Source organism: Amedibacillus sp. YH-ame10 (assembly GCF_053848885.1).
In genome coordinates, this window is the sequence record NZ_JBSPFA010000003.1 from 1 (window position 1) to 115,343 (window position 115,343).

The window sequence follows — 115,343 nt, forward strand, 5'->3', positions numbered from 1 at the left end:
AAGCAAGTTCTTTTTTAGCGAAAACAGAAGAGTCTTTAATCAAAAAAATCACCTATAGATAGTATACTATATCTACAGGCGAAATTTAATCTTTCGGAATGTCCTTCAGGACATCTTTTTTATTGATTTGCACTCTTTGCATATTCCGCGAAAAATCATGTCCTTACTAAGGATGACACCCTGGGTTGTTTCTTCCACTTCTTTATTTATATTTTTTAGTGTGTCTAAAGAAAAGTTTTGAATAGTTCCACAGGTTTCGCATATAAAATGATAGTGTTCATAATCAATTAAATCATAACGTACACCTTGTTTTTCAACACTGATTTCACGAAGATGATTCATTTTTACCAAGCTTTTTAAATTGCGATATACAGTTGCGATACCAACCTTATCATCTAATGTTTTTAGATAAGTATAGATTTCTTCTGCTGTAGGATGCGCATTTGGATGGTTTATAAAATATTCGTAAATGAGTTGTCCACGTTTTGTCATAGTTGTACATTCCTCTCTTTATTAGTTGTAATCGTATCATATTTCATGATTTGAATCAATTCTACAAAGAGAGGAAATGCACATGTTTTTACTCAGTTTTGGGCTTAAACTAGATCTTTGCCTTCATTTTCTAAATAAGATTTGTAATCGTCCATAGAAATTCCAAGGGCATTACGAACACCCTCTCCATAGGCTTCATCGCACTTGTAGCAATGCATTACATGGCGAAGTTTAATATGTAGTGGGGCATCTCCCATTGCACGTCCAGTATTGCCAAATAATACTTCTTTTTGATCATCTTTCATAATATGGAATAAAGCTGCTGCTTGTGAGAAGTAATCACTATCATCTTCAGCGAAATCATATTCATACGCATGTCCAACAACCTCAAATGCTGGTTCTTTTACATTGTGATCATCTTCCCATTCTCCATAAGAGTTTGGTGAGTATCCTGTTGTTGCGCCATAGTTTCCATCCACTCGCATAGCACCATCACGATGGAATGAGTGAACAGGGCACTTAGGAGCGTTTACAGGTATAGAGTTATGATTAACTCCTAAACGATAGCGTTGAGCATCTCCATAAGCAAACAATCTTCCTTGTAACATACGATCTGGCGACAATGAAATACCTGGAACTAAATGAGAAGGTGAGAATGCGGCTTGTTCAACATCAGCAAAATAGTTTTCTGGATTACGATTTAATTCTAATACACCAACTTCAATCAATGGGAAGTCTTTCTGTGACCATGTCTTTGTTAAATCAAATGGGTTGAAAGGCATTTTCTCAGCAGTTTCTTCGCTCATTAATTGTACAGCCATTGTCCATTTTGGAAAATCTTTGCGTTCAATCGCATCAAATAAATCACGTTGATGACTTTCACGATCTTTTCCAACCAATTCTTCTGCTTCCATATCTGTAAGGTTCTTAATTCCTTGTTGAGTTTTAAAGTGAAATTTACACCAAATACGTTTATTATCTTGATCTAGGAAGCTATACGCATGACTTCCAAATCCATGCATATGACGATAGCTCGCTGGAATACCACGATCACTCATAGTGATGGTGATTTGATGAAATGCTTCTGGTAAGCATGTCCAAAAATCCCAATTATTTTTAGCACTACGCATATTTGTTTTTGGATCACGTTTTACGGCATGGTTTAAGTCTGGGAAATTTTTAGGATCTCGTAAAAAGAATACAGGTGTATTATTACCAACTAAATCCCAATTTCCTTCTTCTGTATAAAACTTCATTGCGAAACCACGAATATCACGTTCTGCATCTGCAGCTCCACGTTCTCCAGCAACCGTAGAGAAACGAACAAAGACAGGAGTTTTCTTGCCAACTTCTTGGAATAGTTTTGCTCTTGTATATTTTGTGATTTCTGTGTTTGTTACTGTAAAATCTCCAAATGCACCACTACCTTTTGCATGCATTCTTCTTTCTGGAATTACTTCACGATCAAAGTGCGCTAGTTTTTCCATGAACCAATGATCTTGTAACATCATAGGACCACGTTTACCAGCTGTTTGTGAGTTCATGTTGTCGCCAACTGGGGCTCCAACTTCATTCGTTAGCTTTTTGTTATCTTTCATTTAATTTCCTCCGTATGATAATGATTATCATTTTCAATTCAATCTTACGCCTTTCTAGATGCTTATGCAAGTAAAATGATAAAAGGTACTAATATATGCACAACAAAAAGAAGAAGCGTGATATAATGTGAAAAGCTAAATTCAAAAAAGGAAGTGTGTGTTATGCCATTAAAATCTTACTCAAAAGAACAACGGGAAGAGTTAAAAATTCAATTGTTAGAGAATGCTTTAAGTTTGTATTCTAAACATGGAATTAAAAATGTACGCTTGATGGATATTTTAAAAACAGTAGGAATATCGAAGCCTTTCTTCTATACATTTTACGATAGTGTACAAGATTTTGTAATTCAAGTGATTGATTTTCAATGGAGTAAAATTGATGTAATTGTGGAAACATTGATGAATTCAAAAGAATATACTCCAGAGGAAAAAATGAGAAAGTTGCTTTATCAGGTATTGAATTATAAAGATCATGGACTCTTGGTTATGACACAAGAAGAAGAGGTTTGGGTTCGAGAACGTATTCGTGATGAAGAGTATATAACATTTATGGAATCGCAAATTAATTTCTTTGAGAAATTATTAGTAATGTGTGAAGTAGCTCAAGAAAAAATAAATGTAAAAGCATTTGGAAATATGATTATCACGACAATATTAATACATAATTCCGCTAAAAAATCGTTGCCATTTATATATTTAGATGTGCTTGATGAAACTGCAGACTTACAAATTGAAAGCTTACTTACATATTTGAATACATTGAAAGGGTAATCACGAACGTTGTGATTGCTTTTTTTGTTGAAGTAAATTATGAGTTATGATACTATATATTTGAAATAATTACTTTTGTTGTGTGAAAAGTAATTATTATATAACGAAAGAGAAAGGATGTACACTATGGGATTATTTGGTATAGGAAAAAAGAAGGAATGGGATTTAGAAAAAAGTAATGAGAACAAAAAAAGGATGCATACTTTGTTTCATCAAGTCGTAGAAGACGCAGATACATATGAAATTTTATATGCATATACATCTGATGTGAAAACATCGAATTATGTAATTGCGCGAAAGACTACGTATTTATATGGTAGCTTGATTTTAGGTTATCGTTCGAGCGATATGAGTATTGTATTGGTTGATACATCTCCAGAATTAGATGGATGTGGTGAACCAAGGATTTATAAAAGAAACGATTTGAAAAAAGTAAAAATTGTACAAGGACAATTCACATTGTACAATCAAGGTGGCATTATGGCTGGTTATACACAATTTTGTGTTGCGAACAATTACGATGAAGATTATTTTGCGTATGTTGAACAAACTGAGGAAGCCGCAAAATTTGATGAATTTTGGCCAATTTATATGAAGGGGTAAATATGGATATCGTTTTATACTTCATAGTAGGTATTGTGATTTCCTTCATAGGTATACATTTATGGGTGTGGATAGTCGATACTTTTTTCAAAGGATTAAAGATGTTAATACCTTGGCGAAAGAAAAAAACACAAGCATGGCACACATTAAATGAAGAAGGCACAAAAGAAGTAACAAAAGACACAAGAATCAAAGATGATCACATCTATGAAAATATAGAATAGTAGAAAAGGGATGATAAAATCTCTTTTTTCTTTTGAAATACTGTTTTATCGCGTATTTTGAACAAAACAGTTTCTAAAAATCTTAATTAGTGTTATATTTATAAGGTAAAATCAGGAGGTAACCTTTATGAGTAAAAGACCAGTAGTATTAGTAGTAATGGACGGAGTTGGACTTAGCGATTCACAGTTTGGAAACGCTGTGAAAGCTGCATATACACCTACATTAGACAACTTGTGGAACAATCATCCACACACAGAAATCAAAGCACATGGATTGGCTGTAGGGCTTCCTAGTGATGAAGACATGGGGAATAGTGAAGTAGGACACAATGCATTAGGTTGTGGACAAATTTACTCACAAGGAGCTATGTTAGTAAATGAAAATATTGAATCTGGAGAATTGTTTAAAAACGATACTTGGACAGGTTTAGTAAAAAATTGTGAAGGTGGAAAAATGCATTTCATGGGATTGTTATCTGATGGAAATGTTCACTCTCATATTAACCATTTAAAAGCATTGGTAAAAAATGCAAAAGAAGATGGAGTAAAAGAAGTTCGTCTTCATATCTTATTAGATGGACGTGATGTACCAGAAACAAGCGCATTGATTTATGTAGAAGATATTGAAAACTACATGGCAGAATTAAACGATGATAACTTCCACGCATGTATCGCAAGTGGTGGTGGTCGTATGAATATTACGATGGACCGTTATGAAGCAAACTGGTCTATGGTTGAAAAAGGATGGCACATCCATGTATTAGGTGAAGGTAGAATGTTTGCTAGTGCAAAAGAAGCTATCGAAACTTACCGTAATGAAACTGGAGTTGTAGATCAAGATCTTCCAGGTTTCGTTATCGAAAAAGATGGAAAAGCAGTGGGAACAATCGAAGATGGAGATAGCGTTGTGCTATTCAACTTTAGAGGGGACCGTGCACAGGAAATTTCTTTGGCATTTGATCATGCGGACTTTGATAAGTTTGATCGTGTTCGTACACCAAAGGTTATGTATGCAGGTATGCTTCAATATGATGCAGACTTAAACATTCCAAATAACTTCTTAACTTATCCACCAAAAATCAAACACACATTAACTGAAGAATTGTGTAAATATGGAATTCGTGAGTATGCAATTAGTGAAACTCAAAAATTTGGTCACGTGACATATTTCTGGAATGGAAACCGTTCTGAAAAATTTGATGACAAATTAGAAGACTATGTAGAAATCAAGTCTGATGTAATTCCATTCGAACAACGTCCTTGGATGAAATCTGCAGAAATTACAGATGTATTAATGGCTGCGATCGAATCAGGAAACTATGACTTCATTCGTACAAACTATCCAAATGGAGATATGGTTGGACACACTGGGAACTATGAAGCAACAATCATCGGTGTAGAATCTGTAGACTTACAATTGGCTCGCGTTAAGAAAGCTGTTGATGCAGTAAATGGTATTATGATTGTTACTGCAGACCATGGTAACGCAGATGAAATGTATGAAAAACAGAAAAAAGAAGATTCACCTATTAGAGCAAAAACTTCTCATACATTAAATAAAGTTCCATTTATTATTTATGGTGCTGATGTAACATTGAAACAAGAAGATGAGTTAGGACTATCTAATGTGGCTGCTACAGTAGCTGATTTATTAGAAGTTGCGCCTAATGAAAATTGGAACGCAAGCATTATTAAAAAATAGTAATATAAAAGCATGTTCTTAGAGAGAGCATGCTTTTTGTATATTAAAATTCGTAATCTACAGTTGCGGAACCGCTTCTAACTTCATGGATGTATGGTTTCACTACATCTGCGTGATATGGGTTGCTTTGGTAACGTTCTAGATCAGCTGGGCTATCTACTGTAAGTTCCAACACGATATCATAAGAACGATCGGAGTGTAAGTAATCAATTCCTACTTGTAAATCCCTAACAAAATCAATACGTTCCTTCATTGTTAGAAATAATGCTTTTACCTTTTCACAAGCTTCAGGACTGTTGTCTTTCATTTTTACAAATAAAACATGCTTTACCATTTGTTATTTCCTTTCCGTACATAGGTACATTTTAAATCTTTTTATATGATACATGGATAATTATCTTTATGCAAGCATACACACAAATTACACTCTTAATAGTGTGTTAGTTAGTGTGTTTCGCTTCTTCAATTGTTTGGAATTCTAAGTAGTTATAAAAGATTTGTGATAGTACTGCGATTTCTTCATCCGCTATGGAGAGGGTCAAGAAGTCTCGTACTTGATGTAATCGATTTTTAATACATGTAAATAAATAGTCATAGGTTTCTAGATATTGATCTAAAAGGTGAAAATGAATTTTTTGTTTTGTAGTGCATCGCTCTAACATACAGTTTCCATGAAATAAGAAAGAGATGATTAAATCGTTCGTTACAGAAATATTTAAAGTTCCACAAACATCTACCAGAACTTGATACAACGATTCATTTGATTTCGCGGTATTGATATGTGGAAATGATTTTATAAACTTAGCTAAAATTGGACTATTAGAACGCTCTGATTTACTCATATACGTTGATTCTTTTAGAAATTGTTTATGTTCTCGTTTATTGTTAATGACTTTTGTAAGCAGAATACCAAGATGCATCGTTTTTAAGTTTACCAATTCACTTGTATCATATAAGAGTGGTAAAGAGAGTGGGTATAAAGAGAATGCTGGAATATTTGTTTCTGCCACAATGGATTTATCCAAGGTAGTAAGAGGATCATAGTCACCAATCAATAATACACCTTTTCCTAAATCAATATAGTTCATCAGCTTATAAATTTTTTCATTGAATTCTTTTATATCGTGCTGTTGATAGTAGAGATTATAATCAAAGGAGAAGAAAGAACGATTTTGAATTACCCTATTTAAATGTTGGGCATAGTTCTCCGCAAGTCGTTCTCCATGCGCAATAATCAGTGTTGTAATACTATCATAGCGAATCGATTTCAATGCATAGTAAATATAATTTCTGATATAGCTCGCATATACATCTAGCATGTGTATTTGGAATTTATTCTCAATAATTGCGATGATATTATTGGAGACCTCCATGGATTGTGTGCTTTCTTTATAGCTTAAATCGTCCAATGAAAAATTATAAGCGAAAGTATTGTCCAGCATGTTCTGGATTTTTTTATACAACAAACTCATCAATTGCTTGTCATATTTCATCTTTGTTTTCGCAAATACAGGAGTCAATACCTGGTACAGTCTTGAATGCATTTCAATACTGGAAGAATCCAATAATTTTGTACGTGCATTTTCAACGTCTTCACTTGCTTTTTCAGTGATGGTAGAAAGCTTAGGAGTAATAAACATCGTACTTGCTAACTGTGTATTTCGTAGTGTTTTCAATGGTTCACATTCTTTTCCTGGATAAAAATCAATGATTTCGGGAATGAGTTGTGATAAGGATGTCTGTACTTGTTCATAGAAAGAAACATCCGACGAACTATTATTTTTCATGATGTTTTTTGATACATTTTCATGCGTTAAAATAATAGGATCATGACCACTTAAAGATGCTGAATATAAGTTATTAGAGATGGAGTAAATAATCTCATTCCTTAATTGAAATAAATTGTATGTATATTCTGCACATATAAAGGATGCAATCGCATTGCTTGTAACTTTTATTTGGAAGTTGATGTTATCTGCTTCTTCTTGAATAAAGGTCAAGACAAGTTCAATCATTTCCTTGGCAGTACGTTCGCGTATGTTTGGGTATTGTACAAAGTAAGGCGTCAATTGCGAGAAGTACGCAAAATTATCGACACTCTTATCGACAAGAAACATAAGAATCGGCATCTGCCGGTTTTCATTTCTAAACATATGAAAGATATCATTCCTTAATCGGTAGATATCATTTTCTGAGAACTTTGTGAAGATTTCAATCACAATAATAGATATACTTCGTAAACTAATTTGTTCTTTAAAACCCTCTAAGTTTTCACAAACACTACGATAATCTATGGTATAAATTTTACTTTTTTTTGGGAATCGTTTTGTTTTGATTCCTAAATCAAATAGTCTTGAACAAAAGTATTTTTTACCAACACCCTTTTCCCCTTGTATCGCAATCAATAAAGGATTGCTTTGATGAAAATAAATCGCTGGTGAAAGTTTCCCGATGAGGGAGGATAAAGATTCCTCAAATCCATTTCCAATGATATCAAGATCATTACGTAACACGGGTTCCTCACTAGGCGTGTTGAAAACAAATAGATTTTTCAGACTTTCGCGATTTGTGATTATCTGAGGGATATTATTGAAGTGAAACTGTCCACTTATAATTTCCTTCGATAAGTAAAGCGTAGGTCTACCTTCTACTTTAATAAGCAAAAATTCATTAAAAAGCTGATTCAGTATTCTGGATACATTTGATCGATCAAGCTTGTGATCTAAGGCAATGTCAAACGCATTACACTGATCAAAGTTGAACGTGTTGTTTAGAATGCCTTCGCTGGTATACTTGCGAACAGATTCTAAAATTAAATCTCTCCTCGTTTTTTCCATTTCCTTCGCCCCTTCTTAGAAATTATATACATTTTGGTGTCAAATCATGTGTTTTTTATGACACACTATGCAGATTTATTCTATCACAATTAGAATAAATGTACACTCTATGTTACACAATGAAGTAAAAATATAAAATTCTATAAAAATCTTGTAAAAACCCTCTTACATCGCGAACACGTGTGTGACACACAGGAACAGTTTTTGTCAATTTGACTATGAAACCGTTTTCTATATGATTATAAATGAACAGAACACGAATTACAACTGGAAAAATATGAATTAGTATCTCAACGGTAAGAACCGTTTCATAGGGATATAGCGTTTGTGAAATGAGAGGAGGAAAACGGAATGAAAAAAGCAAAGACGCTACTGATTAAAAACAAAGATGAATTGGAGTTTGTAGATTTACAGATGCCAGTACTAAATGACTACGAGGTATTGTTTAAAACAAAGTATTGTTCATTGTGCACAGTGGATCGAAGAACTTACAAAGGGACAAGGAATTATGGATATCCATTTCTAGGAGGACATGAATGTAGTGGTGTAGTAGAAGCAGTTGGAAAAGGTGTCGTAGAAATAAAACCTGGGGATCATGTGATTTTCACATCTGGATATTGTAACCAATGTGAACTCGACCGAAGTGGAAGAGGAACACAGTGTAAAAACAAAAAGCAAATGCCTAAACGTGCAAATGTAGATGGAAATATATTAGGCGGAGGTTTAAGTGAATATCTAGCAATACCGGCATGGCAAGTGATCAAACTTCCTGAGGATGTTAATATGGAACATGCTGCATTAACAGAACCCCTTGCATGTTGTATTCACAGTATTGAAAAGGCCAGAATTGAATTAGGAGATACGGTTGTGATTATAGGTATGGGAATTATGGGTTATTTTCAATTGAAGCTTGCTCAAATGAAAGGCGCAAGAGTGATTGTGTCTGAAATGGATGAAGCGCGGAAAAGAAAAGCAATTGGACATGGAGCTGCTTATGTTTTAGATCCATCAAAAGAAAATGTTGTAGAACGTGTGAAAGAGTTAACCAATGGTTTAGGGGCCGAGGTAGTCATTAATACAATTCCTACAGCATCTGTTTGGGGAGATGCCATTGATATGTTAGCACCTTATGGGCGATTGATTGCCTATAGTTCACAAGATAGCAAAGATAAGATTGGAGTAGATTTTGGTCTTATCCATAGTAAGGAAATTGAATTGATTGGAACATTAAATCCAAATATTGATGATAATGAACGAGCAACACGTTTGATACGTTATCAAATGATTAATATGGATGAAGTAATTGATGAAACTTATACATTTGAAGACGGTATGAAGGCATTTGAAAAAGCATGTGAGCCTAATACATATCGTGTCATGATTCGTTACGACTAAATCAGAAAGGACGATGAAGAATCGCTTAGGGAAAAGAAAATGTTAGTTACACTTCAAGATGTTTTAACAAATGCAAAGAAAGAAGGTTATGCAGTACCAGCTACGAATATCGACAATGAACATAATCTTCGCGCTGCCATAGAGGCAGCAGAGGAGATGAAATCTCCTCTCATTTTAAACACAACGCCTATTGCCAATCCAGATATTGTAGCATTTGGACAAAGTGTGATAGCCATGGCTAGTAATGCAAGTGTTCCAGTTGTGTGGAACTTAGATCATGGAAAGACGTTTGAAGAATGCATGTTAGGATTACGTGCAGGATGTACGAGTATTATGATTGATCGATCACTTTGTGAATATGAAGACAATATTGCTCAGGTCAAAGAAATGGTACGTATCGCTCATGCACTTGGTGTAAATGTAGAGGCAGAATTAGGTCATGTTGGTTTTGGTGAACAATATGTAATTGATGGTTCACAAGCACTTACACAAGTAAAAGAAGCAAAAGAATTTGTAGAAAGAACAGGTGTAGATGCACTTGCAGTTGCGATTGGAACAGCACATGGAGTATACAAAGGAACTCCAAATATTCGTTTTGATTTACTACATGAACTCCGTGATGCATTAAATATTCCATTGGTGTTACATGGAGGAAGTGGTACAGGAGATGAAAACTTAGCACGTTGTGCACGAGAAGGTATCAACAAGATTAACTTGTCGAACGATTTAAAACGCGCTGCAATTGAGAATTTAACAAATCGCGATTTAAGTGGAAATGCTGTATATGATATGTATCCATTATTGGCTGAGGGTTTTAAAGATAAAATCATGCATTATATAGCATTGATAGGTTGTGCGGGGAAAAAATAATGGATATTAAGCAAATAAAATACGTCTTCGTTGATTTGGATGGAACTTTATTACAAGATGATAAAAAACTCCCTCCTACAGTGATCGAAACGATCAAAAGATTTCGTACGATGTATCATATCCCATTTGGTATTGCGACAGGTCGTGCGTTAAGTTCCTTGTTACCACTTCTTAAGGCAAAGGGTTTATTAGATTACATAGATGTTATCGTTGCAAATAACGGTGTAGATCTTTATATTCCAGCACAACAAAAGCTAGAAAGAAAGTATATGTTGGATAAGACGGTGATAGAAAAGGTCCTAAAAGCTTTTGAAGGAGAAGAAGATGTGAATGTTTGCTTTCATAATCCAGGTCTATTCTATGCACAAAAAGTAACAAAGCGGGTATCCAATATTTTAAAGATCAATCAAATCGATGTAGTATTTCATCCAAACTATTGTAGCGATTATACACAAACTCCAAGAGTCATGTTGCTCTTTGATCCAGCGAATAGGGAAAAAATCAATACGCTGATTGAGAAGGTTCATATTGTTGGAGTGCGTGGTATACAAAGTGAACCTGATATTTATGAGTATGTGGATGAACGTGTCTCTAAGGTTGTAGGAATCCAAGAGTATGTAGAATCTTTCCAAGATACACTAGATCAAGTCTTGGTTATAGGAGATTCCTATAATGATATCGAAATGCTTCAACATTGTGGCATTGGAGTCGCAATGAAAAATGCAGATGAACAGGTAAAACAGTATGCAGATATGATCAGTGAGTACACCAATAATGAAGATGGTGTTGCACATATCCTGTCATCTTGTTGGAATCTTGATACGAAAGAAAGAGGATAAATGAAATGAAAAACACAATTAGAGAAGCTTTAGACAACAAGGAATTTGTAATCGCAACACGAGTGAATGCAACTTGGCCACTAATCGAAGAAGTGGTAGGTTGTGCTGGCGCTTATGATTATGTTGAGTTTTTAGGGGAGTATGCTCCTTTTGATCAGTACGATATGGAAAATATGTGCCGAGCTGCAGAGTTGCATAATATTGGAATGATTATCAAAGCTGATTATTACAATCGCACGTATGTTTCTCAAAAGGCTATGGCAGCAGGTTTTCAAGGGATTTTATTTACTGACCATACCACTGCAGAGGAAGTAGAAGAAACGATTCGCTCTATTACTCCTGCAACTCCTCAATTAGGTGGGAAAATGGGATTTGTAAATCGTCGTTGGATTCGCAATGCAGATTTATCTTCTCAAATGGAATATGCTGCGGATGTAAACAAAACAGTCAAAGGTTTTATGATTGAAAAAGTCGCGGCTGTAGAAAACATTGATGCAATTTGTTCCGTACCTGGTGTAGATTTTATCCAGTTTGGAGGAGCAGATTTCTCAATGAACTGTGGTGTAGATCGTAAAAATCAAGAAGCATATGTAAAAGAAGTAGAAAAGAAAGTGATTGAAACTGCAATCAAACATGGTGTAAGTGTTCGTGTAGAAATAAAGACTGCAAAAGAAGCTGATTATTATTTAGCAATGGGTGTAAAACACTTTGCTTTAGGAACTGACTTGCGTATCTTAAAAGACTTCTATAAAAAAGAAGGGGAAGAACTTTTAGCCGCATGTACAGGAGGAAAATAATATGAAGGTACTAGTAACATCAAAATCTTTTGCTTCATGTAGTGATGAAGCGCTTCATATCTTAAAAGATAAAGGGTTTGAAATTATTCCCAATCCCAAAGGTAGATTATTAACAGAAGAAGAAATGATGGAATATATCCAAGGAGTTGACGCAGTCATTTTAGGCACAGATGTATTTAGTCAAAAGGTTATTGATTGTGCAGATAAATTAAAGATTGTATCTCGTTATGGTGTTGGCTTGGATAAAGTAGATTGTGAATATCTGAAAGAAAAAGGGATAGAGTTGAAGATTGCGGCAAATGCAAATACCAATTCTGTTGCGGATCATGCAGTTGGTTTGATGTTATCTGTTTGTCATAATATTACACGTTGTGATCGATATATTCATAATGGTGAATGGAAGAAACCAATGGGAAAAGATTTGTATCAAAGTACGGTTGGGATTCTTGGACTTGGTGCTATTGGTAAGAGTGTAGCTCGAAGAGTACATGGCTTTGATTGTAAAATATTAGCATTCGATAAATTTTACGATGATGCTTTTGTAGAGGAATATGGAATTCAAAAGGCAAGTATTGATGAAATATTCGAACAAGCAGATTTCATTACCTTACATATGCCTGCATTACCAGAATTTACACCACTTATCACAAAAGAGACCTTTGCTAAGATGAAGGATGATGCAGTATTAATCAATACTGCAAGAGCAAAACTTATTGATCAAGAAGCCTTATATGAAGCAATTGAAAAGAATCAGATTTATGGATTTGGTAGTGATGTACATTACCAAGAACCTAACATCGATGAAAAGTTAATGCAGAGTGAAAATGTAGTTGTTACTCCACATATCGCAGCTTCTTCTATTGGTTCTATAAATAATATGTCAAGAATTGCAGCACAAAACATAGTTGATTACTTTGAAGGGAAGGAATAAAAAGTATGAGTAAAATTGCCGTTGTAAATGTAAACAGTTTTGCGAAACGCTATCCAGAGCATGTTACAGAATTAGAAATGAAAATAGGAAAAGTAGATCGTTTTAAAGTGGATGAACACATCGATAGTATTGAGTTAGCAAATATGCTACAAGGATACCAATACATTATCTTGGGAACAACTCCTCCGATTACAGAAGAATTCTTTGAGCACCAAAAAGATGTACGCTTGATTACACGTCATGGAATTGGATATAATCACATCGATTTAGAGGCTGCACGTAATCATAATGTGTTTGTTTGTAAAGAACTTGGCATCATCGAACGTGATGCCGTTGCGGAACAAGCTGTGTGTTTATTAGGGACAGTTGCGAAACGCATTGATCAAGGAAATTGGATGGTACATAACAAAGAATGGTCTATACGAAGAGAACGTGTTATGGGATATCAAATGTCCAATAAGACGACAGGTATTATCGGGTATGGAAATATTGGAAGTCGCTTTGCAGAGATTATGAAGTTTGGTTTCCGTAATCGCATCCTTGCCTATGATCCTTTCTTAACACAGGAACAAGCAGATTCTTATAATATCGAAAAAGTATCTTTGGAAGAACTTCTAAAAGAATCTGATTTTATATCTATCCATGCAAATTATACAGAAGAGGCACATAATTTAATCAATGAACAAACCTTAAAACTCATGAAACCAGAAGCTATCTTAATCAACACAGCACGTGGGAAATTCATTGATGAGAATGCTTTGGCATGTGCACTACGTAAACGTCATTTAGCTGGATTTGGTGCTGATGTTATGGTAGAAGAACCAATGCTGGATGATCACCCATTGTTGGAATGTGAATATGCAGTATTTACACCACATGTTGGAGTATATAATGAAATTTGTCTTAGAAATATGGATTTAAAAGTTATGGATGATATCTATCTAGTAGAAGATGGACAACGTCCTTTGGAAATTGTGAACGGACTATAGGAGGAGAAAAAAATGAAAAAAGATGAACGATTAGAGGAACTTAAGAAATTTGATACACCATCCATTACCAATGTAGTGGCAACCTATCCTGAAAAGGATTACTGTTTAGGATTATATCACCCTTGGCGTGGGCAATGGTATACCGATGAAAAAGCAAAAGTTATGTATCCAGAGCTTGGCAGAACCGTAGGATATGCAGTAACATGTACTTATGGAATGCCAGACCCTAACTTTGAATGTTTAAAATTTGCAGATGTATTGCGTGCAGTTGCGGAAATGGATAAACCCGTTGTTCTTGTGTTAAAACAGGATTTTCCAGAAGAAGTGAAATGTCGCAATGGTTTATTAGGTGGAAATACGATGACAGCTTTACGCTCTGTTGGAGTGGTGGGTGTTATTAGCGATGGACCATCTCGTGATGTGGATGAAATTCGTCCTTTAGGAATGCAATATATGTTGAGCGGAGTTACTGCAGGTCATGGAAAATGGGCAGTGCAATCTGTAAATACAGGTGTTGAAGTATTTGGAATGCAGGTAACACCTGGAGAAATTATTCATATGGATGAAAATGGTGCAGTGAAATTTCCTGCGAAGCATATTGATGATGTAATTGAAAAATGTAATCATTTAGCTGAGTTTGAAGAGAAGAGACAACGTCTTATGCGCGAGAGTGATGATGTTGAGGAAATCATTCGTATCATGAGTGGAATTTACGACTAGGAGGTTGTTATGGAAATCGTTATATTAGATGGGTATTGCGAAAACCCAGGAGATCTTACTTGGGAAGGATTTGAAAAGATTGGAAAAGTGACCTATTATGATCGTACAAAGGATGAAGATGTTATTGATCGTATAGGAAATGCACAATGCATCATTATCAATAAGACTAGAATTACAAAGGAAGTAATGGAAGCTTGTCCTGCGTTAAGATACATTGGTGTTCTTGCGACGGGGTATGATGTTGTTGATGTAGAGGCAGCAAAAGCCAAAGGAATCGCATGTACCAATGTGCCAGGGTATGGAACAGATACTGTTTCACAATATGCAATCGCAATGTTGTTGGAAGTGTGTAATCGCGTTGGTCATCACAATGATGAAGTAAAAAAACAACGTTGGTCAAATAGTGAGGACTGGTGTTTTTGGGATTACCCGCTAATTGAGTTGGCAGGAAAAACAATGGGTATTGTTGGTTTTGGTAGAATTGGTCAGGCAACTGGAAATATTGCTCGTGCATTAGGAATGAACGTTGTGTATTATGATGCGTACGTAAAACCAGAATGTGTTCCAGGATACACTTCATTATCGCTTGAAGAATTACTCGCAAGTAGTGATGTAGTTGCGCTTCATTGTCCACTTACAAAGGATAATGAACAAATGATGAATAAGAATACATTTGCACTCATGAAGAAAAATGCTATCTTAATCAATAATGCGAGAGGTCGATTAATCCATGAAGAAGATTTGGCACAGGCATTGCGTGATGGCGTTATTTATGCGGCAGCACTTGATGTAATGTACACTGAACCAGTAGCTTTTGATAATCCATTATTGTCTTGTGATAATTGCATTATCACACCACATATTTCTTGGGCTACGAAAGAAGCAAGAAGTCGTATTATGAATTGTGCACAAGACAATTTACAAGCATTTTTAAATAATGAATCTGTAAATCGTATCGTTTAATGAAACTGCGTAAGGTAATCCTTGCGCTTTCGTATTATAATAGAAAGGTAAATAGGAGGTAGAAACATGAGTTTTAAAATGCATATACCAACAAACTTGTTATTTGGTGAGGGTACTCTGTCACAACTTCATGAACAGAAGATGCCAGGAAAACATGCATTGATCCTTATCACGAATGGAAAATCCACTAGAGTTAACGGGTATCTAGATCGTCTTATGATGGAATTAGATAAAGCAGAAGTTACATATGATATCTTCGATAAAATACAGGCTAACCCATTAAAGTCAACCGTTATGGAAGGCGCAGCCTTCGCAAGAGAACATCGTAGCGAATTTGTAGTGGCACTAGGTGGAGGAAGCGTTATGGATGCAGGTAAAGCAATCTGCGCGATGGCAACAAATGAAGGTGATCTTTGGGATTATATAGGGAATGGCACCGGCAAAGGAATGCCACTACAACATGATCCGCTTCCACTAATTGCAATTTCTACGACTGCAGGAACAGGCTCTGAAATTGATATGGGTGCAGTAATTACCAATGAAGAAACCTATGAAAAAGCTGGATTCATCCACCCATTAAACTTTCCTGTGTTATCTATCGTTGATCCCTCCTTAATGTGTAGCGTTCCACCAAAGTTTACTGCATTTCAAGGATTTGATGCTTTGTTTCATAGTTTGGAAGGATACATTTCCAACAAAGCAAATCTATTAAGTGATATGTATGCACTTACTGCAATTGAAAAGGTAGCAAAATACTTACCAGCTGCAGTCCATGAAGGAAAGAATATGGAAGCAAGAGAGAATATTGCTTTTGCGAACACATTGTCGGGTATCGTTATGGTTGTGGGATCCACTACCAGTGAACACTCTTTAGAGCATGCGTTGTCCGCATATCACCAAGAGTTGCCACATGGAGCTGGTTTGCTTATGATAAGCAAGGCATACTTTACCCATTTCATTCAACAACATGTGTGTGATGAACGATTTATTAAAATGGCACAAGCTATGGGGAAAAGTGATGCTAGTGATCCTATGGATTTCATAGAGGTATTGGATCAATTACAAAAAGCATGTTATGTAGACGATTTGAAAATGTCGGATTATGGTATTAAACGCGAAGAATTTGATACCTTTGTGAAAAATGCAAAATCTGCGATGAGTAGATTATTTGCGAATGATCGTGTAGCATTATCCGATGAAGATTGCAAAGCAATCTATGAAGCATCTTATAAGTAAATAAGTTAGGAAGGAAATAGAATATGAAAATTTTAATTGATCATGCGGATATAAATCAAATCAAACGTTTATACGATATATATCCAATCGATGGAGTAACTTGTAATCCAACGATTTTAAAAGCAGGAGGTAAACCTCCCTATGATGTGCTAAAGGAAATACGTGAGTTTATAGGGGATGATGCTCAGCTTCATGTACAAGTTATTTCAAGTAAAGCAGAGGATATGGTAGAAGAAGCACATCATATTCAAGAAGTATTAGGAAAGAATACATATATTAAAATTCCTGTAATACCTCAGGGCTTGAAGGCTATGAAAATATTATCTAAAGAAGGCGCGAATATTACAGGTACTGCGATATATAATCAAATGCAAGGGTTCCTGGCAGCGAAAGCAGGTGCACATTATGTGGCACCATATGTAAATCGTATCGATAATATGGGGTATGATGGTGTCAAAGTCGCAAAAGATATTCATGATGTATTGACAAAGTCAGGTTTGAAATGTGATTTGTTGGCAGCGAGCTTTAAGAACTCTCAACAAGTATTAGAACTTGCTACCTATGGTGCAGGAGCTTGCACCATTGCGCCAGATGTTATCGATGGGTTGATTCGCATGGATGCTGTTACTGCGGCAGTGGAAGCATTCACAAAAGATTTTGAGACCTTATGTGGTGAACATAAGACAATGAACAACATTTAATAAATAGACTAAAAAGGAAAACGCAAATGTTCTCCTTTTTTTGTTATAGAATAAAAAACATAAGAAAAGAACAAATTCAAGGATAATAACTTACCAATATTTACCAAGGTAAAATTATGAAAATACATGCTATACTCGAAGAAATTAGAAATATGTAGAAAATATCAAATATTATAGTGTCAAAAAAATTAAATACATAACACATTGATGACACGAATCGTTGTGAAATGTGTTTTTTTTATAACACACATCCATATTTTTAAATCTTATTAGAAATTACGAAGAAGCAAAAAATTTATAGAAGATGAATAAAACCCTTAAAACAAGGGCTTTCTATTATTTTGCAGTGTGACACACAAGAGGTATTTGTGTCAGTTTGACATAGAAAGCGTTTTCATTAAGATGATAAGTGTAACGAGTGATAGGGCTTACATATGTTTACACGAGACACTTATTTTGGAGGGATGAAATGGAGAAAATAGCAGTCATCAATATTACGAGCTTTGGCCGAGAGTTCCCAGAGTATATAGAAGAACTCGAATCAAAAGTTGGTAAGGTTGATAAATTCTTACTTCCAGCGGATATGGATGGGGCTACACTCGCTGAAAGGTTGGATGGTTACTCCTATATATTATTAGGCAACTATCCTCAATTTGACGAAACATTCTTCTCATTACAAAAAGATGTAAAACTCATCGCAAGACATGGAATTGGTTACAACAACATTGATTTGGAAAGTGCAAGGCGTCATGGTGTATTTGTAACAGTGATTCCACATGTAGTAGAAGAAGATGCAGTCGCAGAACAAGCAGCAGCATTATTAATGGCAGTATCAAAGAATATTGTACGTGCGGATCAAAAAGTACACATTGGGCAGTGGAACATCAACCGCCAAGAAATCATGGGATATCAGTTGCGGGATGGTGTAACAGGAATTATAGGTTGTGGACACATAGGAAAACGTATGGCACAAATTATGAAATATGGATTCCATAATAGAATACTTGCATATGATCCTTATTTGAGTAAGGAAGATGCAGATCTTCTGGGTGTTGAACTTTGTGACCTCATAACGTTATTACAGACTTCCGACTTTATAAGTCTACATGCAAATCTAAATGAAAATAGTAAACATCTTATCAATGCGGAAACATTACAACATGTTTCCAAACATGCCATTTTGATCAATACAGGGCGAGGTGGTCTGGTAGATGAAGAAGCACTTGCGGACGCATTAGAACAAGGACAGTTAGCAGGATATGGCGCTGATGTCGCAGGGTATGAACCAATGGATGTGAATTCAAGATTACTAAAGATGGAAAATGTTACCATCACACCACATTCGGCAATTTACAATCGTACTTGCATGTCTCATATGAATCGTAAAGTCATGGAAGATGTGTACTTGGTTGCAAGTGGGAAGCGACCAAATGAAATTATCAATGGATTATAGAATGAATAGAAAGCGTAGGGAAAACACATATGAATAAAGAACAAGTAATTCAGACAATTGAAAACGAAAAAATTGTAGTTATCACTAGAGGTATCCTAGGAGAAGATTTAATGAAGTTGGCAAAAGCATTATATAAAGGAGGCATTCGTTGTTTTGAAATAACGTATGATCCTGCAGATCCAAATACTTGTGAAAGCGTAAAAGAAAACATTCAAGCATTAGATGCCGAGTTCAAAGGCGATTTGATGTTGGGTGTAGGAACTGTACTTACAAAAGAACAGGTTCAAAATGCGAAAGATGCTGGTGCGAAATTCATCGTATCTCCAAACTTTGATCCAGAAATTGTGGCAGAGACAAAAGCACTTGGATTGGTATCCATGCCAGGATGTATCACACCTTCAGAAATATGTGCAGCAGATAAAGCGGGAGCGGACTTCATCAAATTGTTTCCTGCAGGAACCCTTGGTATTAAATACTGTAAAGACGTATACGCTCCCATCCATCATGTGAAATATATCGCAACGGTAGGTGTAAGTGAAGAAACCTTTAAGGAATATTTAGATTTAGGATTCAGTGGAGCTGGTATTAGTTCACAATTAGTAGATAAAAAATGTCGAGATGCAGGGAACTATGAAGAGTTGACAAGAAGAGCACAACGCTTTGTAGATATTGCTAAATCATATAAGTAAGTACACGCAGATAGACGTGTAACATACACTCGCTGATGCAAAGCGAAAAAGGAGATCATAATATGGAAAATTTAAAGCTTACAAGAATTGACTTTCGTCTCATTCACGGTCAAGTAATGACTCGTTGGGTAGCAAAGTACAACATTGAAGACATCGTTGTTATCGATGATCGTTCTTCAAAAAGTCCGATCTTAAAGAAAATCTTATTAGGGGCAGCACCTTCAGGTGTAAAAGTAGAAGTAGATTCTATCGAAGAAGCTGCGGCTAAATGGGCAGAAGGTAAATTCCCAAAACGTAATTTACTAATCCTATTTAAGAACACGACGCAAGCACTTACTGCATGGAATGCAGGAATCAAATTCCCAGCTTTACAAGTAGGTGGAATCGAAGGAAGCGGCGACAAGAAAAACATTTATAAAAATGTAGTTATGTCAAAAGCGGAAATGGAAGAACTAAAGGTTATGCACGATGGCGGTGTTGAAGTCTTCATGCAACCTATTCCAGAAGACAACCCATATCCGTTTAAAGATGTAGTTTCAAAATTCTAGAAGCTACACATATAAATAAGAAAGTGAGTGGTGTAGAAAGAACAAAATGTAAAGGGAAAAAGAATGATTTAAACAAAGATTTGTACATATAAGGAGGAAAATAAAATATGGTACAAGCACTATTAATGGGTCTGCTTGCATTTGTAAACGGTATTCAAGGACCTTACCACTGGTATTTCTTTAGAGAACCAGTTATGGCAGGTTTCTGGGTAGGTTTAATCTATGGAGATCCTGTTCAGGGGACAATTATTGGGGCAACAATCAACGTTTCATACTTAGGATGGATTTCAGCTGGTGGAGCAAATGCTTCTGACTTATATTGGGCTGGTCTATTAGGAACATTCGTAGCAATCAAAGCAGGTATGTCCATAGAGACTTCCGTAGCATTTGCTGTTCCAATTGGATTATTAGGTAACTACGTACATGTTGCGTACATGACAGTGGCTTCTATTTGGCCAGTACGAATGGATGCTCTGGCTGCCAAAGGGAACTGGAGAGGAATACGTAGAATTCAGTTCTTAGGTGGTCCAGCAATCGTACTATGCTTACGTGCTATTCCAGTATTCTTAATTGCATTATATGGTAGTGAATATATTCAAACATTGATCAACTCTATCCCTACATGGGCAATGAGTGGACTTGCTGCAGTTGGTAAATTGTTACCTGCATTAGGTATGTCAATGCTTATGAAATTTATGTACAAGAAAACATTATTACCATTCTTCGTACTTGGATTTGGTATCGCAGCTTACTCTGGAATGACAGATTTATTGCTATATGCATTAATCGGTGTATGTTTGGCATTCATCTTAATCAAATTAGGATTCAATAAAGAAACAGAAGAAAGTGAAGGAGCTGAATAGTATGGCAGAAAATAAAAGAGCACTAACTAAAAGAGATGTCCAGAAAACAGCCTTCTTCTGGCACATGACATCACATATGACGTATAACTACCAGCGTTTACAGGCAGGATCACTTGCCTCTATCATGGGTCCGTTATTTGAAAAATTATATCCAAATAATCAAGAAAAAATGATTGAAGGTTTACAACGTCACATGTTGTATTTCAACACAGAACCACGTTGGGGAGCAGTACTTCCAGGTATCGTAGTAGCATTGGAAGAAGGTCTTGCGAATGATGAAAGTGGCGATATGGATGCTTCTATCATCACAGAAATTAAAACAGCGTTAATGGGTCCTTTAGCAGGAATCGGTGATACGGTTTGGGCAGGACTTGTAAAACCTATCATTCTAAGTGTTACCCTTGGTTGGGCAATGCAAGGATATGTATGGGGTGCATGGGTATATGGTCTTGGAGTTACCTTACTAGATTTTGCAGTTACATACTTTATGTTTATGCGCGGTTACCAATTAGGTATGGATTCTATCGATAAATTCCTAGAAAGTGGATTCGTTAAGAAAATTACAACGTTCCTCGGTATTGTCGGTTTATTCTGTCTTGGCGCAATGATTGTAAAATACGTTAGCATCAATGCCGTATTAGAAATAACAATGAAAACAGGTACCTTGAAACTCGGAGAAATTATGAACAAAATCTTCCCTTGTTTAGTACCATTGTCAGTTACATTATTTGCATATTGGTTGCAAGTAAAAGGTAAAAAAATAACAACTGTATTAATTGCATTATTTATCATCGGATTTATCGGTGGAGCAATTGGACTGTTAGGTTAGTAAACAACAATGGAGAAACCTAAAGTAAAGGTTTCTCCATATTTAAAAAAAGGAGATATTTATATGATCAAGTTAATGATAGTAACACATGGGCCATTAGCAGATGCCTTGAAGGAAAGCTCTGCCATGTTTTTTGGAAGTATGTCAAACGATGTAGAAACAATTGGACTATATCCAACGGAAAATCCAGAAGAATTAAAAGAAAAAATCTGTGAAAAAGTAGAAAGTTTGGATGATGGAGATGGTGTCATGATTTTCGTGGATATCTTTGCAGGATCTCCATTCAATATGACAGCGTTGGCAATTGATGAATTAAAAGGTGCACATAAAATACAATGTTTTACAGGAGTGAATATGCCATTTTTAATGGAGGCATTATCTAGCTGCCAAAGTATGAAGATGGAAGAATTGACAAAACACTTGACTTCGATTGCGAAAGATACAATCGTAGATTTAAGACTTGCTCTAGATTTATAAAAAGAAAAGGAAGTACACATTATGGTAAACGGATGGAACGTAGAAGCTTTTCATGATAAACGAAATAGACGACTTTTACATCTTAAGAAACAAGATATATATTATCAGTTGAATGAGAAAGATGAGAAGTTTGTTACGCTACTAAAAAACAACGAGATCAATGCAGTATCTATAGCAGCAATTGCTGGATATTTTTTGAAACTGCATCCAGTATGGTGGATCGTGATTATGGCAGTCATATATGGAGCGTATTTATGGTTCTTTAATGCAAAAGTGTTACCAAAGCTATCCACCGTTAAGAACAAAAAAATAGAAAAGAAATTGGAGAAATCATCATCTTCTAAAAGTACATTATTCTTTGGAATAGGATTTTTCGTAATAGCGATTGGTCTTGTTCTATGTATTTTCCTTGACCAAGTACAAAATGATTTCGAAATGTACATGGTCATAGGATTCTCAATCTTTGCCTTTGTTATGGGGGCAATGCAAGTACGAAAATATTTCAGTACAAGAACAGTAAAAGCATAACAACAGAATAGGAAAATAGAATGTCGATTGACATTAGGAGGATATACAAATGTTCAAAGCAGAAACAATCTGTAGAATTAAAAACACAGGAATCATGGGAATCGTTCGTGTAGAAACGATTGAACGTGGGATTGAAATCGCAAAAGGATGCATTGAAGGTGGTGTTGATGTATTGGAAATTAGTTACACCAACAACAATGCAGGAGAGGTTATTCGCGCATTGAAGAAAGAATTTGGAGATCAATTATTGGTTGGTGCAGGAACTGTTTTAGATCCTACAACAGCACGATTAGCAATCATGGATGGTGCAGAATTTATCATTGCGCCTACATTCGATAAAGCAGTACAAGAAATGTCGAATTTATATCAGATTCCTTATGCACCAGGGTGTACTTCTTATTCAGAAATGATGGATGCTTTAAAAGCTGGAGCCTCTTTCATTAAAGCATTCCCAATATCAAATTATTATGGACCAGATTTGGCTAAAACATTTAAAGTACCTGTTCCATTTATGCCGATTTTAGCAAGTGGAGGAGCTACTTTTGATAATCTTCACCAATGGTATGAGAATGGTGTGGACAGTGTTGGAATTGGTGGGTTACTAACAAAAGGAAGCAGTGAAGATATCGCTAAAAATGCGAAAAAGTTACGTGAAATCGCTGTAAAGACAAGAGGATACTAATATGAGCAAAGGTAGTATTTTAGTAACGCCTAGAGGATATGCGAAATACGGAGAAGAAGCAGAAAAACGTCTCGTTGCATTAGGATATGAAATGAATGTAAACCGTACGGGAAAACCAGTCTCAAGAGAAGATTTCGTACGTATGGCGAAAGAGTCTACAGGAATTATTGTAGGAGTGGATGAACTAGATGGTGATTTACTTAGAGAATGTAAACAATTAAAAGCAGTTGTTAAATTTGGTGTAGGAACTGATAACATCGATTTGGATGTCGCAAAAGAGTGCAATATTAAAGTAGGACGTTGTGTTGGTTCTAATTCCAATGCAGTTGCGGAATTAACGATTGGGATGATGTTTGCGGCTGCGAAATGGATTGTTTCAACCAATGTGGATATACGTCAAGGTGGTTGGGGAAAACCAACTGGATATGAATTGTATGGAAAAACGATTGGTATTATTGGATTTGGAAATATAGGGAAACATGTTGCACGTATTGCACGTGGGATTGGAATGCAAGTACTTGCATTTGATGTGTTTGATATAGATGCTAAAGTTTTAGATGAATATGGCGCAAAACAAACTAGCGTAGATGAAATTCTAAAGACTGCTGATTTCATATCTTTACATACGCCACTTACAGAAGAAACAAAAGATATGATCCATACAGAGCAATTTAAAATGATGAAGCCTACCGCAATCCTAGTGAATGCTGCGCGTGGTGGAATTGTAAATGAAAAAGCGCTTTATGAGGCACTAAAGAACAAAGAAATATTTGCGGCAGCATCGGATGTATTTACAAGTGAACCTCCAATAATGGAAGAGGAATGGGTGAATGAATTGATTCATATGGATAACTTCATCTTAACTTCACACATCGCTTCTAGAAGTGTAGAGGCAGAAGCAAATACAGTCAATATTGCGACAGAACAAATGATTCAATTATTAGAGGACTAGCGTGATGATCTCCAAGATACGATTGACCATACAATCGTATCGCTAGCACACTACAGATGAAGCAGTGTTCTACACTGCCCATCTGTTTTGTACATGAAGGAAGACGATGCGCAATATATCGTCATGAAGATATGACAGAAAGTAGGTATATTATGAATGTAATGATTTTAGGGGCAGGACGTATAGGACGCGGATTTATTGCGGAGTTGATGACATTGAATGGAGAAGATATCACATTCTTTGACGCAAGTCAGGCAATGGCAGATAAACTGAATGAAAAGAAAGAATATACGATTCATGTCCTAGGGAATGAAGACATGAATGTAGAGATGCACAATGTAAAAGCAAACTTCTTCTATGATGGAGAAATGTTAGCTGATTGTTGGGCAAAGAGTGATTTTATCTTTACTGCTTGTGGTGGTAAAAACATGGCTAATGTTGGAGAAACTTTAGCTAAAGCATTTAAAGTAATGGTGAAAAACAATACCGTACATACAGCAAATATTGTTACTTGTGAAAACTGGATTGATCCAGCTAAAGATTTAAAAGACAATATCGTAAAAAATTTAACTCCAGAAGAAGTAGAGCTATTTGAGAAGTATATCGGAGTAAGTGAATCCGTTATTATGTGTACAGGAACAGGCGCACCTGATCCTAGCAAAGTAACGAATGAAATGGATACCTGGGTACAAAATCTTCGCTATTTACCAATTGATTTTGACCGCATCAAAGGAGAGGTACCAAATTGGCAATATATTGAATTTGTACGTGACTTTGGTGATCTATTAAAACAAAAAATCTATACAAACAATACTAGTGTTGCGACAGTATCCTACCTTGGTAAATTAAAAGGATTAACATATGTTGCGGATTCTTCTAATGATCCTGAAATAGAACCAATTTTAGATCAAGTATATGAAGAAATAAATGGTGCATTGATCAAAGGGATGGGAATTGATGAAGCAAGTCAATTGAAATTCTCTAAAACAGCAAAAGCAAAATATACAGATCGTGCGATTGTAGACTTAGTGGATCGTATCGCTCGTGATCCAATTCGTAAACTCGGACCAGAAGATCGCTTCATTGGACCAATGAGCATTGCTTTACAAGCAGGTGTAACACCTAAAGCAATTGCACTAGGTGCAGCTGCCGCATTATATTTTGATAACCCAGAAGATGAAGATGCGAAGAAGTTGAAACTTATGCGTGAAAGTAAAGGCGTAGATTATGTATTAGAAAACATATCCAAAATTGATCCAAATGGAGACGTTGCGCTTTTGATTAAGGAAGCCATTGAAGAATTAAAAGCCAAGGGCTGGATCAAAGAATAGGAGGATAATACATGAAAAAAGCAGTTGTTATTGGTGCAGGTCAAACAGGGAGAGGATATGTAGCACGCTTCCTTTTCCAAAGAGATTATGAGATTACCTTTATTGATAAAAATGAAGAACTTGTACGTATGTTGGATGAAGATAAAGCATTCTGTATTCACTTTTACAAAAGAGATCGTACCCCTATCTATATCCATGATTTCAAAGCATATACTACATATTCAAGCGAGGCAACACAAGCAATTAAAGAAGCAGATTTCATCTTTACTTCTACAGGAGAACAAAACTTAGGTGATGTGGCAAATCAAGTGAAAGATGCGATGAAAGGGAAAACGAAAAAAACAGTATTCCTTACTGCAGAAAATGGTATCAATCCTGCACGCGTCCTTCGTAACCATTTGATAGATGCTGGTATAGATAGCGAATACACAGTAACGCAAACAGCTGTCTTTACCTCTACTGTAAGTATTCATGATACACGCTTAGATACGCTATCCATGAATGAATCTTATTTCCCATATGATGCGGATGAATTGGATGAATTAGATTTTGAAGGTGCATTACCAGTTCATAACTTTGAAAAATTCTTTAAACGTAAAATTTATACTTATAACTGTTTAGCAGGTCTTATTTCTTATTGTGGATACATCAAAGGATATGAAGTGTATGGAGATGCAGCATGTGATCCAGATGTAGATGAAACCATGATGCGTTTGATGGAAGAATTAAATCCAGCACTACAAGATTATTTCCAAATCACTAAGGAAGATCAAGAAGCATTTACAGAGCGTGCTTTAGCAAAATTCAGAGATAAGAGTATCCTAGACTACAATATAAAAAATGGACGTGCACCAATGCGTAAATTAGGTCCAACGGAACGCATCATGTCACCAATGCAAATTCTATTAGATCACGATAAAGATCCACGTATCTTAGAATTTGTTGCGGCAGCAGCACTCGTATATTGGGAAGAATTACAAGGAAAGAGCGAACCTAAACTAGAAAAAGACTTAATCACAACCTTCTGTGAAATCAATGATTTAAGTGGTGATGAAGATGTCGTAAAACATGTAAAAGAATACTTATACGAAATCAAAAAACATCGTGATAACATCAATATCATAGATATTATGTTTGGGAAAAAACATGCATAGTGTAAACTATGATCACCCTATTTTAGTAAGCGGTTCTTTATCTTGTATCAATGTAATGAACATAGAAAAAGCGATACAAGAAATCAATGAAAGTGAACTATCATTTCTACATTATGATGTTGTCGATGGACGCTTTAACAATTGCTTTGTATTTGGTGATTTAATTCTAGAGAAGCTACGTCCACATACCGATAAACCAATCGAAGTACATTTGGCGGTAGAAAACGTTGAAGTTTATATCGAACCATTTATCAAAGCAGGAGCTGACTATATCGCCGTACATTATGAGACAAAATGCAATCATAAAGAAGTATTCGCGAAGATACGTGAACTTGGTGCAAAACCAATATTAGCATTTCGTTGCGATAGCGAAGTACCTGAAGATTTTATTTCCCTAGCAAAAGAAGTGGAGTGGATTTTAAAACTTACCGTAAATCCAGGATATGCAGGGCAGAAGATACAACCACAGGCAATTCAACATATTGAAGTCATGCGTCAACAGCTACAACAACATGGATTAACCACAAAAATACAAGCAGATGGAAATATCAATTCTGAAACGATACCACTTGTGGTAAAAGCAGGTGCAGATATTTTAACTGGTGGTACATCAGGATTATTCCAAAAAGGAAAAACTGTTCAAGAGAACTTAGATAATATGAGAAAGGCGGCGATTTTATGAGTTTGTTGTGTCCAAGCATGATGTGTGCAGATTATGGCGCATTGAAACAACAGATTATAGAGTTAGATGAAGCCGGGTGTGATATCTTTCATTGTGATGTTATGGATGGTTCATTTGTACCCAATATGACAATGGGTATTATGGATATAAGTACCATTCGTAAGTACACAAAAAAGATGGTGGATGTGCACTTGATGATCGAACAACCATCTACCAAAATAGATTGGTTTATAGAAGCCGGTGTAGATTTAATTTATATTCATCCAGAGGCAGAACGATACCCAATTAAAACCTTGTCTTATATTAGAGAAAAAGGAAGGCTTGCAGGAATTGCGATCAATCCAGATACAAGTATTACCATGATTGAAGAAGTACTTCATGTATGTGATTATATTCTGGTAATGAGTGTAAACCCTGGTTTTGCAGGTCAAAAATTTATTGATTTTACAGATGATAAAATCAAAAGACTCATTGAAATGAAAAATACATATGGCTTTAAGATCGTGTTAGATGGAGCTTGTTCGCCAGACATCATTCAAACATATTCAAAACTAGGAGTCGATGGTTTTGTATTAGGAACCAGCGCCCTCTTTAAAGAAAACGTGAGCTATAAAGAAGCAATCGATCAATTAAGAACATTATAATTCTATATGGTTGATGAGGAACCATATAGTGCGAGGAACTATCTATGCAAATATCTACGAAGACAGCAGCACAGATCATTTCAGAAATAAATAAGGTAATTCCTTATAAAATCAACATCATGAACCATGATGGTTTGATTATCGCAAGCAGTGATACATTGCGCATCCATGAGATTCATATGGGTGCGCGTTATCTGGTGGAACACCACCTAGAAGAACTACCCGTAACACAAGATAACGAATACGATGGAGGAAAACCAGGGACCAATCTTCCCATCGTTGTACGCAATGAAATCGTAGGTGTCATTGGGATAACAGGTGAATATGAAAAGATACGTCCCTACGCACAGATTATCAAGCGTATGACAGAAATCCTCGTTATGGACGATCTGTTAAAAAGTGAACAAATGCGCAAGACCTATCAAATGAATAGCTATCTGTATGAATGGATACATTCACAATCCTCTGTACAAGAAAAAGAACTCTATGAAAGAGGGCTCTTGATTGGTATTAACATACGATGTAAACGTAGATTCTTACAAATGAAACCAAGTCATCCACTCTTTGAAGAACAGATGCAAGTACTGGAACAAATCCTACAACAGAAATTATATGGTGATCATGATGCCTTTTTCTTAAGAATGTCATCTTCCTATTTAATTGGTGTACATGAATGTAGCGATAAAGAAGTAGAAGCATGGATTCAAATGTTACATATGGAAATACAGGATAAATTAGGATGTGGAATCTATGTAGGAATTGATCAAAAAAACAACAAACAAAAACTTGTATATGAACAATATAAACAAGCGAAAAGAGCTTTACGAGCAGGCATTGCACAAGAGAAAACAATATATTTCTATAAAGATATTTCAATGGATATCTTCATGGAAGAAATTGCATCCACTACGAAGAAGGAATTTATTCAAAAGGTATTTAGAGACTATGAGAAAAGTGAACTAGCAGATATTATTCCGTTACTTGAATGTTATTATCGATGGAATGGTTCTATTCAACAAGCGAGTCAAGAGATGTATCTACACAAGAACACCTTACAAAATAGATTGAATAAAATAAAAGATCGAACTGGATATGATCCACGTTCATTAAGTGATATCCCTCTGTTTGTAATGGCGATTCATTTCTATCGGTTTCTAGAGACAAAAATATAATCATATAAGAGCGCAATCTGTTAGGTTGTGTTTTTATATGATGTTATCTAACACAAATAGATGTGTTGATATGTGTTTTCTGTAACCTAGGCTACTGAAAGGCAATACCTTATAATTTTATTAGGATAGAGTGAAGATACAATTGTATCTAAGAGGTGAGGTATGAAAGTTGTTGTTTCTGTGGATTCCTTCAAAGGAAGCTTATCATCCATGCAGGCAGGAAATGCGATCAAAGAAGGTATTGAGAAGTGTTCCAATGCAGAGGTAGTTATTTATCCATTATCTGATGGTGGCGAAGGCTTTGTAGAAAGCTATATGTCTTATAGGGAAGGCGTTAAGCGATTTGTAGAAGTAAAAGATGCGATGAATAGGGATATCAGTACATCTTATATGCTACAAGAGAATCCACAGATGGCGATCATGGAAATGGCGAGTATGTGCGGTATTGATCGTATCGATAAAGCAAAAAAAGAGGTATTATATGCGACGACGTATGGTCTTGGACAGATGATATTGGATGCGTTAGATCAAGGATGTCGAAGCTTTGTAATTGGAATTGGTGGAAGTGGAAGTAATGATGGTGGTAGTGGTATGCTACAAGCACTAGGGTATGAGTTGTTGGATGCGCAAGGGAAAGATATTCCATTGGGAGCGATTGGGTTATCTCAATTACACCATATTCAAATAGAAAAAGCGGATGCCCGATTGAAAGAATGCGAGTTTAAAATAGCATGTGATGTAAAAAATCCTTTGGTAGGGATTAATGGATGTAGTGCAATCTTTGGACCACAAAAAGGTGCAGATAAAGACATGGTCATAGAAATGGATACATGGATGAAGTCTTATGGTGATATCGTTTCACAGACGATTGTTGGTGGAGATCCACACACGCAAGGGAGTGGCGCGGCTGGAGGTTTGGGATTTGCTTTTTTATCCTTCCTAAAGGCAGATTTAATATCTGGAATACAATTGATTATGGAGAAGCAACATATCCGTGATTCCATTAAGAACAGTGATTATGTAGTAACTGGAGAGGGTTGTTTGGATGCACAAAGTGTGATGGGAAAGGCTCCTACAGGAATTGCGAAATTGGCTAAGTTGTTCCATAAACCAGTTATTGCATTTGCGGGAAATGTATCCAGTGATGCAGATCTTTGCAATACGCAAGGAATTGATGCTTTCTTTTGTATACAAAATGGACCATGTACATTGCAAGATGCTATGTGCACAGATAATGCATATCGTAATTTATCCAAAACATCAGAACAAGTATTTCGATTGTTACAAACAAAGTAAAGTACTCATCTACGGAGGGAGTGCTTTTTCTCTAAAGGGAATTGTAATTCTACCGCTGTTATTTAAATCTATTACAAAAGAAGCATTGATAAAGTAAACCTATTGAGTCAAGTTCTGTTTCTGAAATTCCAGAATGTATTTGGCAAGGCGTTCAAATACATGGTATGCTTATCCTATAGACAAGGAGCAATTATATGACATATACAGTAGGAATTGATGTAGGTGGTACAAATACACGAATCGCACTCATTAACGATGAATATCATATTGAAAATAGAGTGCAGTTTTCAACAGATACACAAGATCCAGTAAGCACTATTCAAAGAATAAAAGAAGCGATAGATTCTTTCGGTGTCGATATACAAGGCGTAGGTTTATCTTGTCCTGGACCATTAGATTTAATTAATGGGGTAGTTTTAACCACACCTAATTTATCGGGGAAATGGCATGGTTTTGCGATTAGTGAAGAATTACATAAAGCATTAGGTGTTCCTGTATACTTAGAAAACGATGCCAATTTAGCCTGTCTAGCAGAAGCTGTTTTAGGACAAGGTAAAGATTATAGATACGTACAGTTTATGACGATTTCAACGGGTGTTGGATCTGGCTTTGTAATCGATAAACAAATTTATCAAGGGGCACATGGGTTTGCGCATGAAATAGCCAATATACCTTTGTGGAAAGATGGACCAACGCATGGGAGTATTTATCCAGGTGGGGTAGAAGCAATCTGCAGTGGAACTGCGATTACATCTAGGGCAAACCAAAAAGGATTGCAAGTAAGCCATGCGGGAGAAGTACATGATCTTGCGAGTAAAGGAAATGAAATCGCAATGCAAATCATGGATGATGCAATGGAGTACCTAGCTAATACAATCTCTATTATATATGCATTTATGGATCCTGAAATTGTTATTTTAGGAGGAAGTGTTGCGTTAAAAATTGATGGTTTTGTGGAAGAAGTGAAAAAACGAGTGATTGATAAAGTGTATCCAAATGTAAAAGAATTGGTACATATCGTTCGTACGGATTTAGATGAAGATAGTGGACTTTTAGGAGCTGCCTGTTTAGCATTTTTAAAAGAAAATTAGGGTAAATAAAATTTAAAGCGTCATACAACTTTATCAAAATTAAGTGCTCATAAATTATTTGAGTGCTTTTTTTATGGGTAAAAAAAATGATGGAAATTCATGGTAAAATAAAAGAATTAATTGAAATAACGAGCGCATTTTTTAAATGTTATTTCAACAAAACGTTGATTAGTTGAAATAAGAGGCATATAATAGACTTATAACTTCGAAATGAGGTGAAGTCATGAATCTTTCAGGAACTTATAAATCAAATCTATCTGGTGAAATGATGTATACATCATTTTTACCTAACGTTTTACCACCAAATCCGCCACTTTTATTAGATGAAACTCTTTTGGAGTTGTTGGTAAAAGCGAATATTTCTATTGCAAAACTGGAAGCAATTAGCTCTAGATTGCCAAGTGTTCCTTTGTTTGTGTCTATGTATGTACGAAAAGAAGCCCTTCTATCCTCTCAAATCGAAGGCACACAGGCAACTCTTGATGATATACTAGATCCACATATAGAAAAAAACATCAATCAAAATATATCAGAAGTAATAAACTATATCAAAGCAACGGATTTTGCGACAGAAAGACTTAAAACATTACCCCTATGTTGTCGCCTTTTATTAGAAACTCATGAGATACTTTTGAGCGATGGGAGAGGAAGAGAAAAAAATCCTGGTGAATTTCGCCGAAGTCAAAACTGGATAGGATCACAAGGAAGTACATTAAAGAGCGCAAGGTATATTTCACCATCACCAGAGGATATGAAAAACGCAATGTCGGATTTAGAAAAGTATATCAATGAAATTGACAAAACCGATCCATTGATTAAGATTGCGTTAATTCATTATCAGTTTGAAACAATTCATCCATTCTTAGATGGGAATGGTAGAATAGGGCGATTGATGATCAATCTGTTTTTAAAGGAAAATAGAATGCTCACTTTTCCAACCCTTTATATCTCATATTATTTAAAACGTAATCGCATCGAATATTACGATAGGTTGAGTGAGGTAAGAGAAAAAGGCACTTTCGAACAATGGGTTATATTCTTTTTACAAGGCATCTATGAATCAGCAGAAGATTCTATTGAAACTATTGATGCGTTGGTGGAACTGCATAAAAAAAATCTTGCGATTATAAAAGAAACAGATACACGAACAGGGATTTTGAAAAAACTCTTTTATTACTTAGAGCAAACTCCTATTATCGATATCAAAAAAACTGCCATCGCACTTGGAAGTTCATATAACACAACCTCAACTGCGGTGAAAAAGCTTATGGAACAAGGTATCCTTGTTCAAGTAGATAATAATAAGCGGGAACGTTGTTTCGCATATGAAAAATATTTGGAAATTTTACGTAAGGATACGTAATGCTGAAATTATTTGATTAAATAAGATTAGTAAAACAATATGTAATTCTATTGAATAGTTCTTCTATGTGTTTCTTAAAGTACATCTAGAAGAGCTTTTTCTGTATCTTTTTTTACAGTTTTTGCAATGATTACTACGACAAAAAGAAGTAAAACTACAAAAATACAAAAAACTATTGAAGTATTACTTCTTATATGTTATATTCAATGTAGCAATACTACAAAAGGAAGGAGAGGTTTTATGAAGAAACTAAATGTTGCGGTTGTAGGTGCTGGTATCTATGGGAAAAATCATCTTGATGCCTACACATGCAATCCTAATGTAAACCTTGTCGCAGTATGTGATTTAAAGAAAGAAATAACAGATAAGGTTGCAGAAGAATATCATGTGAAAACTTACAATGATATCGATGAAATGTTAAACAATGAGGAGGTTGATGCAGTATCGGTTGCGACACCAGATCCATATCACAAAGATCCAGTGATGGCCGCAATACGACACAAAAAAGATGTATTGGTAGAAAAACCACTTGCGACATCTTCTGCAGATGCTTATGAAATCATCGAAGCTGCAGAAAAAGCAGGTGTTCGTGTTATGGTTGATTACCATAAAAGATGGGATATGGCCAGCATTGCGGTTAAGAATAAGTTAGCAGATCCTACGACAGGAAAGCCGGTACGTGGATATATGCGCATGGATAATATTTATGATGTAGCATTAAATTGGCTAAATTGGTCTGCCGATTCAAGTCCAGTGCATTTTGTGGGAACACATTGTTACGATTTGATTCGCTGGTATATGGGGTGTGAAGTTGTACAAGTATATGCAGTTGGACACAAAGGAATTTTAAAATCAAAAGGTGTAGATACTTATGATAGTATTACGGCAATCTTAGAATTTGAAAATGGATGTACTTGGACGGTTGAAAATGCTTGGATTTTACCGAATGGGTTTGCGAAAGCAGATGATGGATGCTCAGAAATTCTTTGCGAAAACACGTTGATTCGAGTAGATTCTCAAAAACGAGGAGTTGAATTCTTCGATGAACATAAACAACACACGCCAAATGTTAATTTTATACAAAATCACAATGGAAGAGCTATCGGGTTTGGTATTGATCCATTGAATGACTTTGTACGTTGTATACAAAATAATGAGCCTTTTATCGCAAACTTAAACGATGGTTTAGAAGCAGAGTTGATTGCGGAAGCTGTACATAAGAGTGCGGATACTAGACAAGTAGTGAAAATTCAAAGAAAATAAGGAAGGTCATTGACCCTAAATATAGAAAGGAGGAGTTATTATGGGTAAATTAAATATGGTACGTATTGATTATCGTATGGTACATGGACAGATTGTCGCAAAATGGATAAAGTTTCGACCAGTAGATCGCTTGATTTTAGCTGATAATGCATTGGTGGATGATCCATTTATGGGAGATATCTATCGAATGGCAGTTCCTGATCGTGATGTGGATATCGTGAAAGTAGACGAAATTCAAACTGCAATTGATCGTAAAGATGATACAGTCTTATTGATTTTTAAAGATGTGGATACGGCTTATACTGCATATAAAAATGGGTTGCAGTTACCAGAATTAAATGCAGGGGCAATTCAAAATAGTGCACAACGCAAATCTGTTGTTCAAGGTGTATCTCTATCAGCGGAAGAATTTGATAAATTAAAAGAGATGAAAGCTGCTGGTGTACATGTCTTTTTACAACCGATTCCGGAGAACGATCCAGTTAGTTTAGAATCAATTGAAAAGAAAATAAAATAAAAGGAAAGAGGAGTAAATTCTATGAGTGGTACACAATTAATAGTTATGGCATTAGCTATGGGGATCATGTATTGGGTGGCTCGTGGTATGATTGGTGGATATTTTGCATTCTTCTTCATCGCAAGTCCGATTGTTGTTGGGGTAGTTACAGGTTTAATTTATGGAGATTTAACGAAGGGATTGATCATTGGTGGAGGTATTGCCGCTGCATTCGCTGGTATTATAGCGCCAGGTGGAAACTTACCTACCGATTCTGCACTGGCCGCGACCACGGTGATTCCGATTGCATTGGCGACTGGTCTTACTGCGGAACAAGCAATCGCGTTCGCAGTACCTATGGGATTATTAGGATCTTTTGTTACAAATCTTCGTAAGATGGTAAACGTTATTTTCGTACATAGAGCAGATGAATTTGCACAAAAAGGGAACTTAGCAGGAATTACAAGATGTGCAATTATTTATCCTCCATTGATTGAGATTCCATTATTATTCTTACCAGTTTTCTTAATTGTTATGTTTGGACAAGATGCAATGCTCACCTTTATGAATTCGGTTCCTGCATGGGTAATGCATGGATTAGAAGTAGCAGGTGGTGTTATGCCTGCCATTGGATTTGCATTGATTATGAATATGATTGGAAAACCAAAAATGATTCCATTTACAGTGTTAGGTTTTATCATTGTAAAAGCAGTTGGATTGAATACATTAACAGCTGGTTTAGTGGCAGCTTGTGTAGCAGTACTAATTATTTTAGAGAAACGTGATCGAGAAAAGGAGACTGCATAGTATGGCTGAGGAAAGAAAAGTATCACTAACAAAAAAAGATGTTAATAAAGTAATTGCTAGATGGTATATTACTACCGAAATGTCTTTGAACTATGAACGTATGCAATCGATTGCATATACCTATTCTATGATTCCAGCATTCAAAAAGCTGTATCCAAATAAGGAAGATATGATTCCTGCGCTACAAAGACATCTAGAACTATTTAATACAAATGCTACAGCTGGTGGTTTGATTTTAGGTACAACATTAGCGATGGAAGAAGAAAAAGCAAATAATCCAGATGCAATTCCTTCAGAATCTATCGTTGCAGTAAAAACAGGGTTGATGGGACCAGTAGCAGCTTTAGGAGATTCCTTTAGTGCTGGTACAATTACTACTTTATTTATTCTAGCTTCTTGTTCACTAGCGCAATCTGGTTCCATAGCGGGATTCTGGTTATTGTTGTTAGGGACTATGTATACATTAGGAGAATTGATCGTCTTTACAAAATTGACATATTCTAAAGGAAGATCTGCAATCAAAGATATTATGTCTTCTAAATTGATGTCAAATATTATCGAAGGTGCGAATATTCTTGGTATGGCGATGATGGGAGCATTGACTGCTTCTATGGTAAGCTTAAGTGTTGCGCTTACTGCTAACTTTGATGAAGCTACTTTGAGTGTACAAGAAAAAATTGATGGAATCATGCCAGGCATTTTATCCATTGGAGTACTATTTATCTATTACTATTTAATCAATAAAAAACACGTAAGTGTCGCAAAATTAGTATTCTTTACTATCGTTATTGCTTTGCTATGTGCAGCAGTTGGATTGTTCTAAATAAAAGAATACAACACTATGGGCATCGTAAGATGCCCATAAAGTGTATACACAGGAGGTTAAAATGAAAGGAATTATAATAGCGAGCCATGGTCGCTTGGCAGAGGGGATGTTGGATACCCTACAAATATTTTCAGGAGAGCAAAAACAAGTAAAAGCGTTATGTTTATTACCTGAAGAGGATGTGCAAGAATTCCTAGGGAAACTGCAAAGTGCACTTCAAGAAGTGGATACAGGAGAAGGGGCTATCATATTCTGTGATTTATTGTTTGGGACACCTTGTAATTGTGGTGCTAGAATTTTAAGCGATCCATTGAATACTGATAAGATAGGTGTTATTACAGGAATGAACTTACCAATGATAATGGAATATATGGGTGCTAGAGAAGTAGGGATGGAACGAGAAGCATTAGTAGAAACAGGAAAAGCAGGTATTGTAGATTTTAATAAAATGTTGGCTGAACGCAATCAGTAAGAGGTAGAGGTATGAAAGAAAATGATATCCGAGCACTTGTGCTAAAACAACACATGAACTTTGCTCAACATGGAACTATATGGGCAACCATCATTCCAGATGTGGGAGCTTATCATCATGGATTTGGGAATATGATGTATACAATGAAAGATCATATTTTACATATCAATCAAGAAGGCATTGCAATATTTGCAGTGGATGATATGAAGGGTGTGGCAAAAGAGGATACTCTTATTTTTATACCGCGTAGTGAAATAAAAACATCCAACATACAGGCAAAGCTAACAAAATTTATTTTTACAATGGAAACTGATAAGGGTAGAATTCGATATAAAATTAGAAAAAGTATTTTAGGCTGTCCTTGGCATAAAGAAAATTTATCATTTTTACTATTGGGAACAGGAGGCTAATGTATACTATGAAAAAAGGTGCGATTTTCGATATGGACGGGTTACTGTTTGATACGGAATTGGTGTACAACCAAGCATGGCATGAAGTAGCAAAACAACATAAGCTTTCTATTCATCCTGAAATGTTAGATGCAATACGTGGAACAAATGGTGTTTTCATGCAACAGATTGTAAATTCTTATTGGCCAGAAGTACATGCTGAAAAGCTCATAGATGAAGTTTTTGAAAACTCGAGAAGGATCTTAACACAAAGTGTTCCAATGAAACCTGGTGTACACGAACTTCTAGACTATATGAAGAGTAATAATAAAGTACTCGCTCTCGCAAGCAGTGCACCTCTAGATTTTATCTACAGCAATTTGAAGATAGCAAAAATCTTTTCTTATTTTGATATTATTGTGAGTGGTGAACAGGTTACTCGCGGAAAACCTGCACCAGATATCTTTTTGTTGGCTGCAGAGAAGATGCGTCTTAACCCAGAAGATTGTTATGTGTTTGAAGATGGGTTGCATGGTGTTCATGCGGGCATACAAGCAGGGTGTGCTACGATTATGGTTCCAGATCTTGTAGCGCCTACAGAGGACCTTTATGAATCTTGTATTGGAATCTATGACAGCTTAGTAGATGTAAAAAAAGCCATAGAAAATGGTAAATGCTGAATTCCTATAGGGAAATAGACGCAATACATGTTTTTCCATGGAAATCATTGCAATTTCACCATTCCGTTGGTAGAATGAGGTATAATAGGACTTAGATAATGTTCATAATCATAACAATTATGTATAGATCATAGTGAGGAGGACTTATGCAGGCAGTTAATATTATTCTGAATATAGAATCGCTCATGCCGTTTCTATCTGCAAAAGAAAAAAAACTTGGGGAGTTTATTTTAAACAATCGAAAAGAAATACTTTCATTAACATTAAAAGATTTGTCTTTACGTGCTGAAGTGAGCGAAGCAACAGTGATTCGTTTTGCACGCAAGCTAGGCTGTGAAGGATATTCTGATTTTAAACTTTCATTATCCGCAAATCTATCCGTTGATCAATACAACGAAAATTCTGATTTGATTCTTAATGAAATTTTGCCATCGGATACACCTGAATCGGTCCTAAAAAAATTAAGTGCATTTATTATTACTTCTATTCAATCTACTGTAGATATTGTAGATTCGAAAGAATTAGTGAAGGCAACAAAATTGATACGGGAGACGAACACAAAAAATCATAGAATATATTTAAGTGGGCTAGGTGCAAGCAGTACATTGGCTAAACAGTTACAGATTAAGCTTATGCGCTTGAACATTCCAGTCATATATTATGAAGATGTTCATTTACAGCTTGAATCGAATTTGAATATGACCAAGGATGATTTGTTGATTTGTTTTACTACTCTTGGTAAGTCTACGCAATCACATGACTATATTAAGATTGCAAATCAGAGAAAGACAAAAATTATTTTAATTACTCAATTCGGTAATCAAGAATTAGCAAGTAAATCAACGGTAACATTATTTGTATCTGCTGTTGAAAACAACTTGCGTTTAGCAAGCCAAGTTGCATTAATTGTTCAATCTTTAATTGTGGATGCTTTGTTTCTATCTCTTGCATTAGATGATCTTTCTGTTATCCAAGAGTGTGTCGTAGAAAAGAATAAAATTTTCGCGGAATTAGGTATTACAACGAATGATTGCAAATAAATTTTATAAAGATCGTAATAGGACGGTCTTTTTTTTATAAAAAGTAAGCAAAAAATGTAGTAAAAATATATGATACATACAATATAACAATTACGAAATCGCAAAGAAAACTCAAAATACGCGTATCACGACTTAAGAGACAAGAGTTACTAGATATATGAATGTTATAATATAAATGTAATATAAAAATAAGATTTATGGATTACTTGTCATTGCAAAAATGGTTAATACCGTATAATATAAAATAAAGAAGGGAGACATACATATGTATGAACTATGTTGGGATCAAGTAGATTTTTCAAAGGAATCTTATAGTCATGACAACTATGAATTGTCAAATGAATATGAGAGCACCATAAAAAATGCACTTTTAGGTATCGGTTGGGCATTATTGATTTTAGGTGGAATGATTGTCGTTGCCGTAGCATCTGTTACTTTATATAAAACATATACACAAGATAAGCAAATAGAAGCAGCATTACAAATGGCAAGAGAGGATAACCGTCAAATTGGTATATCAACAGACAATAGGTTTAAAATGACATTGAACGTAAATAATAAGTCAAGTTTATCTTTAGCTGGTGAGTCAGCAAATATAACAACTATTACAGTATATCCAAAAGGATACTTAACTGAGAGAGTTATAACACCAAATGGAAACATAATTACACCATATAGTTTAGTAACAGAATATTAATTTTATGTAAAATAATAGCATATAGTTTAAATAAGTTAACCATTTTTGCTCATTATAAAGGGAGGGAATATAATGGATAAACAAAGATTTATTACAGTAGCTAAAAATACTGGAATTGCTCTTCTTATTTTTATGGTAGGGTTTATAGGTACTATTCTACTTATAATGAAAAAAACATCTGATATGACATCATTTATTGTTAATATTCAAGCAGAAACAAAAGAAGTTGTAAAAATATTTGGAGTAAAAATCATGGAGTTTTGTAGTGTTAATAAGAACGGGGCTTTTGAGATTACGATTATAAAGAATGGCATGTATGAATATTTTCCATTTATTGTTGGAGTATTGCTATTATTATCTGCATTCCTATTAACTTTAATAGCTAAAAAAACCATATCAAAAAGAAGCTAGCTTTGATAATTTAATATAATAAAAGGTCTTTGTTAGGGCAGAAAAATTATTATATTAATCATTTTTATTTTATCGCGCGTTAACAATGTGTGAAGGGGAGGTTTTATGGAGAAAATAATAAATGTTACAAATTTAAATTTTAGTTATAGTAGTAAGGAAGTATTGAAACAAATAAATTTTGATATAAAAAAAGGAGAAATAATAGGTTTACTTGGTGAAAATGGTTCTGGGAAAACTACACTATTAGATTGTTTATATGGATTTCTTGATAGTAGTGGTGCTATCAGTGTGATGTATAAAAGACCAAATGTGAATGATGATGATTTTAAAAAGAGGATCTCATATATACAGGATTTTCCTAATCTTCTTGATTATTTAACGGCTGAGCAATATATTGCTTTTATTTGTAAACTTGAAGATATTAATTACAATTTAAAGAAAGATGAAATTTATCATTTAATTGAGCTTTTTGATTTATGTGAAGATTATAAAACAAAACTAATCAAGGATTTTTCTTTTGGAATGAAGAAAAAAATTCAAATAATTGGAGAAATGATTTTGCATAAAGAGCTTATCTTTATTGATGAACCTACGAACGGATTAGATATTAAAATGATCATTTTATTAAAAAAATTAATTAAAGCTGAAAGCAAAAAATATTCTTCAACTATGATAATTTCAAGTCATAACACTCAGTTTTTAGAAGAAGTTTGTGATAGAGTTCTAGTTTTTGACAAACACTATATTGTTAAAGAGATCGAACTTTCTAATGAAGTAAATTTAGAATCGGAGTTTCTCAATATAAAAAAAGTTGGAGAATTAAATTATGATTAACAAAGTATTCATGCTGTCAGTCATTCGATTAAAAATTTTTTTAAATGTAATTAGAGAATTACTTCTCAAAACTCCAAGTTTGATATCTTTGATAATGATTATTCCTTTAATATTTTATTTCTTTATAGCAATCATCACACCACAGGATATTAAAATGTATTCATTGAATTCAAACCTGTATGAATTAGTAAAAAACTATAATATAATGTTCCATCAATTAATATATTATAGCATAATAATTGTAGCGCCAATGTATATTTTTATTTCTCAAGCTAATATAAGGAGCTTTAAAAAGTATAAACATTTAAACATTTTATTCAAACATGTATCTTTAACAAACTTAATTTTCTGCTTATGCATAATAGATGTAATATTATTTCTTTTTTTATCTGCCATGTTAATGCAAACATATTCAAACTTGCTTTCGTCCGTTTTTATTTTGTTATTGATCGTAAATTCATTGAATTTGATTATACTAAATCTTTATTTATTATTCCAGATAACCACAAATATAATTATAAAGATATTTCATATAAAACATATCGCGCTTTTGGAAATGATCGTTGTTGTAGTTTGTACCTTATCAGTTTTTATCCCTGTAAAATATGTTAGTTTGATTTCAATTATGAATACTTCATCTTTTTTGTACATTTTCTTATTAATTATGATTTCAATTTTAATGTGTTTATTGTACAAAAAGATAAAAATAGAAAATTCCTATATATTTAGATATTCATTTAAACAAAGTAAAATAATTAAGATGAAAAAGGAAATGAGTATATTTAAAAATTATGTATTATTATTGTTTAATTATCGTGCTATATATATTGAATTCATAACTTCGTTTATTATATTTATTATTTTTTTAAAAATTTCAATGCTAGTTGAAAATAGTGTAAGTGTTGTTTTTCAATTGTTTTTATTGATTTTTCTTATATCAAATGGAATTATTTATTCTTATAAAAGCTGGTTTGATTTGAAATCAAAAAGTGTAATCCGAAAGTTTTTATTGGTTGATTTGATTTTCAATATTTGTAGCTTGATTATATTTGGCATATTGATATCGTTAATAATTTTTAACGATATAATTATCGAAAAAATATTTTTGAGTTTTTTAACGTATGTAAGTTTAAATTTGATACAAAGAAAGTTCCAGATAAAGTATATAATAGATAGTAAATCTCCTATCATATTTATATTGTTTTATGGTTTTCTAGCATTCATAATATTTACAGCCTTGGAGTGGGGAATGAAATATGTATAAATTATCAAAAGGTATAAAATTTAGCGAGGCAATGAAGATAATTGATCAAAGGCTAATGATAGAATATGATGATGTAATATTAAGAATTATCTTAAATGATGCATTAAATGGTAAAATAATAAATCTAAATACTTATTTAGAAAAATTAAACATACCAAAACATAGTAAAAAAAATGTAAAAAACTGTATTAACTTTTGCATAAAAAGAGGTTTGATTTATAAATCATCACTATTATTCAATTCTCTGATATGGGATAAATCTCGACTTAAGATGAATGTTATGTATTTTTTTCAATTGCTTTTGTTTTTACCTCTTGTATTTCCATTTCTGGCAATTAACATGTATTTAAAGGATAATTTATTAAATCTTGTTATACAATTTTATATTATACATTTATTAGCAATTTATTTGCATGAAACATTTCATTCCTTTTTTTATTGGATTTTTCAAAAAAAAACCAATGGATATTATAAATACGATTATTTAAATTGTTCTTTTGTATATAACGAATGCGAATTAAGTCCATATATGAGATTTCTTGTTGCTGTAAGTGGAACAATATTTACATGTCTTGCTTTGTGTTTTTTCTACTATTTCCCTACCATATTTCGGATTGTTTTATTGATAGAAATAATAATTCAATTTGTATCTTTTGTCATTGGAACTGATTTGTTAATCATGATTGATGCATTAAAAGGAAGAAAATTGAATAGTCAAAAAAATCATGGAATTTAGAAATTTTTGCAATCCTTAATAATTTAAAGCTTTTTAATTAAATTTCAAGATTTACAACGTGACATTGATATTTTAAATATTAAAGACACATGATAGGCAACGTAGTAAGATTTTATTTTAAATGTATATAATCTTTATTTATTTTAAAGAATCATTTATAATTTAAGACAAGGGTGGGATGTAATATGATTAGAATTGCAATCATAGATGATGATTTAAATGATTTAGAAACCTTCATAGTGAGTTATTTTGAGGAGAAAAGTTATATTTTTGTCGTTGATAGATTCTCTTTTGCTAAGGATTACTTAGAAAAAAAAGAATTATATGACATTGTATTTTTAGACGTTGAACTTCCCGATATGAATGGTTTAGAATTAGCTAAAATTATAAGAGATACAAATATAGAAGGCTGTATTTGCTTTTTTACAAGTCATAAAAAATATGCACTAAAAGCTTATCATGTACATGCATTTGATTTTATCGAAAAGCCAGCTACAAAATTTAGAGTATTCAAAACAATTGATGATATATTTGCATATCATAATAAACAAATTTGTGAGAAAACAAAAATTTGTTTTTCTTCAAGAAGTGAAAAGCATGATTTATATGTAAATGAAATTATTTATTTTGAATATTTTGACTATAGTAAAGATTATTTTAACAGAACCACAATTATTTATACTATGGACAACAAAATTGCTTTGAGATTAAGAATTAGTAAAGTATATGAGGAATTACCTTCAGATATATTTTTTATACCACATAAATCATTCATTGTTAATATATCTAATATTATTTCTATTTGCGGAAATTTAATCACTATGAAAAATGGAGATATTGTTCCTCTTTCACAAAAAAGAGCTACGCAATTTAGAAAAAAATTTAAAAAATATATCGAAAAGCAAATGATAGTTTGAGGTTGATATGTTGTTATGGGTTTGAACCTTATTTTTATAAATCTATTTCATTTGTTTTATTGGTTACGGCGTTCTTTATAAGTGATTGAAATAATGAATCCTTAAATCTATTGGAATCTTCGATACAATTTAGTGCCCGTATAATGCTATAGGTTAAAGACTGTAGCTTTAAATCATGTATTAATATATAGATGTAATTCTCCTCTTGTTTTGTGATTATTACACTGGTGCGGAGTCATGTTTTTAATGGAGCAAGAGCCAGTATACTACATATAGAGAGCTACCCAAAGGTGGATCATGTTAATTTTCTAATTTTTTACGCGCATAGACACTTTCTCATCAATAAGCATACAACAGAATTTGATATTATTTTTCTAAATCCACATCTATAGAAAAGTGTTGCTTAACTAAAATAATAGAAACTCCTTCTAGCGTATCGCTGGATCTCAATTCCGGATTTGTGTTGAATCCCATAACGGAATAACTGGCTTCGCTTCACTGGAATATACATACAAAAAATAGAGTGAGTATTTATGTTTCACTATTTGAAACATAAAATCTTGCCCTTTAAAGTTTGGCGGGGTACATTTACCCCGCTAAACTTTAAACCTCCGTAATATCTATCACTCATTTTTTGATATAAGAAAATGCTTGTATCCAAAATAGAAAAGAATTACTTATCTAAGAGATAAAGATAATCACCATATCCATATTCTTTCATTTTATCTTTAGGAATGAAGGTTAAGGAAGCACTATTGATACAATAACGTAATCCACCCTCTTCAATAGGACCATCATTGAACACATGACCTAGATGGGCATCACCTAGTGAACTTCTTACTTCTATTCTTTCCATACCATGACTTTGATCACGTTTTTCTTTGATTGCTTTTCTTTGTATAGGCTTTGAAAAACTAGGCCATCCACATCCTGCATCAAATTTATCACTTGATACAAATAAAGGTTCTCCAGTGGTGATGTCGATATAAATTCCCTCTTGAAATTCATTCCAATAGTCATTTTCAAAAGGATGTTCTGTCATGCTTAATTGAGTAACTTTATATTGCTCATCTGTTAAGATATGACGTAATTCTTCATCAGTTCGCTTTTGAAAACGTTGTTCATTGTCATGTTGTAAACAACATTTCGCAGACTTTGCGCTTTCAAATTTTGTAGTAGGGATATGACAATATCCATTTGGATTCACATCTAAATATTTTTGATGATAATCTTCTGCTAAATAAAAGTTTTTTAATGGAGATACCTCAATTGCTAGTTTTTCTGAATACTTCTCTTGTAGCTTTTTTAAAGATTCTTCGATTACCAACACATCTAGTTTTCTTGTGTAATAGATTCCACTTCGATATTGTGTTCCTCTATCGTTTCCTTGTTTATTAATAGAAGTTGGATCCACTACCTCATAAAACATATTCAATAAAAAATTTAAAGATACTATGGAAGGGTCATATACAATGTGTACACACTCTACAAAATTTGTTGTGCCTTCACATACTTGTTCATATGTTGGATCTACTCCATTTCCATTTGCATACCCAACTTCAGTTCTACGGACGCCTGAAATACAAGAGAAATATTTTTCAACTCCCCAAAAACATCCACCTGCTAAATAAATATCATGTTCACGACTTACATTACACATAGAATCACTCCATTTCTATTTTTATTATAACTTCATGTAGTCGCTTTCATCCACTCATATACCCTTTTTTGAGGGGATACTCAAAAAGGTAAATTATCCCAAATCTTTTATTACAAGATTGTATCTTGTTTTATGAATGCTAAAAGATATAATGAAGACATAAAAATAACAAATGATATTTCTCTTGGAAAACATATCAATTGCAGCGCAAAGAGGGCATTTATGCAATTTAGAAACAGCAATAGAATGTGTATACAATGCTCCATGTATAATTTCATATTGGAGTTTATTATCATCTTTGATATATCCCGGCAATGATACTATCAATATTTTTGCTGGATTATTTACTAAAACATGTTTCCTATAAACGGTTTTTTTTCCTTTTGAAAGCAAACGATGTATTGGTTAAATTTGAACTGGTACCATGTTTGTGGATATGTTTTAGTTTCATGATGTGGAGAATTATTATGAATGTGTATCATAAAAAATATATAGAATGATGAAAAAAAGAACTCATTTCTTATGTTCTTTTTTTAGTTGTGCAAGATTGTTTGTGCGTTTCACACTGCGTATTTTTTCTAGATTTTTAGCAAGAACAGATTCATAACTTGAATTTGTTTGTGCTTCATAAAAAGTTTCATTTCGTAGTTTGTTAGGAAGATATTGAATTTTGTTCCAAAGATCTGGACGATTATAATCATATTTATCTTCCTCCTTCATAGAGACAGGGGTAAATCTTAAATAATCTGGAACACTATAGGAACTCATATGTAGCTTTTGCATAACAGAATCGATTGCATTTTCTGCACTTTTTGATTTAGGAGATAATGTTAAATCAATGACTGCAACAGCAAGTGGAATCCTTCCTTCTGGAAATCCAACGCGCTTTGCGACATCTATGGCTTGTACACAACGAGCAACAGCAGCAGGGTTTCCCAAACCTACATCTTCATAAGCAGTCACAAGAAGTCTTCTTTCAATACTATCAATATCGTTGGCTTCTATCATGATACCAAGATAATAGAGGGCTGCATCTACATCACTACCGCGGATCGATTTTTGAAATCCACTAAGTACATCATAGTAACCATCTCCACTACTATCCATTCCCATATTCGGTATCTGAGAATATTGTGATACAAGATCTTTTGTGATATGTCCAGTAGAAGCAATCGCACATATTTCTAAAATGTTTAAGGAATAGCGAATATCTCCATTGCTATGTCTTGCGATGATATCCAAGGCATCTTCATCAACGCTTACTTCATCTCGTAATCCTTTTTCAGAATGAATGGCATTCATCAAAGCTTTTTTAATATCGTTTTCCGTTAATGCTTTCACTTCAAACAGATGACAACGAGAACGTATCGCTGGATTGATGGCATGAAGTGGATTAGAAGTAGTCGCACCAATCATCACAATGGAGCCATCTTCTATATGAGGCAACAACAAATCTTGCTTATCTTTGTTTAAGCGATGTACCTCATCCACAATTACAATTAAGCCTGGAAAATATTTTGATTCTTCAAAGATGATATCTAAGTCTTTTTTATTTCCACTTACTGCGTTGAATAAACGATAAGGTTTATTGAGTGTATTTGCTAGTACCATGGCTAGAGTTGTTTTTCCTGTGCCAGGTGGACCATAAAAAATCATAGAAAATATCATTTCATTTTCTACGCATTTACGTAATACATTTCCTTCTCCTATTAGATGTTCTTGTCCAATCACTTCTTCAAGAGAGGTAGGACGCATGGAGAATGCTAGGGGTTCTGTTCTTTTTTCCATAGTACTATTTTACCATATTTGTTCCATCTATATATACAATATTATTTCTTCTTACACAGAACGTAATGTTATCTGTCATAAGTGGGATAAATGTTGCTTTTATAAAAGAACTCCCTTTTTTGAATGAAAAATGATACACTAGTCTTACGAAAGAAGGGGTTGTAATGAAGAAGTTATGGAATTCTATTTTGGTAAGCGTGTTAATAGTGTTTTGTATGTTGACTTGTATGAGTCATCTAGCGAATAAATTTTTCATAAAAGATATAGGAACGATCGTAATTGGAGAGATAAATCTAAAGCAACATATCCAAACATTATTTGAACAAATAGAGATTTTTGTGCCGGATTTAGATCGAGATGCATTCCTTAATTTGAAAGATGAAATTGAAAACAATGCAGAAGCAAATCGTATAGTGGGTGAAGCTAGTAAAGATATGCTCAATGATATCGTAAATGGTTCAACAACAAACCAAGATATGAAAGAAGTCTTAAAGGATTTGCTGTATAGTTATGATAATGAAATTGAAAAAGTGCTCGAGCCACTTGTGACGAAGGATCAAATACATGAGTTTATTGATCAAGGAATTACATATACTCCTATTCAAGAAGTATATGATATAACCGTAAATTCTTTTCAAGAAAGTATTCCAACGAGCTATATGAAAATGATGAAGTTCGTAAACTTTATTTCCCAAGAAATAATTTTTATAGGTTCTGCGATAGGCGCAATCCTTATTGTTATGGTGTTGATGATATTGAATCGCCATCGATTCAAGTGGTGCTTTTCAGTTGGAATGGGTGGCGTGATAAGTGGTGTAGCCTTATTGATTATTGGCCAAATCATTCCGCGTGTTTATCAAAGTATGCTAGGGAAACTAGACTATGTAGTATCTTCTATTAGTAATGAAGATTTTCAACTAATCACAAATTATGGAATAGGGTACATGGTTATAGGGGTCTGCTGTCTAGGGAGTTATTTCCTTATATCTAGAAAAAAGAACGAAAGAAGAGGCAGTGTATAGTAAAATGTACGCTGCCTTTATATTTGAAATAAGTGTTCCAAAAGTATTTTTAAGCCTATGAAAATTAAAATACAACCGCCTAGAATACCAGCATATTTCTCTAGTAAATCTCCTAGTTTATTGCCTATAAAGGTTGCAATAAAACTAAATATAAACGTTGTACAACCAATGATTAAAATTGCCTGTAAAATGTCAACCTTTAAAAATGCAAAGCTGATTCCTACAGCCAATGCATCGATACTAGTCGCAATTGCAAGAATGGTAATAGCTTTTATGGTAAGTGAGGAAGAGTCACTCTCTTCTTTTTCAGGATGTAAAGATTCTCTTATCATATTGAACCCAATAAGTCCTAATAAGATAAACGCAATCCAGTGATCAATGCTAGAGATAAGAGATTGAAAATAACTTCCAAACCACCAACCTAGTAGTGGCATCCCAGCTTGAAATACACCGAAGAACACTCCAAATAACAAGGCATATTTCAATACCTCATGTTTTTTTAACGTCATACCCTTCGCGATACTCACTGCAAATGCATCCATGCTTAATCCAACGCCTAATAAAAATAAAGACAAAATATTCATACGTTCCTCCTAAGAAATAAAAAGAGACCATATACGAAAAAATCGTATATAAGTCTCGCCATTTCATGTATAAGCCAGATTCCAATGGAATCATTATGTTGACTTATCAACTCCTATTTGAGCCGACTACTCCCTTACATAATGTAATTATTTTAACAAATAATACTATGTAATTCAAGTGTTTTTTAGAAATGAAAAAGGTATCCGAAGATACCTTGATGGATTACATAAATCCAGCTAATAAACTTGATTCAGTTTCTATATAATCAGTAAAATCTGGGAATTGTATTGGAGTAGCCTTGTTAATGTTTTTGAATTCGATATCGATATCTGCTGAAGTGGTTTCCTTTTCTCCTGCAACTGTCTGCGTAATATCCATAGAAATTGTTGTTTTCTTCATTGCGTTATCTTTTAGTTCCATCACAAGATTTAATTTGTTAATGGTTGTGTTTGCGGATAATTGGCTTGTTGAGGATCCAGATTCTTTAGAGACATCCATAATTTTTTCACAATCAAATACCATTGTTAATGTATCACCTTTTAAGGATGCTTCTTTAAGATATTTTTTTAATTCATCTTTTGGAAGTTTAAAAGTATCTGCAGCAGTATCAAGAGATGGTAATTCTTCTGTAGGTAACATTCCCGCTAAAGATTGCTTTTGTTTCATAAATTCCATTAAATTAAGATACATATAATCTCCATCAATATAGAATTGAATAGCATCTTCCTGTTTTTCATTGTCCATTTCCATAGACAAACTAGCACTTAGTAAAGGTTTTGCATTTTGAAGGTTGTAGGAACCTTCTAATGTCATCTTTTGATCCCCTTCTTTATTTGTTGCGTCCATCGTTAATACATAATCTGCAGATTTCATTTTTGCCATGTTTTGAATGACAGCTTCAAATGCATCTAGTGCATCATCGCTAACCTTTGAACCACATGCTGTTAATGAAAATAGCATAGCAATACAAAATAATAAACTAGTTAATTTTTTCATAATATTCTCCCTCTATAATATATACATAAATGGTATCATGAAATAGTGCTTTTGTAGATATTTTACGAAAATTTTAGAAATTATTCCTATATTTTTTGTTTTCAATCTTAAATATGGGGTAGTTTAGTCGCATTTACTGTTATGTTTAGATAGGATGCCCTATCTTATAGAAGAGAGTTTCAAAAATGAGTAAGTATTTGGCGATTTTTATATGGTAAAACGTAGTTGTTTTAAAGTCAAAGGAAGCAGATTATTCGCAAGACAAAACATATGAAGTGTGTTACACTTTTCGTATATGATTGTAAAGGAGAATGCATATGTTTAGAATAGGACAATCCACTGATATTCATCAGCTAGTAGAGGGTAGAAAATTAGTCTTAGGTGGTGTTCATATCGAACACGATAAAGGATTATTGGGTCATAGTGATGCGGATGCGCTTCTCCATGCTGTTGCGGAAAGTATTTTAGGTGCTTTAGCATTAGGTGATTTAGGAAAACATTTTCCAGATACAGATCCAACATTCAAAGATATGGATTCTTTATGGATGTTGAAAGAAGTATATAAAAAAATGGATGAAAAAGGTTATCGTATCAATAATTTAGATGCTTTGATTATGATTGAACGACCTAAAATGGCGCCTCATATTGAAACTATGCGAAACAATATTGCACAAGCAATGCACTGTGAAGTTGATCAAGTAAGCGTAAAAGCAACCAGAGGAGAAAAGATGGGGTTTGTTGGAAAGGAAGAAGGCGTACAGGCACAATGTATCGTATTATTGTCTGACAAATAAGGAGGGAAAATTATGTTTGAACTGTTTCGTAAAGAAACAAAGATGCTCAAAGAAACAATGAATTGCAAAAGAAACATAAGTGTATCGGCTATGGTGCTTGTCACTTTGTTGATTTTATTATGTACTGAGATTGTATCTGCTCTTGTAATGATATTTGTTCTAGCCTTACAAGGTGTAGAGTCGAACTCATTAGATATTATATTAAGCAATCCTACGGATTCATCACAGATTTTACAGCTGTTCATGACAGCAATTCCTATCATAGGTTTCTTATTTGCTAGTAAGCATCTCTTCAAACGTTCAAGAGACTCTTTAGGACTTACGAAGGAACACCTGCTGAGAGATTACCTCAAAGGTTTGGGCATAGGTTTTGTGATGATGAGCAGTGTGGTGTTGATTGCTTATTTCATGAATGGTTTACGTTTTGAAGGGTTTAATAATTTTTCAATCATCGTAATATTCGCTTATTTCATTGGCTTTATGGTTCAGGGGTTTAATGAAGAACTGATGTTAAGAGGTTTCTTTATGAACGCAATAGCCGCTAGAAAGACGACGGTATATGCCGTATTGCTAAACTCCATCTTATTTGCCTTGTTGCATTTATTAAACGATGGAATATCCGTAATAGCATTTATTAACTTGATTCTAGCAGGCGTTACATTTTCACTTATGGCCCTTTACCATGATAATATCATTGTATGTAGTGCAGCTCATAGTATTTGGAATTTTGCGCAAGGAAACCTATTTGGTGTGCTTGTGAGTGGAATCTTCTTCCCAACAAGTGTTGCTCGATTTGCAAGTGTTGAAAATTTAGCATTTATCAATGGTGGTAATTTTGGTTTAGAAGGTGGAATAGCAGTTTCCATTGTAGAAATAGTTACGATAGGAATCTATTGTTATTTATATAAAAGAAAAAACTGTTATAAAATATCGTTGGATAAGTAATAATCAAGGTAACAAAAGAAGTATGAAAAAATATTAAATGAAGGCATGTGAACAAAATGGTTCCATGCTTTTTTTTGATTTTGAAGTTTCAGTTTATGAAATAGTAAAAAAAGGAAAATATTACTATTTTATTGTGTTATTAGAAATATTATACTTAATATATCTAAAAAGTGAAAATAAAATGAACCTTTCTAATAGTTTTTACGTCTAACTATTAGAAAGGTAAGGGATTGACTATGAATCATAATACAAATCGCTTTTTTCTAAAACTTTTCACTATCTTTTATTTAACTGAAATTGAGAGGATGAGCAGTCAAGAAATATCATTTATTATGGATGAAGACACAAGCGTCATTACAACGTATTATCATATCGGTCAAATAAAAGCATTGCATATTCAAAAACATTGGGGAGGTCATCAAAATGACAGAATTAAAGCAGGAAATAGTAAATCGCCTGATGGAGGGCGATGAACATGCATTTGAAGAAATCTATCAACATTATCGTAAATTGGTATTTTACATGGCGATTACGCATTTGAAATCAGCAAGTGAAGCCGAAGATATTGTACAAGAGGTATTTGTTGATGTATATAAAAACATAAATAAGATAAAAACGCCACAATCTTTAACAATTTGGGTGAATAAAATAACTTATTCAAGGTGTATGGATGCTTTACGTAAAAGGAAAGAACCTTATGTAGATGTAAACGAACAAGATGTTGAAAACATTTCTATTGAAGAAGATGTAATGGATGTAATCAATCGTAAATATATCAACGAAGTGATTCAAAAATGTTTATTGGATATGAGTGAAGACTTAAAAATGGTAGGACTTTTACGATTCTATGAAGAACTTCCATTACAAGATATTTCCGAGATATTAGATGTACCTATCGGTACTATAAAAAGCAGATTATTCACGGTAAAAGAGCAATTGCGAACAAAGTTAAAAAACCACGGATTCAACAAAATTGCTTGCATGCTATTCCTTATGCCAGGAAATATCAAATATATATTTGAAACGATTCAAGATAGTACATCATCAAAAATAGTTAAACCGCATCGATATGCAAAAGGAATTATACAGAGTATGTTCTTATTAACTGGGATGTTGTCATTAACAATCGGAGCAGTAGCTATGAAGAATCAATCACCCCAATTAAAAGTGGAATCACCTGATTTCTACATTTTATATAACAAAGAAATTACAAATGAAGACATTACATTAGAGATTACTCCTAAGGATTATGATGAAATTCATATAGATGGAAAAAAATCATCAGTAATTTCAAAAAATGGAAGTTATAAGGTTGCTATTATAAAAGATGGAAAGATTTTTCACGAACAACAAATTCAAATTGATACAATCGATAAAAACCGACCAGAAGTTGTAAATTACATACAAGAAGAGGCAACAATCATTTTAAATATAGAAGATAAAGAATCAGGCGTTGATGTTTCTTCTATTAGGGTTATAGATGATCAACAATCAGAAATACCATTTGAAATTCAAGCAAACAGCATCCAATTCAAATCAGAGAGTAAACGTAAATATCAAGTTTCAGCAGAAGATTTAGCAGGCAATAAATTAGATGCCTTCTGTTATTTTCAATAAAACATCAAATCATGAAGAGGGAGTATATATGAAAAAGAATACAACTTACAAGCTTTTAAATTTAGTTACAGTTTTAGCATTATTATTGAATATTTTACCAAGTGATATCTTTGCAAGTGATACTAAAGAAGATATTATACAACATACCATTACTTATAATGAAGATCATTCAAAAGCGGTGATTTCTTTTGATGTTAGTGGAGTAGATCAAGAATTATATGAAATTAAAAACATATCACAAAATGAAAAGGAACTTCCGCTAGATAAACCTACTTATGAAGTGGATAAGAATGGTGAAGTAGAATTTAAAGTTTCATATACAGAGAAGAAACAAGAAGTTGAAGAAACAGAAATTGAAAAAAATACATTACTTGGTGAAGGTGATGTAGTAACAAATGAAACTCAAATAAACATGAATGAAGAAGTAGCGAATGATGGTGATGAGGTTACTAATGTTGAAGATGGTTCTAATGAAAAACCAACAGAAGATACGAATGAAAATAACGTAGATAGTAAAAGTATCGTTAACGATAAATCACCTATAGCAGAACCTGTAATCGAAATAAAAGAACAAACTATTGTGGTGAATGTGGATGATATCTTGAAAGAAGATATTCCTAATCCTATATTGCCAAGAAACTTTGCAGCTCATCAATCCACGAGTGGTAGTATGGATAGTGGAGAAGGAAGTGTTGACTTACAAGGGATGTTTGATTATGTGGCTGCTTCGCAACAATTTGGTGGTAATGTACAAGTACCTGAATCAATAGGAAGTTTTTTTGATTTAACAAAGAACAAATTAAATACAGGTAGTATAGCTTATGCACAATCATCGGGTCGTGCTTATCAATTTGTAACACTAAGAAGTAAATATAATGTCGACTTCAATCGTTCTTTTTCTCTGGTAGGAAAAATGACGTCTTATGGAATGACGCCTAGCAAGTTTACCTATGGATTTTTTAACGATGATAGTTTTGATATGACGAAAGTGTTTTCATATAGCGGTGAAAAAAATGCACTTTTGTTAGAATTAGATACATATAATAATAGGCCAGACCCAGCATGGAATGCTGGATCAGATGCTTGGCTAGACAATGACTTATCAACTAAAGATAATTGTGTTCCTCACATCGCATTAATAAAATCAAATAATGATGGATATTTTCAAAGGATCGGATCTTCTGTGCAAATCAACTATAATAAAGTTAAGGAAGAAAGAAAAATCAGGATTGACTATGATGCCCAAAAGGATAAAGTGATTTTTACTTCCGGAGAGTATATATTTGCTAGCGATAATGTAAGAGAAATGTTTGGAGATAAAGCAAGACTGGTTTTTAATAGTAGTACAGAGCAGCATATTCATTTTGCAAGACCAGGATATACTGATAAAACAGAAGTAGAATTCACAATGGATTCATTTGCTTATATAGGAAATGAACCAATAAATACGACTGGTCTATATATTAAGCGGGAATCTGATCTAATAGAGTATAATAAAGATGATATCAATACATATCCTAAGCCAGGGGAGATGTTAATGATAAGAAATGAAATAGTTAACAAGAATGTGATATCCACTGAACAAAATATTACAGCTAATATTTCAGATTTCAAAATAGATGGAACAGCAATTACACCTAGAAATTTGAAAATGTACACAGGCACTCCTGATGCTCCAGTGGAAGTTGAAGCGGATCAAACAGATATTTTTAATGGTACTGCATACAGTGATGGAATCATCAAACAGGTTACAATTCCACTGCTTGCCAACCAAGAGAAAACTTATCTAGAGTACGAATTTACAATACCTTCGGATCAGAAGTATTCCAAATTAGATAATACGATTATCTTTGGTCAAAAGGGTATGACTCAGTATCCTTTCTCAAGTAGTATTACGATTGCGAATACTCCAAATTTAAAAGGAATAGACAAGACAATAGTTTCTAAGCTTGGAACAGGAGATATGGGAGATACTGCGATTCGTAAAGACATTGAGGGTAAGTTATTTGATGATGTGGATTTCACTTCATTAACAAGTGATACGGATGAAATGAAGCTTACATATACGGTTGATGGCAGTACTTCAAAGAAAATAGATATGAGCAAAGAGGGACGTTATAAAGTTGCTTATACATTAGAAGATACTCGTACTGGGATGAAGTCAGAAGCATCACGTTATATATGGGTAACGGACAAGATTGTTGATGTGAGTAGTGATGAGAATATTGCGGCGCAAGACTTTGTAATGCTTACAAAGGAAGTGAGCGCGTCTACTTTTATGGATACCTTAAAGGCACGTTCTGGAATTCAGGCATTTGATAAAGAAGGGGATGAAATAGCATTTAAAGATATTACAGTAACACAAGCTATAAAACCAACATTTGGGACATACATTGTTACGTTTGCTACGAAAGCAGGAACAACGATAAGTGTGAATTGCCGTGTTTATGATAATGGAAATATGGATGAAATCAACAAGGAAGCCATTTACGCGAATGATTTCTCTTTAAGTGAAACAGAAGCTACGATTGCTGAGGATAGTGTTCTTTTGAGCTTGTCAAAAGCGATTGCTTTCAGTACAAATGATATGAGTGACGTAACTGTTAAAGTACAAAGGAATACTATTAAAGGAAAGTCGCAAGGATTATATGATGTAACGTTCGTTACAGATAAGGGCACCAGTGTAACAGTAAAAGGAAGAATTACAAAGTATAGTGTAGAAGCCAATGGCGAACGTGTAACAGCAAACGATTTTACAATTGATGCAATGAGTGCGAAGCATAAAGATCCTAAGCAATTAATTGCGTTGGCAAAAGCAGAAGCTGTGAAAACAGACACACAAGAGAAGGTAGACTTGATTGTTGATGCAAGTGCATTAAAAGGAGTAAAAGGAACATATAATGTAATCTTTAAAACTAGCGCAGGCACTAGTGTTACTACGAAGGCTACGGTTATAGAAAAAGGTGGAGAAAATCCAGATCCAACCATTCGTGAAGCTATTTTTGCTAATAACTTTAATTTATCTAGTGAACAAGTGGTTGAATTAAAATCAAAAAATACAGCAGATAAATTATCATTATTGGTCAATTATGCAAAAGCAAAAGCTATAGATATTGATAGTGATGCTAATATAGCGGTAGCAAGCGCTGAAAGTGATTTTAAAACAAAGGAAATAACAGATGATGATGGGGTCAATCATACAGTAGCAATCGAAGGTTTGTATGATGTAACTTTCAAAACAACAAAAGGAACCACTGTGAAAGTAAAAGCGAGTGTACCAAGTTCTGTAGAAAATGATACCTTGTTGCTTTATGCTAATGGGTTTACAATTAGCAAAACAGAAGTGAATAAACCACTGAGTGAAGCAGATTATTTAAAACTAGCGAAGGCAGCTGCTATTGTAAAAGCAGATAGTTCTCCTGTAACCGTTAAGGTTTTAGACTCATCAGCAATCCAAGCAAAAGCAGGAACTTATAAAATTAAGTTTGGGACGGAGTATACAGCAGAGCCTTCTAAGAATTTAGAATTAGAAGTGAATGTTCAAGTTGTTGAACATGGTGTCGATGATGCGGCAAATGACGAAAGCATTCGCGCGAATAATATTTACTTGAAAGTAGCAGATGTAGAGGGACTTACAAGCAATAAACTTATAAGCCTAGCTAGTGCAAATGCTTACAAGACAAGTAATGGCGAATTTGTTGATTTAGAGGCTGTTCATAATATTGAAAAGAAAGCAGGAACATATGAAGTAAATTTTGAAACAGCATTAGGTACATCATTGAAAGTAAAGGCTTATGTATATGATGAGGGAAGTATCAATACAACGAACAAAGAGGCGATTTATGCAAATAACTTTACTATTTCACTCAATGAAGTAGATGCTTTAACGAATACAATGTTAAAAGACCGTGCGCAAGTTAAAGCATATGATACGACAACATTTGAGGCTATTAGTATTACAGCTGTAGAGCATACAATTCTAAAAGAAAAAGGAAGTTATACAGTCACATTTAAAACGGCTAAAGGGACATCAGTTCGTGTTCAAGCAATAGTCTTGGATAATGGTATTACTCAAAATGGAGAATCTATTAATGCAAATGATATCTATGTAAGTAGTAAGAATGTGGCTAAACTTACAAAGGAACAGATTTTAACATTATCAAGTGCAATGGCATTTGATGAAACTACAAAGGAACGCATAGAATTGGATGTGGATTTTAGTGCTGTTCAATCAGGAAAAGGATCTTATGATGTTGTCTTAAAAACTGTTACAAAAGGAACACAATTAGTAATTAAAGCATATGTTTTAGATGAAGGTGTTGTGGATGCAGATAAACATATTGCTATGTTTGCAAACAATTTTACGATTAGTAAGGCAGAGGCTTTGAATATACAAGATGCGTTAATAAAGAAGTTGTCAAATGTTTACGCATACCATACAGATAGGAATGTGATGATAAAAAATAGTGATATCACTGTAGTGCATGCTATCGAAAATAAAGTTGGATCTTATAAGGTGACTTTTACAACAAATGGCGTAAGTTTGAGTGTGAAAGCAATAGTACAAGACAAAAGTGTAGAAGCAGGAGATGAACGTATAAGTGCAAATGATTTTATAATTACCATGGAAGAATATGATACATTTACAGAAGAAAAAGCAAAACAACTTGCACATGTTCATGCTAATAAAATAAGTGACGGAGCAGCTTTATCAACAGTCGCAGATATCAGTAAAATAGAGAAGAAAAAAGGTACATATGAAGTAACGTTTACAACGGACACAGGAAATCATACAAGTGTAAAAGTTAATGCAGAAGTTATGGATAAAGGCGTAGTAGATCAAGATAATAAAGAAATGATTTATGCGAATGATTTTTCATTAAGTAAAAAAGAAGCAAAAGATATTGCAGATGATACTGTGATTCAGTTAGCAAAAGCAAAAGCTTTTCATTTAGAAACAGGCGCATCTATTGCAATTACATCTGTTGAACATAACATTGATACAGCAAAAGGGAATTATACGGTAACTTTTTCGACAGCTAAGGGTACTCGTATCAGAGTAGATGCAGCAGTTGTAGAAAATGAAGTGATCAATCCTACCAATAAAGAAAAAATGATTGCGAATGATTTTGCGATTGCAAAAGATGGAGTTGCAGATTTAACGGATGATATAATAATTGAAAAATCTAGTGCTAAAGCATATGATTTGGATACGGGTAATGAAGTATCTATTCCTGTAGTTGAACAAGATATCAAAGGAGCTAAGGGTGTGTATAAGGTAACCCTTAAAACAGCCAAAGGAACAAGTATTACCATTGATGTAACTATATTTGATGAAAGTGTTATGAATCCTGATAATAATGAAATTATGTATGCGAATGATATTGCTTTAAGTAAAAAAGAAGTCAATACTTTAACAGATGATATGTTGAAGACACATGCAAAGGCAAGTGCTATAAATTCAGAAACAGGAGCACAAGTTAAAATTACAAAAGTTACACACAATATTAAAGAGAAGAAGGGTGTTTATGAAGTTACATTCTTTACTTTGAAGAAATCAAAAATCACGGTTAAAGCACAGGTATATGATGAAGGTATTGTAGATACAGACAAGAAAATAGCAATCTATGGGAATGATTTCTCTTTGCATTGTGAGGAAGCTAAGACAATCAGTGATGCAAACATTAAAAATAAATCGTTTGTCTATGCATATCGTATAGATACTGGTGCTGATATTGATCCAAATGATATCCTTGTGACACATGCAATAGAAGGTAAAATAGGTGCTTACAAGGTTACATTTACAACAGATGGAGTGAGCTTACATGTAAAAGCATTTGTACAAGATCAAAGTGTAGAAGTGGGGAATGAGCATATAAGTGCTAATAACTTTGTAATTACGAAGGAAGAACTTGCTTCATTTACAGAAGAAAAGGCAAAGAAACTTGCAAATGTAAATGCGTATTCAACCATAGATGGCACAGAGTTGGCGACAACAGCAGATATTAGTAAATTAGAAAAGAAGAAAGGGAACTATGAAGTGACCTTTACAACAGATACTGGAAATCGTACAAGTATAAAGGTTTTCGCAGAAGTAATGGATAAGGGTGTTGTAAACAAAGAAAATAAAGAAATAATCTATGCGAATAATTTTTCATTAAATAAAAAAGACGCGAAAGATATTTCGGATGATAAGTTAATTCAGATTGCGAAAGCAAAAGCGTTCAATAGTGAAACGGGTGCTAGTGTTACCATCTTATATGTGGAACATGATATCAAAGCCGTAAAAGGAGAATATGCTGTCACATTTGCTACAGCAAAGGGGACAAGCGTTATAGTACATGCAAATGTGGTGGAACATGAAGTTGTTGATTCAGTAAACAAGGAAAAAATCCTTGCGAATGATTTTGCACTTGCGATAGTCGATGTAGCTAAATTAAATGATGAAGTATTAATTACGTCTGCAAAAGCAAAGGCTTATGATATTGATTCATGGGATGAAGTTGATATACACGTTATGGAACAAGATATAAAAGCAGAAAAAGGTTACTATAATGTTACCTTCTCAACTGTAAAAGGAACTCGATTAACAGTAAAGGTTAGGGTATATGAGAAAGCTAATGGAAATGATGGTAATAAAGAGCGCATATATGCCAACCCTATTCTGTTAAGTGAAAAGGAAGCAGCTAATCCTAGTGATGAATTTCTAATTAAGCGTGCTCAAGCAAAAGCTTATCATACTGAAACAGGCGCTGAAGTGAAAATTAGCAATATTAAGCATACGATACGAGCAACTAAGGGCGTTTATCAAGTAACTTTCTCTACACAGAATAATACAAACTTGATTATAGAAGCATATGTTTATGATAATGGTATTGTAAATGAAACAACAAACGAAGCAATCTATGCGAATGATATTACAGTTAATATTGAGGATGTGGATGGTCTAAATAAGGACATTTTGATTGCAAAGTCAGAAGCTATAGCAATCCAAATATCAACAGGTAAAGAAATCTCTATCGATGAAGTAACTCATACGATAGAAAAAAAACAAGGAGTGTACTCCATAACGTTCAAAACAGCGAACAATACTTCTTTAAGCATCCTCGCTAATGTGACTGGAAAAGAACCATCAAATAATGTTGAAGAAGAGAAAAAAACAGAGGCACAAGAAAAAAACAATCAGAAGCTGATTGTTGAGCAAAAAGAGGGCATTAGCAAAATAAAAGATAAGTCAGACGGTAAAGACACAAAAAATGATGGTGCATTAGATGACGGTAAAGATCAAACGACCACATCAACCAAGGGTCATAATGACAATGAGAATATGTTATTTAATGATTGTTATTTTCATTGGGGTATGATAAGTGTGATGATATTGTATGTTGGGTACATGATTAGAATGTTAAGAAAGGATGAAGAATAATATGGAAAATAAAAAAAATTTAATTGCTTCCATCCTTTATTTCGTAATATTATTCCTATTGTATTTGAATAGCAGATGCAATGTTGACACTCCTATATTTATCATAGGAATTGTAATATTGGTGTTAATTCAAGTGGTCTATTGGAAAAAGAAGTATAGCGGCATGTAAGATCGGATGGCACATATTATTGATAAACTTGCGATGCTATCTGGAGTTATGATATCAGATTTGCATTATGAAGATAATCGAGAATGTATTTTGCAGAACCTAAAAATTTTGGAAGAAGAGAAGTACTCGTTAGAAAATTGGAATGAACTGATATGCTATCTTTGTAATAATGATTTGTTGAAGTTTTCATCAGTTAAGGAGGCGATGCATTATCTAACTGAGCATCTACAATAAGGCATTATATAATTATTCAATTAAGTGAAAGAGTAAGCAGAAGAGGATGAGGTTATCCTCTTCTGCTTGTCTTATAAATGCACATTACAATAAAAAATAGGAGGTAAATTTTTAGTAGGAAACTTCAAATATATTTGTTAAATAAAAAGTTTTGTATGATGATGAAGGAGGCATGAACTTTTTTTCAGAAAAGTATAGGAAAAGGTGTTGACAAAATAGAAACTAAGAAGTATACTAAGAATAGTTCTTAAGATTGGAGGTGAAACTATGATTCGTAAATCTTCGAAACAACGTGATATGATTATGGATTACATGAGAGGTATTGACGGTCATGTGACACCTGAACAGGTCTATCAGGATTTGAATAAGGATGGAAGTTCTATCTCGCTAGCTACGGTATATCGTAATTTGAATATTTTGTCTGAGATGAATGAGATAAAAAAAATCGCCCATCCTATAGAAGGGTATCAGTACGATAAAACATGTATGCCACATTATCATTTACATTGTACAAAGTGTGATAAGATATTGGATTTAAACATACCTTATGATGAAAGCCTAAATGAAATGATTGCTAAAAAGACTGGGCTTCATGTAAACACACACACAATGATGGTAGAGGGTATATGTGAAGACTGTACGAGAAAACAATCTTAAAAATGGTTTGGTTGAACACTTAAATAGAAAACGGAGGAAATTACAATGGAATTAAAAGGATCAAAAACAGAACAAAACTTAATGGCAGCTTTCGCAGGTGAATCACAGGCAAGAGGAAAATATACTTACTATGCTCAAATGGCACGTGAAGAAGGTATGGAACAAATTGCAGATATCTTCGAAGAAACTGCACGTAATGAACAAGAACATGCTAAATTATGGTTCAAAGCACTTCACGGTGATAAAGTACCAACAACTTCAGTAAACTTAGAAGATGCTGCTGCTGGTGAAAACTATGAGTGGACTGATATGTATAAAGGATTTGCAGAAACTGCAAAAGAAGAAGGTTTTGCAAAAATCGCATTCCAGATGGAACAAGTAGCAAAAATCGAAAAACATCATGAAGAACGTTATTTAGCATTATTAGACAACGTAGTAAATGGTAAAGTATTTGAAAAAGCAGAACCAACTACATGGATTTGTGATATCTGTGGATACCGTCATGAAGGTACTTCAGCACCTAAAGCATGTCCAGTATGTGGTTACTCTGGAGCTCACTTCGCAGAAGAAGCTACAAACTACTAGAATTTAAACTAAGTAAAAAAGCACTGATTTCATTCAGTGTTTTTTTTGTGGAGGAAGAGATACTCCTTTATAAATACAAAAATTTATTAAGTTCTAAATTGCGCGTATTTATGAAATTGTTAATCTTTTCTTAAATATAGGTGCATTATATAATGAAACCACAATACTACATAGAAAAGGAGGAAAGTATGAGATTATATCAAATTATAGAAGAATTACTTCAAGCGCATGATTACTTATCTCTTCATTATCTAATGAAGAAAACAGATGTATCAAAGAGAACCTTACAAAATGATATTTCATATCTCATGCAAGTATCCTCAAGAAAAGGTTATCAAATACATATGCGTAGGGGAAGTGGTTACCTTTTGGAAGTTATAAATCATGAATTGTTTTCTGAATTCATTTCTGATTTGAAAGAAGATAGTGGATATGCCACTAAGAATAGAGCGAATGATATTCTTGCATACTTAGCCATACAAGAAGGCTACATAACAATGGATATGATTGCGAATGAAATGTCTATAAGTCGAACTTCTGTGAAAAACTATATGAAAGATGTAGAGCAAATTGCTCATCACTACCATGTACAATTAGAACGTAAAAGTCACTATGGAGTTCGCTTGTGTGGAGATAGTTTACATTTTAAAGCGATGTTGTGTGAACTGTATTTTAATGAAAATACATTCATAGTAAAACAAATGGAAGACATAGAGAAAAATTTTGATTTTGTTAAGGATATTTTGATTCGTGAAATAGCTAAAGAAAAGTTAAATATTAATTATAATGAACTAAGAAATGTCATCGTATGGCTACAAATAAGTGTGTTTTATATTATGCATTTGAATAAAGATGGAAAACAGTCGGGAATCCTTGCTATAAAAATAAGTCAATCTGTAAGCAATATTGCAGAAGCTGTTAAGGAAGCAATCGAAACTATTTATGATATTCAGATAAAAGAAACATGCATCTGTGAAATGAAAGAAATTTTACAGAAAAACCTGCGATTAAGAGAATCAAGAATATTCTTCGGTGATCGACTAGAAGAGGATGTACGTCAATTTTTAAAAGAAGTTGATACCATTTATAATACTAATTTCCAAAAAGATGAGGACTTTTGTAAACTTTTATTAATACATGTTTCATTACTTATTGATCGTTTACATCAGAAGATATCTTATAAAAATACGTTGGCTGATGAAATTTGTATACGTTATCCAATGATCTTCAATCTTGCAATACAATTTGCGGATATGTTGAAAGAAAAATATGGAGTAGTTGCAACACACGATGAAATTGGTTTTGTAGCAACTCATTTTGCAGCCCATATGGAAAGAGAATCAATTAACAAAATACGACGATTCAATAAAATAGGAGTTGTTTGTTCTAGTGGAGGTGGCGGTGCATATTTGATTAAAATGCAGATACAATCCATATTCCCTAATGCAGAAGTAGAAACATTCAGCTTTCTCAACTTGAACTTATTGGAAGAGTTTCATCCAGATTTGATTTTCACAATTATGCCTTTGATTCAGGAAATTGATGCACCTATCATTTATATAAAAGAACTATTAAATGAAGATGATTTGATGCGTATAAGGCAAATTCTTCAGTATGATAATTACAATACAATTTCCATAAAAGATGCGAATGATTATATCTATAAGATATTTCAACGTGAACATTTCTCGATGGTGGATAAGGGGGAATATAAAGATATCATCAAAGAAATGGCTGAGCAAATTGAGCGTGAAGGATATGGTGGAGAGCACTATGTGGACTATGTTCTAGAACGTGAATCTTATATGAGTACAGTGTATTTGAATGGAGTAGCAATTCCACATCCTATTCAAATGTGCGCGAATAAGAATCTTGTATCTGTGGTTATACCAAAGCATGAAGTATACGTGAACGATAAAAAAGTAAATATTATTTTTATGATTGCTCTTACAAAAGATGATTATGAAATGCATAAGGATATCACAAAGAGGTTATATCAACTTATGCAAAATGAAGTACAGTTGCAACGCGTAATATCTGTAAATACATTTGAAGAATTGATTATTGTCCTAAATGAAACGAATGGAGGAACTGTATGAGTTTTGAACTACTAAAAGATTTATGTAATGCAGATTCGATAGCTTCTAAAGAAGAAGAGGTTAGAGGAATCTTGAGGAATGTTTGGGAAGAGTACAGTGATGAAGTTTTCTATGACTCCTTAGGCAGTATGATAGCAAAGAAAAAAGGTGCAGATGATAATTCATTAAACATTATGTTTTGCGCACACATGGATGAAGTTGGATTTGAAGTACGTCATATTTCTGATATAGGGTTTCTATATTTGATTGCGATTGGTGGAGTGCAGGATCGAAGCAAACATATGCAAAAAGTAAGAGTTACTACACAATCAGGTAAAAAAATATATGGAATATTAAATGCAGTTATGGATGGAGCAAATATCAAAGATGTGTATGTTGATGTCGGGTGTGAAACAAGAGCAGAAGTAGAAGCGTTGGGTATACAAATAGGAGATATGGTTACATTTGCGAGTGAAGCGTTTTCTATGGAAAATGAAAAGATTATTGCGGGTAAAGCAATGGATGATCGCAGTGGTTGTTATGTATTGAGTGAAGCACTTAAAAGATTGCAGTCTTTAAATCATAAACACAATGTATATATGGCTTTAACGAGTAGTGAAGAAGTTGGGGTGCGCGGTGGAAAACTAGTTGCTCATAAAGTACAACCTGATATCGTATTTGCTATTGATGTAGCAAATCATCCAGAACTCGATAGAGGATATACCAATCATCGTAAAATTGGACAAGGGTTTATGATTGTGCATTATGATAAGACATTAGCAGTTAATGAAAAGTTGTTGTCATATGTAAAATCATTAGCTAATGATTTGGGTTTGCATTTCCAAAATGACATGTTTAGTGGAGGTGGAACAGATGCAGGCAATGCGCATTTGGAGGCCGGTGGAAGATTAGCGATGGTACTAGGAATTCCTTTAAGGATGTGTCATGGTGCATATTCACTTGCACATAAAGATGATATAAACGGAGTCATAGAGTTTATTTTGAAGTTTGTGCAAACTATAGAAAAAGAAGATTATATATCGTTTATAAATTTTACAGGAGGAAAATGATATGACAGAAATCGAACAAAAAATTGTAAGTATGATTTCATCTGCGGGTGAATCAAAAGCGAAGGCATTTGAAGCTTTAAAATATGTGAGGGAGAGTCGTTATGATGAGGCAAGAAAAGTACTAGATGAAGCCCGTGAAATTGACTTAGCTGCACATAGAGTACAGACACAGCTTATTACGGCTGAGATGTCTGGCGGTGAAGACCGCCCTGAAATTGGGTTATTAATGGTTCATGCGCAGGACCATTATATGACTTCTCAATTAGCTAGAGACTTAATTGAGGAATTAATATCCGTGTTTGAAGCAAAGGAGGTAAGAAAATGAAAATTGTATTATGTTGTGCTGGTGGCTTCTCTACCACTATGTTGATGGACAGTATGAAAAAAACGATTAAAGAAAGTAAAGCATTGAATGCTGAAGATTTCGATATTATGGCAATTCCAGTAGATGTTTTACAAAGTGAAGTAGAAGATACAGACGTTTTAGTGATTGGTCCACAGATTGCACATCGATTAGAGTACATCAAGCCAATGATTGACCCTTATCAAATACCATACGTTATAGTTGATCAAGATACTTATGGGAAAATGGATGGTGCTACCGTTGTGAAAATGGCATTGATTGCTCGTCGTAAAGCAGATTTGGAAAAGAAATAAGCAGCAATAAAAGAAAGGAAGAAAAATTTTATGTTTAATAAGTTTGAAGTATTTATGAACAAATATTTAACTCCAATCGCAAATAAGATGGATAAACAAGTTCATCTAAGTGCAATTAAAAAAGCGATGGTAGCAATGACTCCATTATTGATTATTGGTAGTTTCTGTTTGATTCCTGAGGCAATTCCTAATATGATCGGTGTTGATAACCCGATTTCTCAATGGATTTTAGCGAACCTTGATATTATTTACATTCCATTTAATGTTGGTATGAACTTAATGTCTGTATATGTGACAGTAATCATTGCATATCACTTAGCTAATTCCTATAAACTGGATGTGCCAGGTTGTGTTTCCATGGGGTTGATTTCATTTTTAATGATGGCTATAGAATATACAGAAGATGGTGGTATTTCAGGGAAGTTCTTAGGAACAAAAGGATTGTTTGCAGCAATGTTTGCAACTTTAATTGCTGTAGAATTGTATCGTTGGTGTAAAAAGAAAAAAATTACAATCAAAATGCCAGAATCAGTACCTGATTTTGTGTCAAGATCATTTGAAATGATTCCTATTTCTGTAATTATTATTGGATTCTTCTTAATTATCCGTGTAGTTTGTGTAAATGTACTTCATACGATTCCACCGATGATTTTTACAAATATGTTAGCTCCACTTGTAGGTTCTATGGATAATCCATTAGCGTTTACTTTCCTACAGATGGTTTCATGTTTATTGTTCTTCTTTGGGATTCATCCTTCTGTATTGAGTCCTATCACAAGTCCTATTTCTACACAGTTCTTAGCAGAAAACTTAGCAAATCATCAGGCGAAACTACCTCTTGAACATTTCTACACAGGAGGAGCTATCTCTGCGTTTGCAAACTTTACCGGAACAGGTGTAACGATTGGTCTTGTATTCTGGTGTCTACTATCTAAATCAGTAGCACAGAAGAAAGTTGGTCGTGTAGCAATTATTCCAGCATTATTCGGTATCAACGAACCTATCTTATTTGGGGCACCTATTGTATTGAACCCAATCTTCATAATTCCTTATGTTATTGGTGGCGCAATCCTAGGTACTTTCCCACATTGGTTAATGAGTATGGGATTATTAAACATGCCAGTATTCAATCCTCCATATGTAGGTGTTTTCTTAGAAGGATGGTTGGTAAACCTTGACTGGAGAACAATTGTTGTAAATGCAGCTCAGATGATTGGTTCTATCTTATTGTGGTATCCATTCTTTAAGATTTACGAAAAACGCGAATTAGAAAATGAGAGACGAATGGAAAACAAAATAACGAATGAGAAAAAATCATTAGAGGGCGAAGATTTAATCAATGATTTAGGTCTAGATTTTTAAAAATACATACTTTATCCAAGACAGATTATCTGTCTTGGATAATTCTATAAATGATTATGAATTGTTCTATATCTTAATCCTTTTGGATATAGAAGAGGTACATAATTAGACAAGGAGAAAATATATGAAGCATAATTTTGATGAAGTAGTTAATAGAATGGGAACGTATTGTACACAATGGGATTATATCCAAGATCGCTTTAACGAAAAGGATTTATTACCATTTTCTATTTCTGATACAGATTTTAAAATACCAGAAGTAATTACACAAAAAATTATCGACCTTGCTAAACACGAGGTATACGGGTATACAAGATGGAATCATCATGATTTCAAAAGCTCAATTACTAATTATTATGCAAGACGTTTTCATTGCATTATTGAGGAAGATTGGATTTTATATAGCCCATCTGTTATGTATTCTGTATCTTTATTAATTCGTCTACTGAGCAATAAAGGAGATAGAGTTCTAACGTTTAATCCGATGTATGATGCATTCTTTGATGTAATCCAAGAAAATGAACGAGAGTTATGCAGTGTAGATTTACTTAAGGATGAGTATTCTTTCTTCATCAATTTTGAAAAAGTGAAAAAAGAATTGAAAAGCTGTAAGATTTTACTTCTGTGTTCTCCACACAATCCTACGGGAAGAATTTGGAGCGAAGAAGAACTTAAGAAACTGCTTGCGTTATGTAAAGAAAATAATGTATATATCATTAGTGACGAAATACATATGGACATTCAACTGCGTGGACAACATTTACCAATTTTGAAATATTACGAAGAGTATCAACATTTGTATTTGGTATCATCTTGTAGTAAGACATTGAATGTACCAGGACTGATTGGTTCCTATGCAATCGTGCCAAATAAGGAAATATATGAAGCATTTTTGAAACAAACACGAAAGAAAGATTTTTTAAATTCCGCAAGTATCTTTGGAATGTACGCAACGATGATTGGATATAGTGAATGTGACTACTATATTGACCAATTAAATGATTACATTAAAGAGAATATGAAAATAGTGGAGAGTTTTATTAAGACAGAGTTGAAAGATGTAAAATTCAAAATGCCTGAGGCAACCTATCTAGCGTGGATTGATATGCGTGATGTACCATTTACTAGTGAAGAAATTCAGGATGCGTTAGTGCATGTAGGGAAGGTTGCGATTATGAAAGGGGAAACTTATGGTGAAAATGGAAATAAATATTTGCGTTTGAACTGTGGTTGTCCTAAATCGAAGTTAGAGGATGGATTACAACGCTTTAAAAAAGCGATGGAGTATTTATATACCAGTAAAGGAGGAAATACAAAATGAGTTCAAAGCTAACAAGCTTATATTTTAAACTTTATAGTATAACGGATCATACACCATGTGATGTAGATCATCCAAAGAGGATTTGGGGTTATATCTTGGATTGGGTCATAGGAGGAGTTTTAACAGGACTTCCAGCAGTATTTATGTATGGAGGAGTGACTGGAAGAAATGATATGTTTTCAGATTTATACGTATTTCAGGCATTAGGGTTTTCAAAAAGCTATGGTGTGATTGCGGGAATATTATGTATACTATGTGCCATGTTTTATTATATTTATGTTCCACTTAAAATTTACCCAGGACAAACATTAGGAAAACATTTAGCAGGATTCAAAATTGTAAAGAAAAATAATGAACCTGTTGATTTAAAGACCTTGGTAGTAAGACAAGTGTTAGGGATTTTCTTGATCGAAGGAGCTGCACTTATCGTTTCCAATTATATTCGCCAGCTGATTTCCCTATCTTTAAATTTCTATGTGGATTATCACTTGGCTTTGATAGGGATGGTAATTACACTGATTTCTGTTATTTTGGTAATAAAAACAGATTCTCATCGTGCATTACATGATTATCTAGCAAAGACAAAACTGGTTCTTGTGGAAGCTAAAGAAAGTGATGCTACTTCATCTACAACAAAAGAAAAAGTAATTCCTAAATATAAAAATAATAAAAAATCAAAGAAAAGATAAAAGAGGGATATTTATGAAAATTCTTGTAGGAAGTGTTTTAAAAGCAGACGTAATCAAAGACACAATTCTATCGATCGAATCTGTTAAATTTGTGTATGAAGGTAAGCAGGGAATGAATATGGTATTCTCCTGTGATTGTGCAGATGAAAAAGCGACTGTTCGTCTTGTTAAAGATATCTTAAAAGAAAGAGATGAATTAGGAGGATTATTCTATAACGTATCGGTTGAATAAGTAGCGTATAAAAAAAGGCTTACGCCTTTCAAACTGTTGACAAACTCGAAAGAATAAGTTGGCAGTTTTTTCTATAACATCTTGTATTGGTGGATAAATATCAATTTTTATGTCTTTTTCTTGTTTCTATATTTTATAAAACAAGCTACAGCTAGTAATCCTACAATTACACATGTAGTACCTAAATATAAAGGTGTTTCATTAGTTGAGCGTTTCTTACGCTTAGTCTCAGTTTTGATTTCTTTATTAACTTTACTCATATTTGATTTCTTATTAGTATCGTTTACCTCACGTTTATCATCCGATACTGTAGAGGTTATTTTGTCATCTTTATTATTATCTTTTTTAATATCCTCTTTTTTGTCGGATACAGAATTATGATCCGTATTTTTGTTTGAGGTCGCCTTTTTATCTGAGGTTGAGGAGTCCTTTTTGTTGTCTTTTTGATCCTCTAGATTCTCCGTTTCATCATCGTTCTTATTTGGAGGTTTCTTATCTTGATTTTCTTCATTATCTACTTTATCCTCTACAATTACATGTGGATCAATATTTGCATGTATAACCCAATTTGTTGGTTGATCATTAATATATAATGTAAATACGTCTGTACGACTTTGTTGAGTTTTATTTTCGCGTATCGAATATTGGAGTGTTGCGCCATTTGATCCATTTGATAGAGGATGAAATGTCGCATTATAAGAACTATAAATTTTTAAACTTACTTTATCTAAATTCTTTCCTACTACACTTAATGAAATATTGCCCCCTTTTGAAGAAAAAGATGTATTATTCGCCAAGAAGTTTTCAAGTGAAACCTTTGGTCTTAACATAGTGATACCTAGTCCAATCGAAGCCGTATTAGATTCCGATTCCATAACTACATTTATACCTCCAGGAGGTGCATAAATCCTAACGACTGCCCCATATTCCATATACAAAGTGCTTGTGCTATTCACATCAAAGCTATTTTGCTGGTTTACTTCATCTTTATTTCTAACAAATATTTTCATAACTCCGTCATTAAATTCATAGCTACCATTCAATCTAACATTTCCTATGAGCATTCTCTCGGGTCTTGCTGTACTTCTTCCTGTAAATTGCGCATCATAAACAAATAAAACGCCAGTATTAGCATCATAAGATGCAGAGGCAGAGATATTAAATGCCGCATGTGTTGTCTCAATATGAATGAAGAACATACAGATAAAAATTATGATAATTCTTATTTTTTTGAATATTCGCATAGGTGAACTCCTTATGTTTATAAATGATAGTGCTTGTTAATATGATTATAACATATCTTTTTTACATTGAAATGTGAAAGTGTTCAGTTAAGAAAACGAAACCCTTTCATATGAGAAGAGTTTCGTTTATTTTTCTATTTCTGCCATTGTTCAAATGTCAAACAGTTTATATGTTCAGTTTTTATTTCATTCAATAGTTTAATATGTACGTTCTCGATAGTACGTACATATTGAAAACCGCATTTTTCTTGTGTACGTTTTGATTTTTCATTTCCATCATAATAACCACACCATACTTTTTTCATATGGAGATTTACAAATGAATAACGTAACAACTCTTTCACTGCTTCTGGAATATATCCTTTTCCCCAATGTGGACTACCAATCCAGAATCCTATTTCTGCTTCATCCTCAGGGATTGAAATATGACTGTTTTTCCCGATCATCAATCCGATACTTCCAATAACTTGTTTTGTTTCTTTTAAAACAACTGCATAAGTTTCTGGAACCGCAAGTATATTACGGATGATTTCAAGGCTGTTTTCTACACTTGTATGAACTGGCCATCCGGCACTAGGACCAACGAGTGGATCTTTGGCATATTCATATAAATCCTGTGCATCACTATCTAACCATGGACGTAATATCAACCTTTCTGTTTCAAAGTTCATAAATATCCCTCCTTTATTAGAGTGATTATACCATAGAGGAATCTAGAATACTACCATCGGTAGATATGGTTACCACACTCCATGGGATAAATTTACCACTTGTTTGTAAAGCGGTTTTTACTGCGTGTTCAATTCCACCACAACATGGTACTTCCATTCGTACAACACAAACACTTTGAATATCGTTGTTGCGAATGATTTCTGTTAATTTTTCTGCGTACTCGATTTGATCTAATTTAGGACATCCTATGAAAGTAATTCTATTTTTCATAAAACGGTTATGGAAATCTCCATACGCATAGGCAGTACAATCTGCCGCAATCAACAGATTGCTGTTTTTAAAATATGGGGCTTGAATAGGTGCTAACTTTATTTGTATAGGCCATTGTTGTAAAGCTGATGGGATTGAAGAAAGTGCTTGTTCACTTGGGCTTCTTTGAAACTGTTGTGCATGAGTGGAAGGACATCCACATGGAAGAGGTTCCTGTTGTTTCTTTGTTTCCATATGTTTATGAACGGATGCTTCATCATATGCCAAAGCTTCTCGTTCAATAAAAGAAATTGCCCCTGTTGGACATGTAGCCAAACAATCTCCTAATCCATCACAATAATCATCACGTAGTAAGGTAGCTATTCCATCGACCATACCAATGGCACCTTCATGACATGCGTCTACACAAATTCCACATCCATTACATGTTGCTTTATCTATTTCAATAATTTTTCTTAACATTGTTGTATCCTCCTTGTGATTACGATGCAATCTTACTATACTATAAAAGAAAGATATGTTGTAGTTACAACATTTTGGTGAAATTATGAAAACTTCAATGATAGAATCCTTTGCATTATTTCAACATATTCAAGAAACAGAGTTGGAACATGTACTACAAAACTTACAAGCATATACTAAGAGTTACGAGAAAGGGGATTTTATCCTGTATACAGGCGATTATGCGCCTTCTATGGGGATTGTGTTGTCTGGTAATGTTTCTGTCGTACAGAGGGATGTATGGGGGAAAGAAAACATATTCCATCAAATTCATGAAGGAGGTATGTTTGCGGAAACCTATGCATATCTAGAACACGAACCCCTTATGGTAGATGTAATTGCCAATTGTAAAAGCGAAATCCTCTTCCTAAATATACGTGCGCTATGGGAATTACCAATGAATAAGACAAATGCAAGTTTAATGAAGAATCTAACTCATATACTTGCGCAAAAGAATTTACATCTATCAAGAAAAATAGAACATATAACACCAAGAACGATACGAGAACGTGTATTCTCTTATTTACAAGATCAAAGCATTAAACAAAATACAACCCATGTTCATATTTCATTTGATCGTCAACAGCTTGCGGATTATCTTTGTGTAGAACGAAGTGCATTATCGCATGAACTTAGCAAGCTACAAAAGGAAGGAAAAATCAAATTAGAGAAACATTTTATAGATTTGATTATATAAAAAAATATCCATCTATTTGACGGATATCTAGAAAATATAAAAAAAGTGTTAATGCTATCGATCTGGGGGAAGATATACTGACTTACCTATATGGGTGGGGGAAGAAAGAATAAGCCAGCTGATAGCATTAACATAATAAATATACAGTATAATTCCAAAGAAATCAATACATTTCACCAGAAATTGAATCTTTTTATTTTGTACACCACTTTTATTTACAAAAAATGTATAAATTTCTAATTATTCTTTGAAAATCGACATATCAAATGAACGATAATCTGTAATCACTTGATTTACACCAGCTAATTCTTGATATTCCTCAATTTTATCTAAGCTGGTAATCGCGATGATGTTTGCAGCATGTACTGCATGTGCATATTTTATACCTGATAAAGAATCTTCAATAATCAAACACTCTTCTACAGGTACTTGTATAGCTTTTGCGCCATCTTGAAACATACTAATTTTATTTGCATGTGTTCCATCATCGTAAATGATATTATCTATACAAAACCAACGCCCCAATTGAAATCTTTGAATAAAGAATTCGATATTCTCCTTTATAGAAGCAGAACAAATTGTCATTGGAATATTTCGTGCTTTCAATTCATCTAAGACCTCTTCAAGACCTTCTACTAAATGATAGTCATCTTTTAAGTTTGTACATATTTCACGATAAAGAGCTTCTTTATCTTTTGATAATTGTTCATTCTCTTCATCACTTACACTATCTTTTAATAGTAACTCAATAATTGTTTTATTGGTTCTACCATGCATTTGTTCCATTTCTTCTTCACTAATATCAATTCCACGATATTTCTTTGAGAAGACATCCCATGCTTTTTTATGTTGTGGACTATCAAATACCATAGTTCCATTGAAATCAAATAAAACACCCTTTACATTATGTACCATATCCTATTCCTCCATTGTACCCATTGTATTGCGAGTTACAAAAAAAGACAAGAACTTCCTTACAAAAATGATATCTCTATTCATATGAAGTTCCTTGTAATTTTGATGAAAAGATTTATAATGATTCATAAAAGGGTGAGAGTATGCTAAACGAAAAAACATTTTATGATGTATCCTTGTTATCGTATTTTGATTGTTATGAAATTGGTGAAAGTGTTGCGGATTTCATAGATCATATTCTACAAGATGAACAGTTAAGAAAAGATTATGAAAGTATGATTGATTTTTCTTGTAACTTACAAATGGTAGAAAATATACAACGCGATTTATACGAAACGATGTATGTAAAAGAATGCTTCAATGACAATGCACAAAGTGGTGTAGTTTACTATGTGTTTGAATGCGAAGAAGCACTTATCTTTGCGATTCGAGGTAGCGAAGCATTGGATCATGTTCACCAGACATGTGGATGGGAAGATTGGATGGATAATTTCAGAATGTTTTTGAAGAATCCTACTTACCAACAAGTACTCACTTTACATCATATTCAAAATACAACGATAGATAAGCCATTTTATTTATGTGGGCACTCCAAGGGTGGAAATCTAGCTTTGTTTTGTGCATTAACGATGAAGGATGCTTTGGAAGAGAAATTAATGGGTGTTTGTAGCTTTAATGCGCCTGGAATTACTCGTTCCATTTTATCGGTATATCAACGTCGTGCGAAGGATCCACAATTTCTAAAGAAACTTTCTATTTTTGAGAATGAAAATGATACTATCTCTTCTTTCTTCGAACATCTGAAAGAACCAAATTACATAAAATCATGTTATCCATGTAACAATTTGATCCAGCTTTATCACAATCATAATTTATACGCGATGGATTTTGAAGAAAATCTATATTTATTAGCTGAAAAGAAAACAGGTATGCCAAAACTAGTATATCATTTTGTGAATGATTTCTTTGTGAATCTGAAACAAGAACGTTTGGAATCGATTGTTCATCATATGGATGATTATTTTATGAGTGGTTTATCGATGAATGAATTATATAAAGTGCTAATTTATCATATAAGTAAGTATACTTCCTTATTTGAAGATATCAGTTATGAAGAAGTAGGGAATATCTCCTTCCAGGATTTAATCGATCGAAGGAAAACAAAATTACTCACAGCGAAAATCAAGGATTTACAACCAATGGATTCTATTTCTAAAATGGCAACTGAGTTAAAGGCAAATAATCCAATTGCTAAGTTAAATGAAATAGATGTGAAGGAAGTTACATTAGGAATCATAGAGAATTATGAACTGTTAATGAAAGAAAAAGCGAAAGATATTCAAAACTTCGTAGTAGAAAATAATGAAAAAATTATACAAGCGATTAAGTCTATAAGAAATAGAGAAACACCTAGTGAAATTGAACAAGAAGCAGAAGAACTGGAGTAGGGTTGCATAATTTTGTCATCTGATGTATTCTAATTGTAGAATATCACAACATTAGAAAAGAGGAAATGATATGCCTTTAAAACATGCAATTTTGGGTTTATTAAATTACACGGATATGACAGGCTATGATATTGACCGCTATTTCAAATCATCGATAGCGTTCTTTTGGCATTCCCAGACATCACAAATATATAAAGAATTAAATACGTTGAGTGATTTGCATTGGGTTACTAGTGACATTGTGTATCAAAGCGATAAACCAAATAAGAAACTTTTCCATATTAGTGAAGAAGGGAAAGTAGAACTTCACCGTTGGTTGGCAGATGCCAATTTAGAAGATATCATGAAATATAAGAATCCATTGTTGATTAAGATTTTTTTCTCTAGCAATATTGATATTGATCAGACAATGCGTTTATTAGAGAAATATATTCGTAATTGTTCAGACATTATCGATGAAATGAATGAGGATATCAATAGAATCCCTGAGTTTGAAGAGAAGATTCATAAAGATAATGAATCCTTCTTTTGGGGAATGACTATGACGTATGGTTTTATGTATTATCAAAATGAAATTAAATGGGCAAACTGGTGTATTGATAAACTAAAAGAAAAAATTTAATCTAAACTTAAAAAGATAAAGATGATCTAGGAGGCGCGCATATGGCACTCATGTGGATACTTGTAGTTGTATTTGCTATTATGACTGTAATGTTTTATATGGGAAAAGGTGCATTTTTAATCGCAGGATATAATACTAGTTCTCAAGAAGAAAAAAATAAAATCGATGAAAAGAAATTGTGTCATGTAGTGGGAAATGGAACATGTGTTATTACATTAACAATACTTGCGCAAATTCTTTTAGAAGATGTTCTTCCTGTCTGGTTCTTTATGGCAGTCATGGCAATAGATATCGTATATATATTAGTGGCAGGAAACACAAGGTGCAAACGTGATTCCTCTGAGCCATTACCAGAAACAAATACCAAAAGCAAGAAGATATCTATAACAGTAAGTATCATAATTGGTGTTTCGACTTTGCTCATCGTAGCGTTCTTTTTGATGAGTGGAAATGTAAGCATCGAAGTAACAGATACCAATTTAATTGCGAAAGCATCTCTTGTAGAAAGTAAAAAAGTTAAATTTAGTGATATTAAAAAAATAGAACTTAAAGAAAACTTAGATTTAGGCAGTAGAAAAAATGGTCTAGGTGATTTCAAAGTAAGTGCTGGACACTTTAAAAATGATGCATATGGACGATATATGTTATACAGCTTTAACGATTGTAAAACATACATTGTTCTTACTCTAAAGGATCATTCTATTCTTGTGGTAAATGAAAAAACAGAAAAAGAGACAAAGCAGCTATACAATACATTAGAAAAGAGGATTCCATAACCATTCATTAAGTTCCTATTAAACCTAACTTACTGCCAATATGTTCCATAGCTGAAATCTTAATATTTTTTCTAAGGTATTTTGACTATCGAACAAATAGTGCTATAATAAAAGTGTAAATTAACGAAAAGGAGAAGTACCATGGCAAAATTACAGATGCAGGATTACTTGGATTGTTTACAGGCTAAAAAACAGGAAGCGCATGATAAACAATGGTTGTACATTGAAGTAAATGCAAAAGATTTACTTGAAGAATGTGAACCAGGGATTAAAAATCAGAATGTATGTTGTAAAGCAATGCTAGATGCAATGCTAGAAGGTGATGGTTTTATTGTAGAACCAAAAAACAAAAGCAAATGTGCAGCTAGTCTAACTGTTCGTTATTATGTAGATAACCTTAGCCCTGAACGTAGAAAATACGCAGAGGTAAACTAATGTAGTGAGTGAGGCAACCATTGAGGTGGTTGTTTTTCTTTGTTTTATGGTAAACTATAGAGGAGGTGAAAGGAATGAATAAAATAACAAGCTTTTGTATTGATCATGATATATTAAAGAAAGGAATGTATGTATCTAGAATCGATGGAGATGTCATAACTTATGATTTGCGCATGGTAGTACCTAATGCTGGAACATATCTAGAAAATGATGGACTCCATACCTTTGAACATTTGTTAGCGACTTACGTTCGTAATTCAAAATATAGTGATGCAATTGTATATGCAGGTCCAATGGGATGTCGTACAGGGTTTTATTTTCTTACAAGAGATAGCATTTCAAAGGAAGAAGCAATTCAACTTATCAAGGATACGATGAATTTTATTAGGGATTTTGAAGGTGATATACCTGGTGCACAAGAATCAAAGGAATGTGGAAATTACTTAGATCATAATCTAGCAAAGGCAAAGGCATATGCAAAAGATTATGCGAATGTACTTCGTAACTGGAATGTTGGGCAATTGGCATATAAATAATAAAAAGATTCAGTTCATAGTTAAAATTATGGATTGATTTTTTTATTTCTAAGTGAGTGTATTTTATAGTTGATGTACGATATGTATAAAACACGCGATAGTATTTGACAACTTTTTAAATAGGTATACTATAGTAAGTAAAGATGAAGTTATAAAAAGAGTTTTGAAATAATATGAAGTTTGTATAATTAACAACGAAAACTAAAGAAAGAGGGAGGGTATTTTATGAAACGTTGTTTTATGACACTGCTTAGTTTATGTACATGTATTGCACTTGTTGGTTGCCAAAACACAGTAGATAGCGAAGATTTGGAAGGGTATAGTGCACAGGTTGATGTAAAGAAATTGGCAAAAGGTACACCACAGTTTGCAGTGGATAAGGTATTGCCTTATCAATGGGAAGTAGAAAAACCAGATATATTGCCTACAATTGTGGAAAATGGAATGGGATGGGATTTGCGTCATAAAGATCTTCGCACATTTGATTTACGTGATAACAATAATTTTTCGCATGTTACCTATGATTTAGCAACTTTATGGCCCAAACAACTTCCTGCTAACTTCAATCCAAAAAGCATTATGGAGATAGGAAAAAATCCAGGATTAGGGATACGTGCTCTTCATACGCAAGGAATCACTGGGAAAGGTGTTAATATTGCGATTATCGATCAAAATTTACTCTTGGACCATGTAGAATATAAAGATAATATTCAAATGTACGAAACAATTAATTCTTATGGAGAAAAGAGTGCTTCGATGCATGGACCAGCAGTAACTAGTATTGCGGTAGGAAAAACAACTGGTGTTGCGCCTGATGCAAAGGTCTATTATATTGCGACAAGTTTAAGTGATTTAAAAACAGATAGTAATGGAGAAACTGTATATGATACGAATTTAAGCTATATGGCAAAAGGTATTGAGCGTGTGCTAGAAATTAATAAAGCATTGTCTGAAAAGGACAAAATTCGTGTGATTTCTATTTCTAGAGGTTTTTCAGATTTAGAAAAAGAAGATGAAAAAATGGTGTATGATGCAATTGAAAAGGCAAAAAAAGAAAACGTCCTTGTGATTACAACAAGCATGAATATGAATTATGACATTCAATTATCAGGATTAAATCGTTCACAAATGGGCGATGGAGATGATATAAATACGTATAGCTTAGGTTCTTGGTTAGATCCTTCTTATGTACAAGATGACAACACAATTTTTGTACCAATGGATAGTAGAACATTTGCTGGACTTACTTCGAATGATGACTATTGTTATGGATCCAGAGGTGGCTATAGCTGGACCTGTCCTTGGCTTGCGGGAATGTATGCGCTATGTTTACAAATAAATCCAGATGTAACACCTGATTTGTTTTTATCCTTAGCAAGTAAAACAAGCACAGAGCTATTGGATGAAAATGATTCTACAAAGATATTGAAATTAAATGTTGTAAATCCTGAGGCACTTATAGAAAAAGTAAAAGCAATGAAATGATAAAAGCAACTCCTTTGTTCATGTAGAATGTTACATGAAGAGGAGTTGTTTTTATGTAGTAAACCTTTTAAATATCATGTAGATGCCAAATGTTATGAAACTAAGACTTACGACCATACCAAGAAGCGAACTGCTTGTGGAAGCATAGGTAGATTTTTGCATAGTTAGTAATGCACATTGTATTGCGACAATCGATACGCAAGCATCCGCAAAATTAATGATTTTAATAACAGAAAACACTGGTTGTTTTTTACCTCGTGCTTGAAGGACTCCATAAATCGCAAAGCCGATTTTATAAAAAGCGATTGCAGCAACACCAAACACAATATACTGCGGATAGGCGATTACTTGATTATTGGTATACATCCAAATACAGCATAAGAGATAAGAGATTCCTAGTGCACCCATAAAATAGCCACTATGATGATATATTTGAATTTGTTTATCGTAAGAAGAGGATTCTCCTTGATTACGCATGAGCTTAGCACAACGGTGTAATACATGTGCTTTACTTATACAAATGGTTAGGTAGTAAAGAGAAGTTATCATGAACCAATAAGAGGATAACAAAAGACCAATCCATAACTTAACAATCGCAATTCCTAGGTTCAATAACGTGGAACATAAGGTGAATGAAAAGGTTCTATGGGATGAATATTTTTTTAACAAGAGCAACATGTGTAGCTTATTTTATTTTGACGCAGAAAGGCAACAAGCCTAATAATAGTAGGATTCCTACTATACCAATACAACTTCCTAGAAGTATTTGTTCATACACCATAGATATACTCATGCCAGCACCAAAGCATAGGATGCCTAAAATACATAAAATGAAAAGCAAAATTGTTTTTCCATTTATGTGTATGGGTGTCATTTGTTCCATTCTGCGATAGACAAGAATCATAATGAATAAGACGATAAGTCCAACCACACCCATTACGATACCTTGGTTGAAAAGGTTCCACTCAGGTAGTAAACACATACACATTCCTAAACCTAACAACAAAATTCCAAGCGTACCTAGTATTAAGGATACATACGTACTTTTCTTCATATCTTCTACCTACTTTCCTCTTTGTTCTGTTTTTCTTTCTTTAATCGTTCTTTTGCGTCTTCGATAGATTCGCCATCATGCGTTAAATAGTTGTCCACAAATTTATCTTCAATTTTTGTGTAACCTTCCACTACTCCAGATTCAATTTTTTTATAGCCATTGATCACGGCCTTTTCGATTTTTTTGTTTGCTTGAATAAGTTTTGATTTTGCCATATAAATATACCTCCTATAAACCAACACTTGTTGTAATATTACAATTACAGTATAATTTCATTAAGCGTAGGTTTCAATCATCAAAAACGCAACATTTGTTGGAATAATGGAGGATATGTTATGAATATAGCGAACAACGCAAGACGAAAAGCATCTCAAAAGAAAATTGAAAATGCTTTTATTGAGTTGATTCAGGATAAAAAAGTAGAGGATGTATCAATTACTGACATTTGTTCGATTGCAAAAGTTAATCGTTCTACGTTTTATGCAAATTATGTAGATATATATGATTTAGTGGAAAAGATACGAGAAAGGATGTTGAACGATTTCTTTTTGTTATATGAAGATGAAATGAACCATAAGTATAATTCAAATGACTTTTTAAAACTATTTCAACATATTAAAGAAAACCAAATGTTTTATCATACGTATTTCCATTTAAACTTTGATTTGGACTATATAATTACTGCCTATGATACTGATGCTGCAAAGAGGTACTATAACAATGAGTTTATAGAGTATCATATGAATTTTTTTAGAGGGGGAATTACCTCTATTATCAAAATGTGGTTAGCAAACGGCTGTGATTTGAGTTGTGAGGAAATGTTCCGTATTATTAAATCAGAGTATCAATATAAGGGATGAAAAAAAGCATCTTTTTCTCAATCGAGAAGAGGATGCTTTTCTATAATTGAATACCAAATTGATCAGTGATAAATGATAAATCGTTATATAACTGATTTCTAGAATATCCACTGTTTGTTAATTCGCTTTCTGTTCTTGCGTTGATTTGATCAAAACAAGATAGGGCAACAGATAAGAACTCCATATTTCCATCTTCAAAATCATCTTTGATTAAGGTCACAGCTTCTTTATATTTCCCTTCATCAATCAGCTTTCTTAATTTACGAAGATAGTTTTTTGCTTTTTCGTCACTTAATTCTTCTTCTTGCACTTCTTTTGATGCTTGTCTATGAAGAAACACTTTCCCTATCATTCCAGTGATATCTTCAATTTGACGCATGATAAAATCATTTTCAAATATGCTCATAGGGTTGCCATATTAGTTTTCATCTGTTGGAAATACAATATTTCCATCTTTACGTAAAGCAGTGTATACTTCCATAACATTACGACTATAAACAAGATGTTCATGACATTCTTCTAGAGCATTTTCTTCAAATTGTTTTTTGAAGTCTTGTAATTCATAAAAGAGTGAAATTTCATTTTGTTTCACAGATAGTTCTTCATCAGTACCATTTACATGAATGGTAAAGCTAGCACATTTGCTTGTTTCAGAATGTAATGTGATATATCCTTTTTCACCTTGTATTTGTGAAATGCATTTACTCTTAGTATCTTTACATCCTACACATACTGCTTTAAAACCATCGTATTCTAGAATGGATACGCCACTTGTATCAATTCCATTAGGATGTTTATTAGGGAAGTAGTGAAGGTCTTGTGGTTTTCCAAATAGACCAATTACAAAATGTAAGTTATAAATCCCAATATCCGCTAATGCACCACCTGAAAAAGCAGGGTTAAATACATTTGGAGTTTCACCAGCAAGTAGTTTATCATAACGACTAGAGTACTGTGAAAAATTACACTGTACCATACGAATGGTTCCTAATCGTTTGATTTGTTCCTTAATTAGTTTATAGTTTGGCATATGTGCAGTAACGATTGCTTCATGTAAGAATAAAGAATGTTCTTTTGCATATGCAAATAGAGTATCAAATTCTTTTAGAGTAGAAGCAAAAGGTTTTTCACAAATGACGTGTTTCCCAGCCTTCATTGCTTTGAAGGAATGTTCATAATGTAAACTGTTTGGGGATGCGACATAAATAAAATCAATATCTTCCCTAGATAACATCTCATCCAAATCCGTATAAATATCTGTAATATGATATTTTTCCGCAAGATTTTTTGCATTTTCTTTGTTACGTGAATACATTGCCACACATTCTATATCATTTTGTGTAGCGGCATTTAAGAACCAGTCAACAATCATACCAGTCCCAATTGTTGCGACTTTCATAAAAACACCTCCTAGTACCAATACTATAGCATATTTTAAGTTAAGAATATAGTAAGGATTGTTTCATTTACATACTGAAAAGGCTTCGTTATAATGTAAGTAGACAAAGGGGAAAGTTATGAAGAAAGTAAATAAAATAATATATTGTATCATCATGATGTTGTTATGTATCGTTCCAATCCAAGGCAGAGCAGGAGGCGGAGGATCTGGCGGAAGTGGAGGAAGTGGTGGCTCAGGAGGATCAGGGAGTTCATCTTCATCTGGATCTTCATCTCATGGTGATTCAAGGGATGGAATGTTTATAAGTATAGGATTTGTTGGACTTATGATTTTTGGGGTAGGAGGTTCTGCCTATTATTTCCGTTATCAAGTATATAAAAAGAAAAGAATAAGTGGAAAACTTTTAAAAGAACTAGATGATATAGATGAATTCTGGGATGAACGTCGTATACAAAAACAAGTGGAAGAAATTTTCTATAAAGCACAAAGTGCATGGACAAATAAGAATATAGAGATTTTAAAACCATATGTAAGCGAAGACTTGTTTGAGAATTGGCGTATGAAAATTGATTGGATGGATATACGCAAAGAACGTAATATATTAGATAAGGTAAAACTATTATCAAGCCATGTTGTAAGTATTTATGATTCCAAAGTAAATGAACATGATATGTTTTGGGTGTGTATTAGAGGTAAGATGGTAGATTTTAAAATCGATGAAGTAGAAGAGGTTATCATCGAAGGAGATAAAAGATCACACGAGTTTTTTGAATATTGGAAGTTCATTAGAAAAGATAATACAATTTTATTAGATGAAGTACGACAAAAAGATGAATTAGATCTTCATACGCTAGTTGATCTTAGTGAGGAGTTACATGATGAAGACGATACAAGTAGTTTGCGGAATCATTAAACAAAATGGTAAATATTTAATCGCAAGAAGAGGAAAAGGTGTACGTGAAAATATATGGGAATTTCCAGGTGGTAAAGTAGAGGCAAATGAATCTCTTGAAGAAGCAGTTCAAAGAGAAATCAAGGAAGAACTAGAAATCGATGTGAATGTAATACGTCATGTACTAGATATTATAGATGAAAGGGAAGATATGATACTACAGGTATCTGCGTTTCTTTGTGAGTTTGTATCTGGTGAGATAAAGCTACACGCTCATCATGAAGCTTGTTTTGTACGGGCGAATGAACTTACTGCGTATTCATTTGAAGAAGCAGATCAACCAATCTTGCAGGCACTTATAGAGAGTTCATATTGAAAAAGGAGAACACATGAAAAAAACCACAAAAATTAATATTGCATTGATTGTAGTAACCTTTATATTAACACTAATATCGCTTCCCCAAACAGTAATATTTTTGCTATATTCAGCTTGGTCTTCTACCCATGTGTATATACAATATGTAGCCGTTATTCTAAGCGTATCTGTTTATGGAATCGTTTGGTTAATGGTTATAAATTATGTTGTTCATCAAAAGATGGCAAAGTTTAAAATTCTGGCTGTTTTCCTATTCCCTTTAATTTTGAGTGGAGCTACTTATGCAGGTACACTTGCATATGATGCATATCAAGATCGTTATGTGAAGGTTTCAACAGAAGTTGATTTAGAACAATACAGACCATTTCAAAGTAAGCTATTAGCAACGTTAGATCAAAAGGCAAGTCTTCAAATAGAAGAACCAGTGATCACATTGGATGGAGCTACTGCATTTTATCCTGTATATGCATCGTTTGCACAGGCAATCTATCCTGAAAAAGAATATCCTTTATATGATGGGGATGTTACTTGTTATACAACACCTGATGCTTATCGACGATTGTTAGAAAAAGAAAGAGATATGATTTTTGTATTTGAACCAAGCAAAGGACAACAAAGTGATTTTGACAATGCGAATGAAACGATGGTGAAAACACCAATTGGTAAAGAAAGCTTTGTATTTTTCGTGAATGCGGCTAATCCAGTAGATTCCTTAACAAGTGAACAGATACAAGATATTTATAGTGGAAAGATAACAAACTGGAAAGAGGTCGGTGGTAAGGACGAAACCATCAAAGCATATCAACGACCAGAAGGTAGTGGTTCTCAAACAGCATTGTTAAGTATGATGAAGGATACACCAGTGATGCAGCCCATAGAAGAAAATGTGGTACAAGGAATGGGTGGAATCATTTCACAAACTGCAGATTATCAAAATCGTGAAAATGCGATTGGGTATTCATTTCGATACTTCGCAAAGGAAATGGTAAATAATAAAGAAATAAAACTTTTGAAGATTGATGGAATATCACCAGATAAAGAAAATGTACGTAATGATAGTTATCCGTTTATATTTCCATTCTACGCGATCCACTTAGAATCCAATCAAAACGAAAGAATAGATACGTTATTACAATGGATTACTTCCTCACAGGGAAAAGAGCTGATTGAAAAAAGTGGCTATGTTACGTACTAAAAACGTAGTATACTATAGAAAAGGGGCGTGAGATTATGATAAAGACGAATGAAACCAAGGTCATGAGAGATCCAATTCACGGATATATCCATGTGGACTTACAAGTGATATGGGATTGTATCAATGCTAAGGAGATGCAAAGATTACGCCGGATTCATCAATTAGGTGGAGATTTTCAGGTATATCATACTGCAGAACATTCACGTTTTTCACATTCTTTAGGGGTGTATGAAATTGTACGTCGTATGGTAGAGGAAATTGATTCCTTAAGTAAAGAATTAACGGAATATGAAAAAGCGTGTGCAATGTTAGCTGGGCTTTTACACGATATAGGGCATGGGCCTTTTTCTCATGCATTTGAAGGCATCAGTGTATATAAGCATGAAGAATATACAGTAAAGATAATTATGGAAGATAGTGAGATTCATGATATTCTAATGCGATATGACCCTAAACTTCCTTCTGATGTCGCAAGTATTATTTTGTATCAACATCCTAAAGAATGTATGAACCAATTGGTAAGTGGACAATTGGATGCGGATCGTATGGATTATTTATTGCGTGATGCTTATTTTACGGGTACAAGTTATGGGAATTTTGATTTGGAAAGAATCCTAAGAACAATCCGTGTGAAAGACGGAAGAATCGTTGTGAAAGAAAGTGGTATTCATAGTGTCGAGGATTATATTATGGCGCGATACCATATGTATTGGCAAGTTTATTTACATCCTGTAGCACGTAGTTATGAAGCTCTTTTATCCATTATGTTTCAACGTATGAAAGATGTCTATACGCTTCACCCAGAAATGTTAAAGGATGTGCCAATGTTTGAACCATTCTTAGCTGGTGAAGAGGCTAGTATTCATGACTTACATCGTCTTGATGAATCTGCAGCTTTATATGGATTTGCATTACTCCAAAACTGTGAGGACTTCACATTAAGTGATCTCGCATATCGATTATTGAATCGTCATCTGTTTGAATATATTAGTAGTAATGATCCAGCGGATGTGGAAAGAATCCGTGAAAAAGTAAGAGAAATGGGCTACGATGATACGTATTATGTATTCCAAGATGCTGTTTCACAAAAACCATATTCACCATATGCAGGAAAAGAAGGAACACATAATATTTGGGTATTAAGTGATAGTGGAGAAGTGAAAGAGTTATCGAGTGCGAGTGATATTGTACAAGCTTTAACAAAGGTAGATTTGAAAGAAGAGGCAAAAATTTACTTCCCACAGAAAAAAATATCTATTTCCTAAATTCGTAGTAAAATGTTTTCTTAAAGTATGATACAATAGGGACACAGATTGACGCGAGGTGAGAGCGATGGTAAGTTCAGAATTAGAGATTTTGGAAATCATTTCTTCTGTAGGGCAAGCACGAAATTCTTATATTCAAGCTATACAGGAGGCAAAGAGTCATAACTATGAAATGTGCAATACATTGGTTAGGCAAGGGAATGAAATGTATGCGAAAGGACATCGTATTCATCAACAGTTAATTCAACAAGAAGCTGGTGGCGAAAAGGTTGAATTGAATATTTTATTAACCCATGCGCAAGATCAATTGATGAGTGCAGAATGTTTTAAAATTCTTTGTGATGAGTTTATGGATTTATATCGCCGATTGGATGAAATGCACGCTTAAACACTTCATTAATTTTGGAGTGTTTTTTTTACATCTTGTAATTCACATGAATTAGACAGAGCGAATATGTATGAATAACCAATATTTGGAAGTGCTTTATTTTGACATTTATACATATATCATCTATAATCGAAAGTTAGAAGATATATGTATGATAATGATTGTGAATAAGCGTAAAAAAAGAAAATTGGGGTGCATGAAATGTTAAGAAAATCTAGGATTTACGACTGTTTAAAACGTCTCTGTCAGGATATTACACAGCAGCAAATAGAGCAAGGATTCGATGGTATTACTGCTGCTGAGATTGCACAAATACTCGATCTTGATCGAGCAAACACAAGTAAGGAATTAAATCAGCTACAGCAAGATAAAATGGTTATCAAAACAATGGGTCGTCCTGTTTATTATTTCGATGTAGAATGTATGGAGCAACTATTGCGTAAGAAAATTACCCAATTTGAAACAGACTCTCTACATGATTTATTAGGGTTAGATTCGAATAGTGTAGATGATTTTTATCATGTAATTGGTAGTGAAGAAAGTCTGAAAACAGTGATTAAAAAAGCAAAAGCAGCAATGATTTATCCTCCTTTCGGACTGCACACATTGTTAGTAGGACCGACGGGTTCAGGGAAAACGATGTTTGCGGAAATTATGTTTCATTATGCAGTTTCATATGGAGTATTAGATAAGGGAGCACAGTTTGTTATTTTTAATTGTGCGGAATATGCAGATAATCCTCAGCTATTGTTGAGCCAACTATTTGGGTATGTAAAAGGTGCCTATACAGGAGCCGATGTATCCAGTGATGGATTGGTGGAAAAAGCTCGTGGTGGTGTTCTCTTTTTGGATGAAGTACACCGTTTACCTCCAGAAGGACAAGAAATGTTATTCATGTTAATGGATCGTGGAGAGTATCGAAAATTAGGGGCGAATGAGAATGTAGAACTTAAAAAGATATTAATCATAGCCGCAACTACAGAAAATTTAGAGAGTTCTTTATTACAAACGTTTTTAAGACGAATTCCAATGAATATTACAATGCCTTCATTGGATGAACGTACCATACAGGAACGTTATGATTTAATTGAAAAATTTTTCCGACAAGAATATAATCAGGTACGTATTCCTATTCATGTGAATCATAAAGTTATATGTGCTTTACTTTCCTATGAATGCAAAGGTAATATCGGGCAGCTAAAAGCAGATATTCGCTTATTGTGTGCAAATGGTTTTTTAGCATTTAAAATGAAGGATTATGAAGTAATCAAAATTACAACGAATATCTTACAAGATCATATATATAGAGGATTGTTAAATTCAACAAAGCAGAAAGAAATTAAGGAATTTTTGAAGTTGCATGATAGTACCACTTTGATATACGATAAAGAAACTTCTGAAGAAAATTATGATCGTAAATTTCAAGATATTTACAAAGAAATCAATCATAAATTTCATGAATATGAAATTCATGGAGTAAGTGCAAAGGAAGCAAATGATAACATCCAGTACTACATCAACCAATATACACAGTCTTTGTTTGATAAAGCACAAGCAGAAGAGGAAGAAGATGTTTTGCATAAAATTATTCCTTTACATATTTATCATGCGACTGAAATAGCTTTACAATTAGCTGGTCAAAAACTACGTAGGACGATTTCACAAAGAGTTTGTATTGCAATGGCTCTTCATATATCAGCACTTATGGAACATAAGAGAGGAAGTAGCGAACTTACATCAAATGTTCAAGAAGTGTTGCGTGAAAACCCAAATGAGTATATCGTAGCGAAAGAAATACGTGCATATTTGGAAAAAGAATTAGAAATAATGTTTGATGAACAAGAATTAATTTTCTTTACTATGTTCTTATGTATCGGAAAAGAAGAAAAGATATCACAAAACATAGCATTACTTGTAATTGCTCATGGCAATGGTGTGGCGCGTAATATGGTAGATGTTGCAAATACCCTTTTACATACAAGACATGGACATGCACTTGATATGAGTTTACATCAAAATGTAGATGAATTTTTAACGATCGTTACGGATAAGGTGAAAGAAATTGATGAAGGTAAGGGTGTTTTGTTATTAGTAGACATGGGGTCTTTGTTGTCGTTTGGTGAGATGATTATGAAAAATACCGGAATTGCTATTCGTACTATAGATATGGCAACGACACCATTTGTCTTGGAAGCTTTGCGTAAGACAATGTTAAGTGAATATGAATTAGATGCGCTATATAAAGAGCTTAGAAGCTATACACCCTATATTGGAAAATTGTACACCAAAGAGAAAAGAACAAAAGAAAAATTCGCCATTATCACAACGTGTATCACTGGCGAAGGTGCTGCTATAAAATTAGGAGACTTGATTCGCTCTGCGTTACCATTAATCAAAGATTATCTGATAGAAATCATTCCATGCAATAAAGAAACATTTTATCAAAAAGATATTCTAAATAAGACGATACTAGCAGTTGTAGGGGCAATCGATTTACAATTACAAGATGTTATATATATTTCTAGTGATCGATTAATTCTTGAAGATGGATTGCCTCAACTTAATCAAATTCTACAGACAACAATCGGAGTGGAAGCTGATAATTTGATTCCACCAAATTTTATGACCAATAATTTTCTAAAAGAGTCCTTGATTTTTCTTGATCCTTCGAAAGCAGATGTATCCATTCGTAAATCCTTCAAAATGATTTCAAAAATGTATCAAGTGGATGATTATAATCGTGTATTGATTGGATATATGCTACATGTTGGTTGTATGATTGAAAGATGTGTCCGTAGACAAGAAATGGAGTATGATGACTATAAAACAAGAATTCAAAGAAATGAAAAATTATATAGAATAATTCGCACAGGGATGAAAGTTATTGAAGATGAGTTCCAAATTGTGATTTCTGACACAGAAGTAACATATATTATGGACATCTTTGACACAGAATAACACGCTATGAAAATAAGTGTAAAAAACGCCGTAACTATGGCGTTTTTTATTTTGGCACGGAATTTGCTATAAGAAGGGTGAGTTGGCTTGAAAGGAGATTAAGCATGAAAGATATCAAAATATTTGTTTGCTCTCATGGAAAGTTTTGTGAAGAACTTATAAAATCAGCTGAAATGATTGCAGGCAAAGTAGAAAATGTGTTTGCATTTCCATTGCTACAAGGGATGCCACCAGAAGATTACAAAATGCTGCTAGAGGAAGAACTGAAGAAGGGCCCATCAAAAGTTCTATGTCTAGTTGATTTGTTTGGAGGTACGCCCTGCAACACCTGTGCAATATTGTCAAAAACATATGACATGGAAGCTATCACAGGTTTGAACTTAGCAATGTATTTAGAAGTAACATCACAGATGATGCAAGTACCATTTGAGGAATTAAAAGAGATTGGTATTTGTACACTTCAAGAAAGTGGAAAAGATGTATTAAAGATTTTAAAAGAAAGGTAAGTGAAATGTATGGCAGATATCAAATTGATTAGAATTGACTTCCGTTTAATTCATGGACAAGTAGTAACAAAGTGGGTGAAAGAAGCAAATGCAAATCGTATTGTCATTGTAAATGATGCATTAGCAAAGGATGATTTTCTAGGAAGCGTTTATAAAATGGCTGCACCTTCCAATGTGAAAGTTGATATTTATACGGTTCAAGAAATGGCTACAAGTTGGAAAGAAAACCAGCTTGGAGAAGGAAATGTGCTTTTATTGTTTAAAGGAGTTAGTGATTGTAGAGCCTTACAAAAACTAAATTTTCCAATGACCCAAATTCAAATAGGTGGATTAGGTGGTGGAGCGGGACGTGTCGGTACATCATCTGGAATTTCTTTTGATGCTTATGACGTAAGCCTAATAAAAGAAATGTGTGCAGAAGATAAACATGTGTATATCCATGTAGTTCCGACACAACAAAAAATTGAAATAGAGAAAGTAATCGAAAAGTTACAATTCGATAATTAGGAGGAAAATGATGGATACAAATTTAATTATGATTGCCTTGTTCTGTGGATTATGGCAGTTTGTTTCTACGACAGACTTTGGATACACGCTAAGTGATACTTTAGGACAACCTGTACTGGTTGGTGCATTATTAGGTATATTAACTGGTCAAGTAAAAGAAGGGTTATTAATTGGGGGATCTTTGGAGCTAATGTATTTGGGAATTATCTATCCAGGGGGAACTGTTCCTGCATGTGCATCAAGTGCAGCATTAGTAGCAATTCCAATTGCATTAAGGACAGGCTTAGATGCTCACGCTGCGACTGTACTTGCTGTTCCATTTGGTATTTTAGGATCAGTTTTATGGAATTTAAAATATTCAATTAACTCAACGTTTACTATACGTGCAGAACGTGCTGTAAAGAAAGGAAACTACAAAGGATTAAATAGAAATGCTACCATATATCCATTACTACTAACGTTTCTATTAACCGCTGTTCCTATTTTCTTAGCGAATATTTTAGCACCAACAATTGTGCAAAGTGCAATCGAGGCAATTCCAGATTGGGCAATGCATGGTGTTGAAGTTGCCGGAGGTACTTTACCTGCAATAGGTTTTGCGATGGCTGTTTATACAATTGGAAAAAGAGAATTTCTACCATTCTTTGTAATAGGTTTCTTCACAGTAATTTACTTGAATGTACCGACGATGGGGATTGCTGTATTCGGAGTATGTATTGCTGTTTTATATTTATTCTTAATGACGAAAAAGAAAAATGAGGTGTAATTATGGCAGAGGTTAAAAAAACAAGTAAATTAACTAATAAAGATTTATTTCGCGCATACAACACATGGTATTGGATTTGTGAAGTATCGCATTGTTATGATCGTATGCAGTCCTTATCATTTTGCGCAAGTATTCAGAATGCGTTACGTAAAATTTATCCAAATGATGAGGATTACCAAAAAGCATTATTACGACATCTACAATTTTTCAATACAGAGGGAACTATAGGTTCTGTCATCCAAGGTATATCATTGTCTTTAGAAGAAGAAATGGCAATCAATGAAGAAGAAATGTCGGATGAAATGATTGTCGCATTAAAGACAGGACTTATGGGGCCTATTGCGGGTATTGGAGATACGCTGATTTGGGGAACAATAAAACCAATTTGTTTGGCATTAGCCACAACTTTAGCATTATCAAACAACTTACTTGGTGCATTCTTTGTACTACTGTTTCCAATTTCAGGGTACTTTATTGGCCTGTACATGAGTAAACTAGGGTATACATTAGGAAGATCTGCCATTAGCAAGCTTATTCAAAGCGGATTAATGAATCATATCATCGATGCATGTAGTATTTTGGGATTAATGATGATGGGAGCACTTTCCGCTGGATATGTATCTTTGACAACTACAGCAGGATTCAAACTGGAAAATAGTGATCCAATCTTATTACAAGATATTCTTGATGGCATTTTACCAGGGTTATTACCATTTGCACTTATTTGTGGGATCTACTTTTACATGAAGAAAAAAGGGCAAAAATATGGAGGAATTTTAATTGGAATTATCATTGCAAGTTTAATCTTATCTTTCTTTAAAATTGTTTAAGGAGTCTTTTGCTTATGAAACTTAAAGATATCAAGCAGCTATGCACAGAGACGATCGACCAAGAATTTGAAGGGTTATGGAACATTGCGAACTATCTGTTTGAGAATCCTGAAGTAGCCTTTGCAGAAAAAAAAGCTTGTGCAGCACTATGTGAGGAATTAGAGAATCATGGGTTTGCGATTGATAAGAACGTTGGAAAATTACCGACCGCATTCCGTGCTCGTTTTGAAAAAGGAAATGGTCCTCATATTGCCGTTTTTGCGGAATATGATGCACTTGAACATATGGGACATGCTTGTGGACATCATTTGATTGCAAGTAGTGCACTAGGGTGTGCTTATGCTGTAAAAAAAGCATTAGAAAATAGTGATTTAAAGGGAACCATTGAAGTATATGGTACACCTGCTGAAGAAGATGGCGGTGGAAAAATCATCATGTTAGAGCATGGCGAATTTGATCACCTAGATGCAGTATTTCTTATGCATCCAACGAGTGCTATGACACGAATTGGCGGATCATGTGCAAGCTTCTGTGATCTTTCGATATCGTTTGAAGGGAAAAGTGCACATGCGCAGAGTCATCCAGAGGATGGAATCAATGCTCTTGATGCTGCATCGTTATTTTATCAAGCGATTGGATTACTTCGTCAGCAACTTCGCGATGATGTTCACATTTGCTGTATTATAAGCGAAACAAATACTGATCTCGGCAGAATAAGTGATCACGTAAAATTAGAAGTTGAAATTTCAACGATGGTTGCATCTAATATATCTATGATAAAAACAAAGATTCGAAATATAGCAAAAGGGATGGGATTAGCAACGGGCTGTCGAGTATTTATGGAAGAGTTAGGTGGATACCTTGGTAGAACACCTAATTCTGTACTTGGCGATTTGAGTCGAAACGAACTGCTCGCACTTCATGAAGGAGTGATGGAAGGTATGCCTAGTGATGCTGGTGGAGAGGATTTAGGGAATGTATCACGTGTTATTCCTTCCTGTAATATATATGGAACCATATTACCTGAAAAAAAGATTTCAGGACATACGGAACAATTTCGAGAATTATCTATTAGTGAAAATGGAAAGCATTGCTTGGATGTAACTTCAAAAGCGATGGCAAATGCTATTGTTGAGCTTTTTAACAATCCATCATTAATCGAAGATGCAAAAATAGAATTAAAGAAAAGAATAAAAGAAGAGGAAATGATGTATGGGAAATAAAATAGGCTTATATGGCTTAGGTGTCATGGGTCAATCTTTGGCAAGGAATATTCACTCAAAAAATCATAGCATCAGTGTCTATAATCGAAATAAAGAGGTACTTCATACGTTTGTAAACACATATCAGGGAATAGAAGGATATGATACATTAGAAGAGTTTGTTCATAGTCTTGAAAAACCGCGAAAAATTATACTTATGGTAGCGGATTTTGCGGTAGATGATGTTATCAAAGCTTTGATTCCTCTACTGCAAAGAGGAGATATTTTATTGGATTGTGGAAATACGTTCTATAAAGAGACGCAACGTCGTCAAGAGGAACTTGAATCGGTTGGAATTCATTTTATAGGAAGTGGAGTGTCAGGTGGAGAAATGGGGGCTTTGTTAGGGCCAAGTATCATGCCTTCTGGAAATGCAGAAGCATATCAATCAGTAAAAGATATTTTGGAAAGCATAGCAGCTCATAATGAAGATGGAAGTGCATGTTGCACTTATATAGGGAAAGGCGGATCTGGTCATTTTGTAAAAATGGTACATAATGGAATCGAATACGCTGATATGCAAGTTATTGCGGAAGCTTATGAAATACTAAAAGACAATCTTCAGTCGCAAGAGGAAATAATTCAAGCATGGGATGTTTTGCGAAGTGGTAAATTAAAATCATATCTAATGGATATTACATATGAAATTCTTTGCCATAAAGAAGAGGGTGAGTATTTATTACCATATATAAGCGATCTTGCTCGACAGAAAGGGACAGGAAAGTGGACATCACAAATTTCTTTTGATTTTGCTCTTGCAATACCGAGTTTAACTGAAGCAGTTCAAGTTCGCTTTCTATCGAGTGAAAAGTTAATACGTGAACAACTAAGCGATCACTATAAAAAAGATGCTTATATACCCTATGAAGGGGATTTGTTGCAAGATTTAGAAGATGCTTTATATACGGCTAGGATTTCTACGTATGCGCAAGGACTTCACTTAATTCATAAGGTATCATTAGAAAATGATTATCAAATTGATATGAAGGAAGTTGCACGTATTTGGCAAAATGGTTGTATTATAAAATCTGTGTTTCTTCAAGAAATTATTAGGGCATATATGAAAGATGCAAAGCTTGAACATTTATTATTATCAGATGTACTTTCAAAAGAGATCAAACAATGTAATGATGGAGCTAGACGAGTACTTTTACATGCTATAAAAAACAAATGTTTCACACCTGTATTAAGTAGTTCTGTTCAATACTTAGATGGAATGTGTACAAAGTATTTAAGTACAAATCTATTGCAAGCTCAACGTGATTTCTTTGGCGCTCACACATATGAAAGAACCGATAAAGAGGGAACCTTTCATACAAAATGGGAATAAGAAGCAATACAGTGCTCTTTGCAATTCTTTATCATGTACATTCATGATTGAGAAGGGCCTTGAGCACTTTTTATATAATGTAAAATAAATGCTTACATAGAATAAAAAAATATGATATTATCTACGACGGTGTATAAAAGTATTTTGGTATAAATTAGAAACCGCACAAGTTGCGTGAAACAACACAATATACAGTACAATAGGAGGTTTCTTTATGCCAAAAACAAAATTACAAAGCTTTATTTTTACGCTTGCCATGGCGTTTATCATGGTGTACGCAATGATATGTTATAATATTTCCCTTGCACTTGGTGGAATGACAAATCAAGTATTTATACTTGCGTTTCATGAAATGATGATTATGTGGCCGATTGCGATTATACTTGAGTTCTTTATCATTGAAAAACTAGCAACTCACATGACGTTCAAACTTGTAGATCCTAAACAAGATCGTCCATTTTTTATTCGTTTAGTGTTATGTTCTGTAATCGTATGTCTTATGTGCCCCATCATGAGCTTTATCGCAACGCTTTTATTTAAGAATGCAGGTGTAGAAATCATTGGTGTATGGCTACAAACAACCGCAATGAATTTCCCAATGGCTTTAGGATGGCAAATATTTTTTGGTGGAGCATTCGTTCGATGGATGTTTAAAAAGATTTCCCAAGCAAAAGCATAAGATACATGCCGATTGTGGATAAAACATTCCTACTATACTTCAATCTTAAGTGTGCTATACTATATGCATATTTCAGGAGCAAGGAGATGGTTCAATGTCCACAACTACCAAAAAAGCACTGGCTTCATCATTGAAAAACAAGCTCATAGAGAAGCCACTAGATAAAATTACAATCACAGACTTATGCGAAGAATGTGGAGTCAATCGACAAACGTTTTATTATCACTTTCAAGATATATACGATTTGATTGAATGGATATATACCGATGAAGCTAGTAGAGTGATTGCGGATAAGAAATCTTATCGTAACTGGGAAGAAGGATATCTACGTATTTTTGAATATGCACTAGAAGAGAAAGATTTTGCGATAAGCACATATCACTCAATCAGTCGTGAACATTTAGAAAATTTTTTATATCGTGAAACGTATCAAGTTCTTTATCATGTGATAGAAGAAATGAGCAAACATCTTTCTATACGCGAAGAGGACAAATCGTTTATTGCGAACTTTTATAAGTATGCTTTTGTTGGAATTATACTTGATTGGGTGAGACGGGGAATGGTAGAAAATCCACAATATATTGTGAAAGAAACTGCTATCCTTATGGAGGGGAATGTTGCCCAAGCAATCAAACGGTTTTGTACGAAATAAATGCTTTTTATGAACATAGTAAAGTCTTTGTAGAATTTGTACAGGGACTTTTTTTAATCATAGGAGTAAAAAAATGTATAGGGTATTTGTCTTAGAAAAAAGAGGATTTCTAGCTTCTATTAGATAAATGTGATAGGAATGCATTTACCTTATCCGATTTCATTGTAAAGTTTCATGAAATAAAGTAAAATAATAATGTATTTTGAATTGAAACTATATAAACTAAAGTGAATTGGAAAGGATATGAGGCAAATGAAAGTATTGGTAATTGGTAAGGGTGGAAGAGAACATGCTCTTGTTCATGCAGTTAGTAGAAGTGCACGTGTAAAGAAAATTTATGCAGCTCCTGGAAATCCAGGAATGGCAAATTTGGCAGAGTGTGTTAATATCGCGGATAATGATATCGAAGGATTAACAAAATTTGCGAAAGAAAATGAAATTGATTTGACCATTGTTGGTCCTGAACATACCCTATCGTTAGGTGTTGTAGATGCGTTCCAAAAAGAGGGGTTAAAGATTTTTGGACCTACGAAGGATGCTGCACAAGTAGAATCAAGCAAAGATTTCTCAAAACAAATTATGGATAAATACGGAATTCCAACAGCAGCATATCAAACGTTCCATAACAAAGCAGATGCTATTTGCTATGTGGAAAAACATGGTGCTCCAATTGTTATAAAAGAAGATGGATTGAAAGCGGGAAAAGGTGTAACCGTTGCTCAGGATATTCAAGAAGCAATTGAAGCACTTGATATTGCTTTTGATATTCCAGGAAATAAGGTAGTTATAGAAGAATGTTTAGTAGGGTTTGAATTTTCTTTAATTTGTTTCGTATGTGATGATTTAGTACTTCCTTGTGAAATTGCACAAGATCATAAATGTGCATATGATGGAGATAAAGGACCTAATACTGGGGGTATGGGAGTATATTCACCAGTCAAAAAGATTACTGAGGACATCATTGATGAAGCTATGAATAATGTTATGATTCCAATGGCAAAAGCAATGGTGAAAGAAGGATATCCATTCACAGGGTTCTTGTATGGTGGAATGATGTTAACTAAACACGGTGTAAAAACGATTGAATTTAATGCTCGCTTTGGAGACCCTGAGGCAGAAGTTATCTTGCCTCGTTTAAAAACAGATATATGTGATGTAATTGAAAATATCATGAATCATAGTAAAACAGAATTAGAATGGGATAAAAATGTAACGCTTGGCGTTGTTATGGCAAGTGAGGGATATCCTGCTAGTTCAACAAAAGGTGCTGTTATTGAAGGCTTAGATAAGATAGATTCTATGGTCTTCCATATGGGAACCTCAATGCATGATGGAAAGATTGTAACTGATGGAGGGCGTGTATTAACAATAACTGCTAGTGCACCTACATTAGAAGAAGCGTATGATAAAGCATATGCAGATGTTCACGCTATAGCATGTGATAAATTATTCTATCGTAATGATATCGGAAAGAAAGATATGTAGGAGGGGCTTTTATGTTTAAGACAGATTTAGAAATTGCGCAAGAATGCAAGTTAGAAAACATCAAGGATGTTGCCGCAAAAATTGGCGTAGAAGAAAGTGATTTAGAATACTATGGAAATTATAAAGCTAAAGTTTCTTTAGATTTATTGAATCGCAATGCGGATAAAGAAGATGGGAAATTGATTTTAGTAACTGCGATCAATCCAACAAAGGCTGGAGAAGGAAAATCTACAACAACCGTTGGATTGGGAGATGCTTTAAATAAAATTGGTAAAAAGACAATGATTGCCTTACGTGAACCTTCTTTAGGACCTGTTTTTGGTCTAAAGGGTGGAGCTGCAGGTGGAGGATATGCACAAGTAGTTCCAATGGAAGATATCAACCTTCACTTCACAGGAGATATGCATGCTATTACCACTACAAATAACTTAATAAGTGCATGTTTAGATAATCATATTCATCAAGGAAATGAATTGGATATCGATATTGAAAATATTACTTGGAAACGTTGTTTAGATATGAATGATCGCTCTCTTCGCTCTATTGAAATAGGACAAGGACCAAAAGCAAATGGTGTAGAACGTCATGATGGATTTAATATTACAGTAGCTTCTGAAGTAATGGCTGTATTATGTTTATCAACATCTTTGATGGATTTAAAAAGACGTTTAAGTAATATGTTGATTGCTTATAATAGCAAAGGTGAACCTATTTATGTAAAAGATTTAGGAATCGAAGGGGCACTTGCGATGGTATTGAAAGATGCTATTAAACCGAATATGGTACAAACATTAGAACACAACCCAGTGTTGATTCATGGTGGACCATTCGCAAATATAGCGCATGGATGTAATTCTATCCTAGCAACAAAAACTTGTTTGAAGTTAGCTGATTATACAGTAACAGAAGCTGGATTTGGTGCAGATTTAGGTGCAGAAAAATTCTTAGATATTAAATGCCGTTTCGGTGGTTTAAAGCCAAGCGCAGTTGTGATAGTTGCGACCATTCGTGCATTGAAACAACATGGTAATGTTGCATATGAAGATTTAAAAGAAGAAAATGTAGAAGCAATGTTAGAAGGATGTTCCAACTTAGCAAAACATATCGATACTGTGAAACACTTCGGATTGCCTTATATTATCGCAATCAATGAATTCGCAACAGATACAGCAAAAGAAGTGGAAGCATTAGAAAATTGGTGTAAAGAAAACAACCATCCAATGTCATTGTCTCAAGTTTGGGCAAAAGGTGGAGATGGCGCGATCGATTTAGCGAACCAATTGATCGAACTATGCGATAAAGAAAATAGTTTCGCTCCATTATATGATGTTGAACAATCTATTGAAGAGAAAATAGAAACCATTGTAAAAACAGTATATGGTGGAGATGGTGTTGAGTTTAGCGAAGAAGCAAAAGCACAAATTGAACTTTATAATTCCCTTGGTTGGAATAAGATGCCAATTTGTATGGCTAAGACGCAAATGTCTTTAAGTGATAATGATAAGTTATATGGAGCACCTGCTGGATTTACAATTACAGTGCGTGAACTTCGTCCATCACTTGGCGCAGGATTTATTGTTGCGTTGACTGGAAAAGTGTTAACGATGCCAGGACTTCCAAAGCAACCTGCAGCATTAAACATGGATATTAACGAAGAAGGACATATTGTAGGATTATTCTAGGCGGATCGAAAGATTCGTCTTTTTTTGAATTAATTTAACAAATACGTAAAAATTTTAGGATTTTTGAAATTTATTTCGTATATACCTATGGAAGGGGTATACCCTTTCCAAGGAGGAATCATAATGATGATCACAAAAACTAAAGAAGTAAATTTTCGTAATGATGTATTTTTCAAGTATGCATTAAGCGCAGATGATGAAACATCGAAATTCATTCGTCATACCATCATTGAAGAACTTACGGGAATTCATCCCAAAGAGAGCAAAGTTTTAAATCCGATTATGGATGCGAAAATTATCGGTAAGAAGGGAGTGATATTGGATGTTCATGTGAAAGATGAACAAGGGAATGAATATGATATCGAAATGCAGACAACTTATATTGGATCGTTGGATAATAAAAGATTTCAATTGTATTTAACTAGAATGTTATCGAATCAGTTAAAGAGAGGAGATAATTACAGAAAGTTACAACATGTATATCAAATTGTATTCATAGATGCATATGCTTTATCTAATCATAGATTAATCAATAAGTATGAGTTGAAAGATGAAGATGGAGATCCAATGGGAGGCGATTCACTCATAAGGAGCATCTTCATTCATTTACCTGCAATCGAGCGTATAGCGAAAGAAAAAGGTGCCTTACATATGAGCGGATTTGAACAGCTTTGTTATCTATTTAAAAACAGTGGGAATCGTGATATACTGAAGTCAGATGAAAGGTTGGTGAAAGCAATCATGGAAAAATACGAACATATGCAAGATGATGAAGATCTTTGGTCTATCGCAATGGCAATTGAAATGGGTGAAATGAGAGTGGAAAACCAATTGGAAGAAAGGACTCAAATAGCGCTAGAACAAGGTATGAAACAAGGTATAAAAAAGGGGATGAAAAAGGGTTTGAAGGAAGGCCTTGAAAAGGGTATAGAAAAGGGTATGGAAATGGGCGTCCAACAAGGCATTGAAATCGGTTCTCGTAAAGGTAAAGAAGAAGCATATCTTTCTGTTGTAGCAGATTTGATCATGCAAAAATATGAAACGAATGAAACTGCTTGGTTGTCTACATTGAGCCACGAACAAGCATTAGAAATAACAAAAGTATTTATATCTTGTGAAACGCTATCTGAATTAAAAGAAAAAATTATGTAGTGTATATGTGCGGCAATTAGCTTTTCTAGTAGTTGTTGCACTTTTTTATGTTTTTATTTTTGTATTGGATATAATCTGAAAAAAGGAATACTCAATACCAAATAGTAGGTGTGAGAATTCCTATCGACAATAAACATTGTGTATTTATTTTTATAGCAAAATGGACTCCTTTGAAGTAGGGTCGAAAGGATCATTTAGAACCTTTGTTGTATAGTGATATAAAATATAGTCCTTTGGCATTTGTCGTGGTGTTAATCCAGTGATTTCTTTAAATGTACGATTAAAATGACGTATGGTATCAAACCCGCATTGCATAGATATTTCCGTAACACTATATTTACCCTCTTTCAAGCATTCAATTGCCTTTTCGATACGGATGGTATTTACATAACGTGAAAATGTCATTCCAGAAATTTTATGAAAATATCTGGAAAAATAGGATGTGGATAATCCCATCATATCCGCAGCTTTTGAAAACGTGATGGAATGATATTGTGTTTGAATTTCTTGTAGTAGTTCTTTATAACTTGTAAGGTGATCATCACTATCTACATCAAATTTCTTTATGATTTCCTCATGACGATAAATGTCTAATAACAATGTTTGTAATAGTAACTGGATTTTTTCGATATAGAAAGAATCCTTTTTTTGTTGTTCATGTTTTATGGAATCGAAGATAGTACAAAAATCATAGGGTTGTTTTATGAGTGCTTGCTTGATGACATAAGTATTCATTGTAGAAGGTAAAAAGGAACTATCGTACATTAAAATTTGTACAATGCTATCTTCGTTTGCGTTAATATAATGCACTTGCCCGCTGTGGATAAAGAATAAATCACCATGTTTTAATGTGTACTCTTCATCGTTATGAGAAACGCATACTTCTCCTTCTTCTACATAGATAAGTTCGTGTTCCATATGCCAGTGGGCAATGTTATGAAGATTGCGATAGCGCCCAGCCCATACTCGTTCACTATCTTTGCGTTGTTCAAAATTGGCAAGCATATCATCACCTCTACTTGTATTTTATCCCATAGGACAATAAATGTCTATAAGAGGGCAATGGAATTCTTTTTTTAAGGTGTTTTACAACATATAATCAAGGTGTAAGGGCTCACAGGCGAAAAAGGAGGTTTGTGACTATGGATAAAGGAATTGAAAATGTCCTATTTGGGAATAAGAGTTATTTAGGAATTGAATTTGGTTCTACTCGTATCAAAGCGGTATTGATTGATGAACATCATCGTGTCATTGCGCAAGGAAACCATGATTGGGAAAACAAAATGGTAGATGGTATTTGGACATATGATGTACCTGATGTTATCAAAGGTCTACAAGATTGTTATCATAAATTAAAAATACAAGTAAAAGAAAGATATGATATTGTACTTCGTCATATCGATGGAATTGGTATCAGTGCTATGATGCATGGATATTTAGTGTTTAATGAGCAGGATGAATTATTGGTTCCATTTCGTACATGGAGAAATACCATTACTCAAGAAGCAAGTGAAGCATTAAGTGAAGTGTTCAATTTTCATATTCCACAAAGATGGAGTGTTGCGCACTTGTATCAATCCATCCTGAACAATGAGGAACATGTAAGAAGCATACGTTATCAAACAACACTTGCCGGATATGTGCATTATCGTTTAACTGGAAAAAGAGTACTTGGTATAGGGGAAGCAAGTGGAATGTTTCCAATCGATACAAATAAGGGATGTTTTCATGAGGGTATGCTTGATAACTTTGATGAACTTGTTGCGTCACATGCATTTGATTGGAAGCTAAAAGATATTATGCCAGAGGTTCTATCTGCGGGAGATGATGCAGGTGTGCTAAGTGAAAGTGGAGCTGTGTTATTGGATCCTGAAGGGGATTTAAAAGCAGGTGTTGTATTCTGTCCTCCAGAAGGTGATGCAGGAACGGGAATGATTGCGACCAATAGTATCAAAGAAAAATGTGGAAATGTATCCGCGGGTACAAGCATCTTTGCGATGATCGTATTAGAAAAAGAACTTCAAAAAGCATATGAAGCAATTGATATCGTGACAACACCAGATGGAAAACCAGTCGCCATGGTACATTGTAACAATGGAACATCAGAATTAAACACGTGGGTAAATATGTATAAAGAATTATTAGCAATGTTAAATGTAAAAATATCTACAGAAGAACTATACGATTGTTTATTTCAAAAAGCGATGGAAGGCAATGTTGATGGTGGTGGATTGTTGGCATGCAATTATTTATCAGGAGAGCATATTACTGGATTTGAAGAAGGGTTTCCTATGGTGATTCGAAATCCACAAGGAGAGTTTAATCTTGCGAACTTTATGCTCGTGCAGATGTATTCCTCTATTGCGACATTAAAACTAGGCATGGATATATTGATAAAGGAAGAAAACATAACGATTGAAAACTTATTTGGTCATGGAGGATTCTTTAAGACTTTAGAAGTGGGTCAAAAAATTATGGCTGCAGGTCTACAATCGCCAGTTAGTGTTATGGAAACAGCAGGTGAAGGTGGAGCATGGGGATGTGCTGTATTAGCATCTTATCGTGTGAATCAAAAGAATTATCATAGTTTGTTGGATTACTTAAATAGTAGCGTGTTTGCGAAAACAGAGGTACATACGGTACAACCAGATGGTACTCAACAAGAAGGATTTAACGAATATATGAAACAATACAAGAAATGTTTACATATTGAACGATATGTTATTGATGAAATGCATCAGAAGGAGAGCGAAAAATGAAAACATTAGGTACCTATAAATTCCATTTTATTGTAGGGAGTCAAGACCTTTATGGAGAGGATGTTTTAGCATCCGTAAATGAACATGCGAATATGATGGTGAAAGGATGGAATCAGGATGATAGTATTCCATGTGAAATCGTTTATCATAGCGTGGTACGAAATGAGAAAGAGATATATGATGCCATCTGCCTTGCGAATGCGGATGAAGACTGTGCTGGTGTAATTACATGGATGCATACATTTTCACCAAGTAAAATGTGGATTAAAGGATTCAAAGTTTTGAAGAAGCCCTTGTTGCATATCAATACACAATTCAATCGTGATATTCCTTGGGATAGTATCGATATGGATTTCATGAACTTGAATCAATCTGCGCATGGAGATCGAGAACATGGTTATATCATTACACGAATGAGGCTTTCACAAAAGGTGATTTCAGGGTATTGGGAAGATGTGACAATGCGTAATCGAATGAATAAGTGGATGCGTGCTGCAGTTGGCGCATTTGAAAGTCAAAAGGTAAAGGTATTGCGTATCTCTGATAATATGCGTGAAGTTGCGGTAACGGATGGGGATAAAGTAGAAGCTGCGATTAAATTTGGTTGGACTATCGATCATTATGGTGTTGGAGATATTATTCGTTATGTGGACAATGTAACAGAAGAAGAAATTGATCAACAAATGGAAGAATACAAACGTTTATATACAATTGAAACAGATGATATTGCGTCTATTCGCTATCAAGCAAGAGAAGAGGTCGCAATTGAAAAGTTTATGAAGGAACAAGGGGATTACAATGCGTTCCATACAAACTTCCAAGACTTACAACAGTTACGTCAACTTCCAGGTTTAGCAGCACAGGATTTGATGCGTAAAGGCATGGGGTTCGCAGGTGAAGGAGATTGGAAAACAGCGGCATTGTGTAGAATTATGAAGATGATGTGTGTGGATAAACAAGGTGGAACAGCCTTTATGGAAGATTATACCTATCACTTTGATCCAAAACAGGCTATGAATATGGGGGCACATATGTTAGAGGTATGTCCAAGTGTTGCGGCTGAAAGACCTGCAATTAAGGTAGTACCATTAGGAATCGGAGATCGTGAAGATCCTGCTCGTTTAACATTCAAGGCAAAAGAAGGACCAGCGGTTTTAGCAACCATCGTTGATATGGGAGATCGTTTCCGTATGATTGTGAATGATGTAGTATGTCAAAAACAAGAACATGAAATGCCAAACCTACCTGTTGCGGGTGTATTATGGAAACCACTTCCTAATTTAGAGACAAGTGCAGAAGCGTGGATTTATGCAGGTGGAGCACATCATTCTGTCATTAGTTATGATTTGACCGCAGAAGAATTAGAAGACTTTGCACAGATTATGGATATGGAATTCATACATATTGGTGCACATACAACCATTCCAGAATTGAGAAATGAACTTCGTTGGAATGATGTCATCTGGAAGTTGAAATAGAGGAGAATAGCTATGTTAGAAGAGTTAAAAAAAGAAGTGCTTGAGGCAAACCTTCTATTACCAGTCTATGGACTAGTAACCTTTACTTGGGGGAATGTATCTGGAATTGATCGTGAAAAAGGAATCATCGCGATCAAACCAAGTGGAGTAGAATACGAACATATGAAAGTAGAAGATATTGTACTTTGTGATATGGATGGGAACGTAGTAGAGGGAAATTTAAAACCAAGCAGTGATTTAATGACACATATTGCATTTTATAAAAACTTTCCTAATATTGGTGGTGCAGTGCATACGCATTCTCGTTGGGCAACTTCATTTGCACAAGTAGGACAAGACATTGTAGCGTTAGGAACGACACAAGCTGACTATTTCTATGGTGATATACCATGTACAAGAAAAATGGTAGAAGCTGAAATACAAGGGTCTTATGAGTTAGAAACAGGGAATGTCATTGTGGATACCTTCAAAGAAAGAAATATCAATCCAGATCAAATGCCAGGAGTGCTTGTGCATAGTCATGGTCCATTCTCTTGGGGTACATCACCAGTAGAGGCGGTACATAATGCAAAAGTAATGGAAGAGTGTGCTGCGATGGCATTTGCGGGTGCTGTACTTCAAAATAAAACGGAACGTATGCAACAAGAATTATTGGATAAACATTATTTACGCAAACATGGACCAAATGCGTATTATGGACAAAACCATTCATAGGGACGCATATGATAATTACGAGTGAAGTATTTGATCCAAAGTATAAACATATACGAGAATGGTCTTTAATAAGCGATAAGCTTATTGTGAAAGTTATCAATTTAGGGGCTACGATTACCTCGATTCAATATCTTGATAATCATAGCGATGTAGTATTGGGATATGATAGTATCGATGAATATATGACGTTTGAGAATTACTTTGGTGCAACGATAGGGCGTTGTGCCAATCGTATCAAAGGAGGGTCTTTTACGCTCCATGATGAATGCTATGCATTGGATGTAAATGATCATGGAAATGCATTGCATGGAGGTCTATTAGGCCTTCATGGCAGAATATTTGAGGCTTCCATTGAAAATCAAAAATTAGTATTTCGTTATATAAGCGAAGATCAGGAAGAAGGATATCCAGGAACCATGGAAATTAAGGTGACATTTTCTCTTGTTCATGGGAAATTAGAAGTTAGTTATGATGCGCTAAGTGATAAGGATACTTTGTGTAATCTTACCAACCATTCTTATTTTGCTTTGCAAGGGGAAGGGAATGGTAGTGTGGACCAGCAAATTATAAAAATGAACTGTGATCAATATGCAGAAAATGATGAAGATCGTTTAGTGAGTGGTTGTATCAAAAAGGTAGAAAATACACCATTTGATTTTCGTGATGGGAAACGAATAGAAGAAGGTATCTATTGTAAAGAGGATGAACAAATTCGCTTTGCGAATGGATATGATCATTATTTTATATTTGATTCAACGAAAGAACATGAAGTTAGTATTTATGATGAAACGACAAAACGTAAATTAACAGTAAAGAGTGATATGCCAGGCTTTCATTTCTATGTACCTGACTATGAGAAACCTTGTATTGGTAAGGGTGGAAAAGAGTATGTAGGGCATTGTGCGTGTTGTATAGAAACATCATTTTTTCCAGATGCTATTCATGTGCAAGAAGAACCGGAAACAATCTTAAAAGCAAATACCAAATTTCATAGTGTAACAACATATGAGTTTACATAAGGTGGATATCCACCTTTTCGTTTTGTATTTTTATCAAAGTAACAAAAATCCACTATATATAATATAAGTCCACTTCAATATATTGGGCTTTTTTTATATAATTTTACTATTTTGGTGTATATTTTAGTTTAAAAACACAAGAAAACGATTACATGAGTAATGATAACGCTTGCAGTATAGGGGATAGAGAAATAACAAAAATGCAATTTTTTTACTGATATTTTATAAAATAAGTAACAAAAGTGCACCTATTGTAAGAAAAATAGGTCGACGAACGTGTTTGAAAACCTCTATAATTTAGAAGTCAAGAACGAGTCGACAATCCTAGGAAGATTCTTGAAAATGATATGAATGTGAGGAAAAGAATATGACAAATGAAAACGTAGAAATCAACAAACAGGTTGATCCTCAATTGGAAGCCGTATATTATGACAAAAAATTCTTCGGTCATCCAAGAGGTTTAGGGGCACTAGCAGCAGGAAACTTTTTTAACTCTTTTGCATGGGGTGGTGTATATGCAATCTTAATTTATTATCTATATAGTCCATACACCAAGGGACTTGGTTTCTCTGAAGGGCAAGCAGCAAGTATGATCGCAGCAATGGGTGCTTGTAATTCATTATTCGTAATTGTAGGTAGTTGGTTATCTGATCGTGTCTTGGGACCTCGTAGAGCGTTGGTTGTAGGGAATATCGTCAAGGCTATTGCGTTCGGTTTATTGGCAGTGCCTGCATTCTCATTAACACAAGGTAGAGTGTTTGCGGTATTATCTTTAATCTTAATGTCTTTACCAATTATGGGTGCAGCAAATCCATCTATGACAGGGATGTTATACCGTGGAGATGATGATGGAAGACGTGATGCGGCATTTACAATTCACAATGTAGCAAATGCAATCACTGGTATGGTTTCACCAATTCTTATTGGATTTATCGGTATGAGCGATTATCATTTAGGATTCTTCCTTAGTGCGTTAGCAGCATTAGCATATGGACTTGTTATTTTGTTTACAGGAAAACGTTTCTTCGGTACCATTGGAGAACATCCTGCAAATCCAGTACCAAAACCTGAATTGAAAAAAGTATTGAGCATATTCGGCGTAGTTGTAGTAGTAGGTATTGCGGCGATTCTAATATCGGTTCAAATGAAAGTCATGGACTTCGATGGAATACTTAATATTATAACTACATTCTCATTCGTAGTTCCTATGGTGTTCTTATACAAATTATATACAAACAAAAAGATTCCAAGCCACGAACACAAAAAGATGAAACCGTTCTTAAAAATCTTCTGTGTACAATGTGTTGTAGCCTTAACAGCAGTTCTATTGAACACAGCTTTAGCAGTGTTTGTGGAAGCGAAAATCAACCGTACATTCTTGGGATTTGAATTTGCTCCAGCTACCTTCACATCCATTTATAATTTAGCAGGATTGATTATGGGGGCCGTATTCGTTTACATTTGGGGTTCTACTAAATTTGGTAAATTAAAAGTAACAAGAAAATTCTCTATTGGTATCTTTGTGAATGCTGCAGCATATGCCATCTTAGCAATCCCTGTATTAACTGGTGGAAAAGGAACTCTATTCTCACCTCTATGGGTTGTAGGATACTATATCATCTTAACTGTTGGGGATAACTTCATCAATCCAATTGGTGTATCCATGACAGCAAAACTAGCGCCAAAATCATATGAAACACAGATGCAATCTGCTTGGCAACAATCCAACTCTATTGCGAATGGTATTAGTATCATAGCGTTCAAATTCTTTGTGACTGCAGATCAACAGATGATGATCTTCCCAATCATGGTGGTATTGCTTATTGTAACTGGATTATGCTTAATCAAAATGTCTAAGAAAATTGATCAAATTGTATAGTGAGGTATCCGTATGAATGAAATAGGTCCAATCATCAAAGTAGCGCAAATGATCGATAAACGTCATTTGGAGATATATTGGGATCAACCAGTTTTGAATTCTCAATACAGTGAAAATATAGGCGTTTATCATCACGAGCGTCGTATAGCTACATATGAAAGAAGCGATGACGAAGAATGGGATCGTGGAACTGTTTATGAAGAAAACAAATGTAAAACGACATACTTCTTAAACGAAGATATTTGTATTGAAGAAATTCAAAACTATAAAATTGAAGTCTTAAAAAATATACGAAGCAAAGAAAATGTACCATCTACTCCACATGTATTCTATCCAATTGAATATTGTCCATATTATACAAAGTTCACAACATGTAAATGTGGAGTTGTAATCAAATCTAGCAGTACTGTGTCCGATGAAGCACACACAATGGCAAAAACAATCCTTGATTTTATGTTGTTAAAGCTTCCAGAAGCAAGTGCTATTTTAAAAGGTTCTGGGGCAGAACTAGCAATCTACGCAAAAGGTCAGGATGCTTATGAAATACCAGAGCATCGTGCAGGTTGCCTGTTTCTACATCGCCCTGTAGAAGGCTTTGGTGGAACTATGGAAATTCCAGTCACATCTATATCAGAAGTGAATGTCCTTCATGTATTAGAGGGTGAATATATAACAAGGTATACACATGAGTGTATCCTCGTACATGAATTTGCACATGCCGTACATTTGATTGGAATCAATTATATGAAAGACACGTCTATTGCGGATGAGTTTAGAGAACTATATGCGCAAGCAAAGCAAGAAGGATTATGGCCAAATACTTACGCAATTAGTAATTATGAAGAATACTTCGCAACTCTTTCTACCGTTTGGTTTAATGTTATGGAGGAAGGTGTTGATGGTACATGGGATGGCACTCGTGGACCAGTAAATACGAGAGCAGAATTATTAGAATATGATCCAAGAGCGTATGCGTTTTTTAAGAAAATATACTCAGAAGAGTATCTACCATCCCCATGGGATACATATGTAGATTTCTATGACATCCATGGGAATGTACGTTAAGCAAGGAATTAGGAGATAAGGAAAATGAATGCAGAAAATATTGCAAGAATAGAAAAAGACATTGAAACACTGTATCTCGGAAACTTGAAAACAGTTGAATTCAATTTGGATTTACCAACAGAAGGAAAACATGGCTCTACAATCACTTGGAAATCAAGTGATGAACGTTACATAACAGATGGTGGAATTGTACATCAGCTTGCTTATGGGAAAGGGAATCGTGACCTAACATTAACAGCAACTTTCCGTATCGGTGAGGATGAAAAACAAAAACAATATCCAGTAACTGTTTTACAAGAACCAAACAAAATCAAAGTAAAAAAATTATATGATATTGAAGTACAAGCAGTTGTGAATGAAGAAGTAAAAATCCCAACAGTTGCGATTGTAATCAGTGATGAAGATAAAACAATTTCACATTCTGTAACTTGGGATGAAGGCGATACAAGAACTTTTGATACGATTGGATCTTATGAAATTCATGGCGTGTTAACGGATACTTCCATTGATGTACAAGCAGTAGTAAATGTATTGGAATGTATTAAAAAAGAAGAAGTACATGTACAAAAGATGATTGATGCATTTGCACGTAATGAGGTTTCTCTTGATGGCGCATCTTCCTTCAAAAAACAACAAGATCTTATGTTGGAAGTATTGTTAGCACAAGACGATGATCAAATGCTTTATAACTTTAGAGAAGCATGCGGTATTGATAAAAAAGGTGCACCTGCTATGGTTGGTTGGGATACACCAGATGGGAACTTAAGAGGACATACTTCTGGACATTATCTAAGTGCATTAGCAGCTTGTTATAGTGCAACAAAGAATGAGAAAATTAAAGAAAAAGCTATATATATGGTGGATTCTTTATTGGAGTGCCAAAATAAGTTTGAAACGATGGAAGGCTTTCATGCAGGGTTTTTAAGCGCATATAGTGAACGTCAATTTGACTTGTTGGAAAAATTCACTCCATATCCAGAAATATGGGCGCCATATTATACTTTACACAAAATCGTTGCAGGTTTGATCGATTGTTACGAAGAAATTCAAATTGAAAATGCTTATGTAATTGCGGATCGTTTAGGTGATTGGATTTACAATCGTTTAAGTCGTTTAGATAACAAAACATTGAAGAAAATGTGGAGTATTTATATTGCTGGTGAATTTGGTGGTATGAATGAATCTCTGGCTGAATTATATAAGCTAACAAATAAGGAACATCATCTTGCTGCCGCTAAGATGTTTGATAATGACAAGTTATTCTATCCATTGACACATAAGGTAGACGCATTGGGTGGAATACATGCCAATCAACATATCCCTCAGATTATAGGAGCTATGAAGTTGTTTGAAGTATCAAATGAAATTTCCTATTATCAAATAGCAAAATATTTCTGGGAGATTGTAACAAAAGCCCATTGTTATACAATCGGTGGTACTGGAGAAACGGAGATGTTCCATCAACCATATCACATTGGTTCTTTACTAAGCGATCATTCTGCTGAATCATGTGCATCTTATAACATGTTAAAGCTAACCAAAGAATTGTTCAAATATGAACCTAATGTACAGTATATGGACTACTACGAAAGAACAATGGGAAACCATATCCTATCATCTGGTGAAAAAAGGCCAACTGGAGCAAGTACATACTTCATGCCATTAAGACCAGGCGGTAAAAAATCATTCGATGTAGAAAACAGCTGTTGTCATGGAACTGGTTTGGAAAATCATTTCCGTTATGGAGATGCAATCTACTACCATAATGAAGACACCTTATACGTTAACCTCTACCTATCCTCCACGGTTTCATTCCAGGGTGCGACATTATCACAAGAAGTAGATGAAAACAAACCAGGTCATGTGCAACTACATGTAAAACAGACAAAAGGATATACATTAAAATTACGTGTGCCATATTGGGCGAATGATACCTATATTGTAAGTATAGATGATAAACAAGTACAACTTGAAAAAGGTAAAGATGGATATCTTGCAATTCCTACTTTAGCAGAGGAAGCAAATATTGTAATTGACTTTGCTTGTACTTATTATCTAGAGTCTACACCAGATAAAAAAGAACTATTATCTTTACATTATGGACCATATGTTTTAGCAGCCTTAGATGATACGCAAGATTTCTTAAGCTTAAGCATGAACAAAGAAGATTTGGCATCACAGTTTACACAAGACAAGGAACAAAATATTTTCCATGACACTGTAAATAATATCGACTTTGTACCATTCGCAAGCATCGATAAAGAGCAATATCATGTGTATTTTAAAATAAAGTAAAGCGTGTTGTAATGCCCGCGTCCTATACACTGGGCGCGGGCATTCTTAACAGAAGGAGAAAAAAGATGAGTAAAATTGAACAGTTACGTAAAAGAATGAAAGAAAACCAAGTAGAGGCAATGCTTGTAAGTTCACAGGCAAATGTTTACTATTTATCAAATTTTTATGCTGAAGCAGGAGTCGCAGTAATTTTGGTTACACAAGAACATGCGACAATCATTAGTGATGGTCGCTTTATGACGGAAGCGAAAGAGGCAACAAAAGGTTTTGATGTCGTGCGATGGAAAACAAGCATGTTTACAGATTTAGGTGAATATATCGATGAACTGAAGATTAAAGAAATCTCGATTGATCAAGATGATATAACCTATGGTCAACAACAAGAGCTTGAACAACATACAAAGGCAAAAATAGTATTTGCGCCTAAATTGTTAGAAGGAATGCGCAAGATAAAAAGTGAAGAAGAATTAATATTGATACGCAAGGCATGTGAGATTGCGGATGAAAGTTTCTCAGAGATTTTATCCTTCATTCGTCCCGGGGTAAGTGAAAAAGAAGTGACGGATGAACTTGAATTTCAAATGCGAAAACGTGGTGCATCTACATGTTCTTTTGAAACCATAGTAGCATCTGGTGAGCGTGGTGCTTTGCCTCATGGCGTTGCAAGTGAGCGAATCCTTCAAAAAGGAGATATGATTACAATGGACTTTGGAGCTTTGTATAAACATTATTGTAGTGATATTACACGTACGGTTGCCTTAGGAGATGTGAACGAAGAATTATTGAGAATATATGAAATTGTAAAACAAACACAAGCATTTGCGGCATCAATCTTAAAAGCAGGAATCGCAAGTAAAGATTTAGACTTACAAATTCGAGCATTTATGAAAGATAAGGGCTATGATCTTATTCATGGACCAGGTCACAGTTTTGGATTAGAAATTCATGAAGCACCATTTATTTCGTATACATCAGATGCTGTGTTTGAAGAAAATGTAGTTGTAACTCTTGAGCCAGGAATCTATGTTCCAGGGTTAGGGGGTGTGCGAATTGAGGATGATTTCTTAGTGAAAAAAGATGGCTGTGAACAAATTACAAAGTCTAAAAAAGAGCTTATTATCCTTCCAACATAAACAATATAGATTTCTAAAAAAGTAAGTAATTTATACTTATTTGCATTATATAATGCATTTTATGTAATAAAAGTCCACCTAATGTAAAAAAATGATATCGACATTGCGTAGTTTCATCTGTTATAGTAAACATAGTAGCTAAACCTAAAAAGGAGTCAAGTGAGATGAACACACAGCAATGTGATCACAAACGTGATCCACAATTCATGGGACATCCAGGGGGACTCGGTATACTTGCCACAGGTAATTTTTTCAATTCTTTTGCATGGGGTGGAGTACACGCCATACACAAGAGGACTTGGATTTACACAAGGACAAGCAGCAAGTATGATTGCGGCTATGGGTGCGTGCAATTCTATGTTTACAATTGTAGGGAGTTGGTTGGCAGACCGTGTTTTTGGTGCTCGCAAAGCGATTATTATTGGAGATATAGTAAAAGGTATCGCTTTTCTATTATTAGCAGTTCCTGTTGTGAATCTACAACAGGGACGCTTTTTCGCAATCCTTGCGCTTATCTTGATGTCGCTTCCCATCATGGGCGCGAGTAATGCCTCATTAACTGGACAGTTGTATGAACATGATGAAAATGCGAAGCGAGATGCCGCATTTACCATTCATGCGATAGCGAATAATTTGGGTGGCTTCATTGCGCCTATTACCATTGGTTTTATTGGTATGCACTCTTACCATTTAGGTTTCTTTATTTCCGCTCTGTTTGCCTTTGCCTATGGCGCAATGGTACTTTTCTTTGGTAAACGATATTTTAAAAGCCTAGGTGAAAAACCACAACGTCCAATTGAAAAAAATAAGCTGATAAAGATTGCCATCTATTTTTGTGTAATTGTAAGTAGTTTACTTACGATAGTGGTAATGGTTATGTCAAAGGGTTGGTTTGATGTTGATGATATCCTATATGGTATCGCAGGCATTTCCTTTATGATTCCCATTGTGTTCTTATGGAGAATACAAAGAAATACATCCTTAACGAAGAAAGAAAGACAACGATTGAAGCCATTTAACTATATGTTTGCGCTTCAGGTGCTTGTCTCTCTTTCTGCTGTTTTTGTAACAACAGGTCTTGCGGTATTTATAGAATCAAAAATCGATTTGCATATCTTTGGAATTGATGTCGCACCCGCAACCTTTACTTCAATAGCAGCTTTTATGAGTATTTTTATAAGTGCTTTCTTTGTATGGTTTTGGTCCTTAAAGAAACATAAGAATATAAAATCAACGAGTAAATATAGGGCAGGTATGTTTTGTATGGCATTTGCGTACACCCTGTTATCCATTCCAATCTTAACCCTTAGTCAATCCCGATTTTCTTCTCTTTGGATATTGGTGTACTTCCTGTTTTTAGGGATATCACAAAATTTAATGGATCCCATTGGAGCTTCCCTTACCGCAAGACTTGCGCCAGTTTCCTACGAAGCACAGTTACAATCCGCTTGGCTACAATCCAATTCAATTGCGAATGGAATTGCGATATGTGTATTTCAATATTTAAAAACAGCACAATCCCAAATGATGTTATTTCCAATCATGGCACTGATGTTATTTGCTGGTGTACTTGTACTTACATTGTTAAGAAAACATCTCGATGAATTATTGAAGGTGTAAAAGGAGGAATGGATATGTTCTTTGTTAAAAATCAGATTGATCAACCCGTTATATGTGAGAGTGTAGGAATCTTTGTATCCGATGATCGTTGGAGACATGATAAACGTATCATTGATAGTTATGAAATTATCGCGGTGTATAGTGGAGTGTTATCCATTAAGGTAAACAACACATGTTACGAAGTGCGACCTTACGAAGTTTTAATTATTCCACCCTTTAGTTGCCATGAAGGCGTGAACTATAGTGAAAAGGGTTTAAAATTTTTCTGGTGCCATTTCTCAGGAATCCTTTTTGAAAATATGAGTTTTGAAACGGTGGAAAAATTAAGTGATTCGGATATGTTCAAAGGGATGATGATTTTACCTGAATATACAAATAAGATTAGTATGAATCGTATGAAT

General features: G+C 34.2%; 114 protein-coding genes (1 of these 114 running past the window's edge). 96 read left to right on the forward strand and 18 right to left on the reverse strand.

What is annotated here, in order from left to right:
- Positions 1–105 precede the first annotated feature (105 nt).
- Positions 106–492 (reverse strand): Fur family transcriptional regulator, encoded by a 387-nt coding sequence (locus ACWG42_RS01685; protein WP_455789764.1) that lies wholly within the window; start codon positions 490–492, stop codon positions 106–108.
- Between the two features lie 104 nt (positions 493–596).
- A complete protein-coding gene (locus ACWG42_RS01690) occupies positions 597–2,090 on the reverse strand; it encodes a catalase (protein ID WP_455789765.1) in 1,494 nt (497 codons plus the stop codon).
- A gap of 162 nt (positions 2,091–2,252) precedes the next feature.
- On the opposite strand from ACWG42_RS01690, the gene ACWG42_RS01695 reads away from it, so the two are divergent.
- From ACWG42_RS01695 to gpmI, 4 genes are all read left to right on the forward strand, one after another.
- On the forward strand, positions 2,253–2,861 hold the full coding sequence (locus ACWG42_RS01695; RefSeq protein ID WP_455789766.1) for a TetR/AcrR family transcriptional regulator: 609 nt from the start codon (positions 2,253–2,255) through the stop codon (positions 2,859–2,861).
- Positions 2,862–2,987: 126 nt separating this feature from the next.
- Entirely contained in the window at positions 2,988–3,464 is a 477-nt protein-coding gene (locus ACWG42_RS01700) for a hypothetical protein (RefSeq protein WP_455789767.1), read from the forward strand.
- 2 nt (positions 3,465–3,466) lie between these two features.
- Positions 3,467–3,688: a hypothetical protein gene (locus tag ACWG42_RS01705; RefSeq protein ID WP_455789768.1), complete on the forward strand. Its 222-nt coding sequence runs from the start codon at positions 3,467–3,469 to the stop codon at positions 3,686–3,688.
- Between the two features lie 127 nt (positions 3,689–3,815).
- Positions 3,816–5,390, forward strand: a complete 1,575-nt coding sequence (gene gpmI, locus ACWG42_RS01710; RefSeq protein ID WP_455789769.1) for a 2,3-bisphosphoglycerate-independent phosphoglycerate mutase — start codon at positions 3,816–3,818, stop codon at positions 5,388–5,390.
- Positions 5,391–5,433: 43 nt separating this feature from the next.
- Here the strand turns inward: gpmI and ACWG42_RS01715 are convergent, their stop codons facing one another.
- Together ACWG42_RS01715 and ACWG42_RS01720 are read right to left on the reverse strand one after the other, a co-directional pair.
- Positions 5,434–5,724 (reverse strand): Dabb family protein, encoded by a 291-nt coding sequence (locus tag ACWG42_RS01715; protein ID WP_455789770.1) that lies wholly within the window; start codon positions 5,722–5,724, stop codon positions 5,434–5,436.
- 106 nt (positions 5,725–5,830) lie between these two features.
- On the reverse strand, positions 5,831–8,227 hold the full coding sequence (locus tag ACWG42_RS01720) for a PRD domain-containing protein (RefSeq protein ID WP_455789771.1): 2,397 nt from the start codon (positions 8,225–8,227) through the stop codon (positions 5,831–5,833).
- A 351-nt stretch (positions 8,228–8,578) separates the two neighbouring features.
- Between ACWG42_RS01720 and ACWG42_RS01725 the strand changes: the two genes are divergently transcribed.
- The 40 genes from ACWG42_RS01725 (at position 8,579) to ACWG42_RS01920 (ending at position 44,254) form a co-directional block, all read left to right on the forward strand.
- Positions 8,579–9,622 carry a zinc-dependent alcohol dehydrogenase gene (locus ACWG42_RS01725; RefSeq protein WP_455789772.1) on the forward strand — a complete coding sequence of 348 codons (1,044 nt, stop codon included), beginning with the start codon at positions 8,579–8,581 and terminating at the stop codon, positions 9,620–9,622.
- A gap of 39 nt (positions 9,623–9,661) precedes the next feature.
- On the forward strand, positions 9,662–10,492 hold the full coding sequence (locus ACWG42_RS01730) for a class II fructose-bisphosphate aldolase (RefSeq protein ID WP_455789773.1): 831 nt from the start codon (positions 9,662–9,664) through the stop codon (positions 10,490–10,492).
- Positions 10,492–11,331, forward strand: a complete 840-nt coding sequence (locus ACWG42_RS01735) for an HAD family hydrolase (protein WP_455789774.1) — start codon at positions 10,492–10,494, stop codon at positions 11,329–11,331. The genes ACWG42_RS01730 and ACWG42_RS01735 overlap by 1 nt, the downstream gene beginning before the upstream one ends.
- 5 nt (positions 11,332–11,336) lie before the next feature.
- On the forward strand, positions 11,337–12,128 hold the full coding sequence (locus ACWG42_RS01740) for an HpcH/HpaI aldolase family protein (protein WP_455789775.1): 792 nt from the start codon (positions 11,337–11,339) through the stop codon (positions 12,126–12,128).
- Between the two features lies 1 nt (position 12,129).
- Positions 12,130–13,059 carry a phosphoglycerate dehydrogenase gene (locus tag ACWG42_RS01745; RefSeq protein WP_455789776.1) on the forward strand — a complete coding sequence of 310 codons (930 nt, stop codon included), beginning with the start codon at positions 12,130–12,132 and terminating at the stop codon, positions 13,057–13,059.
- Between the two features lie 5 nt (positions 13,060–13,064).
- Positions 13,065–14,048 (forward strand): NAD(P)-dependent oxidoreductase, encoded by a 984-nt coding sequence (locus ACWG42_RS01750; protein ID WP_455789777.1) that lies wholly within the window; start codon positions 13,065–13,067, stop codon positions 14,046–14,048.
- Positions 14,049–14,060: 12 nt separating this feature from the next.
- On the forward strand, positions 14,061–14,768 hold the full coding sequence (locus ACWG42_RS01755; protein ID WP_455789778.1) for an RraA family protein: 708 nt from the start codon (positions 14,061–14,063) through the stop codon (positions 14,766–14,768).
- A 9-nt stretch (positions 14,769–14,777) separates the two neighbouring features.
- Complete coding sequence (locus ACWG42_RS01760; protein WP_455789779.1) at positions 14,778–15,731, forward strand: D-2-hydroxyacid dehydrogenase; 954 nt, start codon at positions 14,778–14,780, stop codon at positions 15,729–15,731.
- 66 nt (positions 15,732–15,797) lie between these two features.
- Positions 15,798–16,967 carry an iron-containing alcohol dehydrogenase gene (locus tag ACWG42_RS01765; RefSeq protein WP_455789780.1) on the forward strand — a complete coding sequence of 390 codons (1,170 nt, stop codon included), beginning with the start codon at positions 15,798–15,800 and terminating at the stop codon, positions 16,965–16,967.
- 23 nt (positions 16,968–16,990) lie between these two features.
- Positions 16,991–17,668, forward strand: a complete 678-nt coding sequence (locus ACWG42_RS01770; protein WP_455789781.1) for a fructose-6-phosphate aldolase — start codon at positions 16,991–16,993, stop codon at positions 17,666–17,668.
- Positions 17,669–18,137: 469 nt separating this feature from the next.
- Complete coding sequence (locus ACWG42_RS01775) at positions 18,138–19,121, forward strand: NAD(P)-dependent oxidoreductase (protein ID WP_455789782.1); 984 nt, start codon at positions 18,138–18,140, stop codon at positions 19,119–19,121.
- A gap of 29 nt (positions 19,122–19,150) precedes the next feature.
- Entirely contained in the window at positions 19,151–19,810 is a 660-nt protein-coding gene (locus tag ACWG42_RS01780) for a bifunctional 4-hydroxy-2-oxoglutarate aldolase/2-dehydro-3-deoxy-phosphogluconate aldolase (protein ID WP_455789783.1), read from the forward strand.
- 62 nt (positions 19,811–19,872) lie between these two features.
- Positions 19,873–20,358, forward strand: coding sequence for a PTS system mannose/fructose/N-acetylgalactosamine-transporter subunit IIB (locus ACWG42_RS01785; RefSeq protein WP_455789784.1), 486 nt, complete (start codon positions 19,873–19,875; stop codon positions 20,356–20,358).
- Between the two features lie 107 nt (positions 20,359–20,465).
- Entirely contained in the window at positions 20,466–21,221 is a 756-nt protein-coding gene (locus ACWG42_RS01790; RefSeq protein WP_455789785.1) for a PTS mannose/fructose/sorbose/N-acetylgalactosamine transporter subunit IIC, read from the forward strand.
- A gap of 1 nt (position 21,222) precedes the next feature.
- Positions 21,223–22,050 (forward strand): PTS system mannose/fructose/sorbose family transporter subunit IID, encoded by an 828-nt coding sequence (locus tag ACWG42_RS01795; RefSeq protein ID WP_455789786.1) that lies wholly within the window; start codon positions 21,223–21,225, stop codon positions 22,048–22,050.
- A gap of 63 nt (positions 22,051–22,113) precedes the next feature.
- The gene (locus ACWG42_RS01800) at positions 22,114–22,527 is read left to right on the forward strand and encodes a PTS sugar transporter subunit IIA (RefSeq protein ID WP_455789787.1); all 414 of its coding nucleotides are present in this window, start codon (positions 22,114–22,116) and stop codon (positions 22,525–22,527) included.
- A 21-nt stretch (positions 22,528–22,548) separates the two neighbouring features.
- Entirely contained in the window at positions 22,549–23,055 is a 507-nt protein-coding gene (locus tag ACWG42_RS01805) for a hypothetical protein (RefSeq protein ID WP_455789788.1), read from the forward strand.
- 49 nt (positions 23,056–23,104) lie between these two features.
- A complete protein-coding gene (locus ACWG42_RS01810; RefSeq protein ID WP_455789789.1) occupies positions 23,105–23,737 on the forward strand; it encodes a ketohydroxyglutarate aldolase in 633 nt (210 codons plus the stop codon).
- A gap of 1 nt (position 23,738) precedes the next feature.
- Positions 23,739–24,689 (forward strand): phosphoglycerate dehydrogenase, encoded by a 951-nt coding sequence (locus ACWG42_RS01815; protein WP_455789790.1) that lies wholly within the window; start codon positions 23,739–23,741, stop codon positions 24,687–24,689.
- A gap of 152 nt (positions 24,690–24,841) precedes the next feature.
- Positions 24,842–26,020, forward strand: coding sequence for a mannitol dehydrogenase family protein (locus ACWG42_RS01820; protein WP_455789791.1), 1,179 nt, complete (start codon positions 24,842–24,844; stop codon positions 26,018–26,020).
- Positions 26,021–26,031: 11 nt separating this feature from the next.
- Entirely contained in the window at positions 26,032–27,174 is a 1,143-nt protein-coding gene (locus ACWG42_RS01825; RefSeq protein WP_455789792.1) for a mannitol dehydrogenase family protein, read from the forward strand.
- Entirely contained in the window at positions 27,167–27,856 is a 690-nt protein-coding gene (locus ACWG42_RS01830; RefSeq protein ID WP_455789793.1) for a ribulose-phosphate 3-epimerase, read from the forward strand. The genes ACWG42_RS01825 and ACWG42_RS01830 overlap by 8 nt, the downstream gene beginning before the upstream one ends.
- Positions 27,853–28,500, forward strand: a complete 648-nt coding sequence (gene rpe, locus ACWG42_RS01835; RefSeq protein WP_455789794.1) for a ribulose-phosphate 3-epimerase — start codon at positions 27,853–27,855, stop codon at positions 28,498–28,500. The genes ACWG42_RS01830 and rpe overlap by 4 nt, the downstream gene beginning before the upstream one ends.
- A 44-nt stretch (positions 28,501–28,544) precedes the next feature.
- Positions 28,545–29,672, forward strand: a complete 1,128-nt coding sequence (locus ACWG42_RS01840; protein WP_455789795.1) for a CdaR family transcriptional regulator — start codon at positions 28,545–28,547, stop codon at positions 29,670–29,672.
- Between the two features lie 162 nt (positions 29,673–29,834).
- Positions 29,835–30,968: a glycerate kinase family protein gene (locus ACWG42_RS01845; protein WP_455789796.1), complete on the forward strand. Its 1,134-nt coding sequence runs from the start codon at positions 29,835–29,837 to the stop codon at positions 30,966–30,968.
- A 194-nt stretch (positions 30,969–31,162) separates the two neighbouring features.
- A complete protein-coding gene (locus ACWG42_RS01850) occupies positions 31,163–32,059 on the forward strand; it encodes an ROK family protein (RefSeq protein ID WP_455789797.1) in 897 nt (298 codons plus the stop codon).
- A 223-nt stretch (positions 32,060–32,282) separates the two neighbouring features.
- Positions 32,283–33,422 carry a Fic family protein gene (locus ACWG42_RS01855; protein WP_455789798.1) on the forward strand — a complete coding sequence of 380 codons (1,140 nt, stop codon included), beginning with the start codon at positions 32,283–32,285 and terminating at the stop codon, positions 33,420–33,422.
- Positions 33,423–33,662: 240 nt separating this feature from the next.
- The gene (locus tag ACWG42_RS01860; RefSeq protein WP_455789799.1) at positions 33,663–34,685 is read left to right on the forward strand and encodes a Gfo/Idh/MocA family protein; all 1,023 of its coding nucleotides are present in this window, start codon (positions 33,663–33,665) and stop codon (positions 34,683–34,685) included.
- A 40-nt stretch (positions 34,686–34,725) separates the two neighbouring features.
- A complete protein-coding gene (locus tag ACWG42_RS01865) occupies positions 34,726–35,202 on the forward strand; it encodes a PTS sugar transporter subunit IIB (protein WP_455789800.1) in 477 nt (158 codons plus the stop codon).
- A gap of 21 nt (positions 35,203–35,223) precedes the next feature.
- Positions 35,224–35,988 carry a PTS mannose/fructose/sorbose/N-acetylgalactosamine transporter subunit IIC gene (locus tag ACWG42_RS01870; RefSeq protein WP_455789801.1) on the forward strand — a complete coding sequence of 255 codons (765 nt, stop codon included), beginning with the start codon at positions 35,224–35,226 and terminating at the stop codon, positions 35,986–35,988.
- A gap of 1 nt (position 35,989) precedes the next feature.
- A complete protein-coding gene (locus tag ACWG42_RS01875; RefSeq protein WP_455789802.1) occupies positions 35,990–36,811 on the forward strand; it encodes a PTS system mannose/fructose/sorbose family transporter subunit IID in 822 nt (273 codons plus the stop codon).
- Between the two features lie 64 nt (positions 36,812–36,875).
- The gene (locus tag ACWG42_RS01880) at positions 36,876–37,286 is read left to right on the forward strand and encodes a PTS sugar transporter subunit IIA (protein ID WP_455789803.1); all 411 of its coding nucleotides are present in this window, start codon (positions 36,876–36,878) and stop codon (positions 37,284–37,286) included.
- A gap of 11 nt (positions 37,287–37,297) precedes the next feature.
- A complete protein-coding gene (locus ACWG42_RS01885; protein WP_455789804.1) occupies positions 37,298–37,696 on the forward strand; it encodes a hypothetical protein in 399 nt (132 codons plus the stop codon).
- 8 nt (positions 37,697–37,704) lie between these two features.
- A complete protein-coding gene (locus ACWG42_RS01890; RefSeq protein ID WP_455789805.1) occupies positions 37,705–38,355 on the forward strand; it encodes an HAD family hydrolase in 651 nt (216 codons plus the stop codon).
- A gap of 146 nt (positions 38,356–38,501) precedes the next feature.
- Positions 38,502–39,395 carry a MurR/RpiR family transcriptional regulator gene (locus ACWG42_RS01895; protein WP_455789806.1) on the forward strand — a complete coding sequence of 298 codons (894 nt, stop codon included), beginning with the start codon at positions 38,502–38,504 and terminating at the stop codon, positions 39,393–39,395.
- A gap of 265 nt (positions 39,396–39,660) precedes the next feature.
- A complete protein-coding gene (locus tag ACWG42_RS01900) occupies positions 39,661–40,092 on the forward strand; it encodes a hypothetical protein (RefSeq protein ID WP_455789807.1) in 432 nt (143 codons plus the stop codon).
- Between the two features lie 72 nt (positions 40,093–40,164).
- The gene (locus ACWG42_RS01905) at positions 40,165–40,503 is read left to right on the forward strand and encodes a hypothetical protein (protein WP_455789808.1); all 339 of its coding nucleotides are present in this window, start codon (positions 40,165–40,167) and stop codon (positions 40,501–40,503) included.
- Positions 40,504–40,608: 105 nt separating this feature from the next.
- Positions 40,609–41,337 carry an ABC transporter ATP-binding protein gene (locus ACWG42_RS01910; protein WP_455789809.1) on the forward strand — a complete coding sequence of 243 codons (729 nt, stop codon included), beginning with the start codon at positions 40,609–40,611 and terminating at the stop codon, positions 41,335–41,337.
- A gap of 1,256 nt (positions 41,338–42,593) precedes the next feature.
- Positions 42,594–43,337 (forward strand): hypothetical protein, encoded by a 744-nt coding sequence (locus ACWG42_RS01915; protein WP_455789810.1) that lies wholly within the window; start codon positions 42,594–42,596, stop codon positions 43,335–43,337.
- Between the two features lie 185 nt (positions 43,338–43,522).
- On the forward strand, positions 43,523–44,254 hold the full coding sequence (locus tag ACWG42_RS01920; RefSeq protein ID WP_455789811.1) for a LytR/AlgR family response regulator transcription factor: 732 nt from the start codon (positions 43,523–43,525) through the stop codon (positions 44,252–44,254).
- A 673-nt stretch (positions 44,255–44,927) separates the two neighbouring features.
- On the opposite strand, the gene msrB is transcribed toward ACWG42_RS01920, so the two are convergent.
- The gene (gene msrB, locus ACWG42_RS01925; protein ID WP_455789812.1) at positions 44,928–45,914 is read right to left on the reverse strand and encodes a peptide-methionine (R)-S-oxide reductase MsrB; all 987 of its coding nucleotides are present in this window, start codon (positions 45,912–45,914) and stop codon (positions 44,928–44,930) included.
- A 513-nt stretch (positions 45,915–46,427) separates the two neighbouring features.
- Positions 46,428–47,702, reverse strand: coding sequence for a replication-associated recombination protein A (locus tag ACWG42_RS01930; protein WP_455789813.1), 1,275 nt, complete (start codon positions 47,700–47,702; stop codon positions 46,428–46,430).
- Positions 47,703–47,866: 164 nt separating this feature from the next.
- Between ACWG42_RS01930 and ACWG42_RS01935 the strand changes: the two genes are divergently transcribed.
- On the forward strand, positions 47,867–48,724 hold the full coding sequence (locus tag ACWG42_RS01935; RefSeq protein WP_455789814.1) for a hypothetical protein: 858 nt from the start codon (positions 47,867–47,869) through the stop codon (positions 48,722–48,724).
- Positions 48,725–48,741: 17 nt separating this feature from the next.
- On the opposite strand, the gene ACWG42_RS01940 is transcribed toward ACWG42_RS01935, so the two are convergent.
- Positions 48,742–49,308 carry a manganese efflux pump MntP gene (locus ACWG42_RS01940; RefSeq protein ID WP_455789815.1) on the reverse strand — a complete coding sequence of 189 codons (567 nt, stop codon included), beginning with the start codon at positions 49,306–49,308 and terminating at the stop codon, positions 48,742–48,744.
- A 223-nt stretch (positions 49,309–49,531) separates the two neighbouring features.
- Complete coding sequence (locus tag ACWG42_RS01945) at positions 49,532–50,305, reverse strand: DUF6612 family protein (protein WP_455789816.1); 774 nt, start codon at positions 50,303–50,305, stop codon at positions 49,532–49,534.
- A 317-nt stretch (positions 50,306–50,622) separates the two neighbouring features.
- Between ACWG42_RS01945 and ispF the strand changes: the two genes are divergently transcribed.
- The 16 genes from ispF (at position 50,623) to ACWG42_RS02025 (ending at position 70,141) form a co-directional block, all read left to right on the forward strand.
- Entirely contained in the window at positions 50,623–51,099 is a 477-nt protein-coding gene (gene ispF / locus ACWG42_RS01950; protein WP_455789817.1) for a 2-C-methyl-D-erythritol 2,4-cyclodiphosphate synthase, read from the forward strand.
- Positions 51,100–51,111: 12 nt separating this feature from the next.
- Positions 51,112–52,044, forward strand: a complete 933-nt coding sequence (locus tag ACWG42_RS01955; protein WP_455789818.1) for a CPBP family intramembrane glutamic endopeptidase — start codon at positions 51,112–51,114, stop codon at positions 52,042–52,044.
- A gap of 236 nt (positions 52,045–52,280) precedes the next feature.
- On the forward strand, positions 52,281–52,517 hold the full coding sequence (locus ACWG42_RS01960) for a hypothetical protein (RefSeq protein WP_455789819.1): 237 nt from the start codon (positions 52,281–52,283) through the stop codon (positions 52,515–52,517).
- Positions 52,468–53,661 carry an RNA polymerase sigma factor gene (locus ACWG42_RS01965; RefSeq protein WP_455789820.1) on the forward strand — a complete coding sequence of 398 codons (1,194 nt, stop codon included), beginning with the start codon at positions 52,468–52,470 and terminating at the stop codon, positions 53,659–53,661. The genes ACWG42_RS01960 and ACWG42_RS01965 overlap by 50 nt, the downstream gene beginning before the upstream one ends.
- A gap of 28 nt (positions 53,662–53,689) precedes the next feature.
- On the forward strand, positions 53,690–61,087 hold the full coding sequence (locus tag ACWG42_RS01970) for a hypothetical protein (protein ID WP_455789821.1): 7,398 nt from the start codon (positions 53,690–53,692) through the stop codon (positions 61,085–61,087).
- 175 nt (positions 61,088–61,262) lie between these two features.
- Positions 61,263–61,490 carry a hypothetical protein gene (locus ACWG42_RS01975; protein ID WP_455789822.1) on the forward strand — a complete coding sequence of 76 codons (228 nt, stop codon included), beginning with the start codon at positions 61,263–61,265 and terminating at the stop codon, positions 61,488–61,490.
- A gap of 267 nt (positions 61,491–61,757) precedes the next feature.
- Positions 61,758–62,147, forward strand: coding sequence for a Fur family transcriptional regulator (locus ACWG42_RS01980; protein WP_455789823.1), 390 nt, complete (start codon positions 61,758–61,760; stop codon positions 62,145–62,147).
- A 45-nt stretch (positions 62,148–62,192) separates the two neighbouring features.
- On the forward strand, positions 62,193–62,732 hold the full coding sequence (gene rbr, locus ACWG42_RS01985) for a rubrerythrin (RefSeq protein WP_455789824.1): 540 nt from the start codon (positions 62,193–62,195) through the stop codon (positions 62,730–62,732).
- A gap of 188 nt (positions 62,733–62,920) precedes the next feature.
- On the forward strand, positions 62,921–64,831 hold the full coding sequence (locus ACWG42_RS01990; RefSeq protein WP_455789825.1) for a BglG family transcription antiterminator: 1,911 nt from the start codon (positions 62,921–62,923) through the stop codon (positions 64,829–64,831).
- Positions 64,828–65,880, forward strand: coding sequence for an aminopeptidase (ypdE, locus tag ACWG42_RS01995; protein WP_455789826.1), 1,053 nt, complete (start codon positions 64,828–64,830; stop codon positions 65,878–65,880). The genes ACWG42_RS01990 and ypdE overlap by 4 nt, the downstream gene beginning before the upstream one ends.
- A 1-nt stretch (position 65,881) precedes the next feature.
- Entirely contained in the window at positions 65,882–66,205 is a 324-nt protein-coding gene (locus ACWG42_RS02000; RefSeq protein WP_455789827.1) for a PTS lactose/cellobiose transporter subunit IIA, read from the forward strand.
- A complete protein-coding gene (locus ACWG42_RS02005) occupies positions 66,202–66,537 on the forward strand; it encodes a PTS sugar transporter subunit IIB (RefSeq protein WP_455789828.1) in 336 nt (111 codons plus the stop codon). Before ACWG42_RS02000 ends, ACWG42_RS02005 begins: the two co-directional genes overlap by 4 nt.
- A 30-nt stretch (positions 66,538–66,567) precedes the next feature.
- On the forward strand, positions 66,568–67,899 hold the full coding sequence (locus ACWG42_RS02010) for a PTS sugar transporter subunit IIC (protein ID WP_455789829.1): 1,332 nt from the start codon (positions 66,568–66,570) through the stop codon (positions 67,897–67,899).
- 124 nt (positions 67,900–68,023) lie between these two features.
- The gene (locus tag ACWG42_RS02015; protein ID WP_455789830.1) at positions 68,024–69,220 is read left to right on the forward strand and encodes a MalY/PatB family protein; all 1,197 of its coding nucleotides are present in this window, start codon (positions 68,024–68,026) and stop codon (positions 69,218–69,220) included.
- Positions 69,217–69,909 carry an RDD family protein gene (locus ACWG42_RS02020; RefSeq protein ID WP_455789831.1) on the forward strand — a complete coding sequence of 231 codons (693 nt, stop codon included), beginning with the start codon at positions 69,217–69,219 and terminating at the stop codon, positions 69,907–69,909. Before ACWG42_RS02015 ends, ACWG42_RS02020 begins: the two co-directional genes overlap by 4 nt.
- A gap of 13 nt (positions 69,910–69,922) precedes the next feature.
- A complete protein-coding gene (locus ACWG42_RS02025) occupies positions 69,923–70,141 on the forward strand; it encodes a hypothetical protein (protein WP_455789832.1) in 219 nt (72 codons plus the stop codon).
- A 107-nt stretch (positions 70,142–70,248) separates the two neighbouring features.
- On the opposite strand, the gene ACWG42_RS02030 is transcribed toward ACWG42_RS02025, so the two are convergent.
- The 3 genes from ACWG42_RS02030 to ACWG42_RS02040 all read right to left on the reverse strand — a co-directional run bounded on the left by ACWG42_RS02030 (position 70,249) and on the right by ACWG42_RS02040 (position 72,789).
- The gene (locus tag ACWG42_RS02030) at positions 70,249–71,385 is read right to left on the reverse strand and encodes a hypothetical protein (RefSeq protein ID WP_455789833.1); all 1,137 of its coding nucleotides are present in this window, start codon (positions 71,383–71,385) and stop codon (positions 70,249–70,251) included.
- A gap of 134 nt (positions 71,386–71,519) precedes the next feature.
- Complete coding sequence (locus ACWG42_RS02035; RefSeq protein ID WP_455789834.1) at positions 71,520–72,056, reverse strand: GNAT family N-acetyltransferase; 537 nt, start codon at positions 72,054–72,056, stop codon at positions 71,520–71,522.
- A gap of 25 nt (positions 72,057–72,081) precedes the next feature.
- Positions 72,082–72,789, reverse strand: coding sequence for an ATP-binding protein (locus ACWG42_RS02040; RefSeq protein ID WP_455789835.1), 708 nt, complete (start codon positions 72,787–72,789; stop codon positions 72,082–72,084).
- A gap of 85 nt (positions 72,790–72,874) precedes the next feature.
- Between ACWG42_RS02040 and ACWG42_RS02045 the strand changes: the two genes are divergently transcribed.
- Positions 72,875–73,525, forward strand: coding sequence for a Crp/Fnr family transcriptional regulator (locus ACWG42_RS02045; protein ID WP_455789836.1), 651 nt, complete (start codon positions 72,875–72,877; stop codon positions 73,523–73,525).
- A gap of 240 nt (positions 73,526–73,765) precedes the next feature.
- Here ACWG42_RS02045 and ACWG42_RS02050 read toward each other — a convergent pair whose 3' ends face one another.
- Positions 73,766–74,440 (reverse strand): HAD family hydrolase, encoded by a 675-nt coding sequence (locus ACWG42_RS02050; protein WP_455789837.1) that lies wholly within the window; start codon positions 74,438–74,440, stop codon positions 73,766–73,768.
- A gap of 143 nt (positions 74,441–74,583) precedes the next feature.
- Between ACWG42_RS02050 and ACWG42_RS02055 the strand changes: the two genes are divergently transcribed.
- The 6 genes from ACWG42_RS02055 (at position 74,584) to ACWG42_RS02080 (ending at position 79,742) form a co-directional block, all read left to right on the forward strand.
- Positions 74,584–75,888, forward strand: a complete 1,305-nt coding sequence (locus ACWG42_RS02055; protein ID WP_455789838.1) for an Mbeg1-like protein — start codon at positions 74,584–74,586, stop codon at positions 75,886–75,888.
- 70 nt (positions 75,889–75,958) lie between these two features.
- On the forward strand, positions 75,959–76,510 hold the full coding sequence (locus ACWG42_RS02060; RefSeq protein WP_455789839.1) for a PadR family transcriptional regulator: 552 nt from the start codon (positions 75,959–75,961) through the stop codon (positions 76,508–76,510).
- A gap of 41 nt (positions 76,511–76,551) precedes the next feature.
- Positions 76,552–77,286 (forward strand): DUF3784 domain-containing protein, encoded by a 735-nt coding sequence (locus ACWG42_RS02065; protein WP_455789840.1) that lies wholly within the window; start codon positions 76,552–76,554, stop codon positions 77,284–77,286.
- A gap of 141 nt (positions 77,287–77,427) precedes the next feature.
- Positions 77,428–77,721 carry a hypothetical protein gene (locus ACWG42_RS02070; RefSeq protein ID WP_455789841.1) on the forward strand — a complete coding sequence of 98 codons (294 nt, stop codon included), beginning with the start codon at positions 77,428–77,430 and terminating at the stop codon, positions 77,719–77,721.
- A 74-nt stretch (positions 77,722–77,795) separates the two neighbouring features.
- Positions 77,796–78,257 (forward strand): S-ribosylhomocysteine lyase, encoded by a 462-nt coding sequence (locus ACWG42_RS02075; RefSeq protein WP_455789842.1) that lies wholly within the window; start codon positions 77,796–77,798, stop codon positions 78,255–78,257.
- 225 nt (positions 78,258–78,482) lie between these two features.
- Positions 78,483–79,742, forward strand: a complete 1,260-nt coding sequence (locus ACWG42_RS02080; RefSeq protein WP_455789843.1) for a S8 family serine peptidase — start codon at positions 78,483–78,485, stop codon at positions 79,740–79,742.
- A 51-nt stretch (positions 79,743–79,793) separates the two neighbouring features.
- Here the strand turns inward: ACWG42_RS02080 and ACWG42_RS02085 are convergent, their stop codons facing one another.
- The 3 genes from ACWG42_RS02085 to ACWG42_RS02095 all read right to left on the reverse strand — a co-directional run bounded on the left by ACWG42_RS02085 (position 79,794) and on the right by ACWG42_RS02095 (position 81,011).
- Complete coding sequence (locus ACWG42_RS02085; RefSeq protein ID WP_455789844.1) at positions 79,794–80,219, reverse strand: hypothetical protein; 426 nt, start codon at positions 80,217–80,219, stop codon at positions 79,794–79,796.
- Positions 80,220–80,427: 208 nt separating this feature from the next.
- Entirely contained in the window at positions 80,428–80,796 is a 369-nt protein-coding gene (locus ACWG42_RS02090) for a hypothetical protein (protein WP_455789845.1), read from the reverse strand.
- 5 nt (positions 80,797–80,801) lie between these two features.
- The gene (locus tag ACWG42_RS02095) at positions 80,802–81,011 is read right to left on the reverse strand and encodes a hypothetical protein (protein WP_455789846.1); all 210 of its coding nucleotides are present in this window, start codon (positions 81,009–81,011) and stop codon (positions 80,802–80,804) included.
- Between the two features lie 120 nt (positions 81,012–81,131).
- On the opposite strand from ACWG42_RS02095, the gene ACWG42_RS02100 reads away from it, so the two are divergent.
- Positions 81,132–81,656 (forward strand): TetR/AcrR family transcriptional regulator, encoded by a 525-nt coding sequence (locus tag ACWG42_RS02100; RefSeq protein WP_455789847.1) that lies wholly within the window; start codon positions 81,132–81,134, stop codon positions 81,654–81,656.
- Positions 81,657–81,696: 40 nt separating this feature from the next.
- Here the strand turns inward: ACWG42_RS02100 and ACWG42_RS02105 are convergent, their stop codons facing one another.
- Entirely contained in the window at positions 81,697–82,062 is a 366-nt protein-coding gene (locus ACWG42_RS02105) for a DUF6483 family protein (RefSeq protein WP_455789848.1), read from the reverse strand.
- A gap of 12 nt (positions 82,063–82,074) precedes the next feature.
- Positions 82,075–83,055 (reverse strand): Gfo/Idh/MocA family protein, encoded by a 981-nt coding sequence (locus ACWG42_RS02110; RefSeq protein ID WP_455789849.1) that lies wholly within the window; start codon positions 83,053–83,055, stop codon positions 82,075–82,077.
- A gap of 118 nt (positions 83,056–83,173) precedes the next feature.
- Here ACWG42_RS02110 and ACWG42_RS02115 point away from each other — a divergent pair, with 118 nt between their 5' ends.
- The 17 genes from ACWG42_RS02115 to ACWG42_RS02195 all read left to right on the forward strand — a co-directional run bounded on the left by ACWG42_RS02115 (position 83,174) and on the right by ACWG42_RS02195 (position 100,980).
- Positions 83,174–83,968 (forward strand): Tim44 domain-containing protein, encoded by a 795-nt coding sequence (locus ACWG42_RS02115; RefSeq protein ID WP_455789850.1) that lies wholly within the window; start codon positions 83,174–83,176, stop codon positions 83,966–83,968.
- A complete protein-coding gene (locus ACWG42_RS02120) occupies positions 83,931–84,323 on the forward strand; it encodes a (deoxy)nucleoside triphosphate pyrophosphohydrolase (protein WP_455789851.1) in 393 nt (130 codons plus the stop codon). The genes ACWG42_RS02115 and ACWG42_RS02120 overlap by 38 nt, the downstream gene beginning before the upstream one ends.
- 13 nt (positions 84,324–84,336) lie before the next feature.
- On the forward strand, positions 84,337–85,518 hold the full coding sequence (locus ACWG42_RS02125; protein WP_455789852.1) for a PstS family phosphate ABC transporter substrate-binding protein: 1,182 nt from the start codon (positions 84,337–84,339) through the stop codon (positions 85,516–85,518).
- A gap of 35 nt (positions 85,519–85,553) precedes the next feature.
- Positions 85,554–86,783: an HD domain-containing protein gene (locus ACWG42_RS02130; protein WP_455789853.1), complete on the forward strand. Its 1,230-nt coding sequence runs from the start codon at positions 85,554–85,556 to the stop codon at positions 86,781–86,783.
- Positions 86,784–86,850: 67 nt separating this feature from the next.
- Entirely contained in the window at positions 86,851–87,171 is a 321-nt protein-coding gene (locus ACWG42_RS02135) for a PTS lactose/cellobiose transporter subunit IIA (RefSeq protein ID WP_455789854.1), read from the forward strand.
- A 201-nt stretch (positions 87,172–87,372) separates the two neighbouring features.
- Positions 87,373–90,129 carry a sigma 54-interacting transcriptional regulator gene (locus ACWG42_RS02140; RefSeq protein WP_455789855.1) on the forward strand — a complete coding sequence of 919 codons (2,757 nt, stop codon included), beginning with the start codon at positions 87,373–87,375 and terminating at the stop codon, positions 90,127–90,129.
- A 104-nt stretch (positions 90,130–90,233) separates the two neighbouring features.
- Positions 90,234–90,635, forward strand: a complete 402-nt coding sequence (locus tag ACWG42_RS02145) for a PTS sugar transporter subunit IIA (RefSeq protein ID WP_455789856.1) — start codon at positions 90,234–90,236, stop codon at positions 90,633–90,635.
- A gap of 9 nt (positions 90,636–90,644) precedes the next feature.
- Entirely contained in the window at positions 90,645–91,142 is a 498-nt protein-coding gene (locus ACWG42_RS02150; RefSeq protein ID WP_455789857.1) for a PTS system mannose/fructose/N-acetylgalactosamine-transporter subunit IIB, read from the forward strand.
- Positions 91,143–91,152: 10 nt separating this feature from the next.
- Positions 91,153–91,908 carry a PTS mannose/fructose/sorbose/N-acetylgalactosamine transporter subunit IIC gene (locus ACWG42_RS02155; protein WP_455789858.1) on the forward strand — a complete coding sequence of 252 codons (756 nt, stop codon included), beginning with the start codon at positions 91,153–91,155 and terminating at the stop codon, positions 91,906–91,908.
- A gap of 2 nt (positions 91,909–91,910) precedes the next feature.
- Entirely contained in the window at positions 91,911–92,738 is an 828-nt protein-coding gene (locus ACWG42_RS02160) for a PTS system mannose/fructose/sorbose family transporter subunit IID (protein ID WP_455789859.1), read from the forward strand.
- A gap of 14 nt (positions 92,739–92,752) precedes the next feature.
- The gene (locus ACWG42_RS02165) at positions 92,753–93,961 is read left to right on the forward strand and encodes an amidohydrolase (RefSeq protein ID WP_455789860.1); all 1,209 of its coding nucleotides are present in this window, start codon (positions 92,753–92,755) and stop codon (positions 93,959–93,961) included.
- Entirely contained in the window at positions 93,951–95,330 is a 1,380-nt protein-coding gene (gene gndA / locus ACWG42_RS02170) for an NADP-dependent phosphogluconate dehydrogenase (protein WP_455789861.1), read from the forward strand. Before ACWG42_RS02165 ends, gndA begins: the two co-directional genes overlap by 11 nt.
- A gap of 214 nt (positions 95,331–95,544) precedes the next feature.
- Entirely contained in the window at positions 95,545–96,009 is a 465-nt protein-coding gene (locus ACWG42_RS02175; RefSeq protein WP_455789862.1) for a DUF2798 domain-containing protein, read from the forward strand.
- A 94-nt stretch (positions 96,010–96,103) separates the two neighbouring features.
- Complete coding sequence (locus ACWG42_RS02180; RefSeq protein WP_455789863.1) at positions 96,104–96,661, forward strand: TetR/AcrR family transcriptional regulator; 558 nt, start codon at positions 96,104–96,106, stop codon at positions 96,659–96,661.
- 252 nt (positions 96,662–96,913) lie between these two features.
- Positions 96,914–98,146 (forward strand): phosphoribosylamine--glycine ligase, encoded by a 1,233-nt coding sequence (purD, locus tag ACWG42_RS02185; RefSeq protein ID WP_455789864.1) that lies wholly within the window; start codon positions 96,914–96,916, stop codon positions 98,144–98,146.
- An 11-nt stretch (positions 98,147–98,157) separates the two neighbouring features.
- The gene (locus tag ACWG42_RS02190) at positions 98,158–99,828 is read left to right on the forward strand and encodes a formate--tetrahydrofolate ligase (protein ID WP_455789865.1); all 1,671 of its coding nucleotides are present in this window, start codon (positions 98,158–98,160) and stop codon (positions 99,826–99,828) included.
- A 123-nt stretch (positions 99,829–99,951) separates the two neighbouring features.
- Entirely contained in the window at positions 99,952–100,980 is a 1,029-nt protein-coding gene (locus tag ACWG42_RS02195; RefSeq protein ID WP_455789866.1) for an Rpn family recombination-promoting nuclease/putative transposase, read from the forward strand.
- A 150-nt stretch (positions 100,981–101,130) separates the two neighbouring features.
- Here ACWG42_RS02195 and ACWG42_RS02200 read toward each other — a convergent pair whose 3' ends face one another.
- Positions 101,131–101,985 carry a helix-turn-helix domain-containing protein gene (locus ACWG42_RS02200; protein ID WP_455789867.1) on the reverse strand — a complete coding sequence of 285 codons (855 nt, stop codon included), beginning with the start codon at positions 101,983–101,985 and terminating at the stop codon, positions 101,131–101,133.
- A gap of 137 nt (positions 101,986–102,122) precedes the next feature.
- Here ACWG42_RS02200 and ACWG42_RS02205 point away from each other — a divergent pair, with 137 nt between their 5' ends.
- The 10 genes from ACWG42_RS02205 to ACWG42_RS02250 form a co-directional block, all read left to right on the forward strand.
- Positions 102,123–103,739 carry a xylulokinase gene (locus tag ACWG42_RS02205; protein WP_455789868.1) on the forward strand — a complete coding sequence of 539 codons (1,617 nt, stop codon included), beginning with the start codon at positions 102,123–102,125 and terminating at the stop codon, positions 103,737–103,739.
- The gene (gene araA, locus ACWG42_RS02210) at positions 103,736–105,217 is read left to right on the forward strand and encodes an L-arabinose isomerase (protein WP_455789869.1); all 1,482 of its coding nucleotides are present in this window, start codon (positions 103,736–103,738) and stop codon (positions 105,215–105,217) included. Before ACWG42_RS02205 ends, araA begins: the two co-directional genes overlap by 4 nt.
- 12 nt (positions 105,218–105,229) lie before the next feature.
- On the forward strand, positions 105,230–105,931 hold the full coding sequence (locus tag ACWG42_RS02215; RefSeq protein WP_455789870.1) for an L-ribulose-5-phosphate 4-epimerase: 702 nt from the start codon (positions 105,230–105,232) through the stop codon (positions 105,929–105,931).
- Positions 105,932–105,939: 8 nt separating this feature from the next.
- Positions 105,940–106,950, forward strand: a complete 1,011-nt coding sequence (locus tag ACWG42_RS02220) for an aldose epimerase family protein (protein ID WP_455789871.1) — start codon at positions 105,940–105,942, stop codon at positions 106,948–106,950.
- 367 nt (positions 106,951–107,317) lie between these two features.
- A complete protein-coding gene (locus ACWG42_RS02225) occupies positions 107,318–108,829 on the forward strand; it encodes a peptide MFS transporter (RefSeq protein WP_455789872.1) in 1,512 nt (503 codons plus the stop codon).
- A gap of 12 nt (positions 108,830–108,841) precedes the next feature.
- Positions 108,842–109,894, forward strand: a complete 1,053-nt coding sequence (locus tag ACWG42_RS02230; RefSeq protein ID WP_455789873.1) for a hypothetical protein — start codon at positions 108,842–108,844, stop codon at positions 109,892–109,894.
- A gap of 24 nt (positions 109,895–109,918) precedes the next feature.
- On the forward strand, positions 109,919–112,189 hold the full coding sequence (locus ACWG42_RS02235) for a beta-L-arabinofuranosidase domain-containing protein (protein ID WP_455789874.1): 2,271 nt from the start codon (positions 109,919–109,921) through the stop codon (positions 112,187–112,189).
- Between the two features lie 65 nt (positions 112,190–112,254).
- Positions 112,255–113,322, forward strand: a complete 1,068-nt coding sequence (locus ACWG42_RS02240; RefSeq protein ID WP_455789875.1) for a M24 family metallopeptidase — start codon at positions 112,255–112,257, stop codon at positions 113,320–113,322.
- A gap of 234 nt (positions 113,323–113,556) precedes the next feature.
- Positions 113,557–114,942, forward strand: coding sequence for an oligopeptide:H+ symporter (locus ACWG42_RS02245; protein ID WP_455789876.1), 1,386 nt, complete (start codon positions 113,557–113,559; stop codon positions 114,940–114,942).
- A 14-nt stretch (positions 114,943–114,956) separates the two neighbouring features.
- Positions 114,957–115,343, forward strand: partial view of an AraC family transcriptional regulator gene (locus tag ACWG42_RS02250; RefSeq protein ID WP_455789877.1) — the beginning only. It continues 477 nt past the right edge of the window; the window shows 387 of its 864 coding nt (coding positions 1–387); its start codon is at positions 114,957–114,959; its stop codon lies off the right edge, out of view.

Bases quoted from the DNA above. Each gene is read 5' to 3' on its own strand.
- ACWG42_RS01685 (WP_455789764.1), bottom strand. From the start codon at position 492: ATGACAAAACGTGGACAACTCATTTACGAATATTTTATAAACCATCCA.
- ACWG42_RS01690 (WP_455789765.1), bottom strand. From the start codon at position 2,090: ATGAAAGATAACAAAAAGCTAACGAATGAAGTTGGAGCCCCAGTTGGC.
- ACWG42_RS01695 (WP_455789766.1), top strand. From the start codon at position 2,253: ATGCCATTAAAATCTTACTCAAAAGAACAACGGGAAGAGTTAAAAATT.
- ACWG42_RS01700 (WP_455789767.1), top strand. From the start codon at position 2,988: ATGGGATTATTTGGTATAGGAAAAAAGAAGGAATGGGATTTAGAAAAA.
- ACWG42_RS01705 (WP_455789768.1), top strand. From the start codon at position 3,467: ATGGATATCGTTTTATACTTCATAGTAGGTATTGTGATTTCCTTCATA.
- gpmI (WP_455789769.1), top strand. From the start codon at position 3,816: ATGAGTAAAAGACCAGTAGTATTAGTAGTAATGGACGGAGTTGGACTT.
- ACWG42_RS01715 (WP_455789770.1), bottom strand. From the start codon at position 5,724: ATGGTAAAGCATGTTTTATTTGTAAAAATGAAAGACAACAGTCCTGAA.
- ACWG42_RS01720 (WP_455789771.1), bottom strand. From the start codon at position 8,227: ATGGAAAAAACGAGGAGAGATTTAATTTTAGAATCTGTTCGCAAGTAT.
- ACWG42_RS01725 (WP_455789772.1), top strand. From the start codon at position 8,579: ATGAAAAAAGCAAAGACGCTACTGATTAAAAACAAAGATGAATTGGAG.
- ACWG42_RS01730 (WP_455789773.1), top strand. From the start codon at position 9,662: ATGTTAGTTACACTTCAAGATGTTTTAACAAATGCAAAGAAAGAAGGT.
- ACWG42_RS01735 (WP_455789774.1), top strand. From the start codon at position 10,492: ATGGATATTAAGCAAATAAAATACGTCTTCGTTGATTTGGATGGAACT.
- ACWG42_RS01740 (WP_455789775.1), top strand. From the start codon at position 11,337: ATGAAAAACACAATTAGAGAAGCTTTAGACAACAAGGAATTTGTAATC.
- ACWG42_RS01745 (WP_455789776.1), top strand. From the start codon at position 12,130: ATGAAGGTACTAGTAACATCAAAATCTTTTGCTTCATGTAGTGATGAA.
- ACWG42_RS01750 (WP_455789777.1), top strand. From the start codon at position 13,065: ATGAGTAAAATTGCCGTTGTAAATGTAAACAGTTTTGCGAAACGCTAT.
- ACWG42_RS01755 (WP_455789778.1), top strand. From the start codon at position 14,061: ATGAAAAAAGATGAACGATTAGAGGAACTTAAGAAATTTGATACACCA.
- ACWG42_RS01760 (WP_455789779.1), top strand. From the start codon at position 14,778: ATGGAAATCGTTATATTAGATGGGTATTGCGAAAACCCAGGAGATCTT.
- ACWG42_RS01765 (WP_455789780.1), top strand. From the start codon at position 15,798: ATGAGTTTTAAAATGCATATACCAACAAACTTGTTATTTGGTGAGGGT.
- ACWG42_RS01770 (WP_455789781.1), top strand. From the start codon at position 16,991: ATGAAAATTTTAATTGATCATGCGGATATAAATCAAATCAAACGTTTA.
- ACWG42_RS01775 (WP_455789782.1), top strand. From the start codon at position 18,138: ATGGAGAAAATAGCAGTCATCAATATTACGAGCTTTGGCCGAGAGTTC.
- ACWG42_RS01780 (WP_455789783.1), top strand. From the start codon at position 19,151: ATGAATAAAGAACAAGTAATTCAGACAATTGAAAACGAAAAAATTGTA.
- ACWG42_RS01785 (WP_455789784.1), top strand. From the start codon at position 19,873: ATGGAAAATTTAAAGCTTACAAGAATTGACTTTCGTCTCATTCACGGT.
- ACWG42_RS01790 (WP_455789785.1), top strand. From the start codon at position 20,466: ATGGTACAAGCACTATTAATGGGTCTGCTTGCATTTGTAAACGGTATT.
- ACWG42_RS01795 (WP_455789786.1), top strand. From the start codon at position 21,223: ATGGCAGAAAATAAAAGAGCACTAACTAAAAGAGATGTCCAGAAAACA.
- ACWG42_RS01800 (WP_455789787.1), top strand. From the start codon at position 22,114: ATGATCAAGTTAATGATAGTAACACATGGGCCATTAGCAGATGCCTTG.
- ACWG42_RS01805 (WP_455789788.1), top strand. From the start codon at position 22,549: ATGGTAAACGGATGGAACGTAGAAGCTTTTCATGATAAACGAAATAGA.
- ACWG42_RS01810 (WP_455789789.1), top strand. From the start codon at position 23,105: ATGTTCAAAGCAGAAACAATCTGTAGAATTAAAAACACAGGAATCATG.
- ACWG42_RS01815 (WP_455789790.1), top strand. From the start codon at position 23,739: ATGAGCAAAGGTAGTATTTTAGTAACGCCTAGAGGATATGCGAAATAC.
- ACWG42_RS01820 (WP_455789791.1), top strand. From the start codon at position 24,842: ATGAATGTAATGATTTTAGGGGCAGGACGTATAGGACGCGGATTTATT.
- ACWG42_RS01825 (WP_455789792.1), top strand. From the start codon at position 26,032: ATGAAAAAAGCAGTTGTTATTGGTGCAGGTCAAACAGGGAGAGGATAT.
- ACWG42_RS01830 (WP_455789793.1), top strand. From the start codon at position 27,167: ATGCATAGTGTAAACTATGATCACCCTATTTTAGTAAGCGGTTCTTTA.
- rpe (WP_455789794.1), top strand. From the start codon at position 27,853: ATGAGTTTGTTGTGTCCAAGCATGATGTGTGCAGATTATGGCGCATTG.
- ACWG42_RS01840 (WP_455789795.1), top strand. From the start codon at position 28,545: ATGCAAATATCTACGAAGACAGCAGCACAGATCATTTCAGAAATAAAT.
- ACWG42_RS01845 (WP_455789796.1), top strand. From the start codon at position 29,835: ATGAAAGTTGTTGTTTCTGTGGATTCCTTCAAAGGAAGCTTATCATCC.
- ACWG42_RS01850 (WP_455789797.1), top strand. From the start codon at position 31,163: ATGACATATACAGTAGGAATTGATGTAGGTGGTACAAATACACGAATC.
- ACWG42_RS01855 (WP_455789798.1), top strand. From the start codon at position 32,283: ATGAATCTTTCAGGAACTTATAAATCAAATCTATCTGGTGAAATGATG.
- ACWG42_RS01860 (WP_455789799.1), top strand. From the start codon at position 33,663: ATGAAGAAACTAAATGTTGCGGTTGTAGGTGCTGGTATCTATGGGAAA.
- ACWG42_RS01865 (WP_455789800.1), top strand. From the start codon at position 34,726: ATGGGTAAATTAAATATGGTACGTATTGATTATCGTATGGTACATGGA.
- ACWG42_RS01870 (WP_455789801.1), top strand. From the start codon at position 35,224: ATGAGTGGTACACAATTAATAGTTATGGCATTAGCTATGGGGATCATG.
- ACWG42_RS01875 (WP_455789802.1), top strand. From the start codon at position 35,990: ATGGCTGAGGAAAGAAAAGTATCACTAACAAAAAAAGATGTTAATAAA.
- ACWG42_RS01880 (WP_455789803.1), top strand. From the start codon at position 36,876: ATGAAAGGAATTATAATAGCGAGCCATGGTCGCTTGGCAGAGGGGATG.
- ACWG42_RS01885 (WP_455789804.1), top strand. From the start codon at position 37,298: ATGAAAGAAAATGATATCCGAGCACTTGTGCTAAAACAACACATGAAC.
- ACWG42_RS01890 (WP_455789805.1), top strand. From the start codon at position 37,705: ATGAAAAAAGGTGCGATTTTCGATATGGACGGGTTACTGTTTGATACG.
- ACWG42_RS01895 (WP_455789806.1), top strand. From the start codon at position 38,502: ATGCAGGCAGTTAATATTATTCTGAATATAGAATCGCTCATGCCGTTT.
- ACWG42_RS01900 (WP_455789807.1), top strand. From the start codon at position 39,661: ATGTATGAACTATGTTGGGATCAAGTAGATTTTTCAAAGGAATCTTAT.
- ACWG42_RS01905 (WP_455789808.1), top strand. From the start codon at position 40,165: ATGGATAAACAAAGATTTATTACAGTAGCTAAAAATACTGGAATTGCT.
- ACWG42_RS01910 (WP_455789809.1), top strand. From the start codon at position 40,609: ATGGAGAAAATAATAAATGTTACAAATTTAAATTTTAGTTATAGTAGT.
- ACWG42_RS01915 (WP_455789810.1), top strand. From the start codon at position 42,594: ATGTATAAATTATCAAAAGGTATAAAATTTAGCGAGGCAATGAAGATA.
- ACWG42_RS01920 (WP_455789811.1), top strand. From the start codon at position 43,523: ATGATTAGAATTGCAATCATAGATGATGATTTAAATGATTTAGAAACC.
- msrB (WP_455789812.1), bottom strand. From the start codon at position 45,914: ATGTGTAATGTAAGTCGTGAACATGATATTTATTTAGCAGGTGGATGT.
- ACWG42_RS01930 (WP_455789813.1), bottom strand. From the start codon at position 47,702: ATGGAAAAAAGAACAGAACCCCTAGCATTCTCCATGCGTCCTACCTCT.
- ACWG42_RS01935 (WP_455789814.1), top strand. From the start codon at position 47,867: ATGAAGAAGTTATGGAATTCTATTTTGGTAAGCGTGTTAATAGTGTTT.
- ACWG42_RS01940 (WP_455789815.1), bottom strand. From the start codon at position 49,308: ATGAATATTTTGTCTTTATTTTTATTAGGCGTTGGATTAAGCATGGAT.
- ACWG42_RS01945 (WP_455789816.1), bottom strand. From the start codon at position 50,305: ATGAAAAAATTAACTAGTTTATTATTTTGTATTGCTATGCTATTTTCA.
- ispF (WP_455789817.1), top strand. From the start codon at position 50,623: ATGTTTAGAATAGGACAATCCACTGATATTCATCAGCTAGTAGAGGGT.
- ACWG42_RS01955 (WP_455789818.1), top strand. From the start codon at position 51,112: ATGTTTGAACTGTTTCGTAAAGAAACAAAGATGCTCAAAGAAACAATG.
- ACWG42_RS01960 (WP_455789819.1), top strand. From the start codon at position 52,281: ATGAATCATAATACAAATCGCTTTTTTCTAAAACTTTTCACTATCTTT.
- ACWG42_RS01965 (WP_455789820.1), top strand. From the start codon at position 52,468: ATGACAGAATTAAAGCAGGAAATAGTAAATCGCCTGATGGAGGGCGAT.
- ACWG42_RS01970 (WP_455789821.1), top strand. From the start codon at position 53,690: ATGAAAAAGAATACAACTTACAAGCTTTTAAATTTAGTTACAGTTTTA.
- ACWG42_RS01975 (WP_455789822.1), top strand. From the start codon at position 61,263: ATGGCACATATTATTGATAAACTTGCGATGCTATCTGGAGTTATGATA.
- ACWG42_RS01980 (WP_455789823.1), top strand. From the start codon at position 61,758: ATGATTCGTAAATCTTCGAAACAACGTGATATGATTATGGATTACATG.
- rbr (WP_455789824.1), top strand. From the start codon at position 62,193: ATGGAATTAAAAGGATCAAAAACAGAACAAAACTTAATGGCAGCTTTC.
- ACWG42_RS01990 (WP_455789825.1), top strand. From the start codon at position 62,921: ATGAGATTATATCAAATTATAGAAGAATTACTTCAAGCGCATGATTAC.
- ypdE (WP_455789826.1), top strand. From the start codon at position 64,828: ATGAGTTTTGAACTACTAAAAGATTTATGTAATGCAGATTCGATAGCT.
- ACWG42_RS02000 (WP_455789827.1), top strand. From the start codon at position 65,882: ATGACAGAAATCGAACAAAAAATTGTAAGTATGATTTCATCTGCGGGT.
- ACWG42_RS02005 (WP_455789828.1), top strand. From the start codon at position 66,202: ATGAAAATTGTATTATGTTGTGCTGGTGGCTTCTCTACCACTATGTTG.
- ACWG42_RS02010 (WP_455789829.1), top strand. From the start codon at position 66,568: ATGTTTAATAAGTTTGAAGTATTTATGAACAAATATTTAACTCCAATC.
- ACWG42_RS02015 (WP_455789830.1), top strand. From the start codon at position 68,024: ATGAAGCATAATTTTGATGAAGTAGTTAATAGAATGGGAACGTATTGT.
- ACWG42_RS02020 (WP_455789831.1), top strand. From the start codon at position 69,217: ATGAGTTCAAAGCTAACAAGCTTATATTTTAAACTTTATAGTATAACG.
- ACWG42_RS02025 (WP_455789832.1), top strand. From the start codon at position 69,923: ATGAAAATTCTTGTAGGAAGTGTTTTAAAAGCAGACGTAATCAAAGAC.
- ACWG42_RS02030 (WP_455789833.1), bottom strand. From the start codon at position 71,385: ATGCGAATATTCAAAAAAATAAGAATTATCATAATTTTTATCTGTATG.
- ACWG42_RS02035 (WP_455789834.1), bottom strand. From the start codon at position 72,056: ATGAACTTTGAAACAGAAAGGTTGATATTACGTCCATGGTTAGATAGT.
- ACWG42_RS02040 (WP_455789835.1), bottom strand. From the start codon at position 72,789: ATGTTAAGAAAAATTATTGAAATAGATAAAGCAACATGTAATGGATGT.
- ACWG42_RS02045 (WP_455789836.1), top strand. From the start codon at position 72,875: ATGAAAACTTCAATGATAGAATCCTTTGCATTATTTCAACATATTCAA.
- ACWG42_RS02050 (WP_455789837.1), bottom strand. From the start codon at position 74,440: ATGGTACATAATGTAAAGGGTGTTTTATTTGATTTCAATGGAACTATG.
- ACWG42_RS02055 (WP_455789838.1), top strand. From the start codon at position 74,584: ATGCTAAACGAAAAAACATTTTATGATGTATCCTTGTTATCGTATTTT.
- ACWG42_RS02060 (WP_455789839.1), top strand. From the start codon at position 75,959: ATGCCTTTAAAACATGCAATTTTGGGTTTATTAAATTACACGGATATG.
- ACWG42_RS02065 (WP_455789840.1), top strand. From the start codon at position 76,552: ATGGCACTCATGTGGATACTTGTAGTTGTATTTGCTATTATGACTGTA.
- ACWG42_RS02070 (WP_455789841.1), top strand. From the start codon at position 77,428: ATGGCAAAATTACAGATGCAGGATTACTTGGATTGTTTACAGGCTAAA.
- ACWG42_RS02075 (WP_455789842.1), top strand. From the start codon at position 77,796: ATGAATAAAATAACAAGCTTTTGTATTGATCATGATATATTAAAGAAA.
- ACWG42_RS02080 (WP_455789843.1), top strand. From the start codon at position 78,483: ATGAAACGTTGTTTTATGACACTGCTTAGTTTATGTACATGTATTGCA.
- ACWG42_RS02085 (WP_455789844.1), bottom strand. From the start codon at position 80,219: ATGCGTAATCAAGGAGAATCCTCTTCTTACGATAAACAAATTCAAATA.
- ACWG42_RS02090 (WP_455789845.1), bottom strand. From the start codon at position 80,796: ATGAAGAAAAGTACGTATGTATCCTTAATACTAGGTACGCTTGGAATT.
- ACWG42_RS02095 (WP_455789846.1), bottom strand. From the start codon at position 81,011: ATGGCAAAATCAAAACTTATTCAAGCAAACAAAAAAATCGAAAAGGCC.
- ACWG42_RS02100 (WP_455789847.1), top strand. From the start codon at position 81,132: ATGAATATAGCGAACAACGCAAGACGAAAAGCATCTCAAAAGAAAATT.
- ACWG42_RS02105 (WP_455789848.1), bottom strand. From the start codon at position 82,062: ATGAGCATATTTGAAAATGATTTTATCATGCGTCAAATTGAAGATATC.
- ACWG42_RS02110 (WP_455789849.1), bottom strand. From the start codon at position 83,055: ATGAAAGTCGCAACAATTGGGACTGGTATGATTGTTGACTGGTTCTTA.
- ACWG42_RS02115 (WP_455789850.1), top strand. From the start codon at position 83,174: ATGAAGAAAGTAAATAAAATAATATATTGTATCATCATGATGTTGTTA.
- ACWG42_RS02120 (WP_455789851.1), top strand. From the start codon at position 83,931: ATGATGAAGACGATACAAGTAGTTTGCGGAATCATTAAACAAAATGGT.
- ACWG42_RS02125 (WP_455789852.1), top strand. From the start codon at position 84,337: ATGAAAAAAACCACAAAAATTAATATTGCATTGATTGTAGTAACCTTT.
- ACWG42_RS02130 (WP_455789853.1), top strand. From the start codon at position 85,554: ATGATAAAGACGAATGAAACCAAGGTCATGAGAGATCCAATTCACGGA.
- ACWG42_RS02135 (WP_455789854.1), top strand. From the start codon at position 86,851: ATGGTAAGTTCAGAATTAGAGATTTTGGAAATCATTTCTTCTGTAGGG.
- ACWG42_RS02140 (WP_455789855.1), top strand. From the start codon at position 87,373: ATGTTAAGAAAATCTAGGATTTACGACTGTTTAAAACGTCTCTGTCAG.
- ACWG42_RS02145 (WP_455789856.1), top strand. From the start codon at position 90,234: ATGAAAGATATCAAAATATTTGTTTGCTCTCATGGAAAGTTTTGTGAA.
- ACWG42_RS02150 (WP_455789857.1), top strand. From the start codon at position 90,645: ATGGCAGATATCAAATTGATTAGAATTGACTTCCGTTTAATTCATGGA.
- ACWG42_RS02155 (WP_455789858.1), top strand. From the start codon at position 91,153: ATGGATACAAATTTAATTATGATTGCCTTGTTCTGTGGATTATGGCAG.
- ACWG42_RS02160 (WP_455789859.1), top strand. From the start codon at position 91,911: ATGGCAGAGGTTAAAAAAACAAGTAAATTAACTAATAAAGATTTATTT.
- ACWG42_RS02165 (WP_455789860.1), top strand. From the start codon at position 92,753: ATGAAACTTAAAGATATCAAGCAGCTATGCACAGAGACGATCGACCAA.
- gndA (WP_455789861.1), top strand. From the start codon at position 93,951: ATGGGAAATAAAATAGGCTTATATGGCTTAGGTGTCATGGGTCAATCT.
- ACWG42_RS02175 (WP_455789862.1), top strand. From the start codon at position 95,545: ATGCCAAAAACAAAATTACAAAGCTTTATTTTTACGCTTGCCATGGCG.
- ACWG42_RS02180 (WP_455789863.1), top strand. From the start codon at position 96,104: ATGTCCACAACTACCAAAAAAGCACTGGCTTCATCATTGAAAAACAAG.
- purD (WP_455789864.1), top strand. From the start codon at position 96,914: ATGAAAGTATTGGTAATTGGTAAGGGTGGAAGAGAACATGCTCTTGTT.
- ACWG42_RS02190 (WP_455789865.1), top strand. From the start codon at position 98,158: ATGTTTAAGACAGATTTAGAAATTGCGCAAGAATGCAAGTTAGAAAAC.
- ACWG42_RS02195 (WP_455789866.1), top strand. From the start codon at position 99,952: ATGATGATCACAAAAACTAAAGAAGTAAATTTTCGTAATGATGTATTT.
- ACWG42_RS02200 (WP_455789867.1), bottom strand. From the start codon at position 101,985: ATGCTTGCCAATTTTGAACAACGCAAAGATAGTGAACGAGTATGGGCT.
- ACWG42_RS02205 (WP_455789868.1), top strand. From the start codon at position 102,123: ATGGATAAAGGAATTGAAAATGTCCTATTTGGGAATAAGAGTTATTTA.
- araA (WP_455789869.1), top strand. From the start codon at position 103,736: ATGAAAACATTAGGTACCTATAAATTCCATTTTATTGTAGGGAGTCAA.
- ACWG42_RS02215 (WP_455789870.1), top strand. From the start codon at position 105,230: ATGTTAGAAGAGTTAAAAAAAGAAGTGCTTGAGGCAAACCTTCTATTA.
- ACWG42_RS02220 (WP_455789871.1), top strand. From the start codon at position 105,940: ATGATAATTACGAGTGAAGTATTTGATCCAAAGTATAAACATATACGA.
- ACWG42_RS02225 (WP_455789872.1), top strand. From the start codon at position 107,318: ATGACAAATGAAAACGTAGAAATCAACAAACAGGTTGATCCTCAATTG.
- ACWG42_RS02230 (WP_455789873.1), top strand. From the start codon at position 108,842: ATGAATGAAATAGGTCCAATCATCAAAGTAGCGCAAATGATCGATAAA.
- ACWG42_RS02235 (WP_455789874.1), top strand. From the start codon at position 109,919: ATGAATGCAGAAAATATTGCAAGAATAGAAAAAGACATTGAAACACTG.
- ACWG42_RS02240 (WP_455789875.1), top strand. From the start codon at position 112,255: ATGAGTAAAATTGAACAGTTACGTAAAAGAATGAAAGAAAACCAAGTA.